This is a genomic window from Rhodococcus sp. IEGM 1354 (assembly GCF_030056855.1).
In the GTDB taxonomy this organism is placed as follows: Bacteria; Actinomycetota; Actinomycetes; order Mycobacteriales; family Mycobacteriaceae; genus Rhodococcoides.
Genome location: NZ_JASHKT010000005.1, coordinates 57,078 through 172,420, shown reverse-complemented (window position 1 = coordinate 172,420; position 115,343 = coordinate 57,078). Strand labels below are relative to the sequence as shown.

113 protein-coding genes (2 of these 113 cut by a window edge) are annotated in these 115,343 nt (G+C 64.8%); 78 read left to right on the top strand and 35 right to left on the bottom strand.

The genetic code is table 11. The features are described from left to right. The 5 genes from tsf to QM588_RS12910 form a co-directional block, all read left to right on the top strand. Positions 1–313, top strand: partial view of a translation elongation factor Ts gene (gene tsf, locus QM588_RS12930; protein ID WP_222093164.1) — the 3' end only. Its footprint begins 512 nt before the window's first position; the window shows 313 of its 825 coding nt (coding positions 513–825); its start codon lies beyond the left edge, outside the window; it ends in the stop codon at positions 311–313. A gap of 164 nt (positions 314–477) precedes the next feature. After that, complete coding sequence (pyrH, locus tag QM588_RS12925) at positions 478–1,206, top strand: UMP kinase (protein WP_269593623.1); 729 nt, start codon at positions 478–480, stop codon at positions 1,204–1,206. A 55-nt stretch (positions 1,207–1,261) separates the two neighbouring features. Further along, positions 1,262–1,819 (top strand): ribosome recycling factor, encoded by a 558-nt coding sequence (gene frr / locus QM588_RS12920; protein WP_057477619.1) that lies wholly within the window; start codon positions 1,262–1,264, stop codon positions 1,817–1,819. Between the two features lie 36 nt (positions 1,820–1,855). Then, positions 1,856–2,770: a phosphatidate cytidylyltransferase gene (locus QM588_RS12915; protein ID WP_283313827.1), complete on the top strand. Its 915-nt coding sequence runs from the start codon at positions 1,856–1,858 to the stop codon at positions 2,768–2,770. Between the two features lie 17 nt (positions 2,771–2,787). Beyond that, a complete protein-coding gene (locus QM588_RS12910; protein WP_283313826.1) occupies positions 2,788–3,507 on the top strand; it encodes a class I SAM-dependent methyltransferase in 720 nt (239 codons plus the stop codon). 21 nt (positions 3,508–3,528) lie between these two features. Here the strand turns inward: QM588_RS12910 and QM588_RS12905 are convergent, their stop codons facing one another. Then, positions 3,529–4,371, bottom strand: a complete 843-nt coding sequence (locus QM588_RS12905) for an HpcH/HpaI aldolase/citrate lyase family protein (RefSeq protein ID WP_442972923.1) — start codon at positions 4,369–4,371, stop codon at positions 3,529–3,531. Positions 4,372–4,461: 90 nt separating this feature from the next. Continuing rightward, entirely contained in the window at positions 4,462–4,902 is a 441-nt protein-coding gene (locus QM588_RS12900; protein ID WP_283313822.1) for a LapA family protein, read from the bottom strand. A 166-nt stretch (positions 4,903–5,068) separates the two neighbouring features. On the opposite strand from QM588_RS12900, the gene rlmN reads away from it, so the two are divergent. Beyond that, positions 5,069–6,220 carry a 23S rRNA (adenine(2503)-C(2))-methyltransferase RlmN gene (gene rlmN, locus QM588_RS12895; protein WP_045841851.1) on the top strand — a complete coding sequence of 384 codons (1,152 nt, stop codon included), beginning with the start codon at positions 5,069–5,071 and terminating at the stop codon, positions 6,218–6,220. A 4-nt stretch (positions 6,221–6,224) separates the two neighbouring features. Here the strand turns inward: rlmN and QM588_RS12890 are convergent, their stop codons facing one another. Next, positions 6,225–6,494: a DUF2631 domain-containing protein gene (locus QM588_RS12890; RefSeq protein WP_283313817.1), complete on the bottom strand. Its 270-nt coding sequence runs from the start codon at positions 6,492–6,494 to the stop codon at positions 6,225–6,227. Positions 6,495–6,711: 217 nt separating this feature from the next. Here QM588_RS12890 and puuE point away from each other — a divergent pair, with 217 nt between their 5' ends. Beyond that, positions 6,712–7,611, top strand: a complete 900-nt coding sequence (puuE, locus tag QM588_RS12885) for an allantoinase PuuE (protein WP_283314140.1) — start codon at positions 6,712–6,714, stop codon at positions 7,609–7,611. A 1-nt stretch (position 7,612) separates the two neighbouring features. On the opposite strand, the gene QM588_RS12880 is transcribed toward puuE, so the two are convergent. After that, positions 7,613–8,134, bottom strand: a complete 522-nt coding sequence (locus QM588_RS12880) for a DUF1990 family protein (protein ID WP_283313815.1) — start codon at positions 8,132–8,134, stop codon at positions 7,613–7,615. 122 nt (positions 8,135–8,256) lie between these two features. Between QM588_RS12880 and dxr the strand changes: the two genes are divergently transcribed. From dxr to QM588_RS12855, 5 genes are all read left to right on the top strand, one after another. Then, positions 8,257–9,396, top strand: coding sequence for a 1-deoxy-D-xylulose-5-phosphate reductoisomerase (gene dxr / locus QM588_RS12875; RefSeq protein WP_283314138.1), 1,140 nt, complete (start codon positions 8,257–8,259; stop codon positions 9,394–9,396). A gap of 3 nt (positions 9,397–9,399) precedes the next feature. Then, positions 9,400–10,611 (top strand): M50 family metallopeptidase, encoded by a 1,212-nt coding sequence (locus tag QM588_RS12870; protein WP_283313812.1) that lies wholly within the window; start codon positions 9,400–9,402, stop codon positions 10,609–10,611. Between the two features lie 61 nt (positions 10,612–10,672). After that, entirely contained in the window at positions 10,673–11,812 is a 1,140-nt protein-coding gene (ispG, locus tag QM588_RS12865; RefSeq protein WP_442972922.1) for a flavodoxin-dependent (E)-4-hydroxy-3-methylbut-2-enyl-diphosphate synthase, read from the top strand. A 116-nt stretch (positions 11,813–11,928) separates the two neighbouring features. Then, entirely contained in the window at positions 11,929–12,765 is an 837-nt protein-coding gene (locus tag QM588_RS12860; RefSeq protein ID WP_283313809.1) for a GNAT family N-acetyltransferase, read from the top strand. A gap of 104 nt (positions 12,766–12,869) precedes the next feature. Then, the gene (locus QM588_RS12855) at positions 12,870–14,660 is read left to right on the top strand and encodes a penicillin-binding transpeptidase domain-containing protein (RefSeq protein WP_442972921.1); all 1,791 of its coding nucleotides are present in this window, start codon (positions 12,870–12,872) and stop codon (positions 14,658–14,660) included. Positions 14,661–14,682: 22 nt separating this feature from the next. On the opposite strand, the gene QM588_RS12850 is transcribed toward QM588_RS12855, so the two are convergent. Then, positions 14,683–15,552 (bottom strand): helix-turn-helix transcriptional regulator, encoded by an 870-nt coding sequence (locus QM588_RS12850; protein ID WP_256991865.1) that lies wholly within the window; start codon positions 15,550–15,552, stop codon positions 14,683–14,685. Positions 15,553–15,691: 139 nt separating this feature from the next. Between QM588_RS12850 and map the strand changes: the two genes are divergently transcribed. Beyond that, positions 15,692–16,567 (top strand): type I methionyl aminopeptidase, encoded by an 876-nt coding sequence (gene map, locus QM588_RS12845; RefSeq protein WP_094622429.1) that lies wholly within the window; start codon positions 15,692–15,694, stop codon positions 16,565–16,567. A 37-nt stretch (positions 16,568–16,604) separates the two neighbouring features. Continuing rightward, on the top strand, positions 16,605–18,134 hold the full coding sequence (locus QM588_RS12840; protein WP_283313804.1) for a cobyric acid synthase: 1,530 nt from the start codon (positions 16,605–16,607) through the stop codon (positions 18,132–18,134). On the opposite strand, the gene QM588_RS12835 is transcribed toward QM588_RS12840, so the two are convergent. The 3 genes from QM588_RS12835 to QM588_RS12825 are packed head-to-tail and all read right to left on the bottom strand — an operon-like array spanning position 18,118 to position 20,119. Next, the gene (locus tag QM588_RS12835; protein ID WP_283313802.1) at positions 18,118–18,813 is read right to left on the bottom strand and encodes an ABC transporter permease; all 696 of its coding nucleotides are present in this window, start codon (positions 18,811–18,813) and stop codon (positions 18,118–18,120) included. The genes QM588_RS12840 and QM588_RS12835 overlap by 17 nt on opposite strands. Further along, positions 18,810–19,760: an ABC transporter ATP-binding protein gene (locus QM588_RS12830; RefSeq protein WP_283313800.1), complete on the bottom strand. Its 951-nt coding sequence runs from the start codon at positions 19,758–19,760 to the stop codon at positions 18,810–18,812. The genes QM588_RS12835 and QM588_RS12830 overlap by 4 nt, the downstream gene beginning before the upstream one ends. Continuing rightward, positions 19,757–20,119: a GntR family transcriptional regulator gene (locus tag QM588_RS12825; protein ID WP_027496722.1), complete on the bottom strand. Its 363-nt coding sequence runs from the start codon at positions 20,117–20,119 to the stop codon at positions 19,757–19,759. Before QM588_RS12825 ends, QM588_RS12830 begins: the two co-directional genes overlap by 4 nt. Positions 20,120–20,225: 106 nt before the next feature. Here QM588_RS12825 and QM588_RS12820 point away from each other — a divergent pair, with 106 nt between their 5' ends. After that, entirely contained in the window at positions 20,226–20,792 is a 567-nt protein-coding gene (locus QM588_RS12820; RefSeq protein WP_094622518.1) for an alpha/beta fold hydrolase, read from the top strand. 7 nt (positions 20,793–20,799) lie between these two features. Here QM588_RS12820 and mtr read toward each other — a convergent pair whose 3' ends face one another. Together mtr and QM588_RS12810 are read right to left on the bottom strand one after the other, a co-directional pair. Further along, the gene (mtr, locus tag QM588_RS12815; RefSeq protein ID WP_283313794.1) at positions 20,800–22,185 is read right to left on the bottom strand and encodes a mycothione reductase; all 1,386 of its coding nucleotides are present in this window, start codon (positions 22,183–22,185) and stop codon (positions 20,800–20,802) included. Further along, the gene (locus QM588_RS12810; RefSeq protein ID WP_283313792.1) at positions 22,182–23,222 is read right to left on the bottom strand and encodes an alpha/beta hydrolase; all 1,041 of its coding nucleotides are present in this window, start codon (positions 23,220–23,222) and stop codon (positions 22,182–22,184) included. Before QM588_RS12810 ends, mtr begins: the two co-directional genes overlap by 4 nt. A gap of 191 nt (positions 23,223–23,413) precedes the next feature. Between QM588_RS12810 and mqo the strand changes: the two genes are divergently transcribed. From mqo to QM588_RS12760, 10 genes are all read left to right on the top strand, one after another. Beyond that, complete coding sequence (mqo, locus tag QM588_RS12805) at positions 23,414–24,934, top strand: malate dehydrogenase (quinone) (protein WP_283313790.1); 1,521 nt, start codon at positions 23,414–23,416, stop codon at positions 24,932–24,934. Positions 24,935–24,945: 11 nt separating this feature from the next. Beyond that, on the top strand, positions 24,946–25,422 hold the full coding sequence (locus QM588_RS12800) for a GNAT family N-acetyltransferase (protein WP_243593342.1): 477 nt from the start codon (positions 24,946–24,948) through the stop codon (positions 25,420–25,422). A gap of 265 nt (positions 25,423–25,687) precedes the next feature. Then, positions 25,688–27,625, top strand: a complete 1,938-nt coding sequence (locus QM588_RS12795) for a magnesium chelatase subunit D family protein (RefSeq protein WP_442972910.1) — start codon at positions 25,688–25,690, stop codon at positions 27,623–27,625. A gap of 9 nt (positions 27,626–27,634) precedes the next feature. Next, positions 27,635–28,255: a cob(I)yrinic acid a,c-diamide adenosyltransferase gene (gene cobO / locus QM588_RS12790; RefSeq protein ID WP_283313784.1), complete on the top strand. Its 621-nt coding sequence runs from the start codon at positions 27,635–27,637 to the stop codon at positions 28,253–28,255. Then, complete coding sequence (locus QM588_RS12785; RefSeq protein WP_283313781.1) at positions 28,249–29,643, top strand: cobyrinate a,c-diamide synthase; 1,395 nt, start codon at positions 28,249–28,251, stop codon at positions 29,641–29,643. The genes cobO and QM588_RS12785 overlap by 7 nt, the downstream gene beginning before the upstream one ends. Beyond that, positions 29,634–30,023 (top strand): cobalamin biosynthesis protein, encoded by a 390-nt coding sequence (locus tag QM588_RS12780; RefSeq protein WP_283313780.1) that lies wholly within the window; start codon positions 29,634–29,636, stop codon positions 30,021–30,023. The genes QM588_RS12785 and QM588_RS12780 overlap by 10 nt, the downstream gene beginning before the upstream one ends. Positions 30,024–30,060: 37 nt before the next feature. Next, a complete protein-coding gene (locus tag QM588_RS12775) occupies positions 30,061–31,728 on the top strand; it encodes a DUF7800 domain-containing protein (RefSeq protein ID WP_283313779.1) in 1,668 nt (555 codons plus the stop codon). 70 nt (positions 31,729–31,798) lie between these two features. Beyond that, complete coding sequence (locus tag QM588_RS12770; protein WP_032366426.1) at positions 31,799–33,481, top strand: ATP-binding cassette domain-containing protein; 1,683 nt, start codon at positions 31,799–31,801, stop codon at positions 33,479–33,481. A gap of 11 nt (positions 33,482–33,492) precedes the next feature. Next, complete coding sequence (gene cobA, locus QM588_RS12765; protein WP_442972909.1) at positions 33,493–34,728, top strand: uroporphyrinogen-III C-methyltransferase; 1,236 nt, start codon at positions 33,493–33,495, stop codon at positions 34,726–34,728. Between the two features lie 7 nt (positions 34,729–34,735). Further along, positions 34,736–36,223: an MFS transporter gene (locus QM588_RS12760; RefSeq protein ID WP_032366427.1), complete on the top strand. Its 1,488-nt coding sequence runs from the start codon at positions 34,736–34,738 to the stop codon at positions 36,221–36,223. Between the two features lie 13 nt (positions 36,224–36,236). On the opposite strand, the gene mgtE is transcribed toward QM588_RS12760, so the two are convergent. The 4 genes from mgtE to yaaA all read right to left on the bottom strand — a co-directional run bounded on the left by mgtE (position 36,237) and on the right by yaaA (position 40,543). Next, positions 36,237–37,583 carry a magnesium transporter gene (gene mgtE / locus QM588_RS12755; RefSeq protein WP_052061550.1) on the bottom strand — a complete coding sequence of 449 codons (1,347 nt, stop codon included), beginning with the start codon at positions 37,581–37,583 and terminating at the stop codon, positions 36,237–36,239. Between the two features lie 44 nt (positions 37,584–37,627). Continuing rightward, positions 37,628–38,527 carry a nuclear transport factor 2 family protein gene (locus QM588_RS12750; protein WP_283313776.1) on the bottom strand — a complete coding sequence of 300 codons (900 nt, stop codon included), beginning with the start codon at positions 38,525–38,527 and terminating at the stop codon, positions 37,628–37,630. A gap of 64 nt (positions 38,528–38,591) precedes the next feature. Then, on the bottom strand, positions 38,592–39,803 hold the full coding sequence (locus tag QM588_RS12745) for a DUF2786 domain-containing protein (protein WP_283313775.1): 1,212 nt from the start codon (positions 39,801–39,803) through the stop codon (positions 38,592–38,594). Further along, a complete protein-coding gene (gene yaaA, locus QM588_RS12740) occupies positions 39,800–40,543 on the bottom strand; it encodes a peroxide stress protein YaaA (protein WP_283313774.1) in 744 nt (247 codons plus the stop codon). The genes QM588_RS12745 and yaaA overlap by 4 nt, the downstream gene beginning before the upstream one ends. A 70-nt stretch (positions 40,544–40,613) precedes the next feature. Here yaaA and QM588_RS12735 point away from each other — a divergent pair, with 70 nt between their 5' ends. Continuing rightward, complete coding sequence (locus tag QM588_RS12735; RefSeq protein ID WP_283313772.1) at positions 40,614–42,365, top strand: proline--tRNA ligase; 1,752 nt, start codon at positions 40,614–40,616, stop codon at positions 42,363–42,365. A 92-nt stretch (positions 42,366–42,457) separates the two neighbouring features. Then, on the top strand, positions 42,458–44,185 hold the full coding sequence (locus QM588_RS12730; protein WP_283313771.1) for an acyl-CoA dehydrogenase family protein: 1,728 nt from the start codon (positions 42,458–42,460) through the stop codon (positions 44,183–44,185). A 3-nt stretch (positions 44,186–44,188) separates the two neighbouring features. Here QM588_RS12730 and QM588_RS12725 read toward each other — a convergent pair whose 3' ends face one another. Next, positions 44,189–44,803: a TetR/AcrR family transcriptional regulator gene (locus tag QM588_RS12725; protein WP_283313769.1), complete on the bottom strand. Its 615-nt coding sequence runs from the start codon at positions 44,801–44,803 to the stop codon at positions 44,189–44,191. A gap of 83 nt (positions 44,804–44,886) precedes the next feature. Here QM588_RS12725 and QM588_RS12720 point away from each other — a divergent pair, with 83 nt between their 5' ends. Then, entirely contained in the window at positions 44,887–46,344 is a 1,458-nt protein-coding gene (locus QM588_RS12720) for an MFS transporter (protein WP_283313767.1), read from the top strand. On the opposite strand, the gene QM588_RS12715 is transcribed toward QM588_RS12720, so the two are convergent. Both QM588_RS12715 and QM588_RS12710 read right to left on the bottom strand, forming a co-directional pair. Continuing rightward, positions 46,307–46,747, bottom strand: a complete 441-nt coding sequence (locus QM588_RS12715) for a ferritin-like domain-containing protein (protein WP_027496742.1) — start codon at positions 46,745–46,747, stop codon at positions 46,307–46,309. The two genes, QM588_RS12720 and QM588_RS12715, sit on opposite strands and share 38 nt — an antisense overlap. Continuing rightward, positions 46,744–47,253 (bottom strand): hypothetical protein, encoded by a 510-nt coding sequence (locus QM588_RS12710; protein WP_283313765.1) that lies wholly within the window; start codon positions 47,251–47,253, stop codon positions 46,744–46,746. The genes QM588_RS12715 and QM588_RS12710 overlap by 4 nt, the downstream gene beginning before the upstream one ends. 185 nt (positions 47,254–47,438) lie before the next feature. Here QM588_RS12710 and rimP point away from each other — a divergent pair, with 185 nt between their 5' ends. The 8 genes from rimP (at position 47,439) to QM588_RS12670 (ending at position 55,855) form a co-directional block, all read left to right on the top strand. Further along, a complete protein-coding gene (gene rimP / locus QM588_RS12705) occupies positions 47,439–48,014 on the top strand; it encodes a ribosome maturation factor RimP (RefSeq protein ID WP_283313763.1) in 576 nt (191 codons plus the stop codon). Then, positions 48,011–49,018 (top strand): transcription termination factor NusA, encoded by a 1,008-nt coding sequence (gene nusA, locus QM588_RS12700; RefSeq protein WP_283313760.1) that lies wholly within the window; start codon positions 48,011–48,013, stop codon positions 49,016–49,018. Before rimP ends, nusA begins: the two co-directional genes overlap by 4 nt. A gap of 96 nt (positions 49,019–49,114) precedes the next feature. Further along, positions 49,115–49,447, top strand: coding sequence for a YlxR family protein (locus QM588_RS12695; RefSeq protein ID WP_283313758.1), 333 nt, complete (start codon positions 49,115–49,117; stop codon positions 49,445–49,447). Positions 49,448–49,544: 97 nt separating this feature from the next. After that, entirely contained in the window at positions 49,545–52,493 is a 2,949-nt protein-coding gene (infB, locus tag QM588_RS12690; protein WP_283313755.1) for a translation initiation factor IF-2, read from the top strand. 157 nt (positions 52,494–52,650) lie between these two features. Next, positions 52,651–52,941 carry a DUF503 domain-containing protein gene (locus QM588_RS12685; protein ID WP_283313753.1) on the top strand — a complete coding sequence of 97 codons (291 nt, stop codon included), beginning with the start codon at positions 52,651–52,653 and terminating at the stop codon, positions 52,939–52,941. A 100-nt stretch (positions 52,942–53,041) separates the two neighbouring features. Then, on the top strand, positions 53,042–53,530 hold the full coding sequence (gene rbfA / locus QM588_RS12680; protein WP_283314136.1) for a 30S ribosome-binding factor RbfA: 489 nt from the start codon (positions 53,042–53,044) through the stop codon (positions 53,528–53,530). Position 53,531: 1 nt separating this feature from the next. Next, positions 53,532–54,530 (top strand): DHH family phosphoesterase, encoded by a 999-nt coding sequence (locus QM588_RS12675; RefSeq protein WP_283313750.1) that lies wholly within the window; start codon positions 53,532–53,534, stop codon positions 54,528–54,530. Continuing rightward, complete coding sequence (locus QM588_RS12670; protein ID WP_283313749.1) at positions 54,527–55,855, top strand: MATE family efflux transporter; 1,329 nt, start codon at positions 54,527–54,529, stop codon at positions 55,853–55,855. The genes QM588_RS12675 and QM588_RS12670 overlap by 4 nt, the downstream gene beginning before the upstream one ends. 15 nt (positions 55,856–55,870) lie before the next feature. Here the strand turns inward: QM588_RS12670 and QM588_RS12665 are convergent, their stop codons facing one another. Genes QM588_RS12665 through QM588_RS12650 form a run of 4 tightly spaced genes read right to left on the bottom strand, consistent with a single transcriptional unit; the run spans position 55,871 to position 58,964 of the window. After that, positions 55,871–56,965: a sulfate/molybdate ABC transporter ATP-binding protein gene (locus QM588_RS12665; protein ID WP_283313746.1), complete on the bottom strand. Its 1,095-nt coding sequence runs from the start codon at positions 56,963–56,965 to the stop codon at positions 55,871–55,873. Then, positions 56,962–57,771, bottom strand: coding sequence for an ABC transporter permease (locus QM588_RS12660; protein WP_283313744.1), 810 nt, complete (start codon positions 57,769–57,771; stop codon positions 56,962–56,964). Before QM588_RS12660 ends, QM588_RS12665 begins: the two co-directional genes overlap by 4 nt. Then, positions 57,768–58,553 (bottom strand): molybdate ABC transporter substrate-binding protein, encoded by a 786-nt coding sequence (gene modA, locus QM588_RS12655; protein WP_283313741.1) that lies wholly within the window; start codon positions 58,551–58,553, stop codon positions 57,768–57,770. The genes QM588_RS12660 and modA overlap by 4 nt, the downstream gene beginning before the upstream one ends. A 12-nt stretch (positions 58,554–58,565) precedes the next feature. Beyond that, positions 58,566–58,964, bottom strand: coding sequence for a TOBE domain-containing protein (locus QM588_RS12650; protein ID WP_032370818.1), 399 nt, complete (start codon positions 58,962–58,964; stop codon positions 58,566–58,568). Between the two features lie 232 nt (positions 58,965–59,196). Between QM588_RS12650 and QM588_RS12645 the strand changes: the two genes are divergently transcribed. The 3 genes from QM588_RS12645 to truB are packed head-to-tail and all read left to right on the top strand — an operon-like array spanning position 59,197 to position 61,750. Beyond that, positions 59,197–60,120 (top strand): metallophosphoesterase family protein, encoded by a 924-nt coding sequence (locus tag QM588_RS12645; RefSeq protein WP_283313737.1) that lies wholly within the window; start codon positions 59,197–59,199, stop codon positions 60,118–60,120. Next, entirely contained in the window at positions 60,117–60,782 is a 666-nt protein-coding gene (npt, locus tag QM588_RS12640; RefSeq protein ID WP_027496757.1) for a 4'-phosphopantetheinyl transferase Npt, read from the top strand. The genes QM588_RS12645 and npt overlap by 4 nt, the downstream gene beginning before the upstream one ends. Positions 60,783–60,817: 35 nt before the next feature. Then, positions 60,818–61,750 (top strand): tRNA pseudouridine(55) synthase TruB, encoded by a 933-nt coding sequence (truB, locus tag QM588_RS12635; protein WP_027496758.1) that lies wholly within the window; start codon positions 60,818–60,820, stop codon positions 61,748–61,750. A gap of 43 nt (positions 61,751–61,793) precedes the next feature. Here truB and QM588_RS12630 read toward each other — a convergent pair whose 3' ends face one another. From QM588_RS12630 to QM588_RS12615, 4 genes are read right to left on the bottom strand one after another with little or no spacing between them, the layout of a single operon-like run. Then, on the bottom strand, positions 61,794–62,546 hold the full coding sequence (locus QM588_RS12630) for a metal-dependent transcriptional regulator (RefSeq protein WP_370878688.1): 753 nt from the start codon (positions 62,544–62,546) through the stop codon (positions 61,794–61,796). Between the two features lies 1 nt (position 62,547). Beyond that, entirely contained in the window at positions 62,548–63,375 is an 828-nt protein-coding gene (locus tag QM588_RS12625; protein WP_052061565.1) for a metal ABC transporter permease, read from the bottom strand. Between the two features lie 48 nt (positions 63,376–63,423). Continuing rightward, entirely contained in the window at positions 63,424–64,221 is a 798-nt protein-coding gene (locus QM588_RS12620) for a metal ABC transporter ATP-binding protein (RefSeq protein WP_052061552.1), read from the bottom strand. Further along, positions 64,218–65,180, bottom strand: a complete 963-nt coding sequence (locus QM588_RS12615) for a metal ABC transporter substrate-binding protein (protein ID WP_442972908.1) — start codon at positions 65,178–65,180, stop codon at positions 64,218–64,220. The genes QM588_RS12620 and QM588_RS12615 overlap by 4 nt, the downstream gene beginning before the upstream one ends. A 103-nt stretch (positions 65,181–65,283) precedes the next feature. On the opposite strand from QM588_RS12615, the gene QM588_RS12610 reads away from it, so the two are divergent. The 4 genes from QM588_RS12610 (at position 65,284) to QM588_RS12595 (ending at position 70,666) form a co-directional block, all read left to right on the top strand. Next, on the top strand, positions 65,284–66,252 hold the full coding sequence (locus QM588_RS12610) for a bifunctional riboflavin kinase/FAD synthetase (protein WP_027496763.1): 969 nt from the start codon (positions 65,284–65,286) through the stop codon (positions 66,250–66,252). Between the two features lie 135 nt (positions 66,253–66,387). Next, on the top strand, positions 66,388–66,657 hold the full coding sequence (gene rpsO / locus QM588_RS12605) for a 30S ribosomal protein S15 (protein WP_027496764.1): 270 nt from the start codon (positions 66,388–66,390) through the stop codon (positions 66,655–66,657). Positions 66,658–67,050: 393 nt separating this feature from the next. Continuing rightward, positions 67,051–69,312, top strand: a complete 2,262-nt coding sequence (locus tag QM588_RS12600) for a polyribonucleotide nucleotidyltransferase (RefSeq protein WP_027496765.1) — start codon at positions 67,051–67,053, stop codon at positions 69,310–69,312. A gap of 94 nt (positions 69,313–69,406) precedes the next feature. Beyond that, positions 69,407–70,666, top strand: coding sequence for a M16 family metallopeptidase (locus QM588_RS12595; RefSeq protein ID WP_283314133.1), 1,260 nt, complete (start codon positions 69,407–69,409; stop codon positions 70,664–70,666). On the opposite strand, the gene QM588_RS12590 is transcribed toward QM588_RS12595, so the two are convergent. Further along, positions 70,647–71,219 carry a TetR/AcrR family transcriptional regulator gene (locus QM588_RS12590; RefSeq protein WP_283313729.1) on the bottom strand — a complete coding sequence of 191 codons (573 nt, stop codon included), beginning with the start codon at positions 71,217–71,219 and terminating at the stop codon, positions 70,647–70,649. The two genes, QM588_RS12595 and QM588_RS12590, sit on opposite strands and share 20 nt — an antisense overlap. A 53-nt stretch (positions 71,220–71,272) precedes the next feature. Between QM588_RS12590 and QM588_RS12585 the strand changes: the two genes are divergently transcribed. Next, the gene (locus QM588_RS12585; RefSeq protein ID WP_283314131.1) at positions 71,273–71,947 is read left to right on the top strand and encodes a lysophospholipid acyltransferase family protein; all 675 of its coding nucleotides are present in this window, start codon (positions 71,273–71,275) and stop codon (positions 71,945–71,947) included. Beyond that, entirely contained in the window at positions 71,944–72,741 is a 798-nt protein-coding gene (locus tag QM588_RS12580) for an SDR family oxidoreductase (protein WP_283313726.1), read from the top strand. The genes QM588_RS12585 and QM588_RS12580 overlap by 4 nt, the downstream gene beginning before the upstream one ends. Positions 72,742–72,760: 19 nt before the next feature. Here QM588_RS12580 and QM588_RS12575 read toward each other — a convergent pair whose 3' ends face one another. Together QM588_RS12575 and QM588_RS12570 are read right to left on the bottom strand one after the other, a co-directional pair. Next, a complete protein-coding gene (locus tag QM588_RS12575; protein ID WP_032400627.1) occupies positions 72,761–73,504 on the bottom strand; it encodes a polyprenol monophosphomannose synthase in 744 nt (247 codons plus the stop codon). An 86-nt stretch (positions 73,505–73,590) separates the two neighbouring features. Then, a complete protein-coding gene (locus tag QM588_RS12570) occupies positions 73,591–74,358 on the bottom strand; it encodes a 2-phosphosulfolactate phosphatase (RefSeq protein ID WP_283313722.1) in 768 nt (255 codons plus the stop codon). 70 nt (positions 74,359–74,428) lie between these two features. On the opposite strand from QM588_RS12570, the gene QM588_RS12565 reads away from it, so the two are divergent. Both QM588_RS12565 and QM588_RS12560 read left to right on the top strand, forming a co-directional pair. Further along, complete coding sequence (locus tag QM588_RS12565; protein WP_283313719.1) at positions 74,429–74,863, top strand: hypothetical protein; 435 nt, start codon at positions 74,429–74,431, stop codon at positions 74,861–74,863. Between the two features lie 125 nt (positions 74,864–74,988). Next, positions 74,989–76,446, top strand: a complete 1,458-nt coding sequence (locus tag QM588_RS12560) for an APC family permease (RefSeq protein ID WP_283313717.1) — start codon at positions 74,989–74,991, stop codon at positions 76,444–76,446. Between the two features lie 2 nt (positions 76,447–76,448). Here QM588_RS12560 and QM588_RS12555 read toward each other — a convergent pair whose 3' ends face one another. Continuing rightward, entirely contained in the window at positions 76,449–76,724 is a 276-nt protein-coding gene (locus QM588_RS12555) for a hypothetical protein (protein ID WP_027496773.1), read from the bottom strand. A gap of 100 nt (positions 76,725–76,824) precedes the next feature. On the opposite strand from QM588_RS12555, the gene QM588_RS12550 reads away from it, so the two are divergent. Next, a complete protein-coding gene (locus tag QM588_RS12550) occupies positions 76,825–77,460 on the top strand; it encodes an AMIN-like domain-containing (lipo)protein (RefSeq protein ID WP_283313714.1) in 636 nt (211 codons plus the stop codon). Positions 77,461–77,549: 89 nt separating this feature from the next. Continuing rightward, positions 77,550–77,978: a hypothetical protein gene (locus QM588_RS12545; protein WP_283313712.1), complete on the top strand. Its 429-nt coding sequence runs from the start codon at positions 77,550–77,552 to the stop codon at positions 77,976–77,978. Between the two features lie 24 nt (positions 77,979–78,002). Here QM588_RS12545 and QM588_RS12540 read toward each other — a convergent pair whose 3' ends face one another. Next, positions 78,003–78,725 carry an aquaporin gene (locus QM588_RS12540; RefSeq protein WP_283313710.1) on the bottom strand — a complete coding sequence of 241 codons (723 nt, stop codon included), beginning with the start codon at positions 78,723–78,725 and terminating at the stop codon, positions 78,003–78,005. A gap of 292 nt (positions 78,726–79,017) precedes the next feature. Between QM588_RS12540 and QM588_RS12535 the strand changes: the two genes are divergently transcribed. The 14 genes from QM588_RS12535 (at position 79,018) to nuoN (ending at position 94,587) form a co-directional block, all read left to right on the top strand. Then, the gene (locus QM588_RS12535; RefSeq protein ID WP_027496775.1) at positions 79,018–79,377 is read left to right on the top strand and encodes an NADH-quinone oxidoreductase subunit A; all 360 of its coding nucleotides are present in this window, start codon (positions 79,018–79,020) and stop codon (positions 79,375–79,377) included. A gap of 71 nt (positions 79,378–79,448) precedes the next feature. After that, positions 79,449–80,003, top strand: a complete 555-nt coding sequence (locus tag QM588_RS12530) for a NuoB/complex I 20 kDa subunit family protein (RefSeq protein WP_027496776.1) — start codon at positions 79,449–79,451, stop codon at positions 80,001–80,003. Continuing rightward, positions 80,000–80,704 (top strand): NADH-quinone oxidoreductase subunit C, encoded by a 705-nt coding sequence (locus QM588_RS12525; protein ID WP_442972907.1) that lies wholly within the window; start codon positions 80,000–80,002, stop codon positions 80,702–80,704. The genes QM588_RS12530 and QM588_RS12525 overlap by 4 nt, the downstream gene beginning before the upstream one ends. Then, positions 80,704–82,002 carry an NADH dehydrogenase (quinone) subunit D gene (gene nuoD / locus QM588_RS12520; protein ID WP_283313707.1) on the top strand — a complete coding sequence of 433 codons (1,299 nt, stop codon included), beginning with the start codon at positions 80,704–80,706 and terminating at the stop codon, positions 82,000–82,002. The genes QM588_RS12525 and nuoD overlap by 1 nt, the downstream gene beginning before the upstream one ends. Beyond that, positions 81,999–82,895: an NADH-quinone oxidoreductase subunit NuoE gene (nuoE, locus tag QM588_RS12515; RefSeq protein WP_283313706.1), complete on the top strand. Its 897-nt coding sequence runs from the start codon at positions 81,999–82,001 to the stop codon at positions 82,893–82,895. The genes nuoD and nuoE overlap by 4 nt, the downstream gene beginning before the upstream one ends. 1 nt (position 82,896) lies before the next feature. Next, a complete protein-coding gene (nuoF, locus tag QM588_RS12510) occupies positions 82,897–84,198 on the top strand; it encodes an NADH-quinone oxidoreductase subunit NuoF (protein WP_283313704.1) in 1,302 nt (433 codons plus the stop codon). A 104-nt stretch (positions 84,199–84,302) separates the two neighbouring features. Beyond that, a complete protein-coding gene (locus QM588_RS12505) occupies positions 84,303–86,702 on the top strand; it encodes an NADH-quinone oxidoreductase subunit G (protein ID WP_442972920.1) in 2,400 nt (799 codons plus the stop codon). 26 nt (positions 86,703–86,728) lie between these two features. Further along, positions 86,729–88,009, top strand: coding sequence for an NADH-quinone oxidoreductase subunit NuoH (gene nuoH, locus QM588_RS12500; protein WP_283314129.1), 1,281 nt, complete (start codon positions 86,729–86,731; stop codon positions 88,007–88,009). Beyond that, a complete protein-coding gene (nuoI, locus tag QM588_RS12495; protein WP_283313699.1) occupies positions 88,002–88,547 on the top strand; it encodes an NADH-quinone oxidoreductase subunit NuoI in 546 nt (181 codons plus the stop codon). Before nuoH ends, nuoI begins: the two co-directional genes overlap by 8 nt. Beyond that, complete coding sequence (locus QM588_RS12490; RefSeq protein ID WP_283313697.1) at positions 88,544–89,311, top strand: NADH-quinone oxidoreductase subunit J; 768 nt, start codon at positions 88,544–88,546, stop codon at positions 89,309–89,311. Before nuoI ends, QM588_RS12490 begins: the two co-directional genes overlap by 4 nt. Then, the gene (nuoK, locus tag QM588_RS12485; protein WP_008717020.1) at positions 89,308–89,607 is read left to right on the top strand and encodes an NADH-quinone oxidoreductase subunit NuoK; all 300 of its coding nucleotides are present in this window, start codon (positions 89,308–89,310) and stop codon (positions 89,605–89,607) included. The genes QM588_RS12490 and nuoK overlap by 4 nt, the downstream gene beginning before the upstream one ends. Before the next feature lie 14 nt (positions 89,608–89,621). Continuing rightward, positions 89,622–91,493 carry an NADH-quinone oxidoreductase subunit L gene (gene nuoL / locus QM588_RS12480; protein WP_283313695.1) on the top strand — a complete coding sequence of 624 codons (1,872 nt, stop codon included), beginning with the start codon at positions 89,622–89,624 and terminating at the stop codon, positions 91,491–91,493. Then, a complete protein-coding gene (locus tag QM588_RS12475) occupies positions 91,490–93,028 on the top strand; it encodes an NADH-quinone oxidoreductase subunit M (protein ID WP_283313693.1) in 1,539 nt (512 codons plus the stop codon). Before nuoL ends, QM588_RS12475 begins: the two co-directional genes overlap by 4 nt. Next, positions 93,025–94,587 (top strand): NADH-quinone oxidoreductase subunit NuoN, encoded by a 1,563-nt coding sequence (gene nuoN, locus QM588_RS12470; protein ID WP_283313690.1) that lies wholly within the window; start codon positions 93,025–93,027, stop codon positions 94,585–94,587. The genes QM588_RS12475 and nuoN overlap by 4 nt, the downstream gene beginning before the upstream one ends. A gap of 11 nt (positions 94,588–94,598) precedes the next feature. Here nuoN and QM588_RS12465 read toward each other — a convergent pair whose 3' ends face one another. Further along, positions 94,599–95,078, bottom strand: coding sequence for a DUF4188 domain-containing protein (locus QM588_RS12465; RefSeq protein ID WP_283313689.1), 480 nt, complete (start codon positions 95,076–95,078; stop codon positions 94,599–94,601). Positions 95,079–95,155: 77 nt separating this feature from the next. On the opposite strand from QM588_RS12465, the gene QM588_RS12460 reads away from it, so the two are divergent. Continuing rightward, complete coding sequence (locus tag QM588_RS12460) at positions 95,156–95,749, top strand: TetR/AcrR family transcriptional regulator (RefSeq protein ID WP_283313687.1); 594 nt, start codon at positions 95,156–95,158, stop codon at positions 95,747–95,749. Here QM588_RS12460 and QM588_RS12455 read toward each other — a convergent pair. After that, positions 95,743–96,705: a YdcF family protein gene (locus tag QM588_RS12455; protein ID WP_283313686.1), complete on the bottom strand. Its 963-nt coding sequence runs from the start codon at positions 96,703–96,705 to the stop codon at positions 95,743–95,745. The genes QM588_RS12460 and QM588_RS12455 overlap by 7 nt on opposite strands. An 88-nt stretch (positions 96,706–96,793) precedes the next feature. Further along, complete coding sequence (locus QM588_RS12450; protein WP_032398387.1) at positions 96,794–97,048, bottom strand: hypothetical protein; 255 nt, start codon at positions 97,046–97,048, stop codon at positions 96,794–96,796. A gap of 107 nt (positions 97,049–97,155) precedes the next feature. On the opposite strand from QM588_RS12450, the gene QM588_RS12445 reads away from it, so the two are divergent. The 7 genes from QM588_RS12445 to QM588_RS12415 all read left to right on the top strand — a co-directional run bounded on the left by QM588_RS12445 (position 97,156) and on the right by QM588_RS12415 (position 108,175). Then, a complete protein-coding gene (locus QM588_RS12445) occupies positions 97,156–97,671 on the top strand; it encodes a DinB family protein (protein ID WP_283313684.1) in 516 nt (171 codons plus the stop codon). Further along, positions 97,652–99,247, top strand: coding sequence for an aldehyde dehydrogenase family protein (locus tag QM588_RS12440; RefSeq protein WP_442972906.1), 1,596 nt, complete (start codon positions 97,652–97,654; stop codon positions 99,245–99,247). Before QM588_RS12445 ends, QM588_RS12440 begins: the two co-directional genes overlap by 20 nt. Before the next feature lie 24 nt (positions 99,248–99,271). Further along, positions 99,272–100,783, top strand: coding sequence for an APC family permease (locus QM588_RS12435; RefSeq protein WP_283313682.1), 1,512 nt, complete (start codon positions 99,272–99,274; stop codon positions 100,781–100,783). Between the two features lie 12 nt (positions 100,784–100,795). Then, entirely contained in the window at positions 100,796–102,343 is a 1,548-nt protein-coding gene (locus tag QM588_RS12430) for a GMC family oxidoreductase (protein ID WP_283313679.1), read from the top strand. Next, the gene (locus QM588_RS12425) at positions 102,333–104,282 is read left to right on the top strand and encodes a putative nucleotidyltransferase substrate binding domain-containing protein (RefSeq protein WP_283313676.1); all 1,950 of its coding nucleotides are present in this window, start codon (positions 102,333–102,335) and stop codon (positions 104,280–104,282) included. Before QM588_RS12430 ends, QM588_RS12425 begins: the two co-directional genes overlap by 11 nt. Positions 104,283–104,306: 24 nt before the next feature. Then, positions 104,307–106,985 carry an MGH1-like glycoside hydrolase domain-containing protein gene (locus QM588_RS12420; RefSeq protein ID WP_230591972.1) on the top strand — a complete coding sequence of 893 codons (2,679 nt, stop codon included), beginning with the start codon at positions 104,307–104,309 and terminating at the stop codon, positions 106,983–106,985. Between the two features lie 83 nt (positions 106,986–107,068). Next, a complete protein-coding gene (locus tag QM588_RS12415) occupies positions 107,069–108,175 on the top strand; it encodes an alcohol dehydrogenase catalytic domain-containing protein (RefSeq protein ID WP_283313674.1) in 1,107 nt (368 codons plus the stop codon). A gap of 3 nt (positions 108,176–108,178) precedes the next feature. Here the strand turns inward: QM588_RS12415 and QM588_RS12410 are convergent, their stop codons facing one another. Further along, positions 108,179–108,967, bottom strand: a complete 789-nt coding sequence (locus QM588_RS12410; RefSeq protein WP_283313671.1) for an ABC transporter ATP-binding protein — start codon at positions 108,965–108,967, stop codon at positions 108,179–108,181. 93 nt (positions 108,968–109,060) lie between these two features. Between QM588_RS12410 and dapB the strand changes: the two genes are divergently transcribed. Genes dapB through QM588_RS12395 form a run of 3 tightly spaced genes read left to right on the top strand, consistent with a single transcriptional unit; the run spans position 109,061 to position 110,747 of the window. Beyond that, positions 109,061–109,819 carry a 4-hydroxy-tetrahydrodipicolinate reductase gene (gene dapB, locus QM588_RS12405; RefSeq protein WP_283313669.1) on the top strand — a complete coding sequence of 253 codons (759 nt, stop codon included), beginning with the start codon at positions 109,061–109,063 and terminating at the stop codon, positions 109,817–109,819. Between the two features lie 50 nt (positions 109,820–109,869). Next, entirely contained in the window at positions 109,870–110,289 is a 420-nt protein-coding gene (locus QM588_RS12400; RefSeq protein WP_283314128.1) for a hypothetical protein, read from the top strand. Between the two features lie 5 nt (positions 110,290–110,294). Then, positions 110,295–110,747, top strand: coding sequence for a flavodoxin family protein (locus QM588_RS12395; protein ID WP_283313668.1), 453 nt, complete (start codon positions 110,295–110,297; stop codon positions 110,745–110,747). A gap of 56 nt (positions 110,748–110,803) precedes the next feature. Here the strand turns inward: QM588_RS12395 and QM588_RS12390 are convergent, their stop codons facing one another. Then, complete coding sequence (locus QM588_RS12390; protein WP_283313667.1) at positions 110,804–111,256, bottom strand: hypothetical protein; 453 nt, start codon at positions 111,254–111,256, stop codon at positions 110,804–110,806. Positions 111,257–111,393: 137 nt separating this feature from the next. Here QM588_RS12390 and QM588_RS12385 point away from each other — a divergent pair, with 137 nt between their 5' ends. The 4 genes in view from QM588_RS12385 to zwf are tightly spaced (at most 48 nt apart) and all read left to right on the top strand, a layout consistent with a single transcriptional unit that may run on beyond the window. Further along, entirely contained in the window at positions 111,394–112,764 is a 1,371-nt protein-coding gene (locus QM588_RS12385; protein ID WP_283313665.1) for an OFA family MFS transporter, read from the top strand. Next, positions 112,761–112,877, top strand: coding sequence for an MFS transporter small subunit (locus tag QM588_RS25805; RefSeq protein WP_420030340.1), 117 nt, complete (start codon positions 112,761–112,763; stop codon positions 112,875–112,877). The genes QM588_RS12385 and QM588_RS25805 overlap by 4 nt, the downstream gene beginning before the upstream one ends. A gap of 35 nt (positions 112,878–112,912) precedes the next feature. Next, positions 112,913–114,121: a winged helix-turn-helix domain-containing protein gene (locus QM588_RS12380; protein WP_283313663.1), complete on the top strand. Its 1,209-nt coding sequence runs from the start codon at positions 112,913–112,915 to the stop codon at positions 114,119–114,121. 48 nt (positions 114,122–114,169) lie between these two features. Then, on the top strand, positions 114,170–115,343 hold the 5' portion of the coding sequence (gene zwf / locus QM588_RS12375; protein ID WP_283313662.1) for a glucose-6-phosphate dehydrogenase. Its footprint extends 281 nt past the window's final position; 1,174 of the gene's 1,455 nt are visible here — the first part of the coding sequence; the start codon lies at positions 114,170–114,172; its stop codon lies beyond the right edge, outside the window.

Below are 115,343 nucleotides of genomic sequence, written 5' to 3'. Positions count from 1 at the left end.
CGCAGGCGACGCTGCACGCGCTGCCGCCATGCAGATCGCCGCGCTCAAGGCCAAGTACGTGAGTCGGGACGAGGTCCCCGAGGACCTGGTCGCGGCCGAGCGTCGGATTGCCGAGGAGACCGCTCGCGAAGAAGGCAAGCCGGAGCAGGCTCTGCCGAAGATCGTCGAAGGTCGCGTCAACGGATTCTTCAAGGACGTCGTTCTCACCGAGCAGAAGTCGGTTCAGGACGGCAACAAGACCGTCAAGGCCATCCTCGACGAGGCCGGCGTGACCATCACCCGTTTCTCTCGATTCGAGGTCGGAGCCAGCTAGTCTGCGCTCGATCCGATCGAGGCGATGCCGTTCATTCGATTTCATCGAGTGGACGGCATCGTTCGTGCGCGAGGCAGGTCGGAGCCGTGTCCACTCATCGGGTGCCGATAGGGCAGGATGATCGGTGAGTAAACCGTAGTGTTCGACGAGTACCGAGGAGAGCTATGACCGATCCGGCCCCTGACCGTCCCGGGTTCCGACGCGTGATGCTCAAACTGGGTGGGGAGATGTTCGGTGGTGGCCAGGTGGGGCTCGATCCGGATGTCGTGAACAACGTTGCCGAGCAGATCGCCGAGGTGGTGGCCACCGGAGTTCAGGTCGCCGTGGTGATCGGCGGCGGAAACTTCTTCCGCGGTGCCGAATTGCAGCAGCGGGGGATGGACCGATCTCGCTCGGACTACATGGGCATGCTCGGCACTGTCATGAATTGTCTTGCGCTGCAAGACTTTCTGGAAAAGCAGGGTGTTGCCACCAGAGTTCAGACCGCAATCACGATGGGGCAGGTTGCCGAGCCGTACCTGCCGCTGCGTGCGCGACGGCACCTCGAGAAAGGTCGTGTCGTCATCTTCGGAGCAGGTATGGGCATGCCGTACTTCTCCACGGATACGACTGCGGCGCAGCGGGCGCTCGAGATCGGTGCCGAGGTGCTGCTGATGGCCAAAGCTGTCGACGGTGTCTACTCGGCCGATCCACGGCTCGATCCCGACGCCACGATGTTCGACACGATCACGCACCGCGAGGCCATCGAGCAGGGACTCAAAGTTGCCGACGCGACTGCCTTCAGTCTCTGCATGGACAATCAGATGCCGATGTTGGTGTTCAATTTGCTGATCCAAGGAAACATTGCTCGCGCCGTATCGGGCGAGAACATCGGCACGCTGGTCACGTCGTGAATGTCGCCGACACGACCGCGAACGAACCGAGAACGAAGACGATGGAGGACAGATCGTGATTGACGAAGCTCTCTTCGACGCCGAAGAGAAGATGGAAAAGGCCGTATCGGTTGCCCGTGACGATCTGTCCTCGATCCGCACCGGGCGGGCCAACCCTGGAATGTTCTCGCGCATCGTCATCGAGTACTACGGCGCCCCGACGCCGATCACCCAGCTGGCCAGTATCAGCGTGCCGGAGGCGCGATTGGTGGTGATCAAGCCCTACGAGTCGAATCAGCTCGGGCCGATCGAAACCGCCATCCGCAATTCCGATCTCGGTGTCAATCCCACCAACGACGGCAACCTGATTCGTATCGGCGTGCCACAGCTGACCGAGGAACGACGCCGTGAGTTCGTCAAGCAGGCCAAGGGCAAGGGCGAGGACGCCAAGGTGTCCATTCGCAACGTGCGCCGCAAGACGATGGAAGAGCTCAAGCGCATCCAGAAGGACGGCGAGGCGGGCGAGGACGACGTCGTACGGGCCGAGAACGAGCTCGACAAGACCACCGCGAAGTACACCGCGTCCGTCGACGATCTGGTCAAGCGCAAAGAGGGTGAATTGATGGAGGTCTGACCTCCTTCTGCATTTGCGCAACACGGTGGAACGACGATGAATCTCGAGGAGTTGACGACAGTGGTGGGACCGGATCGGCAGGAGGGCAGCGGCACGCCCGCTGGCCCGTCCGGGGTCGCCGCCACGAAGTCCGCCGGCAAGGCGGGGCGAAATCTGCCTGCCGCGATCGGCGTCGGCGGCAGTTTGGGTATCGGGTTGATTCTCGTGCTCGTATTCGTGCCGCTGGTATGGATCGGTGTCGTGGCCGTGGCGTTGGCCGTCGCGACGTACGAGGTGTCCAAGCGGCTCCGCGAGGGCGGTGTTCTCGTTCCGCGCATCCCGCTGATTCTCGGTGGTCAGGCCATGATCTGGCTGGGCTGGCCGTTCGGTGCTGTCGGAGTGCTCAGCGCCGCGGTGGGCACCGTCGTGGTCTGCATGGTGTGGCTGCTGCTCAGACAAGGCTTCGGTACTGCTCCCAAGAACTACCTCGAAGAACTCTCCGTCACCGTTCTGGTTGCGTGTTGGCTACCGCTGTTGGCCTCGTTCGCCGTTCTGATGGTCCTGCAGGACAACGGTGCCGGCCGCATCCTGGTTTTCGTCATCGGCGTCGTGTGCTCGGATGTCGGTGGTTACATCGCCGGTGTGCTGTTCGGGAAACATCCGATGGCACCGGCCATCAGCCCGAAGAAGTCCTGGGAAGGGCTGGTTGGATCGCTCATCTTCTGCGTCATCGGTTGCCTGCTGACGGTGACCCTGATCCTCGAGGCCAACTCGATGATCGGTGTGCTGCTGGGAGTCGTGCTGGTCGTGACGGGAACCCTGGGCGACCTCATCGAATCGCAGGTCAAGCGTGACCTACGGATCAAGGACATGGGCTCGTTGTTGCCCGGTCACGGCGGCATCATGGACAGACTGGACTCTTTGCTGCCCTCTGCGTTCGTTGCCTGGCTCGTCTTCACCGTGTTGCTCTGATACGACTCCGCCGGACGATGAGCGGTGATCGCGGCGGGGTGATTCCCAGTCCCAACATCTGGCACTGGCCGCATCTGTACGAGGCGGAGAACAGGGCCCAGGACGTCGACGGCGCTGTGTTCGCGACCATTCGTTCGATCGTCGATTGGACGGCCGAGAATGTCGTGGATGTGGGCTGCGGCAGCGGATTCCATCTTCCAATGTTCGCTGCGGACGCGCGGCGCGTCATCGGTGTGGAACCGCACCACCCGTTGGTGGCCGCAGCCCGTACGCGCGTCGAGTCACTCGCGAACGTCGAGGTGCGTGCGGGTAGAGCGGACGCGCTGCCCGTCGACACGGGTTCGGTCGATCTTGTCCACGCGCGAACCGCGTATTTCTTCGGGCCCGGCTGCGGCCCGGGTATCGGCGAGGCGATGCGAGTTCTGCGGCCCGGAGGGGCGTTGGTGGTGGTGGACCTCGACGCGACGTCGTCTCCGTATGGGGACTGGATGCGTGCGGATCTCCCACACTACGATCCGGTGGCCGTCGAGGCGTTCTTCGACGCCCAGGGATTCGACATGCGACGCGTCGATACCAGATGGGCGTTCCCCGACCGCCGGGCTTTGCGCGACGTGCTGGGAATCGAGTTCTCACCGCGTGTAGCGCGCGCGGCGGCACGGCAGGTCGACGGCCTCACCCTGAATGTGCGCTATCGCATCCACGTTCGATACAAGCCGACCGGCGTCGAGTCGATCTGAGCCTGCCTCGGCACCGAGCGATCAGGACGCGGCGGAGATTCCGAAGATTCGAGCCAGTTCGTTGATCTTGAGGGCCTTTGCCAGACGAGGCAGATCGCTGCCGTCCTTGACGTGAGCACCGTCGGCACCGAGAGCGTCGATGACATCGTGAGCCCAGGAGACGTCGGTCGGGGAGGGAGCCAGTTCGCGATTGACGATGGCCACCTGATCGGTGTGCATGCAGAGTTTGCCGGCCATACCCATCGACAGCGTCAGGGCTGCATCGCGCCCGAGGATGCTGTCGTTCGCGGTCAGTGTCGGACCGTCGATGGGTCCGGGGAGTCGCGCGACCCGTGAGGAGACGACCAGGCGGGAGCGTGGGTAAGCCATGGCCAGTGGGTCGTCGCTCATGCCCGTGTCGCGTCGGAAGTCGCCACTGCCGAAGGCGAGTCGGAATGTCGAGTCGGCGCGCGCGATTTCGGTGGCGGCCTCGAGGCCTGCTGCCGATTCGACCAACGCGAGGATCGGGGTGCCGTCGGCGAGGCGGGCAGCTGTCGCCTCGACCTGACCGCCGCTCTCGGTCTTCGCGAGCATGACCCCCACCAGGCCGGGCAGCCCGGACAAGGCGGCGAGATCGTCGGCCCAGTACGGGGTCGTCGCGTCGTTGACGCGCACCCAGGCCGAGTTGCCCTCGCTGAGCCAGCGCACGACGGTCTCGCGAGCAGCAGGCTTCTTCGCCGGAGCGACTGCGTCCTCGATGTCGAGGATGACTGCGTCGACACCGGACGCGACGGCAGCGTCGAAGGTCTCGGGCTTGGTGGCCGGAACCAACAGCCACGATCGTGCGCGGTCGGGTGCAACGCCGGATGCCACCGGTGTCTCCATGAAAGTAGTCACGTCATGCTCCTCGAGTGAAGTCGGGCACCGCCAACCTTATCGATTCAGTGCAGCGGTGCCAGCTTCTGTACATAGTGTTCACGAACCGTGACGCTGGTTCTTCTTCGCTGCGCGCCGGACCTGGAGGATTCGAGCACCGCCGGCCATTGCCATGACCAGCGCACCCGCGATCGCGGCCAGCAGCATGCTGATTCCGAGGGGTAGGTCCAGCTGCCAGGCGAAGATCTGGACGGTGACCGAGTCGAGGTTCTGCACGATGAACACCAGGAGAACGACAAGGACGACGGCCCCGACCACCAGACCGGTCCAGAGGGCGGCGGTGCGGGTGTGCGCCACATCGGTGGGGGTGTGCTGCTGTTCCGGAACGAACTCGGGGTCGGGCGCGGAATGGCCGTCCGAATCCGGGGTGGTGATCGGGGTGAGGTCGCCGGCCGCACTCGTCGACCGGTCGAATCCGGGCTTGGCCGAGGCCGATGTGTCTAACGATGCCTCGTTGTTGTCGTCTGCTCTGGTGGCCATGTCGATGATCCTTTCGCACGCGTGGTCCGAATGCACGCGCAATCGGACCCGGCGTCGATACCCGTCAGGGCACTGTCGAAAACCGTCGCGAATAGGACTGTGAGCAGAACGGGTGGACAATGGTGAGTATGGAGTTGAGCCAGCAGGAACGACGCGGGGGTCGAGCATGAGTGATTCCGCAGCCGCAACGGACAGCACGACCGAGCAGAAGAGACCGAATCTTCCGCTGGTCTTCACAGCTCCGCGTCGGGGTATGCCGTCGCGTCACCTCGCCGACCTCGACAAAGAGGGCCTGCGCGAGGCGGTGAAGGCGCTCGGTCTACCGGCATTCCGGGCCGATCAGCTGGCGCGGCACTACTACGCGCGGCTCGAAGCCGACACCACCAAGATGACCGATCTTCCGGCCGAGGCTCGGGAGAAGGTCGGTGCCGATCTCTTTCCCACCTTGCTGACTCCGATCAAGCACTTGGCGTGTGACGACGGTGACACTCGAAAGACGCTGTGGAAAGCCAACGACGGGACTCTGCTCGAAAGTGTTCTGATGCGGTATCCGGATCGCGCGACGCTGTGCATCTCGAGTCAGGCCGGTTGCGGAATGGCATGTCCGTTCTGCGCCACCGGCCAGGCCGGCCTGACGCGGAACCTGTCGACGGCCGAGATCGTCGATCAGGTCCGTTCCGCGGCCGCGGACATGCGCGACGGCGTCGTTCCCGGCGGTGAGGGTCGTCTGTCGAACGTCGTGTTCATGGGGATGGGCGAGCCGCTGGCCAACTACAAGCGCGTCGTCGCGGCAGTGCGAAAGATCGTCTCACCCGCCCCCGACGGGCTGGGGCTGTCACAGCGTTCGGTCACCGTGTCGACGGTCGGCCTTGCTCCGGCCATTCGAAAGCTGGCCGACGAGGGTCTGTCGGTGACCTTGGCCGTGTCGCTGCACACGCCGGACGACGAGCTTCGCGACACGCTGGTCCCGGTCAACAATCGTTGGTCGGTGGCGGAGGTTCTCTCCGCAGCCCGGTACTACGCCGACCAGACCGGTCGACGCGTCTCGATCGAGTACGCGATGATCCGCGACGTCAACGATCAGCCGTGGCGAGCGGACATGTTGGGCAAGAAGCTGCACAAGGCGCTGGGGTCGCGGGTACACGTGAACTTGATTCCGCTGAACCCGACTCCGGGCAGCGAGTGGGATGCCAGCCCGAAGCCGGTGGAGCGGGAGTTCGTTCGACGGGTCATCGCGCAGGGCGTGTCGTGCACCGTGCGCGATACCCGTGGTCAGGAGATCGCGGCGGCGTGCGGTCAGCTCGCCGCCGAGAACTGAGCCGCTAGCGGGGCTTGCGGCGGACGATGACGTCGCGCACGACGAGTCCGACCAGTGCAACCGCGAATCCGACCAACCACAGGTCCTCGACCTTGCCGTGGTGATTTCCGATGATCATGAAGAGCAGGAACGCGGCAACGACGATGGCTGCGACGCGCATCGCCTTGTTCGACTCGCCGCTCCATCCCCATGCGGCGGAAGGCACCTCGGGCACCTCGCTGCGGGTGTCGACGACCGGGTCGTACGAAGCGGATTCCAGTTCGGTATTTGCCACCGGTCGATCCTCTCGGGTGATGCGTTCACGTGGGTCCCGGCACGAACGGTGCGAGACGCGATGTCGAAACAATATTGGCATACGACCGCCCGTCGTAGTGATCAGGGTTGCATCGCTCACCCAGCGCGTGTGCGGGCTCGAATGAGAGACTGCGGCGGTGACGTCCGAGCGCCTTCCCCATCGTCCGAGTCGGTCCCCGCTGAGCTATCCCCGCGACATGGTCGGTTACGGCCGCACGCCGCCGCTCGCGCAGTGGCCGGGTGAGGCGAACATCGCCGTACAGTTCGTCCTCAATTACGAGGAGGGTGCCGAGAACAACGTGCTCGACGGCGACACGAAGTCCGAGACGTTCCTGTCGGAAATGATCGGCGCGCAGGCGTTTCCGAATCGACACATGAGCATGGAATCGCTGTACGAGTACGGATCCAGAGCCGGCGTGTGGCGCGTGCTGCGCGCGTTCGAGATGCGCGGGCTACCGCTGACCGTGTTCGCCGTCGCCAAGGCCATGGAGCGGAACCCGGAAGTGGTTGCGGCACTGTTGGAGTTGGACCACGAGATCGCATGTCACGGCCTGCGGTGGTTGTCGTATCAGCAGATCGACGAGAACGTCGAACGCGAGCACATGGCGGAGGCCGTGGCCATCCTGCGCGAGCTGACGGGGTCTGCGCCACTGGGGTGGTACACCGGGCGCGATTCCCCCAACACCCGATCGCTCGTGGTGGAGCACGGCGGCTTCGTGTACGACTCCGACTCCTATGCAGACGATCTGCCGTATTGGGAGAAGGTGCCCCGCGACGGCGGTGTCGTCGATCACCTGGTGGTGCCGTACACCCTGGACACCAACGACATGCGTTTCGCATCGCCGGGAGGATTCTCGACGGGCGACGAGTTCTACGCGCATCTACGTGACGCCTTCGACGTTCTCTATGCGGAGGGCGCGAGTGGGAGTCCCAAGATGCTCTCGATCGGACTTCACTGCCGGCTGGTCGGCAGGCCGGCCCGCACGGCCGCACTGGAACGTTTCCTCGATCACGTGCAGTCGCACGACAAGGTCTGGGTCGCGAAGAGAATCGACATCGCCGAACATTGGCGATCCGTGCACCCGCCCGAGGCCTGAGTCAGTCGGCCTCTCGGCACGCCGATGCCAGCGCGCTCAGATAGCGGTCGGTGAATGCTGCCTGGACGCGCCTGCCCACCGGGCCGCCGAGCTTGGTGTACCAGCGACCGGGGCGCGAGAACGCCGATATACGGGCGGTGACGGCACCGTCGGCGGGGGAGTAGTCGACGTGGAAGAGTTCCTCGCCGGACTCGGGATGCCCGTCGAGTGTGCCGTAGGCGAAACCCTGACGGTTCGCCTCGTCGATGACGTAGACCACACGACACGGAATGCGCACCGGCCCGAGTGTGAGAACGACCACCGAGTCGGGCACGGCGGTATCTGTCTCGGAACGGACCTTCAGTCCTGCCCCTCGGTGCATGTCCCATCGCATCAACGCATCGGCCGCCGCCACGAAGTCGTCCAGCCCCGATCCCACGACCCTCGACATCGTGACGTGGTGGTATCCGGTGGGCAGCGGGCCGGCGGTGGCCCCCACATCGCCGTAATTGAACGATGCCGAGCGGTACTTCGAGAAGTCCATGCGCCCCAGCGTGCCAGCCTGCGTCGGCACATAGGGGTTTCTCAGCCTCGGTAGGCAACAATGGACCGGTGCCAGACCATCGTGAGCGAACGACCAACTCGGACCGCCCCGAGCCGATACGTGTGCTGTTGCTGGGAAGTACCGGGTCGATCGGAACCCAAGCGCTCGACGTCATCGCCGCCAACCCGGACCGCTTCGTCGTCGTCGGGCTGGCCGCGGGCGGTGGAAACCTCGAACTGCTCCGTCGCCAGATCGCGGAGACCGGTGTCCGACGGGTAGCCGTCGCGCAGCCCGAGGCCGCCGCCGAGCTCGATTTCCCCGGAGTGCTGAGTGGTCCACGAGCAGTGACCGAGCTGGTCGAGTCGACCCCGGCGGACGTCGTGCTCAATGCCCTCGTGGGCTCTCGCGGCCTCGAACCGACCCTGGCTGCGCTGAACAGCGGCGCCCGCTTGGCCTTGGCCAACAAGGAATCGCTGGTCGCCGGAGGCGAGCTGGTTCTCGCAGCCGCAGCGCCCGGTCAGATCGTGCCGGTCGACTCGGAGCACTCCGCGCTCGCCCAGTGCCTGCGCAGTGGTACGCGCGGCGAGGTCGGTCGACTGGTTCTCACTGCGTCGGGAGGCCCGTTTCGAGGGTGGAGCGAGACCGAACTGAAGTCGGTCACGCCGGAGCAGGCCGCCGCACATCCCACCTGGTCGATGGGGCCGATGAACACGCTGAACTCGGCGACGCTGGTCAACAAGGGTCTGGAACTGATCGAGGCGCACCTGCTGTTCGGTGTGCCCTACGAGAAGATCGACGTCACCGTGCACCGGCAGTCCATCGTGCACTCGATGGTGACGTTCGTCGACGGTTCGACCATCGCTCAGGCCAGTCCACCGGACATGAAGTTGCCGATCGGGCTCGCCCTCGGCTGGCCGGATCGAGTGCCCGACGTCGCCCGTGCACTCGACTTCACGACCGCATTCTCGTGGGACTTCGAGCCACTCGACGACAGAGTTTTTCCGGCGGTGCAGCTGGCGCGTGAGGCCGGGATCATGGGCGGGTGCATGACTGCGGTGTACAACGCGTCCAACGAGATTGCCGCGGAAGCGTTCCTGAACGACAGGATCGAATTTCCGCAGATCGTGGAGACGGTGCGCGCGGTGCTGGGCGACGGCGGGCAGGACTGGTCGACGGCTCCGAGGGACGTCGACGACGTACTCGCAGCGGACTCCTGGGCGCGGGCCCACGCCCGTGAACTACTGAAACCGAAAGGCCTCTGACACATGGTGTTCGCTCTGGGTGTCGTGCTGTTCGCCGTGGGAATCGGTGTCTCGATCGCGCTGCACGAGGCTGGACACATGTGGACCGCGAAAGCGCTCGGCATGAAGGTTCGCCGCTACTACATCGGGTTCGGCCCGAAGATCTTCTCCTTCCGTCGCGGGGAGACCGAGTACGGACTCAAAGCCATTCCGGCAGGCGGGTTCTGCGACATCGCCGGTATGACCGCCATCGACGAGCTCGCGCCCGACGAGGTCGAGCGCGCGATGTACCGCCAGAAGACATGGAAGCGCATCGTCGTCATGGTCGGCGGCATCGCGATGAACTTCGTGCTCGGAATCGTGCTGATCTACACCCTGGTGCTCGGGTGGGGAACGCCCGACAGAGACACCCCTACGACGACTGTTCAAGGGGTCGTGTGTGTCGCGCCGACGCAGACCGAGGGTGGCGATCTGGCCGGATGTGCTGGTAGTGGGCCCGCCGCCGCCGCAGGTTTGCAACGAGGTGATGTGATCACCGCGGTGAACGGTTCGCCTGCGGAAGTCTGGTCCGACGTAGTTCTCGCTGTCCAGGCCGCAACCGGTCCCGTGGATTTGACCGTGGATCGAGACGGCATCACGCAGACGATCACGGTTCCCGTGGAGCAAGTTCAGCGTTTCGTGGTCGATCCCGAAACCGGCACGAAGACATCGACCACGGTCGGGGCAATCGGCGTCACCGGTGGCCCTCCGCCGAACATTCGGTACAACCCGATCGAAGCGGTGCCCGAGACCTTTGTTTTCACCGGGGACATCTTCGTGCAGACCGGGAAAGCGTTGGTGCAGTTGCCGAGCAAGGTGGAGGCGCTGTGGGATTCGATCTTCGGTGGTGAACGAGGGCTGGACACGCCGATGAGTGTCGTCGGAGCCAGTGTCATCGGTGGCCAGGCGATCGAGAACGACAACTGGGCCACGTTCATCGGCTTGCTGGCGTCGCTCAACTTCTTCCTCGGTGTGTTCAACATCGTGCCGCTGTTGCCGCTCGATGGTGGCCATATCGCGGTGACGATCTACGAGCGCATCCGCAACATTTTCCGCAATCGTCGCGGCCTGCCCGACGGCGCGCCGGTGGACTACATGAAACTGATGCCTGTCACCTATGTGGTCATCATCGTTTTCATCGGGTTCTCTCTCTTGACGCTCACGGCGGACATCGTCAACCCGATTCAATTGTTCTAAGTAGACTCGACAGTCGTAGCTAGGAAAGAAGGCCACTGTGTCCGTGTCAGTCGGATTGGGAATGCCCGCACCGCCGGTGCCCGTACTCGCGCCACGTCGAAAGACCAGGCAGCTCCAGGTCGGGTCGGTGGGTGTCGGAAGCGAGAGCCCCATCTCGGTGCAATCGATGTGCACCACCAAGACCCACGACATCAACGCCACCCTGCAGCAGATTGCGGAGCTGACTGCGTCGGGTTGCGACATCGTTCGTGTTGCGTGCCCCACACAGGACGACGCCGACGCGTTGTCGATCATCGCCAAGAAGAGCCAGATTCCGGTGATCGCCGACATCCACTTCCAACCGAAGTACATCTTCGCGGCCATCGACGCCGGGTGTGCAGCGGTGCGCGTCAACCCGGGCAACATCAAGGAGTTCGACGGCCGCGTCAAGGAGGTCGCCAAGGCGGCCGGTGACGCGAACATCCCCATCCGTATCGGTGTCAACGCCGGCTCTCTCGACCCGCGTCTGATGAAGAAGTACGGCAAGGCGACACCCGAGGCGCTCGTGGAATCCGCGCTGTGGGAAGCGGGCCTGTTCGAGGAGCACGGTTTCGGCAACATCAAGATCTCGGTCAAGCACAACGACCCCGTCATCATGGTCGCTGCGTACGAGCAGTTGGCGGCGCAGTGCGATTACCCACTGCACCTCGGTGTCACCGAAGCGGGACCGGCTTTTCAGGGGACCATCAAGTCCGCTGTGGCCTTCGGGGCGTTGCTGTCCAAGGGCATCGGCGACACCATCCGGGTTTCCCTGTCGGCACCGCCGGCGGAGGAGATCAAGGTGGGAAACCAGATCTTGCAGTCGTTCAATCTGCGCCCGCGCAAACTCGAAATCGTCTCCTGCCCGTCGTGTGGGCGCGCACAGGTCGACGTCTACACCCTCGCCGACGAGGTGACTGCGGGACTCGAAGGCATGGAGATCCCTCTGCGCGTCGCGGTCATGGGCTGCGTCGTGAACGGGCCGGGCGAGGCCCGCGACGCCGACCTCGGTGTGGCGTCGGGCAACGGCAAGGGCCAGATCTTCGTCAAGGGCAAGGTCATCAAGACGGTCCCCGAAGCGCAGATCGTGGAAACGTTGATCGAGGAAGCGATGCGCATTGCCGAGGAGTTCGAGAAGGACGAGGTCGCCAGTGGTGGCGCGCCGGTGGTCACCGTCAGCTGAGCAGGTCCACCTGTTCGGCGTCCGGTTTGCCGCTCTGCCACCGAGGGAACACATTGTCTGGAATGATTCGCTTCAGAATCGGTGCGTACGCGGTAGGTGGGTCAGGAGGTCGGTAGGTGCTCAAGCTCCTCGGTGCGAAGCCTCTCGGTAATCGGGACGTCGCGCACGTGCTCCGGGTGCTCGACGCCGACCCCGTTGCAACCTGCATGGTTGCGGCGCGTGTGCAGGAATCGGGCCTCGATCCGAGGTCGTTCCACGGCGAGATGTGGAGCAGAGGCGGACCGGACGAGTCGCTGTGCTTCTACGGTGCGAATCTGGTTCCGTTGCTCGGTTCCAGTGACGATCTTCGTTCCTTCGCGGATCGCGCGTGCCGTGGACCGCGCCTGTGCTCGTCGTTGGTCGGCAGAGCGGAGTTGACGCTTCCGTTGTGGGAGATGCTCGAGACGGATTGGGGTCCGGCGCGAGAGGTACGCGGTGAGCAACCGTTGTTGGCCACGTCGGTACCCTCGTCCATCTCACCTGATCCTCTTGTTCGACTCGTTCGACCCGACGAGCTGGACGTGTATCTGACCGCGGCCGTTGCCATGTTCATCGAAGAGGTCGGAGTCGACCCGCGACTGAACGACGGCGGTAGGGGATACCGGCGCCGGATCGCGAGTCTCATTGCAGCGCAACGTGCCTGGGCTAGATTCGAGGACGGCCGCGTGGTGTTCAAGGCAGAAATCGGCTCGCAATCCGGAGCTGTCGGACAGATCCAGGGAGTATGGGTGCACCCGGACCGACGTGGGCACGGCCTGGGTGCAGCCGGAACGGCGACCGTGGTGAACTCGGTCGTCCGCCAGGGTCGTACTGCGAGCTTGTACGTCAACAGCTTCAACTACGTCGCGCGCCGGGCCTACGCGAAGATCGGTCTGACGCAAGTGGCTACGTTCACCACGGTGCTGCTGGACTGAGCGCGGTCGCTCGATCGGCCTGTCCCGAAACGCGATTCGTTGACGTGGTCGACGCACCAGCCGTATTACGATGGGGCGCAATGAGATCACCTGTTGCGACCTGGATGCACAGACGGCTGGGTGCGGTGACCGTGATCGGTGCCGTCGTCGGTGCCTGCCTCACCGGGTGTACGCCCAAGCCCGACGGTCCCGAGCCCGCAGCTCAGGCATTCCTCGCGGCGTTCGAGGCCAACGACATCCCTGCGGCCGCTGCCGACACCGACAAGCCGGACGCCGCAGCCGCTGCGCTGAGCGAGGCGTGGACCAACCTGCAGGCAGAGGCCCTCGAGGCCGAGACCACGTCGGTTCGCGTCGACGGCGACACCGCCACGGTCGGCTACACGTACCGATGGCAGCTCCCCAAGGATCGGGTGTGGACGTACGACGGCCAGCTGAACATGGGCCGAAGTGCGGGGGAGTGGGTGGTGCGATGGACCGCCTCGGACATCCACCCGAAGCTCGGCGACACGCAGACCATGGCTTTGCGCTCGACGGCTGCACCACGCGCTCGCGTCAACGAGCGCTCCGGCACCGACGTCCTGGTACCCGGGGTCGTGCATCGCATCAAGTTCGACGCGTCGAACGCCAACAACGTCGTGGCCTCGGCGACGGCGTTGTCGATACTGCTGACACCCTTCGACGCGTCGATCACGGCCCAGTCGATCGTCGAGTCGGCGACTTCGGTCGACGGCGACTACCCGGTGGCGCTGCTGCGAGACAGCGACTTCGAACCCATCTCGGCGGCGCTGACCGAGATCCCAGGAGTCACGGCGTCCGACGAATCGGATCTCGTGTCCACCGACCCCACCTTCGCGCCGGACCTGGTGGGCCAGGTCAAGAAGGCCGTTATCGACGACGTCGACGGCAAGGCGGGCTGGAGCGTGGTGACCAGCAACCGCAACGGCGTCGACATCGACGTCCTCACCGACACTCCGCCCGAGCCTGCACCGTCCTTCTCGATCAGTCTCGATCGAAATATCCAGGTCGCGGCGCAACGAGCGGTCGATGCCAGGGCCGAGCAGGCCATGACGGTGGTCATCCAGCCGTCCACCGGGGCCATCCTCGCGGTGGCACAGAATCCGGCCGCCGATCGGGACGGACCGGTCGCGTCGGCCGGTCTCTACCCACCAGGTTCGACGTTCAAGATCATCACCGCCGGGGCGGCGATTTCCAGCGGACTCGCGACCCCGGGGAGCACCGTTCCGTGCCCCGGGCGTATCGAGATCGGCGAACGAAGCGTCCCCAACTACAACGAGTTCGCCCTCGGTGACGTGACCATGAGCACCGCGTTCACCCGATCGTGCAACACCTCCTTCGCGAAGCTGGCGAGCGAGATGTCGCCCGACGCGTTGACCGTGGCCGCGTCCCAGTTCGGCGTCGGTCCGGACTACGACGTCGTGGGATTGCCGACTGACTCGGGTTCGGTCCCACCCGCCGACGAACTCGTCCAGCGCACCGAGGACGGATTCGGCCAGGGCAAGGTGGTCGTCTCGACCTTCGGGATGGCACTGGCCGCCGCCACGGTTGCCCACGGCTCCACACCGGTTCCCAATCTTCTGGTCGGACGGGAAACCGCCATCACCGGCGATCATCCACCGATAGAACCTGCCATGGTCGACGGGTTACGCGGCATGATGCGCTCGGTGGTCACCAGCGGAACTGCAGAACGGATTGCCGACCAGGGCGAGGTGTACGGCAAGACCGGGGAAGCCGAGGTCGAGGGCGGATCTCACTCGTGGTTCGTCGGGTACCGAGGCGACATCGCCTTCGCGACCCTGGTGGTACGCGGCGGCAGCTCGGACAATGCAGTCGCCGTCACCCGGGAGATGTTCGAGCAGCTTCCGCCGGGGTACTGAGCGCTACGCCGAAGGGACGGGTTCAGCCCGGCAGCAGCCCGAGTCGACGACATGCGAGTACCGCTTCGTATCGAGTATGCGAGTCGGTCTTCCGCATGACGCTGCGGAGATAGGACTTGACCGTCTCGGCGCCGATCGACAGCCGTGCTGCGACTTCGACGTTGGTGCAACCGAGCGCGACCTGCGAGATGACGTCGATCTCGCGTGGCGTCAGTGCCTGCGAGTTGCCTGTGTCGCTGTCCTGGTGCGCCGTCCGACCGAGCGTTGCTGCCAGTCGGGAGGTCACCGCGTCCAGTCTGTGCTTGACCGCCGCGTCTCCGATCGACCGAGCGAGCTCGGCCAGCTCCTCGTGCACACTGCGCAACTCTGCCGTGCGCGAGAGGTGCCCGTCCGAATTCGCCCGCGCACTGTCCATGAGGCGCACTCGGCGATCGACCTCGTCGCGGATGGCGATCTCTTGACCGAGGCGCCGGGCTGCGGCGGTCATGATGTCGCCCACTCGATCGCCGAGGGGACCGCGTTCTCGCACCGCCGCGTACATCACCATGCGCGCTGCTCCGGCGACGACAACCGGCACCGCCAGGATCGACTTGAGGCCCTCGCCGAGGACCGGCCGGTCGAAGTGATGGGTGATGGACATCGACGCGCCGTAATCACTTACGGCCGCGGGCCGACGTTGCTCCATGACCCGGCCACCGAGACCGGACCGGGGCGGGATAGCGAGCCCGTCCAGACCACGCGTGCGGGTGCCGTGAAATTCGCTGAGGTGCAGCGTCTCCGAGGACACTTCCCCGCCGAACACGACGGGCACGGCGGACATCGCGACGACCTGGCGTAGTTCGGCGCGAAGGGCGTCGCCGTCCCGGGGGCGCAACAGGCTGGAATGGACCACGACGCTTCCTTCCTCGGTTCGGGTACGTCGACGGCAATCGTGACCCAGATCATATCCGGTCCCGCGGGCGCAGATTCGGTGGCCTCGACCAGCAGCGCTGGTTCTTCTGGACAAGATTGCGGCGACTAGTCTGGACGGCATGTCTGTCACCGCCGAGAGCAAGCCCCGTCAGCCACTCGTGCCAGGCGTCGTCTCGCCCGTCCTCTCCGTGCCGAAGTCGATCGAGCGACCCGAATACGCGTGGAAGTCGACCGTGAACGAAGGCAGCGAGCCGTGGGTGCAGACCCCCGAGGTCATCGAGAAGATGCGCGTGGCGTCGAAGATCGCGGCTCGCGCTCTGCAGGAAGCGGGCCGGGCCGTGGCACCGGGGGTGACCACCGATGAGCTCGACCGTATTGCACACGAGTACATGGTCGACCACGGCGCGTACCCGTCCACGTTGGGCTACAAGGGTTTTCCGAAATCGTGCTGCACCTCGCTGAACGAGGTCATCTGCCACGGCATCCCCGATTCGACGGTGATCGAGGACGGTGACATCGTCAACATCGACGTCACCGCATACATCGACGGTGTGCACGGCGACACCAACGCGACGTTCCTGGCGGGTGACGTGTCCGAGGAGGCGCGCCTGCTCGTCGAGCGGACACACGAAGCGACGATGCGTGCCATCAAAGCGGTCAAGCCGGGGCGCGCCCTGAACGTGATCGGGCGAGTGATCGAGTCCTATGCGCACCGGTTCGGCTACGGCGTGGTGGAGGACTTCACCGGCCACGGCATCGGCACGACGTTCCACAACGGCCTCGTCGTGCTGCATTACGACCAGCCGTCGGTGGAGACCATCATCGAGCCGGGCATGACGTTCACCATCGAACCGATGATCAACCTGGGCACGATCAACGCCGAGATGTGGGACGACGGCTGGACGGTGGTCACGCACGACAAGAAGTGGACCGCGCAGTTCGAGCACACGCTCGTGGTGACCGAGACGGGCAGCGAGATCTTGACACTGCCGTGAGCGGAGCCTGCGGAGTGAACAAGAATCCGATACTGCCGTGAAAGGCGCTCTGCTGGTTGCCGGGACGACGTCGGATGCAGGCAAGAGTGTGTTGGTCGCCGGCCTGTGCCGGATGTTGGCAAGACGGGGCGTGCGGGTGGCTCCGTTCAAGGCGCAGAACATGTCCAACAATTCGGTGGTCACGCTCGACGGCGGTGAGATCGGCCGAGCGCAGGCGATGCAGGCATCGGCCTGCGGTCTCGAGCCGAGTGTCCGCTTCAATCCGGTATTGCTCAAACCTGGAAGCGACCGGACCTCGCAGTTGGTGGTGCGCGGGCGGGCGGTAGCGCAGGTGAGTGCGAGCAACTACATCGAGCATCGGCAGTCGTTGCGCGCCGTGGTGGCAGACGAATTGGCCTCTCTGCGTGAGGAATTCGATGTGGTGATCTGCGAGGGGGCTGGCTCGCCCGCCGAGATCAATCTGCGCGCCACGGACTTGGCCAACATGGGGTTGGCGACGGCGGCGTCTCTTCCGGTGATCGTGGTGGGGGATATCGATCGAGGGGGAGTGCTGGCTCACTTGTTCGGCACCGTGGCGGTGCTGTCTCCGGAGGATCAGGCGCTCGTCGCCGGGTTCGTGATCAACAAGTTCCGCGGTGATCCTGCTCTGCTGGCACCCGGTCTCGATCAGTTGCGCGCGTTGACGGGACGCCCGACGTACGGTGTCGTTCCGTTCGCCGACGGATTGTGGATGGACGCCGAGGATTCACTCGGAACCGTTCCCGATGCTCCGGTGGGGAGGCCGCGTGCACCGCACGGCTCGCAGTGGTTGCGCGTCGCGGCCGTGCGTTTGCCGAGAATCTCCAACACCACCGACGTCGAGGCGTTGGCCTGCGAGCCTGGGGTGTCGGTTCACTGGGTCACCGAGCCGTCCCGGCTCGAGGATGTGGATCTGGTGGTCGTTCCGGGCAGTAAGTCCACCGTGTCGGATCTGGAGTGGTTGCGGCGCACCGGACTTGCCGATGCGATCGCGGCACGCGGGGCTGCGGGACTTCCGGTTCTGGGGATCTGCGGTGGCTATCAGATGTTGGGCCGAACGATCCACGACACCGTCGAATCCGGAGCCGGCGCAGTCAGTGGTCTCGGTCTGCTGGATCTGTCGGTCGAGTTCGCGGCCGACAAAGTGCTTGCGCAGGTGGCGGGGCTGTCGCTGCAGTTCGGCCCGAATTCCGTGTCGGGCTACGAGATTCACCACGGCCGGGTCGCACGGAACGGCGACGACGCCTTGTTGGCCTCCGCGTCGGGTAGTTCCGAAGGCAGCCTACGCGGCAGCGTTCTGGGTACCCACTGGCATGGACTGCTCGAGTCCGATGATTTTCGTCGATCCTTTCTCGCCTGGGTGGCGGAGAAGGCTGGGCGCGCAGGATTCGAAGTTGCGTCCGACACGTCGGTCGCGGCCCTACGAGAACAGCAGTTGGATCTGCTGGCCGATCTGGTGGACAGCAACATCGACGTCGACGCCGTTCTCGATCTGATAGAGAACGGCGTCGACGTCTCGACCAAGAAGATCGTCACGCAGATGCTTTGAGCAAGCCCATCCAACTGACGGTCGAGAAGATCCCGGTCATCACGAGCGGAACGACCACCAGCAGAAGCACGCGTGGCGTGTCGGTGAAGAACGTCCCGACGTCGGGCCACCAGTTCTGCCACGTGATCACGATCGCGCCGCCTCCGAAAACGACGAGGCCGGCGAGTCCGAGCGTGAACAGACCGTTCGTGCGGAAGCGTCGATAGACGACTCCGACGAACGCCCCGACGGATCCGATCAGTAGTAGTCCGATCACCAGAGTCAGCCACTGCAGGAGCGGGTTGTCGGTGGCGTAGCGGGCCAGACCGAACATGCGGATCTTCAGGCCGAAGCCGCCGGTCGCGGCTTCGACTACCGACAACAGGTAGACGATCGTGCCGAGGGCGACCGATTGTGCCACCCCCACCAATGCTGTCGCAGTGAGAAATTCGCGACGCGTGATGCTCAGGCTCAGCGCGTACGGAAAGCACTGGGTGATAGCCGTGACGTAGAAGGCAATAGCGAAGCCATAGACCGAGAACACGCCGCCGCTGAAGCTGAAATCCGAATCGCTTTCCGGAACGACCGAGAAGATGCCGTAGGTGATCACGAAGACTGCGACGAGGATTCCCAGGGGCCACGCGAATGTGGTTGCCCAAGAGGTGTTGTGAACCCGAGCTACGTTCAATATGCGCTTCATGACAAGGCCTCCTCGGCGGTGGTCGACTCGTGGGTAGAGCCGGAATGGGCAGTGGTTCGATCGATGATCAACTGCTGCAACGGAATCGGGTCGATACTGAGACCGGACGCCACGCCGAGGGATTGCTGGTGATCGTTCAGTCGTCCGTCGATCGTCGCTCGGGCTGTCGAGCCGAGAGCAGTTCTGTGCAGAACTCGATGCTCTGCAGCGAACCGGTCGACAGCCTCGGTCGGGCCGGTGATCTCGAATGCTCTCTCCCGCAGATCGTCCGACTCGGCGTCGAGCAGAATTCTTCCCTTGTCGATGAGAATCACGTGCTCGATCAGATTGCTGACCTCGTCGATGAGGTGCGTCGACAGAACGACCGTTCGGGGGCTCTCCGCGTAGTCGGCCAGCAGTCGGTCGTAGAACATGTGTCGTGATACTGCGTCCAGCCCCAGATAGGGCTCGTCGAAGAACGTCAGTGGCGCTCGGGACGCGAGACCGATGACGATTCCGAGTGCCGACGTCATTCCGCGAGAGAGCTTCTTGATCTTGCGACCCAACGGGAGGTCGAAATCGCGCAGCAATTCGGCGGCGAAGTCGTTGTCCCAGTGCGGAAGAATGTGGGACGCCTGCGCGATGGCGTTCTTGACTTTCAGATCGTCGGGATACTTCTGGCTTTCCTTGACGAAGCACACGTGACTCAGAGCGCGTGGGTTTTCCCACGGGCGCTCGCCGAACACCGAGATCTCACCATCACTTTCGCGCATCTGGGCGGTCATCATCTGCATGACGGTGGTCTTGCCTGCTCCGTTGCGGCCGAGGAAGCCGTAGATCTTGTTGCGTTCGATCTCGAAACTCACGTCGTCGACTGCAGTGAACGAGCCGAACTTCTTGGTCAGGTGTGTGGCCGACGCAACGATGCGACGGGGTTCGTCGGTCGTACGGACATCGTGAATGCTCATCGCGCTGCCTCCCAGTTGTCGAGCATGGTCTTGAGTTCGTCGACGGTCATTCCGAGCTTGCGTGCCTCGGTGACGAGCGGGTCGATGTACTGACGGGCGAACAGATCGCGTCGACGGAACCGAAGTGCGTCCCGTGCGCCTGTGGTGACGAACATCCCGATTCCTCGTTTCTTGTAGACGACGCCGTCGGCGACGAGCTTGGCCAGGCCTTTGCCCGCTGTGGCCGGATTGATGCGGTGGAACGCGGCGAGCTCGTTGGTGGAGGGAACCTGTTCCTCCTCGGCGAGCGAGCCGTCGATGATCGAGTTCTCGACGAGCTCGGCGATCTGCAGGAAGATCGGCCTGCCCTCGTCCATCAGAGCCACCACCGTTGCGGTGAGGTCCGATGCCTCACTGGTTCATTACTCATGTAACTAACCATAGAACCGATGCGTGGTTCTGGCAACAGGCAGTACCGTCGTCCCCATGGAGTTCACGCATGTGAGTGCTGCGGGCGGGTCTGTTTCGATACGAGTAGCAGGACCGGACAGTCGGCACGCCGTGCTCCTGTTGCCCGGGATCGGCGATTCGGTCGATGTCTACGACTCGGTCAGCGAGCGGTTGCACAACTCGGATCTCAAAACCGTTGCGGTGGAAGACATCGATGGAGTGGGGGACGACGCTGTTCTCGCCCTACTGGACGAGCTGAAGCTGTCGTGGGTCCACCTCGTCGGGAGCGGGGCCGGTGCAGAAACGGCCTGGAGGCTCGCGGCCAAGACCTTCGGGAGGTTTGCCAGCCTCATCGCCGTGGATCGTTGCCATCCGGCAATCGCCGACGATCGGGGAGTCGTGCGCGACGCCGAATGCCCGGCAGTCGAGTTGCCGACGACGCTTGTCATCGGCAACTCCGCGATGCGTCCGGCCGCCGACAACAGCGGCCGCTTCGTCTACTCGGACTTCCGGGTCGTAGCGCTCGACGGTGTCGAACATGTCGCGGCCGACGCCCCGGCTGCGCTGGCCACGGAGATAGTGCTCCGCACCAGCCCCTGGTGACCGAAAACTACAGTTCGAGGCCCAGGAGCGCGTTCTCGACCACCTCGGGCAGTCCCGGATGAATCCAATACTGACCGCGGGCCATGTCCTGGGCGGATAACCCGAAGCTCATCGCCTGGATGAGCGGCTGGATGAGCGTGGGGGCCTGAGCTCCGATGATGTGGGCCCCGAGTATCTTGCCGGTGCCCTTCTCGGCGATGATCTTGCACAGCCCCTCGCTGTCCTCCATCGCCCAGCCGAAGGCGACGTCGCCGTAGTTCTGGACCTTCACCGAGATGTCGAGCCCTGCGTCTCGGGCCTGTTCCTCGGTCATCCCCACCTCCGCGATCTGCGGGTCGGTGAACACGGCTGCGGGAACGAATCGGTGATCGTAGGTACGCAACGCCGACGTGTCGCCCTGCCAGGCGTCCTGCAACAGGTTGTACTGGACCACGCGCGCTTCCTGATTCGCCACATGCTTGAGCTGATACGGCGAGGAGACGTCGCCCAGTGCGAACACGCCCTCGGCGGTGGTGCGGCCGAACTCGTCGACCGTGATGCGGCCCTCGTCGTCCAGCTCGATCCCAGCAGCACCGACATTCAGTCGGTCGCCGTTGGGCTGCCGGCCGACGGCCACGAGGAACGCGTCTCCGAGGACCTTGGTGCCGTCCGCAAGTTCGACGCCGTGCAGTCCGCCCTCGGAAATCCCGCGCGTGTCACCGGAATCGAGGTGAACTTCCCACTTGGCCCGGGCGAGCTCGGTGAATCGTTTCGCGATATCGGCATCCAACGCGCGCAGCAGTGAATCCTTACGGGCGACGATCGATACCTTCGATCCGAGTGCGGAGAACACGTGCGCGAATTCGGCTGCGATGTAACCGGATCCGAGGATCACGAGGTGTTCGGGCAGTGCCGGTAGGCGCATGACGTCGTTGTTGGTGTGGTAGGTGACACCGGAATCCTCGATCGATTGCGGCACGGTGGGACGTGAGCCGGCCGCGATGACGATCTGGTCCGCCGTGATGGTCTTACCGGTTCCGGTGTCGATGGTGCGCGGGGCGACGAAGCGTGCGTGACCCTCGAACAGCGTGACGTTGGGGCTGCCCTCGGCGCGGTATCGCTTACCGCCCTCGGAGATGGGGTCGATACGTCCGAAGACCCGCTCGACGATGTCCGGCCAGCGGACCGTGTCGACGTGCGCATCGATGCCGTACTTGGAGGAATCTCGCACCGTACGAGCCACCTCGGCCGCGTACACGTACATCTTGGTGGGGATGCAGCCGACGTTGAGGCACGTACCGCCGAACGTCGCATTCTCCTCGATCAGGGCGACCTTCTTGTCGTCGAACCTCTGATCGACGATCGAGTTTCCCGAGCCCGAGCCGATGATGACGACGTCGAAATGTTCTGTCATGAAATGTGTCCGATCTCGGTGTGGTCCTTGCCCGACGCGTGGTCGGTCTTCTCTCCCCGGTGCAACCACTCGAGCCATTCGTCCATTTCCTCGAAGGCCCGTGAGCGAGGGCCCTCGGTGGACAGGAAGACGTCGTGGCGTGCGCCCTCGATGGGGACGATCGAGGTTCGATCACCCAGGCAGCCGGCCCAACGGGCGATTTGCCGGACATCGAGAACGGCATCGGCCGCGTCGACGGCCGAGCTGTAGCGGCGGGAGAAATGCGTCACCTTCGAGCGAAGGATCAACGACGGTATCCCGATGTCGAGGCCGCGGTGCAGCTCGGCATGCCCGTGCCGGACCGCACGGATCCAGCCGAAGGTGATGGGGAAGCCGGCGAGGGGTTTCCAGTCCAGGTCGTAATCCCACTCGCCCTGCTCCGATGCCGCGAGGGAAAGGCCGTAGGTATCCAAGCCGCCCCCGGGGACCGGCGTCTTTGCCCGAAATCTGCCGATCACGTCGATCGCCGCGGTACCGACGCTACGTATCGCAGGCGGGCCCTGCAGGTCGAACCAGGGGCTGTTGAGGACGACGCCTGCCAGGCCCAACCCGGACGAGCCGCCCTCCTGACGGTTGAGACGGTTGAGCCACAGCGGCAACACGAGGCCACCGGTGGAGTGCGCCATCAGCAGCACCGGCGCGTCCGCGCGCTCGGCGCGGACCAGGCTCAGCGCCTCGTTCAGCTCGGCGTCGTACATCGCCAGATCGGTCACGAAGTGTGCGGTCTGGCCCTCGCGGCGCGATCGTCCGCACTTGCGCAGGTCGAGCGCGTAGAACGCGTATCCCTTGGCGGCGAAATGCTCGGCGATGTGTCGCTGGAAGAAGTAGTCGGTGAAGCCGTGGACGTAGATCACCGCGCGGTCGAAGCTGGCGACACCCGGCGGTTGATACCGCACCAGAGTGGCCTCGACCTGGCCCTCGCCGTCCGGATCGTCACCGAGTGGGATTGTCGTCTGTTCGTAGCCGTCGCCGAGGACATCGGGAACCCAGGTAGTCACAGATCACAACTGTAGTGGGCGCCGCCGACAGCGTCCGAGGAGCACAATCGAGAGCAGGTTGACGTGGTGTCCGATGGGGTAGGCCCAGCTAGTAACCTGACCGCATCGGGTGAGTAACCCTCTACAGAAGAGTTCTCGGACCGATACCGCCACCGGCCGAGACCTTTACAGACAAGGAAGTCGATTCTCCAGTGTCCACAGATGAGCAGGGTAAGCGGATCAAGACCGACGTCGTTCTGGTCGGTGCCGGAATCATGAGCGCCACCCTCGGTGCGCTGCTCCGTCAGCTCGAGCCGAACTGGTCGATCGACGTCTACGAACGTCTCGACGCCGCAGCGGCCGAGAGCAGCGACGCGTGGAACAACGCAGGCACCGGGCATTCGGCGCTCTGCGAACTCAACTACACGCCGCAGAACAAGGACGGCAGCGTCGATATCGCCAAGGCGCTCAACGTCAACGAGCAGTTCCAGGTCTCGCGGCAGTTCTGGGCCCACGGCATCGAGACCGGCGTCCTCTCCGACGCCAAGAACTTCATCAACCCGATCCCGCACGTGAGCTTCGTGCACGGCGAGGACAACGTGAAGTACCTGCGGGCGCGCTACGAGGCGCTTGTCGGCAACCCACTGTTCGCCGGCATGGAGTACATCGATTCCAAGGACGAGTTCACCGCGCGACTGCCGCTGATGGCTCGTGGCCGTGACTTCTCCGATCCGGTTGCGCTGAACTGGAGTCAGGAAGGCACCGACGTCGACTTCGGTGCACTCACCAAGCAGCTGCTGAACTACCTGTCCGCTGCGGGTGGCACCGTGCACTTCGGGCACGATGTGCGCAACATCACCAAGCAGTCCGACGGCACGTGGGACGTCAAGGTGGCGAACCAGCGCACCGGTGCGAAGAAGACCGTCAACGCCAAGTTCGTGTTCGTCGGGGCGGGCGGTGGCGCACTGCACCTGCTGCAGAAGTCGGGCATCGCAGAGATCAAGGGCTTCGGCGGGTTCCCCGTCAGCGGCGAATGGCTGCGGTGCACCAACCCCGAGCTGATCGAGCAGCACTCGGCCAAGGTGTACGGAAAGGCCTCGGTGGGAGCTCCGCCGATGTCGGTTCCGCACCTCGACACACGCGTCATCAACGGCCAACAGGGGCTGTTGTTCGGACCGTACGCGGGATGGTCACCGAAGTTCCTCAAGCAGGGCAAGATCACCGATCTGCCCGGCTCGGTCAAGCCGGGCAACCTGATGTCGATGCTCGGCGTCGGGGTCACCGAGCTCGGCCTCGTGAAGTACTTGGTGAGCGAATTGGCGCAGTCGCAGGCCGACCGAGTCGAGACTCTGCGGGAGTTCGCGCCCACCGTCGTCGCCAAGGACTGGGAACTGGTCACGGCCGGTCAGCGTGTGCAGGTGATCCGCAAGAAGGGACGCGGCGGCGTTCTCGAGTTCGGCACCGCTGTGGTCAACGCTGCCGACGGCAGCATCGCGGGCCTGCTCGGTGCCTCTCCCGGCGCATCGACAGCCGTACCGGCCATGCTGGACGTGCTGCAGCGGTGCTTCGGAGACAAGTACGACGCGTGGCAGCCCAAGCTCAAGGAAATGGTCCCGTCCCTGGGGGTCAAACTGGCTCAGAACAGCTCGCTCTTCGACGAGGTCTGGTCCTGGACCTCGAAGACGCTGGAGCTGGAAAGTTCGCGTGAGCTCGCACAGCCCACGGGTGTGTGATAGCAAAAGGTATGAATACGCAAGCAGCAGCTCTCAAACGATCGTGGGCACTAGACCTGTCCAACAGCACGTTGTACGACCTGTTGAAGCTGCGTGTCGAGGTGTTCGTGGTCGAGCAGGCCTGCGCCTATCCGGAGTTGGACGGACGCGACCTGCTGACCGAGACGCGGCACTTCTGGCTCGAACGAGACGGTGAAGTGGTGTGCACTCTGCGTCTGCTCGAAGAGCACGACGACGGCGAGAAGGCGTTCCGTATCGGCCGCCTGTGCACCCAGCGTTCGGCCAGGGGGCAGGGACACACCACGCGAATTCTGCGGGCCGCACTGGCCGAGGTCGGTTCGGCACCGTGCCGGATCAACGCGCAGAGCTACCTCGTCGACATGTACGCCAAGCACGGCTTCCTGCCCGACGGCGAGGAAGTGCTCGAGGACGGTATCCCGCACACACCGATGCGTCGCGGCGGAGGCACCGCCTGGAGCGAAACCTGATCTCCTGCAGTACTCGGTAATTGGTGAGGTCGTTCCGCAGGCTCCACTCCCGGAACGAATGCCACACACGGCCCTACCGTGTGTGGCATTCGTTCGTTCGGCGGTAGTGTTCCGTTCGAAGTCGTGTGCGGAGAAGTCCTGTGAGAACCAGGCGCGGTCCCGCCACTGTGTTCAGGAGTGTTCTCCTGTCAGCCAGATCGCCGCCCGGCTTCGTGTCGTCCACCGAACGCTCGGCGCGGAACTCCGAGCACGAAGGGAATTGGTTGTGCAGCGAGAGAGCAGTGTCCCCGAACCGGGATATCCGTTCAGTGCGATCGTCGGTCAGGATCAGCTGCGGTTGTCGTTGATTCTGTGCGCGGTGCACCCCGGTATCGGCGGTGTGCTGGTGCGCGGCGAGAAGGGGACCGCGAAATCGACGGTGGTTCGCGCGCTCGCAACTCTGCTGCCTGCCGTCGAGGACGAGGACGGTGCCCGCCCGGCCAAGCTGGTCGAGCTTCCGGTGGGAGCCACCGAGGACCGCGTGGTGGGGTCCATAGACCTCGAGAAGGTACTGCGCGACGGGGAACGAGCATTCCAACCCGGCCTGCTCGCAGCGGCACACCGCGGCGTTCTCTACGTCGACGAAGTGAACTTGTTGCACGACCACCTCGTCGACGTTCTGCTCGACGCGGCGGCGATGGGTCGCGTACACGTCGAGCGAGACGGCGTATCGCATTCTCACCCAGCACAATTCGTCCTCGTGGGCACGATGAATCCCGAGGAGGGCGAGCTTCGGCCACAGTTGCTCGACCGATTCGGTCTGGCGGTGGAGGTCACTGCGTCGCGTGATGTGGACGTGCGCATGAATGTCGTGCGCAGGCGCATGAACTACGAGCGTGATCCCCACGCGTTCGCGGCCGCGTACGTCGACGAGGACGCCGCCGTCGCCGCGCAGATCGTGGCTGCACGCACGATCCTCGACGATGTGGTGTTGAGCGACAAGGAACTTCGACGCATCGCCGCGCTGTGCGCATCGTTCGACGTCGACGGTATGCGGGCCGACCTCGTGGTCGCGCGTACGGCCTCCGCCCACGCCGCGTGGCGAGGCGCGAGCGAGGTCACCGAGGAGGACGTGCGCGTCGCGGCCGAACTGGCGCTACCGCACAGGCGTCGACGCGACCCCTTCGACGAGCCCGGTATCGACGACAAGCAGCTCGACGACGCCATGCGCGATGCGGCCGAACAGGCCGAGCAGCAACCCGATCCCGAGCCGGAGCCGGATCCCGACGGTGACGGAGGAGCACCGAAGCCCGACGCGGCGGATAATTCCGACGCGTCGTCGAGCACGGAATCCGACACGCCGCAGGAACCGGCCGACAGCCAGGAGAAGGCCCCGACCAGTGCCGGCAGCGACCGACCGGCGGGAACACCGGGCGCGCAGTTCAAGGCGCGGCTCATCGAACTCCCGGGGGTCGGTGAAGGTGCTCCGGGTAGGCGCTCGCGGTCGAGGTCCTCGTACGGACGGTCGGTTCGTCCCACCGTCGAACCGGGCCGGGGTCTGCATCTGATCGGTACGTTGTTCGCGGCAGCCGAGCATCAGGTGGAGCGCGGGCGCACGTCCGGGCGGCTGCGGCTCGCGCCCGAGGACCTGCGCGGAGCCGTCAAGGAGGGACGCGAGGGCAACCTCATCGTCTTCGTCGTCGACGCGTCGGGATCGATGGCTGCGCGAGACCGACTGTCGGCGGTGACGGGTGCGGTGCTCTCGCTGCTGCGTGACGCCTACCAACGGCGCGACAAGGTGGCGGTCGTGACCGTGCGAGGCACCGAGGCCGAGACCGTGCTGCCTCCGACGTCCTCGGTCGATGTCGCCGTGACGCGGTTGCGAAAGATGAAGACCGGGGGCAAGTCTCCGTTGGCACAGGGATTCCTGACAGCGCGGGAGTTGGTGCTGCGCGAGAAGGTTCGAGACCCGCTGCGGCGCGCGTTGGTGGTGGCACTGACGGATGGGCGAGCTACGGGCGGCACCGATCCCGTCGGCCGGGCGCGGATTGCCGCCGGCCGCATCGCGTCGGACAAGATCGCGTCGGTCGTCGTCGACTGCGAGTCGGGCATGGTGCGCCTGGGATTGGCCGCGGACTTCGCCGGCTGTCTCGGAGGCGGATACGTGGCGCTCGCGGACCTGTCTGCCGAACAGGTCACCGCCGTCGTTCGCGCAGCGGCGTAGGGGGCAGCCATGCCTCAGGGTGTACCTGCTCCGGGAACCGTTCCGGAGGACGGCCTCACGACACGTCAACGCCGCAACCTACCGGTGCTGGCCGTGCACACCGGTCCCGGCAAAGGAAAATCGACCGCTGCGTTCGGAATGGCATTGCGGGCCTGGAACCAGGGTTTCGACGTCGGCGTGTTCCAGTTCGTCAAGAGCGCGAAGTGGAAGGTGGGCGAGGAAGCCGCATTTCGTGCTCTGGGCGACGCGCACGAGAGCACCGGAATCGGCGGTGCTGTCGAATGGCACAAGATGGGCGAGGGGTGGTCGTGGACCCGCAAGAAGGGCAGCGACGTCGACCACGCCGACGCCGCCGCCGAGGGGTGGCGTGAGATCGCACGGCGCATCGAGCAGCAGTCGCATCGCTTCTACGTGTTGGACGAATTCACCTATCCACTCAAGTGGGGCTGGGTCGATGTGGCCGAGGTCGTCGACGTCCTCGTTCGTCGACCCGGCAACCAGCACGTCGTCATCACCGGCCGTGACGCTCCGCCGGAGTTGATCGCGGCCGCCGACCTCGTCACCGAGATGACGAAGGTCAAGCACCCGATGGACGCGGGTCGAAAAGGGCAGCGGGGCGTCGAATGGTGAATCGGTCGTGTCCGGCAGTGGTGATCGCGGCACCCGCGTCGGGCAGCGGAAAGACGACGGTCGCCACCGGACTGATGGGTGCACTGCGCAGTGCCGGCCGTCGGGTCGCTCCGTTCAAGGTCGGCCCGGATTACATCGATCCCGGCTATCACTCGCTCGCCGCGGGCTTGCCCGGTCGAAATCTCGACGCCGTCATGGTCGGTGCCGACCGCATCGGACCACTGTTCCTGCACGGCAGCAGCGGCTGCGACATCGCGGTGGTCGAAGGCGTCATGGGCCTGTTCGACGGCAAGATCGACATGACCGGTCCGGGCGAGGCGTCCGCCGAGGGGTCGACCGCGCGAGTAGCAGCGATGCTCGGCGCGCCGGTGGTGCTCGTGGTCGACGCACGCGGGCACAGTCAATCCCTCGCTGCCGTTCTGCACGGATTCTCCACCTACGACTCGAGTGTTCGGATCGGCGGTGTGATTCTCAACCGCGTCGGCAGTGATCGGCACGAACAGGTACTCCGTCAGGCCTGCGAACGAGTGGGTGTTCCGGTTCTGGGCTCCCTGCCGAGGATGAGCGAATTGGTCGTTCCGTCACGGCATCTGGGGCTGATCACCGCGGTGGAGCACGGCGGTGCCGCTACCGATGCGGTCGACGCGATGAGTGCGTTGGTCGCACAGTTCGTCGACATCGAGGCGGTCGAGGCGCTGGCGCGATCGTCGGTGACAGCCCCGGCCTGGAACCCCGCACTCGAGGTTCGACCGTCCGGTGGCGCGCCGGTGATCGCGGTCGCAGGCGGCCCGGCGTTCACCTTCGGCTACACCGAGCACGTCGAACTGCTCCGGGCCGCCGGCGCAGATGTTGCGGTCTTCGATCCGCTGCGCGACGGATTACCCTCGGACACAGCAGGAGTGGTGCTCCCCGGCGGCTTCCCGGAAGAGCATGCCGCCGCCCTCGCGGCAAACGAATTGCTCCTCGCCGATATCAGGACAGCTGCAGCCCGCGGATTGCCCGTACATGCCGAATGCGCTGGGTTGCTCTATCTCGCACGGAGATTGGACGGCCACGCCATGGCCGGGGTAGTCGACGTCGACGCGGAATTCGGCAACACGCTCACCCTCGGGTATCGCGATGCCGTCGCCCTCGAATCGTCGACGCTGTTCGACGCGGGTAGCCGCGTCACCGGCCACGAATTCCACCGAACGAAACTGGTGGATGTGCGGGAGAGCGCACCGGCGGCCTGGGGTTGGCACAAACAAGGGATCGACGGTAGAACTGCTGCACGCGAGGGTTTCGTGCAGGGTGGTGTCCACGCTTCTTACCTGCACACGCACGCCGCGGGGAACCCCGAGTCCATCACTCGATTCGTTTCTGCCGCGCACGATTACGCGTGCGTGTGAAGCATGGCGTCGTCATCGGAATCGGTGCCCGAGCCGGCGTCGGACCCGACGAGGTACTGCAGGCGATCGCCGATGTGATGCACGAGAACTGGTCGGTGGTGAGCATCGCATCGATCGACCGAAAAGCAGAACTCGTGGCGGCGATCGCGTCGAGAATGGGTGTTCGAGGAGCGACGTTCTCGGCGGCGGACCTGTCTGCAGTCGTGACCGAATTCGGGTCGGACCGTGTGCGAGACGCAGTCGGTACCGCCAGCGTCGCGGAGGCGTCGGCTCTGTTGGCCGGCTCGGCGCGGCAGCTGCTGGTTCCGAGGTCAGTCGGGGCCACGGTGGTCGTCGCGGTGGCCGCGACGAACGAAGAACCGGCGGATCTGACGCACTGACTGGCGAAAGCGGGCCGACGAGGGCACTGTGGGTCGAATGAGTTCCGACAGTCTGGTTCTACTCGGCCCGATCGTTCGTTATGTCGGCACCGAGACCGCGACCCTGTGGTTCGAGATGGCGCACCCCTGCACAGTCACCGTCGTCACCGATGTCGGCGTCCGAGCATCGGAACGAACGTGGGGAGTGCACGGTCACCACTTCGCGCTCGTTCCACTCGAAGGCCTGCCCGCCAACGCGCCGGTGAGCTACGAGGTGTTCGTCGACGAGCACAGGGTGTGGCCGGAGGACGGCCAGCGGGCCAGCATTCACACCGTGGACGCAGAGGGGCCGGTCACACTCGCGTTCGGGTCGTGTCGGCGCGGCGACGACTACAGCGAGGAGTCCCTGAAGACGATCGGTGCCGATGCACTCGCCGGGCTCGGATCCGTCCTCATCGAACAGGATCCGGGTCAGTGGCCCCAGGCCCTGTTGCTTCTGGGTGACCAGGTGTACGCCGACGACCCGTCGCCCGAGATAGTCGAGCGACTGCAGGCGCGACGGAAGTCGGGAGAGGGACCGTCCAGTGCCGTCGGCACCGACGCGGAGAACGAGATCTGCGACTTCGAGGAGTACTCCTGGCTGTATCGGGAATCGTGGGGACTCGAGCCGGTGCGGACACTGTTGGCGAGCATCCCGTCGTGCATGATTCTCGACGACCACGATCTGCGCGACGACTGGAATTCGTCGGCCTCCTGGCGTCGTGACATCGAGACCCGGCCGTGGTGGAACGATCGCGTGATCGGGGCCTACTCGTCGTACTGGGTGTATCAACATCTGGGCAATCTCTCGCCGAAAGAACTGGCGGGGGACGAGATGTACGCCGCCGTGCGCTCCGCCGAGTCCGATGCAGATCGCGAGAAACTGCTGGCCGACTTCGCGTTGCGCGTCGATCGGGCTCCCGAGACCGGCCGGTGGAGCTTCTATCGGGATTTCGGCGACACCCGTCTGATCATGATCGACTCGCGGTGCTCACGAAATCTCGATCCCGACAACCGCGAGATGGTCGACGAGAAGGAATGGGCGTGGGTCCGCGAGCGCGCCCTGGAGACGACGCCCCGACACCTGCTGTTCGGATCGTCGCTGCCGTACCTGATGCTGCCGGCTCTGCATCACCTCGAACAGTGGAACGAGGCCGTGGCACAGGGGAGTTGGGGGCCGAGGTCGGCCAAGCTGGCCGAAAAAATGCGGATCGGACTGGACCTCGAGCATTGGGCCGCATTCACCAACTCGTTCAACGACATGGCCGCCCTGACGCGTGAGCTCTCGCGCGGTGACGACAAGCCTGCGTCGATCATGTGGCTCTCGGGAGACGTGCACTGCTCGTACGTCGCGAACGCCGACTTCGGTGTTGGTGGGCGGGACGTGCCTGCGACGTATCAGCTGACCATGTCTCCGTTCCGCAACCCTCTGGATCTGCCCATTCGCGTGGTCAACAAACTGGCCGTCAAACGGCCTGCGGCGAGGATTCTGTCGAAACTGGCGCGGTCCGCCCATGTGGGCCCGTCGGGTGTCGAGTGGCAGGCCGAGGCAGGCCCGTGGTTCGACAACGGTGTCATGCTGCTGACCCTGCACGGCGACTCGGCGCGACTGCAGGTCCACCATGCCCACGTCGACGATGCCGGGAAGCAGGTCCTGACACGAACGTCCAGCCTGGCGCTCGCCTAGAACAGGCTCCTCGCCGGCTCGGGTGAAAACGATTGGCCATCGAGGGGCTTATGGGGTTGGCTGGTTCGTTGTGGCCCATCTCGAACTCAACGACATCGTGTACTTCCTGCCCGACGGACGGCAGCTGCTCAACGGCGTCGGCTTCCGGGTGGGCGACGGCGCCAAGACCGCACTGATCGGACCCAACGGAACCGGTAAGACGACGTTGACGCGCATCGTGGCGGGCGACGAGGCTCCCGACGAGGGCGCGGTGTCGAGCTCCGGTTCGCTCGGGGTGATGCGGCAGTTCGTCGGGCAACTGCGAGACGACTCGACCGTGCGGGACCTGTTGCTGTCGGTCGCGTCCCCGGCCGTGCGGTCCGCAGCTGCTGCGCTCGACGCCGCCGAGAACACGATGATCGAGGTCGACGACGAGAAGACCCAGATGAAGTACGCGCAGGCCCTGTCCGATTGGGGCGACGTGGGCGGCTACGACCTGGAACCGTTCTGGGACAAGGTGACCACGGCTGCGCTCGGTATGCCGTTCGATCGCGCGAAGTGGCGCGCCGCCTCGACGCTCAGTGGCGGTGAGCAGAAGCGGCTCGTGCTCGAGTCGTTGTTCGCCGGCACCGATGATCTGCTGCTGCTGGACGAGCCGGACAACTACCTCGACGTGCCCGGCAAACGGTGGCTGGAAGCAACGATTCGCGACTCCGACAAGTCCGTCCTGTTCATCAGCCACGACCGGGAACTCATCGCCAACGCTGCCAATCGGATCGTGACCCTCGAGCCGGGGGTGAGCGGGGCCACCGCGTGGGTGCACGGCGGTGGGTTCGCGACGTATCACGCAGCGCGGGAAGACCGGAACGCGCGGCTCGACGAACTGCGCAGGCGGTGGGACGAGGAATTGGTCAAACTGCGCGCGCTGGTGTTGCGTCTGCGTGAGAAGGCGAAGTTCAACGACGGCGTCGCCGCCCGCTACCACGCATCGCAGACGCGACTGGCCAAGTTCGAAGAGGCCGGACCGCCCGAGGCCGTGCCGCTCAAGCAGCACGTCACCGTCCGGTTGCGCGGTGGTCGAACGGCCAAGCGTGCGCTCGTGTGCACGGCCCTGGAACTGACCGGCCTGATGAAACCGTTCGACACCGAGATCTGGTACGGCGATCGCGTGGCGGTATTGGGTTCCAACGGCTCGGGCAAATCGCACTTCCTGCGTCTGCTCGCCAACGGCGGCACCGATCCCGAGAAGGAGCACGAACCGGTTCAGGAACTCGCACTCGCGCCCGTTCCGCATACCGGGACAGCGGTACTCGGGGCCCGGGTACGGCCCGGTCTGTTCGCGCAGACGCACACGCGTCCGGACCTTGCCGGCAACACGCTGCTCGAGATTCTTCACATGGGCAACGAGCACCGGGACGGCATGGGCCGTGAGGCTGCCGGGCGAGCGTTGGACCGATACGGTCTGGCCCGCGCGGCCGAACAGTCCTACGACAATCTGTCGGGCGGGCAGCAGGCGCGTGTGCAGATTCTCCTGCTCGAGCTCTCCGGTGCCACTCTGCTGCTGCTCGACGAGCCGACCGACAACCTCGACCTGATGTCGGCCGATGCGCTCGAAGACGCCATCGCGGCATTCGAGGGCACCGTGATCGCGGTGACACACGACCGGTGGTTCGCCCGCAGTTTCGATCGATTCCTGGTGTTCGGTGCCACCGGGCAGGTTTACGAAGCAGCCGAGCCCGTATGGGACGAGAAGCGAGTCCAGCGCGCGCGGTAGCGTTTCCTCTCGTGAACGCGACTGACTCTCCCTATCTGGTCGGCCTGAATCTCGAAGGGCGGCGCGTCGTCGTGGTCGGTGGCGGCACCGTCGCGCAGCGTCGACTACCGCTGTTGATCTCGTCCGGAGCAGTGGTCCACGTGATCACCCGCGAGGCCACTCCGGCCGTGGAGGCAATGGCGACGGCAGGGCAGGTGACGCTCGAACTGCGCGATTACCGCCACGGCGATCTGGCCGACGCCTGGTACGCCATCGCCTGCACCGACGAGGCCGAGACCAATATCGCCATCGTCGCCGAGGCGACCGCGTCCAAGATTTTCTGTGTCCGTGCCGACATCGCCAAGGACGGCACAGCCGTCACTCCGGCGTCGGCCGAATGGGACGGCCTCACGCTGGGAGTGCTGGCAGGCGGCGAGCATCGCAGATCGGCCGCCGTGCGCAATGCCGTCGTCGAGGCGCTGCAGTCCGGCGTCGTGGCCGACTCGGCGCACGCGCCGCTGACCGGTGTCGCGCTCGTCGGCGGCGGACCGGGCGACCCCGATCTGATCACCGTCCGGGGCCGCAGACTGCTGGCGTACGCGGACGTCGTGGTGGCCGATCGGCTGGCTCCACCCGAGTTGCTCGCCGAACTCGGACCACACGTCGAAGTCATCGACGCCTCGAAGATCCCGTACGGCCGGGCGATGGCGCAGGAAGCCATCAACCAGGCGCTGATCGACGGTGCCAAGGCCGGCAAGTTCGTGGTTCGGCTCAAGGGCGGTGACCCGTACGTCTTCGGTCGCGGTTACGAGGAACTCGAAGCGCTGGCCGCCGAGGGCATTCCGGTCACCGTGGTACCGGGCATCACCAGCGCGATCTCGGTTCCGTCCTCGGCCGGAATCCCGGTGACGCATCGCGCCGTCACCCACGAATTCGTCGTCGTGAGCGGTCACGTGGCCCCCGATCATCCCGATTCTCTGGTCGACTGGGACGCGTTGGCCAAGCTCAAGGGCACAATCGTGTTGCTGATGGCCGTCGAGCGCATCGGGCTGTTCGCCGATGTACTCGTGGCGGGCGGCCGCCCGTCGGACACCCCCGTCATCGTCGTTCAGGAGGGCACCATGCGCACCCAACGTGAAGTTCGGGCCACGTTGAGCACCGTTGCCGACGCGGTCCGCGAGGCCGAGATCAGGCCGCCGGCGATCGTCGTCATTGGCACCGTGGCCGGGTTCTCTGTAAACGCCGGTAACGTGAACGCTCGTGCCTGAGTCATCGATGTCCAACACCTCCGCCACCGAGATCAAGTACCCGGTGACGACCCGAGCATTCGGGATGGCGATCATCGTCCTGAGCGGGCTGCAACTGATGGTGGTTCTCGACGGCACCGTCGCCAACCTGGCCCTGGCTCCGCTGCAGGCCGATCTGGGTCTGTCCGACGCCGGGCGCAACTGGGTGTTGACCTCCTACGCATTGGCATTCGGTGGGCTGATGTTGCTCGGCGGCAGGCTCGGCGACGCCTTCGGGCGAAAGAAGATGTTCCTCGCCGGCGTCGTCCTGTTCACGATCGCCTCGTTGCTGTGCGGACTGGCAGTCAACGAAGCCACACTCGTTGCGGCGAGGGCACTGCAGGGGGTCGGTGCCGCGGTGGCGTCGCCCACGGCATTCGCGCTGGTGGCCACGACGTTCGCGCCGGGCCCGGTGCGTAATCAGGCCATCGCCATCTACGCCGCCATGACCGGTGTCGGGTCCATTGCCGGGCTCATCATCGGCGGCGCTCTGACCGAGGTGTCGTGGCGCTGGATCTTCCTGATCAACGTACCGATCGGCATCGTCATCGTCGTGCTCGCGGTCGTGTCGCTGCAGGAGACCGTCGGGGCGAAGCTCGCCCTGGACGTGCCGGGTGCGATCCTGGCGACCCTGGGCTGCACGGGTGTGGTCCTCGCGCTGAGCGAGGGCACCGAACTGGGCTGGTCGAGCCCGATCGTCATCGTGTCGTTGATCGCCGGACTGCTGTTCCTCGGATTGTTCCTGTTGGTCGAGCGACGGGCAGAGAACCCGCTGCTGCCGTTCTCGTTGTTCGTCAGTCGCGATCGAGTGGCGACCTTCGTCGCGATCTTCTTCGCCGGCGGGGTCATGTTCTGTCTCGCGGCGTATGTGGCGTTGTTCGTGCAGGACATCCTGGGCTACAGCCCGCTGCATGCCGGCCTGGCGTTCGTGCCGTTCGCCTTCGGTCTCGGTGCCGCGGCGTTCCTCGCGTCGCAACTGGTGACCCGGATCGCTCCGCGCTGGCTGATTCTGTGTGGTGCGGTCATCATGGTTGGCTGGCTGCTGGTGTCCGTGACGACGATGGACGCGGATTCGGCGTACTTCCCAGGGTTGTTCTTCCCGGTGATCGGCATCGGTTTCGGCGTCGGTCTGACGGTCGTGCCGCTGCCACTGTGCGCCATCGCGGGCGTGAGCCCCACCGAAATCGGTCCGCTGACGGCAATCTCGCTGGTCGCTCAGACCCTCGGCGGTCCTCTGGCACTCGCCGTCATCGGGGCACTGGTCACGTCGCGAACACTGTCACTCGGCGGCATATCCGGGCCGGCGACTCTTATGAACGACAGTCAGCTCGACGCACTGAGCTCCGGGTACATGTTCGCGCTGTTCTGTTGCGCAGTCTGCGCCGTGATCGCCGGCATCGCCGCACTGTTCATTCGATTCACCCCGCAGCAGGTCGCCCAGGCGCAGGCCGCGCAGGAAGACGCTCAAAAGGGCTGACGAGCGGGGCCGATCAGACTCCCAGTACGGCCTTGGCGATGAGGAAGTAGACGATCAGGCCGGTCGCATCGCAGAAGGTCGAGATGAAGGGCGTCGAGAACACCGCGGGGTCGACGCCGATCTTCTTGGCGATCAGCGGCATCGCACCGCCGACCGTCGCCGCGAGCGTGCAGATAGACAGCAGCGTCGTGCCGATGACCAGGCCCAGGTGCCAGTCGTAGACGAGTCCGGCGATGACGAACCCCAACGTCCCGAGCATCGCTCCCATCGTCGCGCCGACCCGGACCTCGCGAAACAACACAGCGGCGATGTCGCGCGGGCGCACGTCACCCAGGGCGAGCGCGCGGGTCACCGTGGTCGCGGCCTGCGAACCGGTGTTTCCGCCCGTGCCGGTGAGCAGGGGAATGAACAGCGCGAGGGTCACCACCGCGGCCAGTGCATGCTCGAAGATCTCGAGAACCTGCACGGTGAGGATGGCCGACAGCGCCAACACGAGCAGCCAAACCACGCGCGAACGAACGATGGACAGGACCGGCGTCGACAGGTACGGCCGACGCAGCGGTTCTGCACCGCCCGCCCTGGCGGCGTCCTCGTCCTCGGCCTCCTCGAGAATGCGAGACGACTGCTCGAGGGTGAGGATGCCGATCAGGCGCTGTTCGGAATCGACCACCACCACCGCCGGACTGCGATGCTCGAAGCACAGACGTGCCGCGACCTCCGCCGACGAGTCCGCCCGCACCACCGGATGCGACGAATGGAGCTCTCCCACCGGCGTGGTCGATTCCGCCGTCGCGAGATCGGCGAGCGTCACCACACCGAGCAACGTGCGACGGTCGTCGGTGATGGGCAGCAGGTACACCGATTCTGCGTCGGGACCGGTCCGTCGCACCGCGTCGAGAGCCTCGGCTGCCGTCGTGTCGCTGCGTAGGCGCACGTACTCCGGACTCATTCGACGGCCTACCGAACCGCGGTCGTAGCCCAGCATCGGTGCGGTGAGCGCCCGTTGGGCGGGCGACAGGCCGAGCATCATGCGATGCGCGATGTTGGAGGGCAGCTCGTCGAGCAGTTCCACTCGGTCGTCGGGGTCGAGGTTCTCGAACAGGGCGATGACGTCGTCGCTACGCAAACTTTCGAACAGCTCGCTGCGAATGGTCGCGTCGAAGCGCTCGAACACGACCACGGCGTCGTCCTTTGGCAACAGCCGAAACAGAACCGCCCGTTGCGCCGAGTCGACCCGTTCGAGCATTCTGACCGCGTTCGTCGTGGACAGACCCGCCATCAGGGTCGACAACGCGGCCACGTCGCGCTCGGCCAGTAGTTCCGATGTCCTGGTCACGATGTCGTCGAGAGTCTCGGGCACCGGTACATTTTGCCTTGCCGGCGGTCGTCGACCGACAGAGGTCGCTACTCCGGAACGACGTCCCAGTGCTCGACGATGGCGCCGTCGAACCGGAAGATGTCTCCCGCGACGAAGGGGTCGGATTCTGCTGCGCCCGGCGCTTTCGCGAACGTCCACACCAGATCGCCGTCGGCCAGCGAGACGACCGATTCCGAGGCAGGGAACTGCGCGCCGCCGGCGAAGAACTGTTGCAGTGCCGCGGTGCCGTTGCCCGCAATCGGATTGTGTTGCAGGTAGGACGGGTCGAAGTCGGTCCCGAGCACGGACGCGTCGTGTTCGCGGAAGAGCGCGTCGTAGGTAGCCGTCACCGACATGCGTCGGTGCTCTTCCTCGTCCTCGGTCGGCTCGGTGGGCGCGGTCGGGTAGCGGTAGAGGTCACTGAACATGGTGTTGCCGCTCATCGACGTGGCCGGCACGGATTGCGTCATGGCCCAGTGCTCGGTGATCTTGCCGCCGTCGAAGGCGAAGAGGTCGATGTTCGCTTCACCGGTGGTCTCGGATGCCGGATCAGCGGTGGCCTGCCAGTGCACTGCCACCCATCTGCCATCGGCCGCGACATGCTTGACGACGGCTCGTGCACCGGGAATCCGTGTCCGGGTGGCCTCGAATCGGGCGACGATCGCGTCGGGCCCCACCTCTGGTCCAGGTCGATCGACGGCGTTCTCCGCCACGACCGACGCGGCGGCGGCGGGTTCTTCGGCCGTGAATGCAGATTCGAAGAGCGTCAGCGCTGCTTCTTCGTTGCGTGATTCGGTGACGCTGTCGGAGCGGTCGTCGGGCGACTGCGCGGCTACGGCGACGTCCTTCGGCTCCGGGGTGGACGGCGACGTACCGCACGCCGTGATGGCGGCCAGCGCGACCAGAACGGGCACGGTGAGTCGAGCAGCTGCGTGTGTTCGGTTCATGTCTGCTCAACTGACTTGAAGCTACAACAGTTCCCGAATCGGCCGACGAACCTCGTGCGATGTATTAGCGGGACAGATCGGCTCGGTCGGCCGCGGCTCGTCCGGAGTCCCATCCTTCGGCATCGAGGCGCGGGCCGCGCATCGGCTTGGCGGTGGGAAAGAGGCGGTCGAACTCCGCTTCCACGGCAACGGTCTGTGCCGCGAGAATCGGCAGCAGGTCGCCCGATTCCTCTCTCGCCTCGTCGAGGGCATGCGCGTCGGCATCGATGAGACGATCTCCTATGCGGATGGCGTAGGCGTAGAGGAACGCCTTGCCGAATGCCGCCGAGCCGGCCTTCTTTCGCTTCTTTGCTTCCGGGGAGTGACCGAGAGCTCGGGTTGCCTGCACCAGCAGCGAGGTGAAGACGAGCTCGGCCTGTTCCACGTCCACCGGCGCGCCCACCAGGGTCGCGACGGCGTACTCCGCGTCCCAGATCGTCTTGACCCGGTTGGCGGTACCGGCGACGTGCAAGAGCTGGGCTTTGGCGGGTGCGTGCGGACCGTCGATGTGCACCCGTCGACCGCGAACGTCGAGATGACCCTCGGCCAACAGCAGCGTGTCGATCGAGTATCGCGTCATCAACTCCTGCGCCTTGGCGGTCAGCGTTTCGGCTTCCTCCGCGAAATCGGTGGCATCGGCCTTGGCCAGCAGACCGCGAATCTTGGCCAGCATCTTGCTGTTCGGTGAATCCGCGCCGGTGGTCGTCGGCACCGACGAGCGTGTGCGGGGCCACTGCGAAGGCTTGGCACCCAATTGCGGCCAACGGGGGAGGGTTTGCCACTGGCCGAGCAGAGTGAGTACATCGAGCCACTGATCACTGGCGGCGATGTAGTCGGACTTGCCGGATGCCATGAGGTACGCCGTGAGAAAGTCTGGAGTGGCGTCGACGCGGGCTGCCACCGTCGGGAACTGTTCGCAGATCGCCGACATCTGATCGACCCAATCGCGCGGGGCGCGGGAATCCGCTTCGACGAGATCGGCATGGTGCAGCAGGGCCGCAGCCGCGAGATTCGTCACTGCCACTGTGTGCTGACGCCGGACCACATGCATCAGATCCAGTGGCTGCCAACCGTTCTCGTACAGGGTGCCGATCATGTTGGTCAGTGCCAGCGTGCCGAGTTCGTTCGCCTGCATCGAGACCAGTCGGTCGGCGATGTCGTCGGCGATGCGTTGACTCTTGTTCTTGCCGACCGATGCGTCGGCTCCTTGTCGCAGTAGTTCCGGAACGGCGCTCATTCGGTGAGCACGATCAGTTCGGTGTCCGACGCCACTTCGACTCGAAGACCCGCCTTCGACGCTACGCGCGCAACAGCTTTCACATCTTTGGGCTCGGCCGTGGTCAGGGTCAGCGCGCGGGCGAGCAACCCCTTGTGATGTTTGTTGAAGTGGCTCACCACCGATCGGCTGCCGTCGGGCTTCTCGGTGAGCACCGTTGCCGTGATCGCACCGGGGATGGGCCCGAGCTGTTGATAGGTGCCGGACCGGAGGTCGACGACGATGCCCTCGTCCTCGGCGAGGATCGCGTCGGACAGTTCCGGCTTCCAATGTGATCGCAGTGTGCCGAAGTCGGGAATCGTCGATCCGCCCGAGAGCCGGTAGGCCGGAATCGGGTCGGACGCGCGGACGGCCCCGAACAGTGCCGACCCGATCCACAACCTGGCATCGGCACGGGCACGTCCGGCACGGGTGAAGGTAGACGCCCCCAGAGCGTCGTAGAGCACTCCGGTGTACCGGCGCAGGGCCGGAGTGGTGGGCGAGGTGAACAAACGAGCGTTGCGTTCGATCTCGTCCACCTGGGTCGGACCGAGACCGAGAGCGGTGATGGACGCGTCCAGGTCATCGGAGAGCCGAACCAGGGCGTCGGCAAGCGTTCGTCGGAGCGGAAGCAGGGACGGCAACGACAACCGGTCCAGATCGAGAGGTGCCCCGGAACCGCCGTCGGACTTCGTCTCGGAGGGAGGCAGCAGAATCAGCACGGGGGTCAAGGCTACTCACTTCGCGGCCGCCTACCCGCAGGCGCTGCACCACCGACTAGTCTGACAACCCGTGATCACCCGTCTTTCGCAGCTGTTCCTTCGTACCCTTCGCGACGACCCGGCCGACGCCGAGGTCGACAGCCACAAGCTGTTGGTTCGCGCCGGCTACGTTCGTCGTATCGCGCCGGGCGTCTATTCGTGGCTGCCGCTGGGTCTCCGGGTGCTGCGACAGGTCGAACGCGTCGTCCGCGAGGAAATGAACGCCATCGGGGCGCAGGAAATTTCGCTGCCCGCCCTGCTGCCGCGTGAGCCGTACGAGACGACGAAACGGTGGACCGAATACGGGGACGCACTGTTCCGGTTGCAGGACCGCAAGGGCAACGACATGCTGCTCGGTCCGACCCACGAAGAGTTGTTCGCGCTGACGGTCAAGGCCGAATACAACTCCTACAAGGACCTGCCGGTCACGCTGTACCAAATTCAGACCAAGTATCGCGACGAGGAGCGTCCTCGCGCCGGCATTCTGCGCGGACGCGAGTTCGTCATGAAGGATTCCTACTCCTTCGACATGGACGAGGACGGACTGAAGAGGTCCTACGCCGCACACCGCGACGCCTACCAGCGCATCTTCGCCAGGCTCGGGGTCAGCTACGTCATCGTCGCCGCGACGTCCGGCGCGATGGGCGGAAGTGCGTCCGAGGAATTCCTGGCCGAGAGCGACATCGGCGAGGACACCTACGTTCGGTGCATCGAATCGGGATACGCGGCCAACGTCGAGGCCGTCACGACCCCGGCACCCGACCCCATCGCCATCGAGGGGCAGCCTGCCGCGGTCGACTACGAGACGGGCAACACTCCCACCATCGCGACGCTGGTCGAGTGGGCGAACGGCGCAGATCTGGGCCGTACCGTCACCGGTGCCGACACGCTCAAGAACATCCTGCTCAAGGTGCGGTCCGCCGGTGGCGAGTGGGAGCTGCTGGCCATCGGCCTGCCCGGTGACCGTGAGGTGGACGAGAAGCGCCTCGAAGCATCGCTCGAGCCTGCCGAATTCGCCTTGCTGACCGACGCGGACTTTGCTGCTCATCCGTTTCTGATCAAGGGCTACATCGGGCCACGTGCGCTGCAGGCCAACGGAGTTCGCTACCTCGTCGACCCCCGGGTGGTGAACGGAACATCGTGGATCACCGGTGCCGATGTGCAGGGCAAGCACGTGGTGAACCTCGTGGCCGGTCGCGACTTCGTTCCCGACGGCACCATCGAGGCCGCCGAGGTGCGTGACGGCGACATGTCACCCGACGGACAGGGGCCGCTGGTCAGTGCTCGCGGAATCGAGATCGGGCACATCTTCCAGTTGGGCTACAAGTACACCGATGCATTCTCGGTCGACGTACTCGGCGAGACCGGCAAGCCCGTTCGACTCGTACAGGGTTCCTACGGCGTCGGTGTCTCCCGTCTGGTCGCCGTCATCGCCGAGCAGATGCACGACGACAAGGGCCTTCGGTGGCCGTCGGAGGTAGCACCTGCCGACGTACATCTGGTGATCGCGAACAAGGACGAGGCCGCGCGAGCCGGTGCGGAATCCATTGCGACGCAACTCGACTCGCAGGGCATCGAGGTGCTCTTCGACGACCGCAAGGCCTCGCCCGGTGTGAAGTTCAAAGACTCCGAACTGATCGGTGTTCCGCTCGTCGTCGTTCTCGGCCGCGGTTGGGCCGATGGCAAGGTCGAAATCCGGGACCGATTCTCGGGTGAGAGCCGTGAACTCGACATCGATTCCGCGGTCGACGAGATCGTCGCCGCGGTGCGCACCACCGCGTAACAGTCCGACCCCGATCTCTCCACGCTCGATCTCCCCACGCGCCGGTCTACTCGCTGGTAGCTTCGGTTCACACGACTAGGAGAGGTCACACCGTGGCTCAGTTTGCGCTGTTCGATCCGACAACTTTCGATCCCGCCGAGCTGGACGAGGAATCCCGTCGTCAGCTCCGCGCACTGATCGATTGGTTCGAGGATCGCGGTAAGGCCAGGCTGCTCGCCGACGATCTCGAGGGAATCTGGCCCGCCGACTTCCTCGAGTTCGTTGCAGCCCAGAAACTGTTCGCCACGTTCTCGACGCCGGGCGAGTATGCGAACGGGTTGCCCAACGCACGTTGGGACGCTGCCCGCAACGCTGCTCTGAGCGAAATTCTCGGGTTCTACGGCCTGGCCTACTGGTACACCTGGCAGGTCACCGTGCTCGGCCTCGGCCCGATCTGGATGAGCGACAACGACGACGCCAAGCGCAGGGCCGCGCGAGAACTCGACCGCGGCGGCGTCATGGCATTCGGATTGTCCGAGCGGGCACACGGTGCCGACGTCTACTCCACCGACATGCTGTTGACGCCCTCCGTCGACGGAGCCGACACCGTCGAATTCACGGCATCGGGGGAGAAGTACTACATCGGTAACGGCAACGTGGCGGGCATGGTGTCGGTGTTCGGTAGGCGCACCGACATCGACGGGCCGGAGTCGTACGTCTTCTTCGTCGCCGACAGCTCGCATCCCGCGTATCGGTTGCGTGAGAGCGTCGTTCACGGCCAGATGTACGTCAGTACGTTCTCGCTCGAGAAGTATCCCGTTCGCCGCGAGGACATTCTGCATACCGGACCCGACGCGTTCTCGGCTGCACTGAACACCGTCAACGTCGGAAAGTTCAACCTCTGCACCGGCTCGATCGGCATTTGCGAGCACGCGTTCTACGAGGCGATCACACACGCCAACAATCGGATTCTGTACGGCAATCGTGTCACCCAATTCCCCCATGTGCGCAGTGCATTCGTCGATGCCTACTCGCGGCTGACCGCCATGAAGCTGTTCAGCGCGCGTGCGCTGGACTACTTCCGCGCTGCGGGTCCCGGCGACCGCCGCTACCTGTTGTTCAACCCCATGACCAAGGCCAAGGTGACATCCGAGGGCGAGACGGTGGTTCGCTTGCTACACGACGTCATCGCCGCCAAGGGGTACGAGAAGGACACCTACTTCCGTGAAGCCGCGCAACTGATCGGAACACTGCCGAAACTCGAGGGAACGGTGCATGTCAACGTCGCCCTGATGCTCAAGTTCATGCCGGCATACATGTTCTCGCCCACCGATCAGGCGGAGGTGACCAGGTTCACCGACGCCGTCGACGACGGGTTCTTCTTCGCCCAGGGCCCCGCTCGCGGCGCGAGTTCGGTTCGGTTCCACGATTGGAACCCGGTGTATCGCAAGCATTCCGGTGTTCCCAACGTGGGTCGTTTCTACGAGCAGGCACAGGCGTTCGCGTCGTTCCTCGCCGAGTGCGCCCCCGACGAGTCGCAGCAACAGGACCTCGACTTCCTGCTCGTGGTGGGACATCTGTTCTCCCTCGTCGTCTACGGCCACCTGATCCTCGAACAGGCCGACGAGATCTCCACCGACATGCTGGACCAGATCTTCGACTTCCAGATCAGGGACTTCTCCGGCTACGCCGTCGCGCTGTACGGAAAGCCGTCGTCGACCGATGCGCAGCAGAAATGGGCGCTGGACGCCGTACGCAAGCCGGTGGTGGACGCAACAAGATTCGAGACGGTCTGGAACGACGTCGTCACGTACGACGGTCGGTACGAGATGCGTCCCTAGGCTTCACAGCTGTCCGGAATCGGCTGGGACGAGCTTGGTTCCGAACGCGCACATCGTCATCTCGTGCAGCCCATCGCTGTCCTCCGGATGCTCCGGTGCTTGCATCGACAACAAGACGTTGAGCAGCATTCCGTGCGCGATGAACTGCCGAGCCTGATCTTCCGAACACCCGGTTCCGCTGCGGATCTGGTTGTAGATCGCGCCCATTCCTTCTCGTGCCTGGCGGCCGATCTCGGGTACCGACCCTGCACCGAACCCGTGCATCATGACCATCAAAAGGTCGCGGTCGGCCACCAGTTCGGCGTAGGCACTGCCCAGGTCGGCCCAGGTCTCGTCGTCCGACGGGTCCAGAGGCCCCGAAGTCAGCACAGCGTCGAATGCCGTCATGATGCCGTCGATGGAGCGTTGGAAGACCAGCCGAAACAATTCGACTTTGGTTCCGAACATGCGGACCACGTACGGCTGCGAGACGCCCGCTTCCTTGGCCACCGCATCGGTGCTCGTCCCGGCAAAGCCCCCGCGTGCGAACGCTCGTGTCGCGGCATCGAGGACGAGTTCTCGACGGTCGGCCGCGTCCATTCGGGTTGCTCGGGGCTTGGGCGTAGGAGTGTCGGACATGTTGACAGGTTATCAGTTGATAACTTACGGTCGCATCATAAGTAATCATTCGATGCTTACAAACTCGAGACGGGACGTTCGCCATGACCACTACAGCCTCTCCGCCTGCAGTGCACCCCGCTGCTCGGTCGATTCCCGTGTGGCTGGGAATCGTCGCCGCATCCCTGCCCATGTTCATGGCGACCCTCGACAATCTCGTGATGACCAGCGCGCTGCCGGTGGTCCAGCAGGATCTGAATGCGTCGGTCGGACAGCTGCAGTGGTTCCTCAACGCCTACACGCTGAGCTTCGCGACGTTCATGCTCACCGCAGCGACCTTGGGCGACCGATGGGGCAGACGCGCGGTGTTCCTCGGCGGGATAGCGATATTCACCGCGGCCTCCGTGGCCAGCGCGCTCGCCACGAGTCCGGCAATGCTCATCGCGGCGCGGGCGATACAGGGCCTCGGTGCCGCCGCGATCATGCCGTTGTCGCTGGCTCTGCTCGCAGCTGTCGTCCCGGTTGCCAAGCGCGCCATGGCAATCGGAATCTGGGGCGGTGTCTCGGGCCTCGGTGTGGCGCTCGGGCCTGTCGTCGGTGGTGCGGTCGTCGACGGTATTTCCTGGCAGGCGATCTTCTGGATCAACGTCCCGGTGGCGCTCGTCGCGGTACCGCTGGCGTACATCGCCCTGACCGAGTCGACGGGACGCAGGCAACCTCTCGATCTGCTGGGTGTGATCCTCGCGGGCGGCGGGGTGTTCTTGCTGGTGTGGGCGGTGGTCCACGGCAACGACGACGGATGGGCATCGACCACCGTGCTCGCGAGCTTCGTCGGCTCTGCGGTGCTTCTCCTCGCGTTCGTCTCCCGAGCACGGCGAACCCCGTTCTCGGTCCTGCCGCTGACGCTCTTCCGGTCACGCAGTTTCACGCTGGCGAACATCATCGGAATCACGTTCTCGCTCGGCATGTTCGGTGCCGTGTTCCTGCTTGCTCAGTACCTGCAGATAGTGATGAACTACAGCCCGTTCGAGGCGGGCCTTCGCACATTGCCCTGGACCGCCGCACCTATGGTGGTCGCACCCATTGCGGGTCTACTGGCCGAGCGAGTCGGCTTGCGCGGCTTGCTGGTGTGCGGACTCGCTTTGCAGTCGCTGTCGCTGGTGTGGATGGCACTGATCCTCGGACCCGACACCGCCTACCTGTCGATGGTTCCCGCGCTGCTGATGGCCGGAGTCGGCATGGGTCTGACTTTCGCGCCCTCGGCGACCGCAGTGTTGCGAGACATGGACGACGACGATCACGCCACGGCGAGCAGTGCGAACTCCACTGTGCGGGAAGTGGGAATTGCGCTCGGAATCGCCGTCCTGACGGCGGTGTTCATCGGAAACGGAGGATCGCTGACCCCCACCGGATACACCGACGCGCTGGCACCCGCCCTGCTCGTAGGCGCAGGGGCAGTGGCGATCGGATTGGTTGCGGCACTGTTCATGCCGGGTCGTTCCGCCGGTCGGGCGGACGACGTGGTCACGGCTGACCGGGGAAGGCCGTCGACGACGGTGTGACGCCGAGGATCTGCTGCCATGTTGCCAGTCTGATCGCGGCCTCGGTCAGTGCCTGGACGCCCATCTCGCGCGTGCCGCCGGATCGACTGCGCTCGACGGCCGAACGCCACGCCACACTCGTGTCGATCTCTGCCTGAACAGCGAGCTGCACAGCCGAGATCGCATCGGTCACCGGAAACGGCGACGCGTATGCCGGATCGGGCAGGGGCGCTGTGACGCTGGCCGCTCGGAGTGCGTCGATGGTCGAGTCTCGACGCGCTCGGTGTGCTGCGGTGCACGCGGCCACCATGTCTGCTCGGGTCGGGTTGGAGAACGCCGCGACGATGCCGTACGCGAAGACGGCTGCGTACTCGGCGACGAGTGCATCGACGAGCCCCTGTTGTTCGGGACCGAGATCGCTCATGCGAGTACCACCTGAGCGAACACCGTGCACGAGGCACTGATCGACCCGAGAAGGCCCGCGCGATAACCGCTTTCGTCGCGGGCTGCGGTCGCCGCACTGCGTGCCGAGGCGGTCAGCGCATCGCGCACCGTGACGAGATCGGGTGGCGGCGCGGACTGGGCCGCGCTGGTGGTCGTCGTGGCAGTTGCCGACGAGGTGTCGGTGGTCGCCCCGGTGGCCCGGGCGATCTCGGTCTCGAGTGCATCCGCATGTTCGGTCCGCTGGGCCGCGACCACGCCGAGAGCTCCTGCGTAATCGGGGGCGACCGCTGCCGCCGAAGACGCAGCCGCGGCGTCGGAGCGAGCGGAGCGCAACTGTGCCGTCAGGGAATCGAGTGCGGGTCCGGAAATTTCTTCCGCGCCGCAGGCCGTGACGGTCGACGCCGTGGCCGCAGTGAGTACGGCGGCACCGGCGAGCCGGAACAGCCCACGTCTGTTCAACGAGAGAGGGGCGGTCGGCGTGGGCACCCCGATATCGTGCCAGACCCTCGACCGTGTCGGGCCTTCGAGGCGACACGCGCCATGCCCATGTGTCGCCTCGGCCGTGCGTGGTCGCGAGCACCGCCTGCGGAGCGGTAGTCTGTTGGTTCACCAAACGCGGTCCGGCGCACCTGTGCCGCACTGCCGACAACTACACACGAGGAGTTCGCGACATGCCTGTTCCGTCCCAGGAAAGGGTTGTCGAACTGCTCGGCGACCTGGTTCGAGATCGGGGCTATGACCTCGAGGACGTGAACGTGGTCGCCGCCGGCAAGCACAGTGCCGTGCGCATCATGGTCGACCGTGAAGATGGCGTCGACCTCGACGCGTTACCGGAATTGAGCCGAGTGATCTCCGATGTGTTCGACGGCGTGACAGATTTCGGCGAAGCGCCGTACACCCTCGAGGTCACCACTCCCGGAATCGACCGTCCGTTGACACAGCCACGGCATTGGCGTCGCGCGCGTGGTCGCAAGGTGCGGATCGAACTGGCCGAGGGCAAGATCGACGGCCGCGTCGGACTTCTCGACGGTGACTCGGTTGCCCTCGTGATCAAGGACAAGGGAGTTCTCTCGACGCGATCGGTCGCGCTGGCCGATGTTGTGAAAGCTGTTGTGCAGGTAGAATTTTCGCGGCCGACCGCAGAAGAGATGGATCTGGCGGGCGGCGTGGTGGGCGGTAGGCCGTCACCCGCGAACACCGACGAAATCGTGAATGTGGAAGCACCGGAAGAAGGGTCGGACAAGTGAATATCGATATTGCAGCTCTGCGCGCCATCGAGGCGGACAAGGGCGTTCCGATCGAGATGGTGATCTCGACGATCCAGACCGCGCTGTTGACCGCTTACCGGCACACCGAGGGGCACCAGTCCAACGCGCGAATCGACGTCGATCGCAAGACCGGTTCCGTCCGGGTGATGGCCAAGGAGTTCGACGCCGATGGCAATCTGATCTCCGAGTGGGACGACACTCCGGAAGGCTTCGGCCGGATCGCTGCCACCACCGCTCGTCAGGTGATTCTGCAGCGTTTGCGCGATGCGGAGCACGAGCGCTCCTTCGGGGAGTACTCGACCCACGAGGGTGAAATCGTCAACGGCGTCATTCAGCGCGATACGCGCGCCAACGCCAAGGGCACCGTCATCGTCCGGATCGGCAGCGAGGCGAACGGGGCCGACGGCCTGCTTCCGCCGGCCGAGCAGGTTCCGGGGGAGACGTACGAGCACGGTGAGCGCATCAAGTGCTACGTCGTCGGAGTCGCGCGGGGTAACCGCGGCCCGCAGATCACGCTCTCGCGCACACACCCCAATCTGGTGCGCAAGTTGTTCGCGCTCGAGGTGCCCGAGATCGCCGACGGTTCGGTCGACATCGTGGCGGTAGCGCGCGAATCGGGGCACCGCTCGAAGATCGCGGTCGCGTCGACGGTCTCGGGCCTGAACGCCAAGGGTGCATGTATCGGGCCGATGGGGCAGCGCGTGCGGAATGTCATGAGCGAACTGGCCGGCGAGAAGATCGACATCATCGACTTCGACGAGGATCCGGCAACGTTCGTCGGGAATGCACTGTCGCCGTCGAAGGTTGTGTCTGTGACCGTGGTGGACGCGGCCGCTCGTGCAGCGCGCGTGGTGGTCCCGGAGTACCAGTTGTCGCTGGCGATCGGCAAGGAAGGGCAGAACGCTCGACTTGCCGCTCGATTGACCGGTTGGCGTATCGACATCCGCAGTGATGCGGCGGCACCCGAGACGACCAGCGCCTAGGGCCGGAATGCGGAGATCGAGGCAATACAGCGGTAGAGTGGTCGATGGTTCGGTAACGACCTCTCCGCTCGGAGACGTGAACGCGAGAATCCGGTTGTGACAAGCCGGCCGATTCGTACATGTGTCGGGTGCAGGGAGCGAGTGCCGGCCGCCGATCTGTTGAGGATCGTGGTTCGAGAAGCTGGTTCGTACGAATTCGCTCTCGTCCCCGACATCCGGCATTCGATGTCCGGTCGTGGTGCTTGGTTGCACTACAACCGAGAATGCCTGCACAATGCGGAACGTCGCCGAGTCTTCGGTCGCGCGTTTCGGATATCGGGAAATGTGGAATCGTCCGCAGTATCGGACGTGCTCGACGAGCACGAACGTCTGTACGGCGAGAACACGACAAGAGCAACACCCGTCGACAAGAACAGGCAACAGCACTGATGAGCACACCGTGAAGCACCAACGATGAACGTCCATCGGAGATAACCCGAGGTCGTGCGGGCACCAAGCCTCGCTCGGCCTCTCAGTGAGGAGAGCAGTGGCAGGCAAGGCCCGCGTGCACGAGTTGGCAAAAGAACTCGGTGTCACCAGTAAGGAACTACTCGCACGGCTCAAGGAGCAAGGCGAGTTCGTCAAGTCCGCATCATCCACAGTCGAAGCCCCCGTGGCTCGTCGACTTCGTGAATCCTTCCCGTCCGCGAACGCGGACGCGTCGGCGTCCGGTCCAGCAGCACCCAACGGTCGCGCAGCGGCCGATCGTGCGTCGGATAATGCCGCAAAACCCGGCACAGCGAAGCCGGGTGGACCTCGTCCCGGCCCCAAGCCGGCCAACCGCCCGGCCGAGCCCGAGACCCCCGCTGCAGAGGCACCCGCAGCACAGGCGCCCGCAGCGCAAGCCCCCGCAGCCCAGGCCCCCGCAGAGGTAGCTCCCGCTGCCCCGTCGGCACCGGCCGCTGCGCCCACACCGGCACCGGCTGCGCCCACCCCTCGTCCGGCAGCACCCGCTGCTCCGGTCGAACAGGCACCGGCCGCGTCGGCCGACGCAGCCGCGTCGGCTCCGGCCGCCCCCAAGCCCGCTGGACCCGGCCCCAAGCCCGGCCCGAAGGCCCCGCGCGTCGGGAACAACCCATACTCCTCGGCTCCTGTGGAACGACCGGCTCCGCGGCCCGCTCCCGGTGCCGGTGCTCCGCGCCCCGGCGGCGGACGACCGGCTCCCGGACAGGGTGGAGCCCGCCCGGCCGCACCGGCAGGCGGCGCTCGTCCGGCTCCCGGACAGGGCGGCCCTCGTCCCGCGCCGGGTCAGGCCGGCCCTCGGCCCAGCCCGGGCTCCATGCCTCCTCGCCCCAATCCGGGTGCGATGCCGACTCGTTCGGCACGTCCCGGCCCCGCAGCAGGTCGTCCCGGTCGCCCCGGCGGCGCACCGGGTGGACGTCCGGGCGGCGGCGGTGGCGGCGGATACCGCGGCGGTGGCGCTCCCGGCGCTCCCGGTGGTGCACCGGCAGGCGGCGCTCCCGCAGGTGGCTTCCGTGGCCGTCCCGGCGGCGGCGGTCGTCCCGGTCAGCGTGGCGCAGCAGCAGGTGCGTTCGGTCGTCCCGGCGGAGCAGTCCGCCGTGGTCGCAAGTCGAAGCGGGCGAAACGCGCCGAGTACGAGAGCATGCAGGCTCCCGCAGTCGGCGGCGTCAGGCTGCCCCGCGGCAACGGCGAGACCATCCGTCTCGCTCGTGGAGCATCGCTGTCGGACTTCGCAGACAAGATCGACGCCAACCCCGCTGCACTGGTGCAGGCACTGTTCAACCTCGGTGAGATGGTCACCGCGACGCAGTCGGTCAACGACGAGACGCTGGAGCTTCTCGGCGGCGAGATGAACTACGTCGTGCAGGTCGTCAGTCCCGAGGACGAGGATCGCGAACTGCTCGATTCGTTCGACCTCACCTACGGCGAAGATGCCGGCGGCGAGGAAGATCTCGAGCAGCGTCCCCCGGTGGTCACCGTCATGGGCCACGTCGATCACGGTAAGACTCGACTGCTCGACTCGATTCGTAACACCACGGTGCGCGAAGGCGAGGCCGGCGGCATCACGCAGCACATCGGTGCGTACCAGGTGTTGACCGAGCTCGAAGGCAACGAGCGTCTGGTGACCTTCATCGACACCCCCGGTCACGAGGCCTTCACGGCCATGCGTGCTCGTGGTGCCAAGGCCACCGACCTTGCGATCCTCGTGGTCGCGGCCGACGACGGTGTCATGCCGCAGACGGTCGAAGCCATCAACCATGCCCAGGCGGCCGACGTGCCGATCGTGGTTGCGGTCAACAAGATCGACAAGGAAGGCGCGAACCCGGACAAGATCCGGCAGCAGCTGACCGAATACGGTCTGGTCGCCGAGGAATACGGCGGCGAGACGATGTTCGTCGACATCTCCGCCAAGCAGGGCACCAACATCGATGCTCTCCTCGAAGCGGTGTTGCTGACGGCCGATGCGTCACTCGATCTGCGTGCCAACCCGGACATGGATGCCCAGGGTGTCGCCATCGAGGCACACCTCGACCGCGGTCGCGGTCCGGTGGCCACCGTGCTCATCGCCCGCGGAACGCTGCGCGTCGGTGACTCGATCGTCGCCGGCGATGCCTACGGCCGCGTGCGTCGCATGGTCGACGAGCACGGCGAGGACGTCACCGAAGCGATGCCGTCCCGGCCCGTTCAGGTCATCGGCTTCACGTCGGTGCCCGGTGCAGGCGACAACCTCCTGGTCGTCGACGAGGACCGGATCGCCCGTCAGATCGCCGATCGCCGTAATGCCCGTAAGCGCAATGCTCTGGCGGCCAAGAGTCGCAAGCGCATCAGCCTCGACGATCTCGATGCAGCTCTGAAGGAGACTTCGCAGCTCAACCTGATCCTCAAGGGTGACAACTCGGGAACCGTCGAGGCGCTCGAAGAGGCCTTGCTCGGTATCCAGATCGACGACGAAGTCGAGTTGCGTGTCATCGACCGCGGTGTCGGTGGCGTCACGGAAACCAACGTCAACCTGGCGTCGGCATCCAACGCGATCATCATCGGCTTCAACGTGCGGGCCGAGGGCAAGGCAACCGAACTCGCCAACCGCGAGGGCGTCGACATTCGGTACTACTCGGTGATCTACCAGGCCATCGACGAGATCGAGAAGGCCCTCAAGGGCATGCTCAAGCCGATCTACGAAGAGGTCGCACTGGGCCAGGCCGAGATCCGCGCGCTGTTCCGTTCCTCGAAGGTCGGAAACATCGCCGGTTGCCTCGTCACCTCCGGTACGATCCGTCGCAACGCCAAGGCGCGTCTGCTCCGTGACAATGCGGTCGTGGCCGAGACCGTGACGATCTCCTCGCTTCGCCGCGAGAAGGACGACGCAGTCGAGGTTCGTGAGGGATACGAGTGTGGTTTGACGGTGACGTACTCCGACATCAAGGTGGGCGATGTCATCGAGGCGTACGAGCTCCGTGAAAAGCCGCGCGACTAGAACAGGTCCGGAGCTGAACAGCTCCGTTCCCGGTCGCGTCGGCTCGGTGGTGAAGCCAGGGGAGTGACACTGCACTCCGGGGACGAGCCGGTGGTGGTACGACATATGTACCGCCACCGGCTTTGTCGTCGGAGCTGATCGAAGGGGCGACGTCAGCGTGTATCTGGGTGCTTTGGAGTTGGACGTGTTGTTGGGGGACGTGCGTTCGCTCGCCGAGAAACGGTCGATGGTGGAACCGGTTCTCGGCGATCTGCAGAGTCTGGGAGTATCTGCCGCCGAAACCGGTGAGCGAGAACGTATTCGGCGTTCGATGTTGGGCGTGGCGGCGGCGGGCACGAACGTCGACCTGTTGCACGACAAGCTCGACGAGTGCGAGCGGCACGTCGCCGAGCGTCAGGATCTGGAACTGTTGGCAGTACGCCGAAGAATTTTCGGCCCCGAGGATTAGATCGGGGAGTTCGTCGAACGTGTTCGGCGAATGTTGGAGCGTAATCGCCGAGACGTCGCACTGCAGTGACGTCCGGCCATGAAAGAGGAGTGTGATTGTCGTGGTGGATCAGGCCAGGGCTCGTAAGTTGTCCAAGCGAATCGCCGCTATCGTTGCGACGGCGATCGACCACGAGATCAAAGATCCACGGTTGGCGTTCGTGACCATCACCGACACGAAGGTGACGGCCGACCTGCACGACGCCACGGTGTACTACACGGTGATGGGCGAGGATCTCGACACCCCGCCCGATCTGCAGGGAGCTGCGGCGGGTCTGGAGAAGGCCAAGGGTGTTCTCCGCTCGAAGGTCGGAGCCGGTACCGGTGTGCGGTTCACTCCGACGCTGACGTTCGTGACGGATACCGTCCCCGACACCGCCCGGCACATGGAAGAGCTGCTCGAACGCGCTCGCGCAGCCGACGAGGAGCTGGCTCGCGCGCGGGCGAACGCGAAGCCTGCCGGAGACCCGGACCCGTACAAGGCTCCCCGCGAGGAGTCACCCGCGGATCGCGGCGAAGCAGAGGCCGTCGAGCCAGCCGAAGCCGACTGAGATGTCCGATGGTTCTGGTTCGGAGTTCGAGCTGGACGAGGATCTGGCGCGTGCGATCGAGATGCTCGAGCGCGCTTCCTCGGTGACCGTGCTCTGCCATGTCCAGCCGGATGCCGACACGATCGGCAGCGGATTGGCAATCGGTTCGGTACTCGAACGTCGCGGCGCGCAGGTGCAGGTGGCGTTCGCCGCGCCCGCGTTTCTGCCGCAATCGATGGAAGAGCTACCGAACCGGCATCTGCTGGTGGAGCCGGAGAAGGTGGCCGAATCGGTCGATCTGGTGGTCACAGTGGACGCCGGAAGCCGAGGTCGACTCGGTTCGCTCGGCGAGCGACTCGACTCCGCATCGGAGTCCCTGGTCATCGACCATCACCGAAGTAACACGCGGTTCGGAACGCTGAACGTCGTGCACGCGTCCGCCGAGTCCACCACGGCCGTGATCGTCCGCCTGCTGGATCGGTGGGGTGTCGACATCGATGCGGACCTGGCGCATCTGCTGTTCGCAGGTCTGGTCACCGATACCGGGTCGTTCCGGTGGGTGCGGCCGGGTTCGCATCTGCTCGCCGAGAGATTGCTCGCGACCGGCATCGACGGTGCACGTATCGCCCGTCGCCTCCTCGATACGCACCCCTTCGACTGGTTGCCGATGCTCGGGGCGGTACTGGGTTCGGCCGAGCTGCTGCCCGACGCGGCGGGCGGACGGGGGCTCGTGTACGCCGCCATCCGGAGCGAGGATTCGGCCGGTCTTAGGTCGGAGGAGATCGAGAGTGTCATCGACATCGTGCGGACCACTTCCGAGGCGGAGGTGGCAGCGGTGTTGAAGCAGCAGGATTTCGGGTCGGTCTGGGTGGTGTCGCTCAGATCCAAGACGCAGGTGGACGTATCTGCAGTGGCGACCGGGCTCGGCGGCGGTGGGCATCACAACGCCGCGGGCTACACCGCGACCGGTGAGCTTCCCGACGTGATCGATGCGCTCCGTGAGGCCTTGTCGGCGTCGTGAGTTCCACCCCTGTCACGGCTCGCAGAATTCTCGGGCTGTCGCTTCCGTCGCTCGGAGTTCTGGCCGCCGAACCCCTCTACCTGCTGTTCGACGCGGCGGTCGTCGGCCGGCTCGGCGCGTTGGCTCTGGCCGGCCTGGCGATCGGGGGGCTCGTCCTCGCTCAGGTCAGCACGCAGCTGACCTTCCTGTCCTACGGAACCACTGCGCGTGCGGCGCGCATGCACGGTGCCGGTCGTGAGCGCGACGCCGTCGGGGAAGGGGTGCAGGCGATGTGGCTGGCGGTGGCGATCGGTCTTGCGATCGTCCTCGTGGTCCAGTTGTTCGCCGCCCCCGTCGTGTCGCTACTGGCCGGTGGCGGCGACATTGCCGCGGAGGCACTGCTGTGGCTGCGCGTAGCGCTGGTGGGGGTGCCGTTCATTCTGATATCGCTGGCCGGAAACGGCTGGATGCGCGGCGTACAGAACACGACGACACCATTGCGGTTCGTCGTGCTCGGTTTCGGCGTGTCGGCGGTGTTGTGTCCACTTCTCGTCCACGGCCTGCTCGGATTTCCCCGGCTCGAATTGGTGGGCTCGGCCGTTGCGAACGTCATCGGCCAAGGTGTCGCAGGCGCTCTGTTCGTCGGTGCCCTCGGGCGGTCGGGTGCGCCGTTGCGCCCGCGCTGGTCGGTCATGCGGGCGCAGCTGGTGCTCGGCCGCGATCTGATCGTGCGCAGTCTCGCGTTCCAGGCGTGCTTCCTGTCTGCCGCAGCGGTCGCGTCGAGATTCGGTGCCGCGTCGGTGGCGGCAAATCAGGTGGTGCTGCATCTGTGGAACCTGGTGTCGTTGATGCTGGACTCGTTGGCGATCGCTGCGCAGACACTCGTGGGAGCGGCCCTGGGTGCGGGCAGGACCGAGGATGCGCGTGCGCTCGCTCGCCGATTGACGGCGTGGTCGACGGTCTTCGCGGTGATCCTGGCCGCGGCGTTCGCCGTCGGACAGCCGGTGGTCCCGGGATTGTTCACTACCGACGTCTCGGTCATCGATCAGATGCAGGCGATCTGGTGGATCTTCGTGGCGATCATTCCGGTCGCCGGTGTGGTGTTCGCGTTGGACGGGGTGCTGTTGGGCAGCGGCGATGCGGCGTTCCTGCGTAACGCCACGATGGCGTGTGCGGTCGTCGGGTTCCTGCCGTTCATCTGGTCGGCCCTGGTGTTCGACTGGGGTGTCGTGGGCATCTGGCTGGGTCTGGGTGTCTTCGTCTGCCTGCGCATGGTCGCGGTCGCCGGTCGAGTGTTGTCGGGTAAATGGCTCGTGACCGGTAGCGATCGGCAACTGCGAGACTGATCGCGTTCGCGGGCATCATCGCTGCGACGCCAGGGCCGGATGCAGCACCACCTCGCGGCTCTTGACGACGAAGAACACTCGTCGGCCCGGTTCGAGGCCGAGGTCCGATACCGCGGCGGCGGTGATGTCCGCTGCGATGCCCGGTGTGCCGTCGGGGTGCGGACGAGCGCGGACGCGGATGCCCGAGCCCTGCACTTCCATCTCCTCGATGACTACTTCGAAGACGTTGCGCGGGCTCGCGTGTGGTGCGGTGAGGTGTACCGAGACGGCTGCGGGGGAGAAGACAGCGACCACCGGCGTTCCGGAACCGTGTTGCCCCGAGCCGTGCACGACCGTCTCCCACGCTGTGCGCATCGCGGTGGTGTCGCCGACGGTGAATGCGTGGCCCGAGATCAGATTGACCCCGGCCATGCGAGCACCGAACTCGCTTCGCGGGGCGGTGAGAACGTCGGCGACCGACCCGCGTTCGACGACGCGTCCACCGTCGACGACGGCGACGGTGTCCGCGAGTGCGACGACGTCGAGCAGATCGTGGGTGACGATCAGTGCCGTACGACCGTTCTCTCGGAGCACGGTGCGCAGCAGTCTCCGGATGGCTGGAGCCGTGTCGACGTCGAGCGCGGCGAGCGGCTCGTCGAGCAGGAGGAGTCGGGGATCGGCGGCGAGTGCGCGGGCGATGGCAACCCGCTGAGCTTGGCCCCCGGACAGCTGTGCCGGGCGGCGCTCGGCCAGGTGAGAGGCTCCGACTGCGTCGAGCCATCGATCGGCCACTGCCCTGGCCGTCCTCCGGTCGGCGCCGGAACTACGTGGTGCGAATGCGACGTTCGTCCGTGCGGTCATGTGAGGAAACAGCAGTGTCTCCTGTGCCAGAGTCGCGATGCCGCGGGCGGCCACCGGAACGGCCGTCCTTGCGGCCGTGTCGGTCAGGACGTCCTCGCCCAGGCGGACGATGCCGTCGTCGGGTGGCACCAGGCCCGCGACGAGCTGCAGCAGTGTGGATTTACCTGCGCCGTTCGGTCCCAGGATCGCCGTTGTTTCACCCTCGGCGACATCCAGCTCGAGATCGACGCCGCGGGCCGCGACCGTGGCGCGCAGGTGTAGCGAACTCATGGTGTTCCCGTCGTTCGAGTACCGCGAGCGGCCAGAACCACCACTGCCGCGACGACGACGAGGACGAGCGACAGGGCTATCGCTGCGTCGGGGTCGGACTCGCGTTGCAGATAGATTTCGAGGGGCAGGGTTCTGGTCACTCCCTCGAGAGAACCGGCGAACGTCAGCGTCGCGCCGAACTCGCCCAGTGCGCGCGCGAACGCGAGAACGATTCCGGACGTCAGCCCGGGCAGGATCAAGGGGAGGGTGACGCGGCGCAGGACCGTCGTGGGGGCTGCGCCCAAGGTTGCGGCCACCACGTCGTATCGGTCCCCGGCAGTGCGCAGCGCGCCCTCGACGCTGACCACCAGGAAGGGCAACGACACGAAGGCCTGGGCGAGCACCACGGCCGTCGAGGTGAACGCGATCCGGATTCCGAAGGCATCGAGATGTTCGCCCAGTAACCCTTGGCGACCGAACGTGTAGAGCAAGGCGATGCCGCCGACCACCGGGGGGAGCACCAGTGGGAGGACGACGAGGGAACGCAGTGTCGACAGACCGCGAAACGAACTGCGGGCGAGGACCGTCGCCATCGGCACACCCAGGAGCACGCACAGCACCGTGCTCGCCGAGGCCGTCTTCAGACTCAACAGCAGTGCGGCTACTGCGGACTCGGACGTGATGAGCCCGAAGAAGTTCGTCCAGTCGATCCGGGTGAACATCGCGGCCAACGGCGCGACGACGAGAAGCGCTCCGGCAGCGGCAGGGACGAATACCCACCCGGGCACACCGACGGTCGGGCCTGTGCCCGCGGCGCGCCCGGTCACGGTGCCGCGAAACCGGCCTGCGTCAGCACTTCACGGCCGACCGGTCCGGCGACGAAGTCGGTGAAGGCGCGGGCCGTGTCCACGTTGTCGGATCCGCTCAACGGTGCGATCGGATAGATGTTGACCGCCCCGCTCGATTCCGGGAAAGGCACGGCGGTGACGGCGTCTGCGGCCCCCGTTGCATCGGTGACGTACACCAGTCCGGCGTCGGCCTGACCGGAGGTGACCTTGCCCAGAACGTCGGTGACGGACGACTCCTCGCTGACGGCCGGGATGTCGGTTCCGGTGGTGTTCTCGACGGCTGCCGTGGCCGCGCCGCACGGCACCTGCGGCGCGCAGATCACCGTCAGCACATCGGGATTCGACAGATCGGCGAACGACCGGACGGCCTTCGGGTTATCCGGGGCAGTGACGATGGTGAGGGTGTTGGAGGCGAAATCGACGGGGTCGCCGGCGACCAGGCCGGCATCGACGATCGTGCTCATGTTCTTGGTGTCGGCAGAGGCGAACACGTCGGCAGGTGCACCGTTGACCAGTTGTGCGGCCAGATCGGAGGAGCCCGCAAAACTGAAATCGACAGTGGTGCCGGGATGTTCCTGCTCGAAGCGGGTGCCGAGGGCGGTGAACGTCGAGCGCAGAGATGCCGCCGCGAACACGGTCAGCGTGCTCGAACCCCCGTCCTGCGGAGCTTCCTCGTCAGCGGGGTCGGCCGCGCACCCTGCAAGCATCAGGGCGACCGCGACCAGAGCACCGTGAACCGCTCGAATGTTCTTCACTGGCATCGTCCTTCGGTCCTAGGGAGTTTCGACAATGACGGTCGTGGCCTTGACGACCGCGACGGTGATGGAGCCCGGTTCGAGCCCCAATTCCTGGACCGATCGGGTACTCATCAGGGACACGATGGTGAACGGCCCACACTGCATGCGGACCTCGCTCATGACCGCGTCGGAGACCACCTCGGTGACCAGCCCCACGAGTCGGTTCCGGGCCGAGCTACCGCCCGATGCCACCTCGGGCGGGGGAGCGGCGTGCTCGCGGGCGTACTGCGCGAGAGCGCGCGCGTCGACGACCTTGCGACCCGTCTCGTCGTCGTGGGAGGGCAGGGTCCCGCTGTCCATCCACCGGCGGACGGTGTCGTCGCTGACTCCGAGCAGTGCGGCGGCGTCGCGTACCCGTATCGGCGGTGCCGTCATCGCACGATGCCGTTTCCTGCAGCTATCCGCAAAAGCGTCATGGATGGCACCATATACCCGAATCTACGGTTGTTGCTGCGTGGATCCTTCTTTCGGAGCCGTCCGACGAACCGCAGCGGTTCACCCCGCGTGCACCGCTGCGGAATCTCCGGGGAGTATTGGAGGTTGGTACGTTCTCGGGCGGTTGTGGCGATTCGACGTCGGCGGCCGAGTGCATCGGAAGGGATCATCAGTGGCAGCCAAGTTATGGGCAGTGAGCGACATTCATGTCGGACATCGAGGCAATCGACCTGTCACCGAGGACATCCATCCCGAGTCACCCGAGGATTGGCTGATCGTCGCCGGAGACGTCTCGGAGAAGACCGACGACATCAAATGGGCGCTCGAGCTGCTGCGCAGTCGCTTCGCGAAAGTGATCTGGGTTCCGGGCAATCACGAGTTGTGGACGACGGTGAAGGACCCCGTTCAGATCCACGGAGCGGCTCGGTACGAGTACCTGGTCAATCTGTGCCGCGAGATCGACGTCGTCACACCCGAGGACCCCTACCTGCTCTGGGAAGGCGAAGGTGGACCCGCGACGATAGTGCCGATGTTCCTGCTCTACGACTACACGTTCCTCCCGCAGGGAGCGCGGGACAAGGAGCACGGGCTGGCGATCGCGCGCGAGAAGAACGTCGTCGCCACCGACGAGTTCCTGCTGTCCTCTCAGCCGTATGCGACGCGCGATGCCTGGTGTCATGCCCGCATCGACGCCACCCGCGAGCGCCTCGACGCGCTGGACACCACGGTTCCCACCGTGCTCGTCAACCACTTTCCGATGGTGCGTCAGCCGACCGAGGTGTTGTTCTACCCGGAGTTCGCCCTGTGGTGCGGGTCGACGCTGACGGCGGACTGGCACACCAGGTACAACGCGATCTGCTCGGTGTACGGTCACCTGCACATCCCGCGGACCACCTACTACGACGGCGTCCGCTTCGAGGAGGTCTCGGTGGGTTACCCGCGCGAATGGCAGCGCCGTGGACTGCCGAACAACGTTCTGCGCCAAATTCTTCCGGTTCCCGAGTATCCGCCGGGCACGTTGAACAAGTGGGGCGGGCACTTCACCGTGACGCCCGAGATGGAGGCAGAGGTCGAGAAGATGAGGGCAGGCCAGTGATCGAATCGATTCTCCCCAATGGTGTTGTCTCGGCCGAATTGTTCACCGATCCACCGGGTTTGATGCCGCACCCACTCGAAGCGCCGTTGGTCGCCAAGGCGGTGGACAAGCGCAAGCGTGAGTTCACCTCGGCTCGACACTGCGCGCGTGTGGCGATGCAGAAGCTCGGTGTGGAGCCCGCGCCGATCATGCGCGGCACCTCCGGCGCACCGCAGTGGCCGAAGGGGGTGGTGGGGTCGTTGACGCATTGCGACGGCTACCGCGGTGCCGTTCTGGGCTACGCCATGCAGGTTCGCTCGGTGGGAATCGACGCCGAGCCACACGGACCTCTTCCCGACGGTGTGCTCGACGCGGTCAGCCTCGAAGCCGAGCGCGAGTGGCTCTCGACCGCAGGCCGAGAAGACGTCCACTGGGATCGAGTGTTGTTCTGCGCCAAAGAAGCGACGTACAAGGCCTGGGAGCCGCTGACCGGTCGCTGGCTGGGGTTCGAGGACGCGCACATCACGTTCGAGCGCACCGGCACCGGTGACGACATCTCGGGAACGTTTCGATCCGAACTGCTGGTCCCCGGCGACACCGTGTCCGGACCTCCGCTGACGGCTTTCGACGGTCGATGGATGGTGTCCGACGGTTTGGTGATGACGGCGATCTCGGTGATGTGACGACCGGCTCGTCGCGCCTGGCACAATGCACTCTCGTGAGTGCTCGCGGAAAGATCTCGTCCGGTCTCGTCGGTGCCGGTGTGTTGGTGGTCGACAAGGGGCCGGGCGTCACCAGCCACGATGTCGTCGCGTCGTGCCGAAAGTTGTTGCAGACCAGAAAGGTCGGTCATGCGGGGACGTTGGACCCCATGGCGACCGGGGTGCTGGTTCTGGGCGTCGAGCGGGCGACCAAGATGCTCGGATTGCTGACGCTGACGACCAAGTCGTACACCGCCACCGTGCGACTGGGGCGCAGTACGACGACCGATGACGCCGAGGGTGAGGTGCTCGCCGACGTCCCGGCCACGAATGTCTCGGATTCGGATATCGCGGCCGGGGTTGCCGCACTCACCGGTGACATCGAGCAGGTTCCGGCCAGTGTCAGTGCCATCAAGGTCGACGGTCAGCGGGCACACAAGCTCTCGCGCGCCGGTGAGGAGTTCACCCTCGCCGCTCGTAAGGTCACTGTCACTCGCTTCGACGTGACGGCTCGCCGCGATGTCGTCGATTCCGATGGCCGGTTCGTCGACCTCGATGTCGAGGTGGACTGCACGTCGGGGACGTACGTGCGCGCGCTCGCACGGGATCTCGGCGCAGCACTGGGCGTCGGCGGTCACTTGACGGTTCTGCGCCGCACCCGGGTCGGGCCGTTCACGCTGGACCACGCCGTGACGCTCGAGGAATTGGCCGAGAATCCCGCTGTCGGCCTCGATATAGACGAGGCCGCGCGCACCGCATTTCCGCATCGACAGATCGATGCAGCCGAAGCGGAGTCGCTCAGCCAAGGACGCTGGCTCGATCCCGTCGGAATCGAGGGGGTCTACGCGGCTGTCGATCCCACCGGACACACCATCGCGTTGCTGCAGGAAAAGGGCAAGCGGGCGAGCTCGGTGATGGTGGTGCGGCCGGCAACGCTGCGCGGGTACTGATTTCCCGTTCGAGTCGGCCCCGCGACCGAGGGGACTGCACCGCTCAGGTGGCCGGAACCATCCAGATCGCTTCGGCGGCGCGGTGACCGAGATCGATGGACTCCGTGCTGCCGCGTCGGGCGAGTTCGATCGCCACCGTGCCGGCGTAGTCGCGTCGTTCGACCACGGTGATCGGTAGATCGAGCTCGATGCCGACCGAATCGAAGTACCGGAGCATCGCGGGATCGGAATCGGAGATGCGAGCCACCCGTCCGGACTGCCCGTCGAGGTACTCGCTCAGTCTGGTTGCGGACGGCGTGTCGATCGATCCGTTGGCCGAGGGAATCGGGTCCCCGTGTGGATCTCGTTCGGGGTGGCCGAGTTTGGCGTCTATTCGGTCCATCATCAGATCGGATACCGCATGTTCGAGGATTTCTGCCTCGTCGTGGACCTCGTCCCAGCCGTACCCGAGTTCGCGAACGAGGTACGTCTCGATGAGACGGTGTCGACGGACCATGCCGATGGCCGCGAGTCGGCCCTTCTCGGTGAGTGAGATGGCACCGTACCGGGCGTGGTCCACCATGCCCTGATCGGCGAGTTTGCGAATCGCCTCGGATACCGTGGATGCGGACACGCCGATTCGTTCGGAGAGCATCTTGGTGCTGACGGAGTCTTCACTCCATTCGCTGGCCGTCCAGATGACCTTGAGATAGTCCTGCGCAACTGCGGACAGCTGGACGCCCTCGTCGGCCGGAGCTGGATCGTCTTTTCGTTGCGCCACGTCGCCGAGCTTAGGCAATCCAATGGAAAAAGACATCTCACCCGGCCGGAGCCACCGTGACCTGTCCTCGGCGGCGCAGAGCGCGCGTGACGATGCCCTGCGCCGGGCTGAACAGGTACGCCAGCACGAACACCAGGCCTTGGGCCAGCACCACGCTGCCACCCGAGGAGACGTCGAGATAGAAACTGGCGTAGATACCGACCAGGGCGCAGCCCACCGAGATGGCGGGGGCAATCACCAGCATGCGGCCGAAGCTGTGGGTGAGTAGGTATGCGGTTGCGCCGGGTGTGATCAGCATGGCGACGACCAGGATGACGCCGACGGCCTGAAGCGCCACGACGGTCGTCAGCGCGAGCAGCGTCAACATCGCGGCCGAGATCACGCTCGGATTGATGCCGACCGCGCGAGCCTGCGTGCGGTCGAACGCGAACAGAGTGAAATCGCGACGCTTGATCAGCATCACAGCCAACGCCAGCCCGCCGAGCACGAACACCTGGATCATGTCCGACTGCGACACCCCGAGCAGGTTTCCGAACAAGATGTGGTTGAGGTCGATCTGGCTCGGAAACTTGGAGATCAGGACGACGCCGAGGGCGAACAACGTGGTGAACACGACGCCGATCGCGGCGTCCTCCTTGACGATGGTGGTGTTGCGAACCACCCCGATGGCACCGACCGCGATGAGTGCGAACAGCAGGGCACCGATGGCGAACGGCGCACCCAGCAGATAGGACAGGGCGACGCCGGGCAGTACCGCGTGCGATACGGCGTCCCCCATCAGTGACCAGCCGATGAGTACGAGCCAGCAGCTCAACACCGCGCAGACGATCGAGGCGGTGACGGTCACCAACAGCGCACGCTGCATGAAGGTGTATTCGAGAGGGTTGACGACGAAGTCGATCAGGTACACGGTTCAGCTCACTTCCGAAGTTGGAGAGCTCGCGCCCAGTTCGTCGATCCTCGACGGGTCCATGCCGAAGGCCAGTGCCAGGTTCTCCGGGCGCAACACCTCGGCGGGACTGCCGTGCATCAGGACCCGCTGTTGCAGCAGGATCGCCTCGTCGCACAGTTCCGGAAGGGCGTGCAGATCGTGGGTGGACACGAGGACGGACGCACCCTGAGCGGCCAGTTCTCGGAGGAGTCGCGTGATCGTCGCCTCGGTCTTCTTGTCCACTCCTGCGAACGGCTCGTCGAGGAGCAGCAAGGAGGCTTCCTGAGCGATGGCGCGGGCCACGAATGCCCGTTTGCGTTGTCCGCCGGAGAGTTGCCCGATCTGTCGATCGGCGAGCTCGGTGAGATCGACTCGTCGGAGCGCCGTGTCCACCGCAGCTCTGTCTGCCGCACGAGGTGTTCGGAGAAAGTTCTGTTTGCCGTAACGACCCATCATCACCACGTCTCGAACGCTGATGGGGAATGTCCAGTCGACCGATTCGGCCTGGGGCACGTAGCTGACCGTCCCGGCTTTGCGGGCCCGGGCGGGGTCGCCGCCGAAGACCGTGATCGAACCGGCATCGGTCTTGACGACTCCCATGATCGCCTTGAACAGCGTCGACTTACCCGATCCGTTCATTCCGACCAGGCCGCAGACGCGTCCGGGTGCGAGGGTCAGGCTCGCGCCGACCAGTGCCACGACGTCTCGGTACCGCACGTCGACGGCGTCGACGGTCAGCGCGGCGCCGTCCCGGTTCGGACCCGAGATGTGCCGGGTCATCGCGTGCCCACCAACGCGTCGGCGATCAGCCGCGCGTCGTAGCGCAGCAGATCGAGGTATGTGGGCACGGGTCCGTCGGCGGCGCTGAGGGAGTCGACGTACAGCTTTCCGCCGAAGCGTGCACCGGTGTCCTCGGCGACCTGGAGCTGAGCCTTGTCCGAGACGGTCGACTCGCAGAAGACTGCAGGCACGTCGTTGTCACGAACGAAATCGATGGTGCGGACCACTTGTTTGGGTGTCCCTTCCTGTTCGGCATTGACCGGCCACAGATACGCCTCCTGCAGGTCGAAGTCGCGGGCCAGATAGCCGAACGCGCCCTCACACGTCACCAGTGCACGTTGCTGCGCCGGAAGTTGTGCCAGATCGGATTCCAGTTCGTCGCCGACCGACCGCAGCTCGGTGATGTACGCGGCGGCGTTGGCGCGGTAGTCCTCGGCATGAGCACCGTCGAGCGCCACGAACGCGTCGGCGATATTGGTGATGTAGGTCTCCGCCACGACCGGCGACATCCACGCATGTGGATTGGCCTTGCCCGCATACGCGTCGTCGCGGATGTAGACGGGTTCCACGTGTGCGCTGACGACCGCGTGCGGCGCCGGCACCCGCTCGACGAACTTCTCGAACCACGACTCGAGGCCGAGCCCGTTGTCCAGGATCAGATCGGCACCTTCGGCCGTGCGTAGGTCGCCCGGTGTGGGCTCGTACCCGTGAATCTCGGCCCCGGCCTTGGTGATCGACTCCACCCGGAGATGGTCGCCTGCAACGTTCGCGGCCATGTCGGCCAGCACCGTGAACGTCGTCAGCACCAACGGTCTGCCGTCGTCGATCGACGTCGTCTCGTCGTCGTCGACGGTCCGAGCACATCCGGTCGACGTGGCGACCAGCAGTCCCGCCACGGCCCAGCTCGCAACGATTCGACCCGCGCGAGATCCGCGGGATCGAAGAAATAAGTTAGGCACACCGAAATATTTACCGTGGGGACACCCTTTTGTCCATACCTGCCCCACGCGACACGCCTGGCCGAGGATGACCGAGCGGCCGCCGGGCCGTAGGCTTCGCGGTGTGCAGAGATGGCGAGGTCTCGACGATGTACCTGCCGACTGGGGCCGATGTGTGCTCACGATCGGTGTGTTCGACGGCGTTCACCGCGGACATGCGCAGTTGATCGGTAGAGCAGTGGCCGCAGCTCGGGAACGCGGCGTACCCAGTGTGCTCATGACGTTCGATCCCCACCCGATGGAAGTGGTCCGTCCGGGTAGTCACCCCGCGCAGTTGACGACGTTGACCCGGCGTGCCGAACTGGCCGAGGAACTGGGCATCGACGTGTTCTGTGTCATGCCGTTCACGCCCGAACTGATGAAACTCACCCCCGAGCGATACGTGCACGAGATCCTGATCGAACGCCTGCACGTTGCAGAAGTGGTCGTCGGCGAGAACTTCACTTACGGGAAGAAGGCGCTCGGGACGGTGCCGATGCTGCGCAAGATCGGCGAACGGTCCGGATTCGCAGTCGACGGAGTCAACCTGCTCGCCGAGCATGCCGTGACGTTCTCCTCCACCTACATCAGGTCGTGCGTGGACGCCGGGGACGTCGCGGCAGCAGCTGCAGCGCTCGGCCGCCCGCATCGCGTCGAGGGTGTCGTCGTGCACGGCGACGGGCGCGGCCGTCAAATGGGCTATCCCACAGCCAATGTCGCTCCGCCGATGTACTCGGCCATACCGGCGGACGGGGTCTACGCGGCCTGGTTCACCGTGCTCGGTCCGGGTCCGATCATGGGGACGGTCACTCCGGGGGAGCGGCATCCGGCGGCGGTGTCGGTGGGCACGAATCCCACGTTCTCGGGACGCACCAGGACCGTCGAGGCGTTCGTGCTCGACGGCGAAGGAGACCTCTACGGGCAGCACGTGGCAGTCGACTTCGTCGAGCGACTGCGCGGAATGGAGAAGTTCGATTCCATGGAAGCTCTCGTGGAGGAGATGGGCCGGGACGCCGACCGGGCCCGCTCGATCCTGGCCGCCAGCGCAGCCTGATAGGCTGACTCCTCGGTGTTCGCTGCGGTCCGTGGCGGCTGCACCGGCTTCGATACCGCCGGACGATCATTCATCGTCCACGGCGCGGCCCGTTGCTTCCTTTCACGCGGACGTCATTGATCAGGAGTAGTACCAGTGGCATTGACCACCGAACAGAAGAAGGCCGTTCTCGGCGAGTACGGCTTGCACCCCACCGACACGGGTTCGCCCGAGGCGCAGGTTGCAATGCTCACCAAGCGCATCGTCGACTTGACCGAGCACCTCAAGATGCACAAGCACGATCACCACTCCCGTCGCGGCCTGTTGCTGCTGGTCGGACGTCGTCGTCGTTTGCTCAAGTACATCGCGAAGGTAGACGTCACTCGCTACCGTTCGCTCATCGAGCGTCTGGGTCTGCGTCGATAATTTCGATCGACGCGAGGATGTTGCCGATGCATGGTTCGACGCGCCGGTGTACACCCGACTCGCAGCAATAGTGCAGTAGCCAACGAGGCAGTGCTTAGACTGTTCCTCGTTGGCTTTCTGTGTTTGTACCGCAACATCAGGATAGTCAGCACGACCAGCGGATACACGGTATCCGCACACCGCCGTGTATGCCTGTCACGCCGTGGTGTCGGTCTTCGGTAGTGGCTTTTCGGATACGAGATCCGGAGGGCTTCGATCGATGGCCGCCTCCGCGCAGCCGCGTCCCGAGACGAACTCTCGGAGATGGACGGCACAGGTATGCCGCCACAGCCAGGAGGGCTGGTGGTGTGTCCACGCGGGCACGGCAAAGACGAGAGGACGAGAACAGAACACATGTCGGACACCACAACATTGGACGCCGAAGAAGGCGTCTACGAAGCAACAGCGATCATCGACAACGGCTCTTTCGGTAAGCGGAGCATCCGCTTCGAGACGGGTCGCCTCGCACAGCAGGCCGCAGGCGCAGTCGCCGCGTACCTCGACGAGGACACCATGCTGCTGTCGGCAACGACGGCAGGCAAGCACCCCCGCGAGGGATTCGATTTCTTCCCGCTGACAGTCGACGTCGAAGAGCGCATGTACGCCGCGGGCCGTATCCCCGGATCGTTCTTCCGCCGCGAGGGCCGTCCGTCCACCGACGCCATCCTCACCTGCCGCCTGATCGACCGGCCGCTGCGTCCGACGTTCGTCGACGGACTGCGCAACGAGATCCAGGTCGTCATCACGGTCATGAGCCTCAATCCCGCCGATCTGTACGACGTCGTCGCGATCAACGCTGCGTCGGCATCGACCCAGATCGCCGGCCTGCCGTTCTCCGGTCCGATCGGCGGCGTCCGCGTCGCGCTGATCGACAAGCAGTGGGTTGCGTTCCCGACCAACGAGCAGCTCGAGAAGGCCGTGTTCAACATGGTCGTCGCCGGCCGCATCGTCTCCGGCTCCGGTGCCGACGCAGACGTCGCGATCATGATGGTCGAAGCCGAGGCCACCGAGAACGTCATCGAGCTCATCGAGGGTGGCGCTACCGCACCCAACGAGGCGGTTGTCGCCGAGGGCCTCGAAGCCTCGAAGCCCTTCATCGCGGCCCTGTGCACCGCGCAGCAGGAGCTCGCGTCCAAGGCCGCCAAGCCGACCGGCGACTACCCGGTCTTCCCGGCGTACCAGAGCGACGTCTTCGAAGCCGTCGAGAATGCCGCGAAGATCCCGCTGAACGAGGCACTGACCATTGCCGGCAAGGCCGAGCGCGAGAACAAGCTCGACGAGGTCAAGGCTCAGGTCCTCACGTCGGTCGGAGACAGCTTCGCCGGCCGCGAGAAGGAGATCGGTGCTGCGTTCCGTGCACTGACGAAGAAGTCGGTTCGCCAGCGCATCCTCACCGATCACTTCCGTATCGACGGCCGCGGCATCACCGACATCCGGTCGCTGTCCGCCGAGGTCGCGATCATCCCGCGTACCCACGGGTCGGCCCTGTTCGAGCGCGGCGAGACCCAGATCCTGGGCGTCACCACCCTCGACATGGTCAAGATGGCGCAGCAGGTCGATTCGCTCGGGCCCGAGACGTCCAAGCGCTACATGCACCATTACAACTTCCCGCCGTACTCCACCGGTGAGACGGGCCGCGTCGGTTCGCCGAAGCGTCGCGAGATCGGGCACGGCGCACTCGCCGAGCGCGCTCTGCTGCCGGTTCTGCCCAGCCAGGCAGAGTTCCCGTACGCCATCCGCCAGGTCTCCGAGGCATTGAGCTCCAACGGCTCGACCTCGATGGGCTCGGTCTGCGCATCGACTCTGTCGCTGCTCAATGCCGGTGTGCCGCTGCGTGCCCCGGTTGCCGGTATCGCGATGGGCCTCGTGTCCGACGAGGTCGACGGCGAGACTCGCTACGTCGCCCTCACCGACATCCTCGGTGCCGAGGACGCGTTCGGCGACATGGACTTCAAGGTCGCCGGAACCAAGGACTTCGTCACGGCGCTCCAGCTCGACACCAAGCTCGACGGAATCCCCTCGAAGGTGCTCGCGGGCGCGCTGTCGCAGGCGAAGGACGCTCGCACGACAATCCTCGAGGTCATGGCCGAGGCCATCGACACCCCGGACGAGATGAGCCCGTACGCACCTCGCGTCACCGCGATCAAGGTGCCGGTCGACAAGATCGGCGAGGTCATCGGGCCCAAGGGCAAGATGATCAACTCCATCACCGAGCAGACCGGTGCCAACATCTCGATCGAAGATGACGGCACTGTCTACGTCGGTGCAGCGGACGGCCCGTCCGCACAGGCCGCGATCGACATGATCAACGCCATCGCCAACCCGCAGCTGCCGAAGGTCGGCGAGCGATTCCTCGGAACCGTCGTCAAGACAACGGCTTTCGGTGCATTCGTCTCGCTGCTCCCGGGCCGCGACGGACTGGTGCACATCTCGAAGCTCGGTAACGGCAAGCGCATCAACAAGGTCGAGGACGTCGTGAGCGTCGGATCGAAGTTGCGCGTCGAGATCGCCGATATCGACAACCGCGGCAAGATCAGCCTCGTTCCCGTCGAAGACGACAACGCGGCTGCTCCCGCCGACGCTCCCGAGGCACCCGCCGAGGTCAGCGCTGAGTAAGAAGCAAGCGAGTCGAACGGTACGTCCCCTCGGGACGTACCGTTCGGCCGTTCCAGAGACCACCGCCACCGACACGGGCGTTCGACGCACGACTCTGCCCGGCGGCCTTCGGGTCGTCACCGAGTTCGTTCCTGGGGTCCGCTCGGCCTCGGTCGGTGTGTGGGTCGGCGTCGGCTCACGCGACGAGCAACCCAGCGTTGCCGGTGCGGCGCACTTCCTCGAACATCTGCTGTTCAAGTCGACGCCGACGCGTAGTGCGCTCGAGATCGCCCAGGTGATGGACGGTGTCGGGGGAGAGCTGAACGCATTCACTTCCAAGGAGAGCACGTGCTTCTACGCGCACGTCCTCGACGAAGATGTGGCACTCGCCATCGATCTGGTCAGCGATGTGGTGCTTCGCGGTCGGTGTAGATCGGCAGATGTGGACGTCGAACGACAGGTGGTTCTCGAAGAGATCTCCATGCGCGACGACGATCCCGAGGATCTACTCGGAGATGCCTTCCTGGAAGCGATGTTCGGCGATCATCCGATCGGACGCCCGATCATCGGATCGGTCGAATCCATCGAATCTATGACCCGTTCGCAACTGCACTCTTTTCACGTGCGCCGGTACACCCCGCAGCGCATGGTGGTGGCGGTTGCCGGCAACGTCGATCACAAGCAGATCGTGTCGTTGGTACGTCGTGCCTTCGCGGGCCATCTGGAAAAGGGCCTGCGGCCGGCCGAAAGGCGAAGCGGCACAGCGCGATTGCGCAATGCGCCCACGTTGAGCCTGACCACCCGTGACAGCGAACAGGCGCATCTGTGCCTGGGCGTACGGGCGTTCGGTCGCCACGAAGGACATCGCTGGGCGTTGTCGGTACTCAATTCTGCTGTCGGCGGTGGGCTCAGTTCGCGTCTGTTCCAGGAGATCAGGGAAGAGCGCGGACTGGCGTACTCGGTGTACTCGTCGGTGGATACGTTTGCCGACAGCGGTGCGTTCTCGGTGTACGCGGGATGTCAGCCGGAGAACCTCGGCGAAGTGACCACGGTGATTCGCGAGGTCTTGGCCAAGGTTGCGGCCGAGGGCATCACCGATGCGGAGTGTGCTCGCGCCAAGGGCTCGTTGCGCGGCGGACTGGTTCTGGGCCTGGAAGATTCGGGTTCCCGGATGAACCGTATCGGTCGCAGCGAACTGAACTACGGCAATCACCGCGACATCACCGACACGCTCTCGCGTATCGACAGTGTCGGCAACGACGAGGTGCGTGAGGTCGCGGCCGTGTTGCTCGATCGTCCGTTCGGTGCCGCGGTGGTCGGCCCGTACAAGAACGCTCGTCAGTTGCCGGCATCGGTCAAGTCTCTGGTCTGTTAGCGGCTGCGATCACGTCGCGCACTGCGCAGCGGACCAGTTCCGACACTGCTGAGGTGTCGGTGATCGGCTCGAATGCGCGGGTGGAGTGTAGCGCGGCTATTCCGTGCACGGAGGTCCACAGTCTCAGTGCTGTGAACTGTGGATTCTCCGGCACGACGGCACCGACCGCGGCGATCAAGTCCTCGAACAGGGGTCGCGATTGTCCGCGCAGATTCTCACCGGAGCCCTCGAGAATGTCGTGTCGAAAGATGAGCGCGAACATCGCGGGGCGCTGCGCCGCGAACTGCACGTACGCGTGCGCCATCGCATCCAGTGCATCTCGGGGCGAATCCGACTGCTGTGCAGCAGAATTCAGTGCGTTCTCGAGATCGACCAGACCGACTCGGGCCACGGCCGCGGCCAGTGCGCTCAGCGTCGGAAAGTACCGCCTGGGAGCGCCGTGCGAAACACCGGCCTCGCGAGTGACCGCTCTGATGGTCAACCCTTCCGGCCCTTCGCTGTCGAGTAGGCGTACACCCGCGTCGATCAGCCGCGTCCGTAGGTTGTCTGTCACGTAGACATTGTCTACTCTCGGCCGTGACGTTGTCCAGCCGAGAGGATCGATCGATGTGGTACCTGCTGTTCAAATATGTGCTGATCGGCCCGATTCTTCGAGTTCTCGGCCGTCCGTCGGTGGTCGGCGCAGGCAATATCCCGAAGACGGGACCGGTGATCATCGCCGGCAACCACCTCACCGTCGTCGACTCGTTCTTTCTCGTCCTCCTGGTTCGTCGCCGAGTCACGTTCATCGCCAAGAGTGAGTACTTCACCGGCCGGGGAATCAAGGGCGCGGCGCTTCGCTGGTTCTACAGCGCGACAGGTCAGGTTCCCGTCGACCGCCGCGGGGCAGACGCGTCGGCTCCGGCGCTCGATGCCGCGAAAAGCATTCTGCGACAGCGGAAGGTGTGGGCGGTATATCCGGAAGGGACGCGATCTCCCGACAGCCGGTTGTACAAGGGGAAGACCGGGTTGGCGAGAGTGGCGATCGAGACGGGAGCGCCCGTCGTGCCGGTGGTGATGCACGGGACGCTCGGAATCAACCCGGTGGGCTCGAGGATGTGGCGCCCGGGCAAGGTGCGCATGGTCGTCGGCGAACCATTGGACTTCACGAGATACGCTGGGGGACAGAACAGTAAAGCCATTCTGCGGGCGATCACCGATGAGGTGATGACAGCGCTGGCGAACCTGTCGGGGCAAGAATACGTCGACGTGTACGCCGCGACAGTCAAGGACGCGGCATGACCTCGGACGCGCAGGCGGGTAGAAGAACAGTCCTCGTCACCGGCGTCGGTCGGAGGGAAGGAATCGGCTTCGCCATCACCCGCAGGTTGCTGCAGGACGAGCGCGCCCGCGTCTTCGCGCAATCATGCGATGCCTACGACGTGAGCGAACCGTGGGGAGCGGGGACGCCGGGAGCAGTGCAGGTTCTCGCCGAGTTATCCACTGCGCCCAGCAGACTCGGGCATCTGGACATCGATCTCTCCCATGTCGAAGCGCCTGCCGCCCTGTTCGATGCTGTCGAATCCAGGTTCGGTGCCGTCGACTCGTTGGTGATCAACCATGCGCGATCACAGCTGGGCGAACTGGGTTCTCTGACCGCAGAGAACCTCGACCTGACGTGGGCGGTGAACGTGCGCGCGTCGTTGCTTCTGGTGCAGGAATTCGCGCAACGGTACGTCGATCATCCTGACGGCGGACGCGTCGTGCTGTTCACCTCTGGCCAGGACCAGGGGCCCATGCCGACAGAGATTCCCTACGCAGTGAGCAAGGGTGCCATCGCCTCGATCACACCGACCGTTGCCGATTCCCTGATCGAACGTGGCATCACCGTCAACACGATCAATCCGGGTCCGACCGATACCGGTTGGGCAAGTGCGGATCTGAACGAGTTCGTCTCGCGCCACATGCCGCGCGGGCGGTGGAACTCACCGGACGAGGCCGCAGCGGTCGTGGCGATGTTGCTCTCGCCCGATTCGGGCTCGATCACCGGTCAGGTCATCGGCGCCGAAGGTGGATTCCGACGCTTCGCGCCGTGATCACGGCGCGGTGCCTCGGTCAGAGCTTCTTCTTGTTCCGCAACAACTTCCAGGGCACCAAGGCAGATTCGAGCTGGACCGACAGGCTCATCTTGGATTCGCCCTCGCTACGCTCCTCGAACGTGATCGGTACCTCGGCGAGAGTGAGGCCGTGCTTGACGGTCCGGTAGTTCATCTCGACCTGGAATGCGTACCCGTTGCTCTCCACCGACGCAACGTCGATCGTGCGGAGCGTCCGCGCATGCCATGCCTTAAAGCCGGCGGTCGCGTCTTTGACTCCGAGACGAAGAATCGTGTTCACGTAGAAGTTGGCCCACGCCGACAGCGCTTTGCGGTGCCACGGCCAGTCCGCGGCGACCGAACCGCCGGGGACGTAGCGCGAGCCGAGCACGACCGCGGCGTCGGTGTTGCGCAGCTTGTCGATCATCGCCGGAATCACCTCGGTGGGGTGCGACAGATCGGCGTCCATCTGGATCACGATGTCGGCTCCCTCGTCCAGGGCCCGTGTCATGCCGGCCACGTATGCGCGGCCCAGACCGTTCTTCTCGGTGCGGTGCAGAACGGAGACCTCGAGGGGGCCGTCGATGGCGAGTTTGTCGGCGATGTCACCGGTTCCGTCGGGGGAATTGTCGTCGACCACCAGGACGCCGAGCCCCTCGACCTTCAGTCCGGCCAGCAGCTCGACCAGCTTGGGGAGGTTCTCGCGTTCGTTGTACGTCGGTACAACGACGGTGGTCTTCGGGGCGACTCGTTCCGTACTCACCACCGTATGATCCGTGATTCCGTGTTCCGATCAAAATTTCGGACACGATCGGCCGCGTCGGTGCGGGCGTCGGGGACCGGGTGGGGCTATCGGCCTCGGTGGTCGACGAAGGTGTCGCCGCGCAGTATCGGCACGCAGGAGCTCGAGCCGACCTCGGCGGCGATGTCGACGTCCTCGGGGTGGCCCATCGCGATGAGCTCCCGGCCCGAACTGCATCGCTGCAGCTCGTCGGCTATATCCGCCCGAGCCGAGTGCCATGCGGCTGCGGCGACCACCGCCTCGGGGGACGGATCGAAGAGGCCGGACTCGAAGAGCGGTGCCAGCACGGCTCCGGCTCCCCACAGGTCCTCCACTGCGGGCCTCAGTGAAGAATCCGGCCACCTCTCACCGGCGGCTATGACGGCAATCACGCTGTGGGGGTGCTCGTCGACGACCCACTGCGCGATCGCGGCTGCGTTGCGGAGCGATGCGCCCACGCACCTGTCGACCCGGGCGGCGAGTGCGTGGGCGATGGTGGAACCGTTCGGCGACGGCAACACGAGTCGACTCGGCCGCGGTGCCGCCGCGCGCACGGTGGCAGGACACAAGCTGACGTCGCCCGGCGTCGTAACCGAACGGCCGACTGCGAGAACAGCGTCGTGTTGCTGGGCCAGGTGGGCGGCACGGTCGTCGCGCCATCGGCTGGGTACGACCTCGATTCCGGCGTCCATTGCCACCGTCAGAGTGGTCGTGAACGACAGGACGTCCACGACGACGGCGATGTCGGCACCGGCGACCACAGCGTCGATCGCGGACAGGCCCCACTCGAAGCGCAGCGCGCAGTCGTTCTGAGTGTGGGCGGAGTCGACCGGCATAGCGGAACGGTAACCGACATTGCGTCCGGTGCTACGTTCGGCGCTGACAGCGGAACCCGGGGAGGCGCGGATGCAGTTGGAGATCGACACGAAAGTGATCGTGCTCGCGTCGGGTGTGTTGCTGATGTGGGCGTTGGCGCTCGGAGTGCTCAAGTACCACCAGATGACCAGGTCGAGTGACGGGACCGCACACCGATACGTCGACATCGCGCATCGCGCAGCGTTGATGTACTCCTTCGCTGCGCTCGTCCTTGCTGCTCTCGCGCACTACAGCGCATGGCCGACGGCGGTCGACCTGACCGCAGCGGTGGTGGTGTTGGTGTTCTTCGTCGCCGCGATCGCCGGCTACACCGTGCACGGAATCCGACGGGACACCGAGAATCAGTTCGTCCATCCCGTTCCGGGGACGCACCTGTTCATGATCGCTCTGATCGTCGGCGAGATCGGCGGGACCGCGGTACTGCTGGCCGGATTTTTTGCTGAACAATTCTTGGGACGGTCGTAGTGTCGCTCGGTCCCGAGGACGGTTGCGACGCAATGATTTCCGATTTGTCCGGATAACCGACAATCGCGAAAACAAACACCACTTTTCCCCCGGCGCGGGATGAGTGGATGGCTTAGCGTCGGGAAATGGGAATGTTTCGCACGAAGTCCGTCGACGAGATCGAGAGCGACGTCGACGACCAGGGGTCCGGCAGTCTGCGCAAGCAGCTCGGGTTGCGCGACTTGGTCGGTTTCGGAGTCGGCATCGTCATCGGAACCGGCATATTCACGCTCACCGGTGTACAGGCCAAAGAAAATGCCGGCCCGGCGGTCGTGATCTCCTTCGTCATCGCCGGCGTCGTGAGTTTGCTTGCCGCACTGTGTTATGCGGAGCTTGCATCGGCCGTGCCGACGGCGGGCAGTGCGTACACGTACGCGTACGCCACCCTGGGGGAGCTGTTCGCGTGGATCATCGGATGGGATTTGATCCTCGAATTCGCTTTGGGTGCTGCCGTTGTCGCTCGAAGCTGGTCCGGCTACCTCGCGGATCTCTTTTCTCTGTCACCCAGCTTGTTCACCGAGGAAGCGCCGGTGAACGTGGGGGCTGTTGCCATCGTCGCGGTGCTGGGCGTCATTGCCGCTGTGGGAGTCAAGGAGTCGGCGCGAGTGACCAACGTGCTGGTCCTGATCAAGGTCGCCATCTCGGTGTTCATCGCGATCGCCGGCCTGTTCTTCGTCCAGAAGTCGAACCTGGTTCCGTTCGTACCCGAGTCCGTGCCCGCCGAGGCCGGTGGCTCGACGCTCGATCAGCCCCTGATGCAGGCCGTGGCCGGAATCGCACCCTCGGCGTTCGGATTTGCCGGCGTCGTCACCGCTGCAGCGGTCGTGTTCTTCGCCTACACAGGATTCGAGGCCGTTGCCAATCTCAGTGAGGAGGCCGAGCGGCCCGCCCATGATCTGCCTCGTGCACTGATCGGCACGCTCGTGGCATGCACGTTGCTGTACATGATGGTCGCGTTCGTCGTCACCGGCATGGTGAAATACACCGACCTCGACGACAGCGCACCCATTGCCAAGGCGTTCGATTCTGTGGGTGCAGGCTGGGCGGGCGTTCTGGTCTCGATAGCGGCCGTGGCGGGTCTGACGTCGGTCATTCTGGTCGAGTTGGTGACCATCAGCCGAATCGGCTTCGCGATGGGCCGGGACGGTTTGCTGCCCAAGTCCGTTGCGAAGGTGTCTCCCCGTTTCGGGACTCCGACCCGGTTGACCGTCGGCGTCGTGGTGTTCGTGGCGCTACTGGGGGCTCTGATACCGCTGAAGGAGCTGGCCGAGATGGTCAGTATCGGTGCCCTGTTCGCGTTTCTGCTGGTTTCGGCGGCAGTGCCGATCCTGCGTCGGACCAAGCCGGATCTCGCGCGGCCCTTTCGAGTTCCGCTGTCTCCCGTCGTGCCGATTCTGTCCGGGCTCTCGTGCGTCTACCTGATGGCCAACCTGGTGGTGGGGACGTGGATACGGTTTCTGGTCTGGCTGGCCCTCGGTCTGCTGATCTACTTCGCCTACGGGCGCCGCAATGCGAGGTTGGCGACCGAGGTCGTCGACCGATAGACCTACCGTCGGTCGAGGTAGAGCTCCGCCGTCTCCGTTGCCACGGCCGCAACCGCCGAGGCGAGGCCGGGCTCGAGATCCAGAGCCGTAGCGAGTGGCTCGCCGCGAAGGTTCGACGATCGAAGCAACTCCCAGGCCCGCTCGACCAGTCGCACCGAGGTCGGGTGGTCCAATTCCGGTCGATTGGACCGCAGCGCGGTGGCCGCCCAGTCCGCGTCGAACGTCCCGTTGGGAGGTCCGAACACGCGTTCACCGGACGAATAGCTCGTGGGCTCCATGCTCGACGACGCTAGCAGGATTTGCGGCAGGTGGGACCGTGACCGAACCGCGGCCGATCGACACTATCGAACCGGTCGGTTTTATCTGTACGGTGAGTCGATGAGCGAGGGGTATCGCAGGCCTGTTGCGGCCGGGTCGGTCGTGGCACCACTGCTCGCTGCTGTGCTGCTCGTCGGTTGCTCCGCCGGTGGGGCAAATCGTCCGGTGACCGATGCGTCACCGTCACCGAACTTCGAGACGGCCATCGGCTCGCTTGTGGTCGGCGACCCGTTCACCGCACCGACTGCCCCCACCGAAACGGTGCCGTCGGTCGTGCCGGGACTGTCGCTGGAGGGAATGCGTCACCCGTCGGGCTCACCCGTGGCGGTGACGGACGTGGTGTTGGGAACCTCCTCCGTCGAGTATCGACTGGCCGGCAACGGGCCGGTGTCGTACACGGTGCGCTACGTCGACGAAGCCGTGCGATACGGAACGAGTGAGCCGGTCGCGCTCCCCGGGCGAGCCGTACTCCAGGTCGACATCGCCGGTACCTCGACCGAACCGGACGCCACCGTCGTTCCGTACGCCGGGCCGGATCGGATCCGCAACGAGCCGGACTCCGCCGTGGTGGCGGTCGACTTCCTGACCGATCCCGATGGGATCTCGCAGTCCTTCGTCGCCGTAGCGTCCGACCGTCCGAACTTCGCGGTGTACAGCACGGATGAACCTGCCGCCGTCATCGTCACCATCTCCTGATCTGCCGCCGCTCGACGTCGACGACGCGAAAGTACCTCGGCGACGTGCGTTCAGGCACGGTCCACGGGGAGCCGCGCTACCATCGCGGTGTGTCCGACGCCACAGCGGGAGCCAGTTCGGCAGGTCAGGTGCGTGTGCTCGTGTACAGCAGTAACGCTGAGACCAGAGCCCAGGTGAAGTCCGCCGTGGGGACTCGACCGGATCCGACGCTCGGCGAGATCGATTACGTGGACGTCGCCACTGCGGCCGTCGTCATCGAGCACCTGGATGCGGGCGGTGTCGACCTGGCGATCCTCGACGGTGAGTCCTCGCCCGTCGGAGGCCTCGGCCTGGCGAAGCAGCTCAAGGACGAGATCGACCCGTGCCCGACGGTGCTGGTTCTCATCGGGCGCCCGGACGACAGGTGGTTGGCAGACTGGTCACGCGCCGAGGCTGCCGTTCCCCACCCCGTGGACCCGATCCGGCTGGGACGTGCAGTAGTGGCTCTGCTGGGGCAGCACTCGGCGACCGTGGCATAGGTGGCATGGAGAGTGTAGCCGTAGTCAGGCCGATGCGGCCGTGGCCGTGGCAGCGGGCACCTTCAGCACGAAGCGATGGATGAGTCCGGCGAGTACCGCTCCGAGAACGGGAAACACCACGAACACCCACAGCTGAGACAGGGCGGGTCCGCCCGCAATCAGGGCAGGACCGAAGGATCGAGCCGGGTTCACCGACGTCGAATCGATTCCGATGCCGAGCAGGTGAAGGACCGTGAGGGTCAGGCCGATCGGAATTCCCGCTGCCAGCGCGGGATGAGCCGAGCGCGCCGTGGTTGCCAGTACGACCAGGACGAGGGTTGCCGTGGCAATGATCTCGAACACCGCAACCGATGCCAGGTCGTATGCGCCCGGTGACGAATCCGCGAAACCGTTGGTACCCAGTCCGTCCGAGGACAACGAATACCCCGGGCGGCCGGAGGCGAGCGCCAGTACGATCACGGCGCCGATCAACGCACCGATGGCCTGCGCGACGATGTAGAACGCCGCCGTGATCGGGGTGATCGCGCGGGCGATCAGTGCCCCTACCGTCACTGCCGGGTTGATGTGGCAGCCGGAGATCGGGCCGATCGCGTAGACGAGGGCGAGCAGAGTGAGCCCGAACGCCAGTGCGATGCCGGGCGTCCCCACGGTATCGCCCGCGACGACAGCGGTGCCGACACCGAAAACGACCAACAGGGCAGTGCCGAGTCCCTCGGCACCGAGCGCCGAGATGGAAATCGACTTCATCGTCTCTCCTTCGTGATGGCGGCGGCCCGGGACGGGCCGCGGGAAATGTTCGGGGATTGGTCGTCGTCCACGTCGTGGACCGCATGCGATAGCCGAGTGATGTGGATCACACATACGGCCCGGGGTTCGAGGGTGGGTGCCCCATGCGCGTCAACGGTTTACGAAACTGGACTGCTCGAAATCCCGCGAGATCTGCACCGAAGCCATACTGTGTGGTTCAGGTCACATTGGTACGGCCGTCGCATTTACTTTCGCGTCGGCGCGGTCGTCGATCGAGGGAGCGGATGCCCGAATGAACGCCTACGTTCCGATTCTCGTCCTGGGTGCCGTCGCAGTCGCGTTCGCGGTCTTCTCGGTGATGGTCGGCACGATGGTGGGACCCGCCCGATACAACCGAGCAAAGTTCGACGCGTACGAATGTGGGATCGAACCCACGATGCATGCGCCTACGGGACAACGATTTCCGGTGAAGTTCTATCTCACCGCGATGCTGTTCATCATCTTCGACATCGAGATCGTCTTCCTGTATCCCTGGGCCGTCCACCTCGACGTTCTCGGTGCGTTCGGGCTCGTCGCGATGGCGTTGTTCGTCGTGAACGTGTCGGTGGCCTACGTGTACGAGTGGCGGCGAGGCGGGCTCGGTTGGGACTGACCACACGATCTCGGATACGACGACGGCACGATGCACTGTTCTCATTCTGCGGAAGCGAAAGAGCGTGATCGATGGGACTCGAAGAGAAGCTACCCAGCGGATTCCTGCTGACCACCGTCGAAGGGTTGGCCGGGTACGCACGTAAGGGCTCGCTGTGGCCCGCCACCTTCGGGCTCGCATGTTGTGCCATCGAAATGATGGCCACCACGTCCGGCCGTTTCGATCTGGCGCGATTCGGAATGGAAGCGTTTCGTGCGTCCCCCCGGCAGGCCGATCTGATGATCGTGGCCGGTCGCGTCAGCCAGAAGATGGCTCCGGTGTTGAGGCAGGTCTACGACCAGATGGCAGAACCGAAATGGGTTCTCGCCATGGGTGTCTGTGCGTCCTCGGGCGGAATGTTCAACAACTATGCGGTGGTTCAGGGAGTGGACCACATCGTGCCCGTCGACATTTATCTGCCCGGATGCCCGCCTAGGCCCGAGATGTTGCTCAACGCAATCTTGGAGCTGCACAAAAAGATTCAGCAGATGCCGCTGGGTGTGAATCGAGAACAGGTGCGAGCGGCGGCCGAGGCGGCCGCGCTCTCGTCGACACCGACGATCGATCTGAAGGGTCTGCTCCGATGACGGCGCAGCCGCCGGGTGGAATGTCTCAGCCGCCCGGTGAAATGTCTCAGCGGCCACGCGGGATGTTCGGTGTTCGCGGTAGTGGCGACACGTCGGGCTACGGCCGATTGGTGCCGCCGACGGCAGCCGAGGACACCGCGACGCGGCCCTACGGCGGCTATTTCGATGCCCTCGTCGATCGGTTGGCGACCGTCCTTCTTGCTGTGAACCCCGTCGCTACGTTCGACGCCGCCGTCGAGCGGGTGGTGATCCACCGCGGAGAATTGACGCTGCATCTGGTGCGAGAGTACGTGCCCGCCGTCGCCCAGGCGCTACGGGACGACGACGAACTGCGATTCGAATTGTGTACCGGCGCATCGGGTGTGCACTATCCGGACCTGGTCGGCCGGGAGTTGCACGTGGTTTACCATCTGGTCTCCATCACGCACGGCCGTCGCCTGCGACTCGAAGTTGCCGTCCCCGACGACGATCCGCACAGCCCGTCGCTGTGCGGGGTGTATCCCACCAACGATTGGCACGAGCGTGAGGTCTACGACTTCTTCGGCATCGTGTTCGACGGTCACCCTGCGTTGACGCGTATCGAGATGCCCGACGACTGGGTCGGTCACCCGCAACGCAAGGACTATCCGCTGGGCGGAATCCCCATCGAGTACAAGGGCGCTCGGGTCGCGCCCCCGAACGAGCGCAGGTCGTACAACTGATGAGTGCAACAGACGAAACCATCTACGCGGTATCGGGCCAGGACTGGGACGACGTCGTCGAACTGGCGCGTGGGTCCAGCACCGAACGAATCGTGGTGAACATGGGTCCGCAACACCCGTCCACCCACGGGGTACTGCGGTTGATTCTCGAAATCGAGGGCGAGACCGTCACCGAGGCTCGATGCGGGATCGGATACCTTCACACCGGAATCGAGAAAAACCTCGAGTATCGAAACTGGACCCAGGGCGTCACGTTCGTCACCCGCATGGACTACCTGTCGCCGTTCTTCAACGAAACGGCGTACTGCCTCGGCGTGGAGAAGCTGCTCGACATCACCGACGACATTCCCGAGCGCGCAACGGTGATCCGGGTGATGCTGATGGAGTTGAACCGAATCTCCTCCCACTTGGTTGCATTGGCAACGGGCGGAATGGAATTGGGTGCGGTCACCGCGATGCTGTTCGGCTTCCGGGAGCGAGAATTGATCCTCGACGTCTTCGAGGCCATCACCGGGCTCCGGATGAATCACGCCTACATCCGTCCTGGAGGGCTGTCTCAGGATCTCCCCGACGACGCGATCGCGAAGGTGCGCGAGCTTCTCCGGGTGCTGCCCGGTCGCCTTCGAGACCTCGAACTCATGCTCAACGACAATCCGATCTGGAAGGCCAGAACCGAGAACGTCGGCTACCTGGACCTCACCGGATGCATGGCCCTCGGCGTCACCGGCCCGGTGCTTCGGTCGACCGGACTGCCCTACGACCTGCGTCGTTCCGATCCCTACTGCGGATACGAGAGCTACGAGTTCGACGTGGTGACCGACACCGGAAGCGACTGTTACGGGCGCTATCTGATTCGAGTGGAGGAGATGAAGGAATCACTCAAGATCGTCGAACAGACCCTCGATCGCCTGCGTCCGGGTCCCGTTGTCATCGACGACAAGAAGATCGCCTGGCCGGCCGAGCTGGTCTCGGGACCCGACGGCCTCGGGAACTCGCAGGATCACGTGCGCACCATCATGGACACCTCGATGGAATCTCTGATCCACCACTTCAAACTGGTGACCGAGGGGATGCGAGTACCGGCGGGGCAGGTGCTGTCGTCGGTGGAGTCACCGCGAGGTGAGCTGGGCGTCCACATCGTCAGCGACGGCGGAACACGGCCGTACCGAGTGCATTTCAGAGATCCGTCCTTCACCAACCTGCAAGCGGTGGCGGCAATGTGCGAGGGCGGAATGATCTCCGACGTCATCGCCGCGGTCGCCAGTATCGACCCGGTGATGGGTGGGGTGGATCGATGACCGCGCAGCCACAATCGGAGCCGGTCCTGATTCAACTCGGGGCGCGCCCGGAGGAAGCGGTACAACTCGTCGGCCCGGACACTCGGGCGTCGTATCCGCCCGACGTCCTCACCCGCCTCCACTCCGATGCGGACGTTGTCGTCGCCCGCTATCCGCAGGCGCGCTCGGCCCTGCTGCCGCTGCTTCATCTCGTGCAAGCCGAGGACGGCTGCCTCACGCCCGCTGGAATCGAATTCTGCTCCGAGGTGCTCGAACTCACCGGGGCGGAGGTGACTGCAGTCGCGACCTTCTACTCCATGTATCGACGCGAACCCACGGGGACGTACCGCGTGGGCGTGTGCACCAACACGCTGTGCGCCGTCATGGGCGGCGACGCCATCATGGACACCCTGCGCGAGCACCTCGACATCGACCACGGCGAGACCACCGCCGACGGCACCATCACTCTCGAGCACATCGAATGCAACGCCGCATGCGACTACGCGCCGGTGATGATGGTCAACTGGGAGTTCTTCGACAACAGCACCCCGTCGTCTGCGCGGGATCTGGTCGATTCACTTCGATCCGGTGCGCAGGTGACCCCGACCCGCGGCGCTCCGCTGTGCACATTCCGCGAGACCGAGCGAATTCTGGCCGGGTTCGCCGACGACCGACCCGGGGCACTCGAATCGTCCGGCAGCGCAGGCGAAGCCAGTCTCGCCGGTCTGCGATATGCCCACGAGCACTCCATGTCGGCTCCCCAGGCCGTCGCCGGCTCACCGGACGGTCATCCCGATCTCGGTGCCGAAGCGGTGGCGGAGACGGTGCGAGAGAAACCGGCTCCGGCACCCTCGGCGACTGTTCCGCCGCAGCCGAACACCACCGAAACCGATCCACCGACGAAGGGGAAGTGACATGGCCCTGACGCCGGTGCTGAGCGAGTTCTGGGACGAGAAGGACTCCTGGACACTCGACACCTACCGCAGTCACGACGGATATCGAGGGCTCGACAAGGCCCTCGCGATGGACCCCGACGACCTCATCGCCTTCGTCAAGGAATCCGGATTGCGCGGCCGTGGCGGCGCGGGATTCCCGACCGGAACGAAGTGGAGCTTCATCCCGCAGAACGACGGCAAAGCGCACTACCTGGTGGTCAATGCCGACGAGTCCGAGCCGGGTACCTGCAAGGACATGCCACTGCTGATGGCGAGCCCGCACACGCTGATCGAAGGAATCGTGATCGCCGCGTATGCGATTCGGGCATCGCACGCCTTCGTGTACGTCCGTGGCGAGGTGGTGCCGGTGCTCCGCAGGCTGCAGGCTGCGGTCGCCGAGGCCTATGCGGCGGGCTATCTCGGAAAGGGCGTTCTCGGATCGACATTCGACCTCGAGTTGGTGATCCACGCCGGAGCCGGCGCGTACATCTGCGGGGAGGAAACAGCCCTCCTCGACTCGTTGGAGGGCAGGCGCGGACAACCTCGGCTGCGGCCACCGTTCCCCGCGGTCGCGGGCCTCTACGCGCGCCCCACGGTGGTCAACAATGTGGAATCGATCGCCAGCGTCCCGGTGATCCTGCGCAAGGGAATCGAATGGTTCCGGTCGATGGGAAGCGAGAAGTCACCCGGCTTCACGCTGTACTCCATCTCGGGTCATGTCTGCCGCCCCGGGCAGTACGAGGCACCGTTGGGAATCACCCTGCGTGAATTACTCGGCTACGCAGGTGGTGTCAGGCCGGGGCACGAGCTGAAGTTCTGGACGCCGGGAGGCTCGTCCACTCCGATGTTCACCGGCGAGCATCTCGATGTGCCGCTCGACTACGAAGGCGTCGGTGCCGCCGGATCGATGCTGGGCACCAAAGCCTTGCAGATCTTCGACGACACGACGTGTGTGGTGCGAGCGGTGTCGCGGTGGACCGAGTTCTACGCACACGAATCCTGCGGCAAATGCACACCGTGCCGGGAGGGGACCTACTGGCTGGTGCAGATACTTCGGCGCCTCGACGGTGGAACCGGCACCGAGGGCGACCTGAGCACTCTGCTCGATATCGCGGACGGCATCGCCGGAAAGTCTTTCTGCGCGTTGGGAGACGGTGCCGCCAGTCCCATCGTGTCCTCACTGAAGTACTTCCGCGACGAATACATCCGACACATCACCGAGCAGGGATGCCCCTTCGACCCGCACCGATCGACCCTGATGGCAGAGGAGCTGACGTCATGACCGCTGCAGCACATGGTCGTTCCGCAGGCTCCACTCCTGCACCCCCGGGTCGTTCCACAGGCTCCACTCCTGCACAGCTCGAGCAGTCGGGCGCCCCAGTGGAGATGGTGGCACTGACCATCGACGACCACGAGATCAGCGTTCCCAAAGGCACTTTGGTGATTCGTGCGGCGGAGTTGATGGGCGTACAGATTCCGCGATTCTGCGATCATCCGCTGCTCGATCCGGTGGGTGCCTGCCGCCAATGTCTGGTCGATGTCGAGGGGCAACGCAAGCCGTTGGCGTCCTGTACGACGACCGTGGCCGAGGGCATGGTGGTGCGCACTCAGGTGACGTCGGAGGTCGCGGGCAAAGCGCAACGTGGCGTCATGGAATTGTTGCTGATCAATCATCCTCTCGATTGCCCGGTGTGCGACAAGGGCGGTGAGTGTCCTCTGCAGAATCAGGCGATGGCCGCCGGTCGCACCGAGTCGAGGTTCACCGAGACCAAACGTACGTATCCCAAGCCGATTCCGTTGTCGGCCGAGGTTCTGCTCGATCGCGAACGCTGTGTGCTGTGCGCTCGATGTACCCGCTTCGCGGCGCAGGTAGCCGGTGATCCATCGATCGACTTGCTCGAACGCGGTGCCGTGCAACAGGTGGGTATCTTCGGCACCGAGCCGTTCGACTCCTACTTTTCGGGAAACACCGTCCAGATCTGTCCAGTGGGTGCACTGACGAACACCGAGTATCGGTTCCGGGCGCGCCCGTACGATCTGACGTCCTCACCGAGCGTGTGCGAACACTGCGCAGGAGGCTGTTCTCAACGCACGGATCATCGTCGCGGCAAGGTTCTCCGCCGGTTGGCGGGTGACGATCCCCAGGTCAACGAAGAGTGGAACTGCGACAAGGGTAGGTGGGCATTCAAGTACGCCGGCGAGCCGGACCGCATCGGCGCACCTATGGTCAGAGACGAATCGGGGGCTCTGATCGAGACGTCGTGGTCGGCTGCGTTGGCGGCGGCGGCAACGGGATTGGCTGCGTCGATCGGGAATGCTGCGGTACTCGTGGGCGGAAGATCGACTGTCGAAGATTCCTACGCATACGCCAAGTTCGCGCGAGCAGTGCTGCACACCAACGACATCGACTTCCGCAACCGTGCTCACAGCACCGAGGAGGCGGAGTTCCTGGCCGGTCGTATCGCTGCGACGGGGCTGGGAGTGACCTACTCGGACCTCGAAAACGCCCCTGTGGTGTTGATGGTGGGCTTCGAGCCGGAAGAGGAGTCACCGCTGGTGTTCCTGAGGTTGCGCAAGGCGCGCCGGACCCGCGGCGTGGTCGTGGCGTCGATCGCACCCTGGGCCAGCCGCGGTCTGCGCAAGCTCGACGGGGTGCTGCTGCAGGCAATTCCCGGCGAGGAACCACAGTGGCTCGACGCATTGCACGTCGGCGACCGTGGTACCGAATCGGTCGCCCAGCTCCTCCGGAGCCCGGGGGCGATCGTGATCGTGGGCGAGCGGCTCGGTTCCGTTCCCGGCGCCTTGTCCGCAGCGTCGAAGTTGGCCGACGACACCGGAGCGAACCTCGCATGGATTCCGCGGCGGGCAGGAGAGCGTGGTGCCCTCGACGCAGGCACGTTGCCGAACCTGCTGCCGGGCGGGCGGCCCGTCTCCGACATCTCCGCGCGAGCCGAGGTCGCTGCCGAGTGGGGAGTGGCGGGACTGCCTGCGGACGCGGGCCGAGATACCGCGGCGATACTGGCGGATGCCGGGCCTGATCGCGCCCTGATCACCGCAGGCATCGATCCGAACGACCTGCCCGATCCGCAGGGTGCGCTCGACGCGGTGGACCGATCGGGTTTCGTGGTCAGCCTGGAACTACGCCACAGCGCCGTCACCGAGCGGGCCGACGTGGTGTTTCCGGTGGCACCGGTGGTCGACAAGTCCGGAACCTTCGTCGACTGGGAGGGCAGGCCGCGAACATTCGAGACGGCACTCGGTGCCGGCGCAGTGCTACCCGATCAACGCGTTCTCGACGCCATTGCCGCGCAGATGGGAGTCGAACTGTCGCTACCCGACGCGGCTGCGGCGCGCGGCGAGTTGGCACGGCTGGGAGCCTGGAGCGGCTCGCGGATTCCCGTGGCCCGAGTGGCACCTCGGCGAGACACGCCGTCGCTCTCCACCGGCCAGGCCATACTGGCCACCTGGCGAATGCTCATCGATTCGGGACGGATGCAGGACGGCGAGCACAATCTCGCACAGACGGGCAGGGCACCCGTGATCAGGCTGTCCGAGACGACGGCGTCGAGCATCGAAGCGTCGCCCGGCGACCTGGTCAGGGTCGAGACGGGCCGGGGTTCGATCACGTTGCCGCTGAAAGTCACCGATCTACCCGACAACGTGGTGTGGGTCCCGATGAACTCGCCCGGCTCTTCGGTGTACCGCTCACTCGGCGCCGAGTCGGGTGCGGTGGTGAGGATTCGCAGGGAACAGCCTGCGGAACGACCCGAAAGTGATGCATCGTGATTGTCGCAGCGCCTACCGATCTGTCGATGTTCGGCATCGACCCGTGGTGGCTGGTAATCGGCAAGGCCCTGGCAGTTTTCGTGTTTCTGGTGCTCACACCGCTCGTGGCCATCTATGCCGAACGAAAGATCATGGCGTGGATGCAGATGCGCGTCGGGCCCAATCGGGTGGGCCCGTGGGGACTGCTGCAGTCGTTGATGGACGGGATCAAGCTCGCTCTGAAAGAGGGCATCACTCCGACCGGCGTCGACAAGCCGATTTACATTCTGGCTCCGATCGTTTCGGTGGTCCCTGCCTTCATGGCCTTCGCGGTGATTCCGTTCGGGCCCGAGGTGTCGGTGTTCGGTACCACGACTCCGCTGCAGATGACCGACCTGCCGGTGGGTGTTCTGTACATCCTTGCGGTCACGTCGGTGGGTGTCTACGGAATCGTTTTGGCGGGCTGGGCGTCGAATTCGACGTATCCGTTGCTGGGCGCACTGCGCTCGACGGCGCAGGTCATTTCCTACGAGGTCGCGATGGGCCTGTCCTTCGCTGCGGTATTTCTGTACGCGGGGACCATGTCGACGTCCGGAATCGTTGCGGCGCAACAGGACACCTGGTACGTGCTCTTGCTCTTGCCGTCGTTTCTGGTGTACGTGACGGCGATGGTCGGTGAAACCAACCGCGCTCCCTTCGACCTGCCCGAGGCCGAAGGGGAATTGGTGGGCGGGTTCCACACCGAATACTCCTCCTTGCGTTTCGCGATGTTCATGCTTGCCGAGTACATCAACATGGTCACGGTGTCGGCGCTCGCGACCACGTTGTTCCTGGGTGGCTGGCGGGCTCCGATTCCGTTGAGCCTGTGGAGCGGTGCCAATTCCGGATGGTGGCCGGTGCTGTGGTTCGTCGCCAAGGTGTGGGTGTTCCTGTTCGTCTTCATCTGGTTGCGGTCGACTCTGCCGCGGTTGCGTTACGACCAGTTCATGAACTTCGGCTGGAAGATCCTCATTCCCGTCGCTCTGATCTGGGTGATGGTGATCGCGACGGTGCGTGTACTGGGGGCCGGCCGGTACGACGTACCTCTGGTCACGTTCGTCGTGTCGACGATGTTCGCAGTCGCCGTTCTGGGTTCGCTGCTGCTCTCGCTGCGCCGCCGCGCGCGCACACGAAACCTACCGCCTGCTGCACCCGTCGCACCGTTCGACGCTGCAGCGGGTGGGTTCCCAGTACCTCCCATTCCGAAGCAGGGCACGAACATCGCGAGCCGGCACGCCGGCGCACGGTCCACCGTGGCCGCGTCCCAGAAGGAGAACGCCGATGCCTGAATTCCTGGGTCCTATAGCAGGTTTCGGCGTCACCTTCGCCACCATGTTCAAGAAGCCCGAAACCGAGCTGTATCCGGAGGAGAAGAAGCCGACCGAGGTGCGCTATCACGGCCGACATCAGCTCAATCGGTACGCCGACGGGCTCGAGAAGTGCATCGGTTGCGAACTCTGCGCGTGGGCCTGCCCGGCCGACGCGATCTATGTCGAAGGTGCCGACAACTCCGAGACCGAACGGTTTTCCCCGGGGGAGCGATACGGCGGGGTCTACCAGATCAACTATCTTCGGTGCATAGGCTGCGGATTGTGTGTGGAGGCCTGTCCCACACGGGCTCTGACGATGACCAACGAATACGAACTCGCCGGTGACAACAGAGCCGACCTGATCTACGAGAAGGATTCTCTGCTGGCACCGCTGGAGCCGAACATGGGGCCGCCGCCACACTCGATGGCACCGGGGTGTTCGGCCGAGGACTACTACCGTGGCACCGTCACCGGTGCCGAGAGCGAGACCGACACCGCTCCAGGTCCGGTTCGATGACTGCCATGGTTCAGCTCGCCCTCGAGGCAACCTCCACCGGTGAGGCCGTGCAATTCTGGACGCTCGGTGTCGTTGCGGTCATCGGTGCATTGGGTGTGGTGATGAGCACGAAGGCCGTCTACTCGGCGCTGTTCCTCGCGGCCACCATGGTTGTCCTCGCGACCTTCTACATGGCCCAAGGGGCCCTGTTTCTCGGTGTCGTGCAGATCGTCGTCTATACCGGCGCGGTCATGATGCTGTTTCTGTTCGTCCTGATGCTCGTCGGGGTCGACACCTCGGAGTCGTTGACCGAGACATTGCGCGGGCACCGTATCGCGGCCGTCGTCATCGGAATCGGCTTCGGACTGTTGATCATCGGGGTACTGCTGCGCGACTCTGCCCGGGCCGGTCGACTCGATTTCGTCGGGCTCGACGCGGCCAACTCGACCGGAAACGTCGAAGGCCTGGCCGAGCTGATCTTCGTCGACTACGTCTGGGCGTTCGAGCTGACCGGCGCGCTGTTGATCACGGCCACCATCGGGGCAATGATCCTGGCGCACCGGGAGGCCCTGGGGCCGGTGAAGGGTCAGCGTGAGATGTCGCAGGACCGGTTCCGTAACGGCTCGAGGGTGACGCCGCTGCCGAGCGCCGGTGTGTTCGCTCGTCACAACGGCGTCGATCGCCGCGCTCTGCTGCCGGACGGAAGCGAGTCGGAGTCGTCCGTCAACGCACTGTTCGCGGATCGCCGGAGCCAGTACAAGGTGGACGGGGGTGACGAGCGATGAATCCCGAGAACTATCTCTACCTGTCGGTTCTGCTGTTCACGATCGGCGCGGCGGGAGTCATCGTCAGGCGCAACGCCATCATTGTCTTCATGTGCATCGAATTGATGCTCAACGCAGTCAATCTCGCGTTCGTCACGTTCTCTCGCATGCACGGCAATCTCGACGGCCAGTTGTTCGCGTTCTTCACCATGGTGGTCGCTGCTGCCGAGGTGGTGGTGGGCCTGGCGATCATCATGGCCATCTTCCGTTCTCGTCGCTCGATCTCGATGGACGAGAACTCTCTGATGAAGAACTGACGGGGGCAGAAACGATGTCGATGCTGTGGCTTCTCCCGGCCCTTCCGGCGTGCGGTGCCGCCGTCCTGCTGCTCGGTGGCCGGCGCTGCAACCCGTGGGGGCACTTGGCTGCGACGGCAGCAGCGGTGTCGTCGTTCGTGGTTGCAGCGCTGGTGTTCGCCTCGATGCTCGGGCGTGACGAGTCGAACCGAGCGATCACCGAGACTCTGTTCCGCTGGGTTCCCGTCGACGAATTGCAGGTCGAGTTCGGACTCCGCGCCGACCAGTTGTCGATCTGCTTCGTCCTGTTGATCACCGGAGTCGGGTCGCTCATTCACGTGTACTCGATCGGATACATGAGCCACGACGCGGAGCGTCGGCGCTTCTTCGCGTACCTCAACCTGTTTCTCGCCGCCATGCTGCTGCTGGTGCTGTCCGACAATTTCCTCGGCCTCTATCTGGGGTGGGAGGGTGTCGGTCTGGCGTCGTACCTGCTCATCGGATTCTGGCAACACAAGCCATCGGCAGCGACGGCTGCCCGAAAAGCGTTCGTGGTCAACCGCGTCGGCGATATCGGCCTGGCGATCGCCCTGATGATCATGTTCGTGAACTTCGGATCGGTGCAGTACGACGTGGTGTTCGCCGGAATCGGGGATGCCGGTGAATCGGTGGCCACCGCGATGGCGCTGATGTTGCTGCTGGCCGCCTGCGGAAAGTCGGCGCAGGTGCCGCTGCAATCGTGGCTCGGCGACGCGATGGAGGGCCCGACTCCGGTCTCAGCACTGATTCATGCGGCGACGATGGTCACCGCCGGGGTGTATCTCATCGTCCGATCCGGACCGGTGTTCGAGGCCTCGCCGGTGGCGCGGGCGGCGACCGTCACGGTCGGCGCGGTGACGTTGCTGTTCGGCGCCGTGATCGGTTGTGCGAAAGACGACATCAAGAAGGCGCTCGCCGCCTCGACGATGAGTCAGATCGGGTACATGGTGCTCGCGGCCGGACTCGGCCCGTCCGGCTATGCCTTCGCCATCGTGCTGCTGCTGTCGCACGGATTCTTCAAGGCAGGGCTGTTCCTGGGGGCCGGCTCGGTGATGCACGCGATGAACGACGAGACCGACATGCGACGGTTCGGCGGGCTCCGTGCCGCCATGCCGATCACGTTCGTCACGTTCGGTCTCGGCTACCTCGCCATCATCGGAGTTCCGCCGTTCTCCGGTTTCTTCGCCAAGGATCCGATCATCGAGATCGCGTTCGCGGCCGGGGGAGCGGCAGGTGTGGTGCTGGGCTGCGTCACGTTGCTCGGTGCGGGCTTGACGGCCTTCTACATGACTCGGGTGATGCTGATGACGTTCTTCGGCCCGAAACGCTGGTCGGCGCAGGCACATCCGCACGAAGCGTCGGCGACCATGACGGCTCCGATGATTCTGTTGGCCGTCGGCTCGGTGGCATCGGGCGCCTTCCTCGCTGTGGGTGGCCGCCTCGAGACGTGGCTGGAACCTGTGGTGGGATCGGCGCACGAGGAACACGCGATACCTGCCTGGGTCGTCACGGTCGCAGTTCTGGCAGTGGTACCCGTGGGTGCAGGCGTCGCGTACCGGAAGTACATCGCTCGCGAGGTTCCCCCGACTCCACCCGAGGACGTGTCGGTGATGACCAGAGCCGCACGCGCAGATCTCTACGGCGACGCCTTCAATGAGGCAGCATTCATGCGGCCCGGTCAAAAGCTCACGAATACAATGGTATTCGCCGACAGGGCGGGTATCGACGCGGTCGTGGACGGGGTGGGGAGATCGATCGGTGGAGTGTCGACTCGATCTCGTCGACTGCAGACCGGTTTCGTACGGTCCTATGCGTTGGCGATGTTCGCCGGGGCCGTTCTCGTCGTGCTGATGGTGGTGGTCCTGTGACGTTCCCCTGGCTGACCGTCCTGTGGGTCCTGCCGGTACTCGGCGCGATTGTCGTCGCCCTGGTCCCGGCCGATCGACCGACGATCGCACGCAGCGTCGCCGTGGGCTTCGCCACCGGCACACTCGCGGTGTCGGTGGTACTCGCCGTGGCATTCGACTCCGGTGGCGATCGCTACCAGTTTCTCGAAGATCATTCGTGGATAGCGGCATTCGGTGCGCGCTACACGCTCGGCCTCGACGGAATAGGCCTCGTGCTGGTGTTGCTCACCACCGTTCTGACCCCACTGCTCCTGGTCGCGGGTTGGCACGACGGCAGTCGCGTCGCGAACTACGGATCACGCCGGATCTCGCACACCTACATGGCACTGATTCTGGTGGTCGAGTCCATGGTGATCGTCTCGTTCCTCGCCTTGGACGTACTACTGTTCTACATCTTCTTCGAGGCGATGCTGATCCCGATGTACTTCCTCATCGGTGGCTTCGGTGGCGTCCATCGAACCCGCACCGCGGTGAAGTTCCTGTTGTACAACTTGTTCGGCGGTCTGGTGATGTTGGCCGCAGTCATCGGGTTGTACGTGGTGACCGCCAGGCCCGATGGCCCGTTCGACGGCGGGACGTTCGATCTACGCGAGATCGCAGATGCTGCGTCATCGGGGGGACTCGGTGTGGATCCGATGGTTCTGAACGCGCTGTTCCTCGGCTTCATGTTCGCGTTCGCGATCAAGGCACCGTTGTGGCCGTTCCACACGTGGCTACCCGACGCTGCAGTGCAGTCCACCCCGGCGACTGCTGTGCTGATGATGTCGGTGGTGGACAAGGTCGGCACCTTCGCCATGCTGCGCTTCTGTCTCGAGCTCTTCCCCGAGTCGTCGCAGACGTTCGCCCCGTGGATCATCACGCTCGCGGTGATCGGCATCGTGTACGGCGCGATACTGGCGATCGGGCAGACCGACATGATGAGACTCATTGCCTACACCTCGATTTCGCACTTCGGGTTCATCATTCTCGGCATCTTCGCGATGACCGGTCAGAGTCAGGCCGGTGCGACGCTCTACATGGTCAACCATGGAATCTCCACCGCCGCATTGTTCTTGATCGCCGGTTTTCTCGTGTCCCGTCGTGGTTCACGGGCGATCGCCGACTACGGCGGCGTCCAGAAGGTAGCGCCGGTACTCGCCGGAACGTTTCTGATCTCTGGTCTGGCCACGCTCTCCCTACCCGGTCTGGCCCCGTTCATCAGTGAATTCCTGGTGCTGATCGGCACATTCGGGCGATACGGCGTCGCCGCGATCGTGGCAACCGGTGCGCTCGTGTTGTCGGCGATCTACATTCTCTGGCTCTACCAACGGGTGATGACGGGGCCTGTCCCAGAGGGCAGCGAGAAGATCTCCGATCTCGTTCCCCGTGAGGCGATGGTGGTGGTCCCGTTGCTCGCGTTGCTGATCGTGTTCGGGGTGTATCCGAAACCGGCACTCGATGTCATCACTCCGGCAGTGCAATCCACGATCGTCGACAGTGCAGGAGGTCAACGATGACCACTCCCGAGGTGCAGTACGGTCTGCTGTCGCCCATGTTGATCGTCTTCGGTGTCGCGGTTCTCGGTGTTCTCGTCGAGGCGTTCGTACCGCTGCGCGCTCGTCGCGCCACGCATGTGGGACTTGCGCTCGTGGGGTTGGTGGCGGCTCTCGCGGCCGTTCTCGGGCTGGCCGGTACCGAGGCGTATGCGATGAACGGTGCCGTCGCGATCGACGGAACGACGCTGTTTTTGCAGGGAACCATTGTGCTGGTGGCAATTCCGGCTATTGCACTCTTGGCGGAGCGCACCGTCGCCGTCACCGGGGCCGGGGCCGAGCGCCGCATCGATTCGTTCACTCCGCAGGCCTCGACCACGCCGGGCAGCGTGGCGGAGAAGGAGGCCATCGACGCAGGCGTTGCCCAGACCGAGGTCTTTCCATTGGCGATGTTCGCGATCGGCGGCATGCTGTTGTTTCCGGCGTCCACCGATCTGCTGACGATGTTCGTTGCGTTGGAAGTGCTGTCGTTGCCGCTGTATCTGCTGTGCGGCCTGGCCCGGCGACGTCGGCTGCTCTCTCAGGAAGCAGCCCTCAAGTACTTTCTTCTGGGCGCGTTCTCGTCTGCGTTCTTCCTGTTCGGAGTTGCGTTCCTGTACGGCTACGCCGGTACCGTTCGGTTCGACGGCATTGCCGACGCCATCACGGTCGACGGTCAGGGCCGATCGCTAGCGCTGATCGGGACCGCTTTGCTCGCAGTGGGTCTGCTGTTCAAAGTCGGTGCAGTGCCCTTTCATTCGTGGATTCCCGACGTATACCAGGGTGCCCCCACTCCGGTGACGGCGCTGATGGCCACCGTGACCAAGGTGGCGGCCTTCGGTGCGATTCTGCGAATCTTCGGAATGGCGCTGCCCGGTCTCGAGTCGAGTTGGCGGCCGATGTTGTGGGTGGTCGCGATCGCGACGATGGTGCTCGGTTCGGTTGTCGCGGTGACGCAGACCGACGTCAAACGCATGCTGGCCTACTCGTCCGTGGCGCACACCGGGTTCATCCTCACCGGAGTCACCGCACTCGGTGATTCCGGTGATGTGGGTGATTCGGGTGTCTCGGCGACGATGTTCTACCTTCTTGCCTACGCCTTCAGCACGCTCGGTGGATTCGCCGTCATCGGCCTGGCCCGAGACGAACGCGGTGAGGTGGGCGACCTGGAGCGATGGGCGGGTATCGGTCGACGCTCACCGCTCGTTGCCGCCGTGTTCGGCTTGTTCCTGCTCTCGTTCGCAGGGATCCCGCTCACCAGTGGATTCATCGGTAAGTTCGCGGTGTTCAGCGCAGCCTCGGGTGCTGGGGGAGCCGCACTGGTCGTGGTCGGCGTGGTGTGCAGTGCGATTGCAGCGTTCTTCTACGTGCGCGTGATCGTGCTGATGTTCTTCACTGAACCCAGCGAACGGACCGCCACGGTGGTGCGTCCTACCGCGCCGGTGGCCTGCGCTATCGGGGTATCGGTGGTCGTCACCGTGGCGCTGGGAGTCTTTCCTCAGCCTGTTCTCGATGTCGCCGCGCGGGCCGGGAACTTCCTCTAGCACGTACGGGCCTACTTCGCGGACTTCATTCGCTGCTTCCACGTGTGTGAGCCGGTGCCGACGGGGATTCCCCCGATGGCTCCCGCGAGGCCGAATGTCGGCATGTTGACGTAGATCGCTTCACTGTCCTGGGCTGTTGCGGTATAGGTTTCGTGCCAGACGCCGACGTGGCCGGTCGCAGCGACCGATCGGTTGAAGGCGCGCCAGGCGGGTGCATGTGGTGCGTCGGGATCGGAGGCGAATCGCGTCAGGTCTTCCGCGTTGCGCCAGTAGCTGACCAGCATGGTGGTGCGGCCCAACCACGAGTGGTAGCCGAGCAGTCCGGAGGCGGGATCCTGCTCGAGATGGCTGAGCATCCGCGGCATCGCGCGCGCGGCGGGAAGCCAGGAGCGAACGGCGAGGGGATTGTTGATGCGCATTCCGATGAGAAAGACCGTGACGGTGTCTCGGTCGGATTCGACCGTGGTGCGGCCGTCGATAATGGGTTGCATGACATGTTCCCGTCTGTTCAGGGGACGAGCGCTTATTGTTACACTGTTATAAAACACTGTTGTGGTAGGTTCCGCAAGTGGCGAGACCCAGAATTCACGATGCCGAACTGCGCACCCGGCTACTCGAGGCTGCGGCGGAAAGCGTTGCGCAACATGGTGTCGACTCGTTGTCGTTGCGTAAACTCGCTGCAACGCAGGGCACCTCGACCACGGCCATCTACTCGCTGTTCGGCGGTCGAGCGGAGCTGCTGGTGGCCCTGTTCGCCGCGTCGTTCTCGAGTTTCGGTGACGCGCAACGCAGCGTTCCAGTCACCGGTGATCCCGAGGTCGATCTGCGCGAACTCGCCTTTGCGTACCGCCGCTGGGCCATGGCCAACCCACACCTCTACGCGGTGATGTTCGGCGGGGTGCTCGGTTCGGTCGACGTATCCGATCAGGCGCACCTCGCGGCCGCCGCGATGGATCCGCTTCGGGCGGTGGTGGCGAGCGCCGTCGAGGCAGGCACGATGAGCGGCGCATCGGTAGACGTCATCAGCCATTCGTTCTGGGCGATCGTTCACGGTCTGGTGTCGCTCGAGTTGGCGATACCCGCGATGTCCGACGACGAGGACCGTCGGGTGATGTTCGACGCCGGGGCGGCGTCGGTCCTGCGCGGGTGGATGCGTCAGTAGGTGCGCGGTATCCCGATGATCTTGGTGGCGTCGACGGTCATGCCCAACCGTGCCGTCGGAGCGAGCGCAGGAAGCTCCGGAAGATCGTCCGGAGTTGCTGTCGCAGCACCGATGACGTCGGCACCAGCGATCTCGAAGTCGGAGATTGCTCTACGAAGGTGGCTGGGAGTTGTGGCGAGCACCAGATTCACGGCACCGATCCGAGCGGCCAGCGAGGTGGCGCGTTGCGCGTTCTGCACCGTCGAATTCGCGGTGGACTCGGCGTGAATGCGGCCGGCCGCTATCTTGTTGTCTATCAGCCAATTCTGCATTGCCTCGGCTTCGGTGACGCCGCTCTGCGGATTTCCACCGGTGACGATGATGGGTGATTCGGGGGAGCGCTCGGCGACTGTGACAGCGGAATTCAGTCGCTGCACCAATTCCGGTGACATACCGCCGTCGTCGTCCAGGCCCAGGCCGAGTACCACGATTGCGGTGCGGGGTCCGTCGGTGACCGGCGCGAAGTCGATCGTCCGGGTCGCGGCGTCGTCGATGACGGTAATGGCTCGATCGACAACGTCGGCGAGCGCCGGGGACAGGGTGCGCAGGCGGTCCGAGTGTTGCGCACGCGCGTCGGCATCATCGGTTGCGTTGGCGTAGAACGTCTGCAGCGCTGCCACATTGGCATCGTTCGGTGCCGCGGCCGCAACGGCATCCAGGGCGGCGAAACCAGCGTCGTATCGGCCCTTGACCAGAGCATTCTGAGCATCGTTGTACTGCTGTGCGTCGGCCGAACGTGGTGCGTCTGCAACCGTCGTCACCTGGGTCGCCGGGTCGGGCTGGGCCATCGCCATGCTCATGCCCGTGCTGAGGGCGAGTGCAGCCACGCAGGTGACAACGGCAACGCGGATCGTCGGTTGTGCTCGGCCGGATCGCACTGTCGGTAGCCCTTCGATGAGGTGACGGGTTTCCGCCACCCTAGCTCGGTTCGGTACCAGTGTGACTGGTGTGATCCAAGTTTCTCGAGTTACACCGATGTACTTCTGAGCAGGCCGCATTCACCCGTCACAGCGTGACGGGTGCGCGTCCTCGATCGGCCGGTTCGATGGTCACCTCGGCGTCGGGAAGAAAAACGCGCTCGGTCGTCGTGGTTCCGTCGACGCCGTCGGTCACCGTCACCGCGACGTTCTCTGCAACCTGTCCGGCGCTCTCGATAAACCCGGTCGCGACACCCTCCTCGATGAGGAGATGATCACCCACCAACAGAAGAAGCTCGTCCGCCGTCACCGTTCGCCTGCCGCCCACATCTTCGATTGTCATGAATCCCACCGTAGTGTGAATTGTCCGAATGGGTCGTTCCTCGGGCTGCACACTCTGATTCGGGCGGGTCGTTCGGCGGGAGCCACTCGATGCTCGACAATCGCAGTATGAGCTTCACCGCGCCCACGCCCGATCCCGTCGACGGTCCGCTCGTCGGTGACGACAGACCCATTCTCGAGGGAATGCTGCGTTGGCATCGAGCCACGTTGTCGAACATCTGTGCCGGTGCCGATGCCGAACAGCTTGCGCGACGACCTTTCTCGAACTCGACGCTTTCCCTCCTCGGACTCGTTCGTCACCTCGCCAAGGTCGAACGCATCTGGTTTCGAGAGCGACTGGCGTCGATGTCGTTCGACCCGATGTACGACGCTGCGTTGGGTAAGGACGCCGACTTCCTGGGAGCGACGGCATCGAGTGCAGAGTCGGACTTCGCGCGATTCGCTGCCGAGTGCGAGGCCTCGGACGTGGTCGCTGCCCGATACTCGTTCGAGGATCCGGTCGACTGTCGCGGCGGGCCGATGTCACTGAGGATGGTCTACGTGCACATGATCGGTGAATATGCGCGGCACAACGGGCACGCGGACATCATCCGCGAACAGATCGATGGAGTCACCGGCCGCTGAGGCATACCGTAGACACACGACCGACCCCCATCAGGAAGAAGGTGTTTCAGTGACCCACTCCGACGCAGAATTCGATCCCGCTTCGCTGCGCCCGTCGTTGTACATCGACGGGCAATGGCAGGGATCCGGTGACGGAGGTACCCGAGACATCATCGACCCGTCCGACGGCAACGTGGTGGCTGTCGTGGACGAAGCGACACCCGACGACGCTCTGCGCGCGGTGGCAACGGCGCGGTCCGCGTTCGACGATGGGCCGTGGCGCACGGTGACGGTGGGTGAGCGCAGTGATCTGCTCAATCGCATCGCAGACTTGCTCCAACGGGACAAGGCGAAGTTGGCGCACATCGAGACCCTCGATACCGGAAAGACGTTCGGCGAGAGTGAGATCGATATCGACGACGTCACGTCGGTGTTCCGCTTCTATGCCGATCTCGCTGTGGTGCAGGCAGATCGACTGATCGATGTCTACCGGCCCGAGATTCTCAGCCGGGTAGTACACGAGCCGATCGGGGTCTGCGTCATGATCGCGCCCTGGAACTACCCGTTGTTGCAGATCTCGTGGAAGATCGCCCCCGCCTTGGCTGCCGGGTGCACCATGGTGCTCAAACCCAGCGAAGTGACCCCACTGAGCACCATCGCATTCACCAAGCTGGTCGAGGAAGCAGGTGTACCTGCGGGAGTGGTCAATCTGCTGCAGGGTAGCGGCGCGGTCCTCGGCGATGCGCTCACCAGGAACCGTGACGTCGATTTCATTTCCTTCACCGGTGGGCTGGCGACGGGCAGGCACATCCTGGCCGCTGCGGCCGAAAACGTCACCAAGGTCGCCGTCGAGCTCGGCGGCAAGAACCCGCACATCGTGTTCGCCGACGCGGTGGCCGACGAGCAGTCGTTCGCCGATTCGGTCGACAACGTACTGACCGGGGTGTTTCTGCATTCCGGCCAGGTGTGTTCGGCCGGTACCCGACTGATCATCGAGGAATCTGTCGCCGACCGGTTCGTCGCCGCCGTGGCAGAGCGCGCGAAGAGCATCGTGATGGGGCCGGGTATGGACCCGGCCAGCGAGACCGGACCACTGGTGTCGCAGGCGCAGCGCGAAAAGATAGAAGCCTTTGTCGCGGGTGGCATCGAAGAAGGTGCCACGCTGGTCATCGGTGGAACCAAACCGGACAATCCGGAACTGGACGGCGGCAGCTACTTTCTGCCGACGATTTTCGATCACTGCAATCGGTCCATGAATATCGTGCAGGAGGAGACGTTCGGGCCCATACTCACTGTGGAGCGCTTCGACACCGAGGCCGAAGCGCTGCTGTTGGGCAACGATACGAATTACGGTCTCGCCGCGGGAGTTCGGACGTCCGACGCCGCGCGAGGCGAAAGAATGGTGCGTGGGCTTCGCCATGGAACGGTGTGGCTCAACGACTTCGGTGTCTACACGGCGGCCGCGGAATGGGGCGGCTTCAAGCAGTCCGGGAACGGCCGGGAACTCGGTCCGTCCGGTATGTCCGAATATCAAGAAGCGAAGCATATTTGGCACAACACCTCACCTGCAGCGGCGGGGTGGTTCGGTACCCGATAGAGCACGATGGGAAAGGCCACAGGCATGGCATTACTGAACGACAACTCGAGCGGGATGGACGATTTCGGCTACAAGGAATCGCTCGACCGAAGTCTCGGCAAATTTGCCAGCTTCGCCGCAGGCGTCAGCTACATCTCGATTCTCACCGGCACGTTCCAGCTGTTCTACTTCGGTTTCGGCACCGCCGGGCCGGCGTACCTGTGGTCGTGGCCTGCGGTCTTCGTCGGTCAGCTCTGCGTGGCGCTGTGCTTCATGGAGTTGGCCGCGAAGTATCCGGTGGCAGGATCGGTGTACAACTGGGCGAAGCTGTTGGGCCGCAGAATCGTCGGCTGGTCGGCAGGCTGGCTGATGCTCACGGCATCGATCGTGACACTGGCTGCTGTTGCACTCGCGCTGCAGCTCAATTTGCCACGCATCTGGAGCGGATTTCAGATCATCGGTGACGGCTCGGGTGCCACCGACTTCGCGGCCAATGCAGTGCTGCTCGGTGCGATTCTGATAGCCATCACCACCACGATCAACGCGCTGGGCGTTCGACTGATGGCGATGATCAACAGTGCGGGTGTGTTCATCGAACTCATTGCGGCCGTACTCATCGCGATCCTGCTCGCGGCCAACATCACTCGGGGGCCCGAGGTGTTCTTCTCCACCAACGGCTACGGTGCCGGTGAGAGCGGCGGCTACCTCGGTGCCTTCCTGGTCGCGTCGCTGGCGTCGGGTTACGTCATGTACGGGTTCGACACCGCGAGCTCGCTCGGGGAGGAAACCGTCGAACCTCGGCGCACCGCCCCGAAAGCGATCTTTCGCGCCATCCTCGCCTCGTTCGTCATCGGCGGAGCCATCCTGGTGTTCGCCGTCATGGCCGCGCCGGACCTGAACGATCCTTCCCTCGGCAGCCCCGACGGCAGCCTGCAGTCCATCGTCGAATCGGTGATGTGGGGCCCGCTCGGCACCGTCTTCCTCATCTGCATCGTCATTGCGGTGTTCGTCTGCTCACTGGCAGTACACACCGCGGCGATCCGGCTCACGTTCGCCATGGCGCGAGACAACGCCTTGCCCTTCGGTGAGAGCCTGGCCAGGGTGAATCCCAAGACCCAGACCCCGGTGGTGCCCGCGGTGACCATCGGCGTGCTGGCCATCGTCATTCTGGTCGTCAACATCGGTCAGCCCCAGATCTTCACGGTCCTCACCTCGATCGCGATCATCATGATCTATCTCGCCTACCTGATGGTCACCGGACCATTGTTGGTCAAGCGCATCAAAGGCGAGTGGCCGCCGGAGGATCTGAAACCCGGTGGATACTTCACCATGGGTAAGTTCGGCCTACCGGTCAACATTGCGGCAGTGGTGTGGGGCGCCGGGATGGCGATCAACCTCGCCTGGCCTCGGGAGGCCGTGTACGGCACCCCCTGGTACAACACGTTCGGTGCGTTCGTCTACATCGGCGGCATCCTGGGCGTAGGCCTGCTGTGGTACGCAATCAAGGGGCGCAAGCACATCGGCACTCTGAAATCACATGCCTCCACGGGCAACTAGAAGGAGCGTGCAGTGACAGACACCCAGTTCGATTACGTCGTCGCGGGAGGTGGCACGGCGGGGTGTGTCCTGGCCGCGCGGCTGAGCGAGGATCCTTCTGTGAGCGTCTGCCTCGTCGAGGCAGGTCCCACCGACGTCGGCGACAAGGCGATCCTGGAACTCGTCGAGTGGATGCATCTGCTCGACTCCGGCTACGACTGGGACTACCCCGTCGAACCGCAGGAACGTGGCAACAGCTTCATGCGGCACGCACGCGCGAAAGTGCTCGGCGGTTGCTCCTCGCACAACTCCTGCATCGCTTTTCATCCGCCGGCCGAAACCCTCGACGATTGGGCGGCGGCCGGCGCGACGGGCTGGGGCGCGTCGGACATCCTGCCGTTCGTCGCGCGCGTGGAGAACAACGACACCGGCCGTGGACACGACGGCCCCGTTCGAATCCGCGACGTGCCGCCGAACGATCCCTGCGGTGCGGCAGTGCTGGAATCGGCCGCCGGGATAGGTCTTCCCACAGTCGCGTTCAACCGGGGAACGCCGGTACTCAACGGTGCCGGCTGGTTCCAGATCAACGCGGGTGAGGACGGCTCGCGGATGTCGACCTCTCATGCTTACCTGCACCCGATCATCGGATCGCGTCCCAACCTCGAGGTGCGTACCGACTGCTGGATCAGCGAAATCCTGATCGACGAGTCTCTGACCGCGACAGGCGTGCGGTACCAACGCCCCGACCTGACCGGGTACGACACCGTCTCGGCGCGTCGCGAGGTGATCGTCACCGCCGGTGCCATCGACACGCCGAAGTTGTTGATGCTCTCCGGAATCGGACCGGCGGCACAGCTGCAGGAGATGGGAATCACCGTTCGGGTCGATTCACCGGGAGTGGGAGAGAACCTCGACGACCACGTCGAAGGACTGGTGTTCTGGGAGGCGAGCAAGCCGATGGTCACCACGTCCTCGCAGTGGTGGGAAATCGGGGTGTTCGCGCAGACCGACTCGTCGCTGAACTACCCGGACATCATGATGCACTACGGCAGCGTGCCGTTCGACATGAACACGCTTCGGTGGGGTTATCCCACGACCGACAACGGGTTCTGCTTGACTCCGAACGTGACCCAGGGGCGATCGCGCGGAACGGTTCGATTGCGCAGCAGGGACTTTCGTGATCGCGCCAAGGTGGATCCGCGCTATTTCACCGATCCCGACGGCCACGACGACGCGGTGATGCTTGCCGGGCTGAAGCTGGCGCGTGCTATCGCCGCAGACGGTCCACTCGCGGGTTGGATCGAACGCGAACTCGCACCCGGGCCCGAAGCCGTCACCGACGATGATCTGCTCGACTACGTGCACAAGACCCACAACACGGTCTATCACCCGGCGGGCACGGCGCGGATGGGATCGGTGGACGACACCATGGCCGTGCTCGATCCCGAGTTGCGCGTCAAGGGCATCTCGAACCTACGCGTGGTCGACGCGTCGGCGATGCCGAAGCTGCCGTACGTCAATCCCAACATCACGGTCATGACCATGGCGGAAAAGTGCGCCGACCTGATCCGTGGCGGATAGATCGGAGCTTGCCGACTTCCTCGGCGCGCACCCACCGTTCCAAGGCGCGTCACCTGCGGTACTGACCGACATCGCCGGAGCAGCCGTCGAACTCGACTATGCCAGTGGCGCATGGGTTGTGGGCCCGGCGTCGAAGCTCGATGTGGCCGACACCGTGTGGGTGGTGCGTACCGGTCGAGTGGTGATCGTGCACTCCGACGACACCTCGCCCGCCGCCGTACCGATCGACACCATCGGTACGGGCGGGGTCTTCGGTTTCTCGGCGTTGCTTGTCGGCGGGACGGTCGAATTCTGTGCGCGCGCAACCGAGCCGAGCACCGTTCTTCGGTTGCCCGGGGAGCTGATTCGACCGCTGTTCGCAACGCCGACCGGGCTGGCGTTTCTGGCCGACGCCGTCACCTCGGCCAGCACGCATCGCGGTGGGGCGGCCGAGGGTAATGCCGGCCGCGCCGTCGGCGAACTGCTCTCGGCCCCACCGGTGTTCGTCTCTGTCGGCACCTCCGTCCGAGACGCAGTTCGGCACATGACCGAGCAGGGCAGCTCGTACGTCCTGGTTCCGCTGCGAGGTTCGCGCTACGGAATATTCACCGACCGTGACCTCAGGGTGCGGGTGGTCGCCGCGGGAATGGGCGTCGACACCCCGGTCGAGCACGTCATGACGTCGCCCACAGAGACGGTCACCGCGGACCGGTTGGCCGGCACCGTCCTGATGGACATGCTCGAGCTGGGACTGCGGCACATGCCCGTGGTGTCCAGCCGACGCGAGGTTCTCGGCGTCGTCGAGGACTCCGATCTGCATGCCGCGTCCACGCGTCGCAGCTTCGTGGTTCGTCGCGCAGTGACCTCGGCAACGACATCGGCCGAACTCGCCGACGCAGGAAGGCTCGTTCCGGGATTGGTGGCGGACCTGTTCCGGGGTGGGACCGACGCCCTGGCCGTCAGCGCGATTCTGTCCGTCGTGGTCGACAGCCTCGTTCGCCGAGCCGTGGAGATCGAATGGGCGGCGCGGCCCGAAGTACCGCGACACAACTTCGCCTGGATCACCCTGGGCAGCGTCGCCCGTCGGGAGGCGATGCCCTCCTCGGACGTCGACAGCGCTCTGACTTGGTCGGATACCACCGCCGACCCCTACGTGCGTGGACGATCGAACTCGGTGCCGAGAACTCGCGACGAAGCGCTGATGGACCTGGCCGCTCGGGTGCACGCGAGCCTCGACGGCGCCGGGTTGCCGTCCGACACCAACGGTGCGGTTGCGAGCTCACCGAGATTCGCACGCTCGGCCGGACAGTGGGAAAGTGCCGCGGCCCACTGGCTCAGCAACCCCTTCGGCGATCGTGGCAAAGCAGGAACCTCTGGTCGTTCCGCAGGCTCCACTCCGGCTGGGGACTCCGGCCTCATAATGTCCTCGCTGATGATCGACGGCAGGGTGGTGTGGGGCCCGCGGGAGCTGAACACCGTTCCCGAGGCCTATCGCCGACTGCTGGTCGACAACCCCGATGCACTGCGACTGCAACTCAGAGATGCCCTCGCCGGACGGGCCCGGCTGCGGTCGCTGCGAGACGTGCTGGCTCGGCGTGGTGGCACGTTCGACCTCAAGGCCCATGCATTGACTCCCATCGTCAACCTCGCTCGATGGGGTGGACTGTCGGTCGGAATGGCCTCGGCCTCGACACCGGCGCGTCTCGCGGCCGCGTCCGGCAACGGGATGCTGTCCGAACGGGACGTCACCACGTTGACCGAGGTGTTCGCGTTGCTTCAGCGGCTGCGGCTGGCACACCAGATCGATCAGATGACGGCAGGCCATCGGCCCGGCGATGTGCTGATCATGGCCGATCTCTCACCGCTCGAGCGCAGTCTGCTCACCGACGGCATCCGAGAGATCGCCGCGGTGCAACGCCGAGTCGGGTACCTCGCTGCCAATGTCGGCGTGCATCGCTGACCGGGAAGCACCAGACTGTGTGCCGTGACCACCAACCCCGTGAGCGTTCCCACCCCGTCCACCGTCGAACACAACCGGTTGGCGGAATCTCCAGGGGTCAGTGGGCCGTGGCGTCAGTGGGGCCCGTATCTGGCGGGACGGCAATGGGGCACGGTGCGCGAGGACTACTCCGAGGACGGAAACGCGTGGGCGTCGTTTCCGTTCGATCAGGCGCACAAGCGTGCCTACCGCTGGGGTGAGGACGGAATCGGGGGAATCTGCGATCGATTCGGTTTCCTGAATTTCGCGTTCGCCCTGTGGAATCGCAAGGATCCGATTCTGAAGGAACGCCTCTTCGGGTTGGCCAACGAGGAGGGGAATCACGGCGAGGACGTCAAGGAGTACTTCTGGGCGATCGACGGCACTCCGACGCACAGTTGGATGCAGTGGCTCTACCGCTACCCGCATGCGGAGTACCCGTACGCGCACCTGCGCGAGGAGAGTGCCCGACGCGGTCGTGACGACCGCGAATACGAACTGGCCGATACCGGGATTCTGGACGAGAACCGGTTCTTCGACGTTCAGGTCACGTATGCGAAAGCGTCGCCCGACGACATCTGCATCACGATCTCCATCACCAATCACGGACCGGAGGCAGCATCGGTGGATCTGCTGCCGCAACTGTGGCTGCGCAACACCTGGTCGTGGGGGCGTGACGATCGCGGCGGGTCGCTCACCCAGCTGACCCGACCGGAACTTCTGGCCGGCGGTCTCGAGGCGGTTGCCGCCGATCACGGATTCCTCGGTCGGTACTACCTCAGTGCCGAAGGATCGCCGTCAGTGTTGTTCTGCGACAACGAAACCAATGCCGAGTCCTTGTGGGGGCAGGACAACCTCTCGAAGTACCCCAAGGACGGCATCGGCCGACACGTCGTCGACGGCGAACAGGGTGCGGTGAACCCCGAGCAGACCGGGACGAAGGCTGCATTCTGGTATCGGTTCGACGACATCGCCTCGGGTGCAACCGAATCGGTACGACTGCGCTTGTCGCCCCATCGGCCGGACGAGCAGACGTTCGGTGCGGGATTCGACGCGGTCACCGGAGACCGTCGTGCGGAGGCGGACGAGTTCTACGGCGCAGTGATCGGTGCGGACCTCACCGATGCCGATCGGCACGTGGCGCGGCGGGCCTACGCGGGGCTGTTGTGGACCAAGCAGCTCTACCGCTACGACGTCGAGCAGTGGATCGAGGGCGACAAGGTAGGAGCCCCGGCCCCGCACTCGCGTCAGGACCCCAAGGGGCGCAACGCCCATTGGCGTCACCTCGCACTGGCCGATGTGATCTCGATGCCCGACGAGTGGGAATATCCGTGGTTCGCCGCCTGGGACTTGGCCTTTCACGCGATTCCCCTCGCTCACGTGGACCCGGACTTCGCGAAGGAGCAGTTGGTCCTGATGTGCCGGGAATGGGCGATGCACCCCAACGGCCAACTGCCGGCCTACGAATGGGAGTTCGGCGACGTCAACCCTCCGGTGCACGCGTGGGCGGCCTGGCACGTCTATCGGATCGACGGCTATCGGGATCGCGAGTTCCTGGTCCGGGTGTTCACCAAGTTGCTGCTCAATTTCGCGTGGTGGGTCAACCGTAAGGATTCCGAGGGGTCGAATATCTTCGAGGGCGGGTTCCTCGGCATGGACAACATCGGATTGTTCAATCGGTCCGCTCCGCTGCCTCCCGGTTTTCGTCTGGAGCAGTCCGACGCCACGAGTTGGATGGCGTTCTACTGCCAGCAGATGTTCAAGATCGCACTCGAGCTCGCGCGCCACGACAGCGCCTGGGACGACGTCGCGACCAAGTTCTTCTCGCACTTCCTCTCGATCGCGAAGGCGGTCAACTCGTTCGGTTCCCAGCACATCTCGCTGTGGCACGAGGAAGACGGATTCTTCTACGACGTCCTCGTCCAACCAGAGGGCGACGCGGTACCGATGCGAGTGCGATCCATGGTCGGTCTGCTTCCCATTCTCGGGGCCACGGAAATTCCGCCCTGGGTCGAGGCGGAGTGCCCGGACCTCGCGGCGCGGCTGCGGTGGGTTCAGCACCGTCGGCCCGAAATGGTCTCACCGCTGCTGGCGCGTCGGGAGGGCAACGAGGTGCGCCTTCTGCTCACCCTCGTGCAGCCCGAGCGTCTCAAGCGAATTCTCTCTCGCATGTTCGACTCGGAGGAGTTCCTGTCGGAGTTCGGTATTCGGTCCTTGTCGGCTTCGTACCGCGAGCCGGTCACGTTCGATGTCGACGGTCGTAGCCTGTCCATCGAGTACGAGCCGGGGGAGTCACGCACCGGAATGTTCGGGGGCAACTCCAATTGGCGAGGGCCGGTGTGGTTCCCGGTGAATGTGCTGTTGGCGGACAAGCTGCGCGCCTACGGGCGCTACTACGGCGACTCGTTCACCATCGAAATCCCCACCGGCTCGGGAAACCATCGCACTCTCACCGATGCCGCAGACTTGATCGACAACGGCTTGGCAGGACTGTTCCGTCCTGTCGACGGCAAGCGGCCTGCCGACGGTCGGCGGATCGAATCGAGTTCCGATCCACTGTGGAGTGAGCACCCGACCTTCAACGAGTACTTCGACGGGGACACCGGCGAGGGACTCGGAGCAACACACCAAACCGGCTGGACGGCGTTGGTTGCGCACCTGCTCAGGCCCCGTCTGCCGCTGTGAGGGCCTGCGGCCCATGTGAGTGGAACTTCGTAGTGGGCTACGAAGTTCCACGCACATGCGGCGCAGCCGCATAGTCTGACGGGATGAAGATTCGCGGCGCTGTACTCGAAGAAATCGGCCGATCTCGTCCCTTCGCGGACTCGCATCCCATCACCGTCTCCGACCTCGAACTGGGCTCACCGGGCGACGGCGAATTACTCGTCCGGATCGAAGCCGCCGGACTGTGTCACTCGGATCTGTCGGTGGTCGACGGTAATCGCGTTCGTCCGGTCCCGATGCTGCTCGGCCACGAGGCCGCGGGACGCGTCGAGGAAGTGGGCGCGGGCGTCGACGACATCGCCGTGGGGACCCGCGTGGTCATGACGTTCCTGCCGCGCTGCGGTGACTGTGCCGGGTGCGCCACGGACGGCCAGATGCCCTGCGTCGTGGGAAGCGCATCGAACAACGCAGGCACGTTGCTCGGCGGAGACGTCAAATTGCACCGCGACGGTGCCGAGATCAAGCATCACCTCGGAGTCTCCGGTTTCGCCACACACGCAGTGGTCAGCCGAAAGTCGGTGGTGCCGGTCGAGGACGACATCCCAGCCGACATCGCAGCGGTCCTCGGTTGTGCAGTGCTCACCGGCGGCGGCGCTGTTCTCAATGCCGGAACTCCGAAGCCGGGGCAGTCGGTGATGGTGGTCGGCCTCGGCGGAGTGGGGATGGCGGCCGTGTTGACGGCGGTATCGATCGGTGCGGGTGAGGTGATCGGTGTCGACGGCGTCCCCGACAAGCTCGTCGCCGCCACCGATCTGGGCGCAACGCAGGTCTATTCACCTAGTGATCTCGCAGAGCAGGGCATCAAGGCGGACATCGTCATCGAGGCGGCAGGTAACGCCCGCGCATTCGAAACAGCGGTCGCGGCAACGGCTCCCGGCGGAAAGACCATCACCGTCGGCCTGCCTGCTCCCGACGCCCGTTCGTCTATCTCGCCTCTCGGTCTGGTAGCCGAGGCGCGCACGATCATCGGCAGCTACCTCGGCTCGGCCGTCCCGGCGCGGGACATTCCGACGTACGCCCAGATGTGGCGCGAGGGTCGACTGCCCGTCGAGAAGTTGATCTCCTCGCGCATCACGTTGGACGAGATCAACCGCGGCATGGACGAATTGGCCGACGGCAACGCCATCCGTCAGGTCATCGTTTTCGACTGACCGTCAGCGGTGGGCAGCGGTGGCCACCCATCGACCGCGACGGCGAGAGATGTCGATCGGATGGTCGAAGCACGTGCTGATGTTGTCTGTGGTCAGCACCGTGTCGACCGGCCCCTGAGCATGCACCCGACCGTCGCGGATCAGCAACGCGTGGGTGGTCGAGGTGGGGATCTCTTCGAGATGGTGGGTTACCAGGATGCTGGCGAGCCCGGGGTGTTCGGCACGCAGCGAGTCCAACGCCGTCAGGAGTTGCTCGCGGGCAGCGAGATCGAGGCCGGTGGCGGGTTCGTCGAGTAGTAGCAGCGCCGGATCGGGCAGTAGTGCGCGGGCTATCAGTGCCCGTCCTCGCTCGCCCTGCGAGAGGGTGTGCCACGACGCGTCCACGCGGTGGGCGACCCCCAGCGACTCGACGAGCCGGTGGGCGCGCGCAATCTGGTCCTCGGTGGCCGACCATCTCGGGATCAGATCGGGAGTGTTGGTCAGTCCGGTCAGGGCGACCTGGAGCAGTGTCAGCGGGGCCTCGATTTTCAGACGAGGGTCGACGTGTCCGATGTGCGTGCGTAATTCGCGCATGTCCACTCGGCCCAGGCGGTGGCCCAGTACGTGCACCGCGCCCCGCGTGGGATGGACGACGGCTCCCAGCAAGCTGAGCAGGGTGCTCTTGCCGGCACCGTTGGCACCGAGCAACACCCAGTGCTCGCCCTCGTCGACCCGCACGGTCGCATCGCTGAGGAGATAGCGGCCGCCACGGACGAGATCGACGCGGTCGGCGAACAGAACGCTGGACTTCACCGACCGACCGTAGCTGCCGGTGTCGGGGGCCTGGAAGTAGGCTCGGTCTTCGGTAGGACGACAAGACGACGACGAAACGAGTGTGGGAACGACGTGAGTGCAACGGCACCTGTTCGAGTAGGGGTACTGGGTTCACGCGGAAAGGTCGGTCAGGCGATCTGCGCTGCAGTCGACGCAGCCGGCGATCTGGAGCTCGTGGCAACCGTCGACCAGGGCGATCCGTTGGCGAACTTCGTCGACAGCGGTGCGCAGGTGGTCGTGGATTTCACCCATCCCGATGTGGTCATGGACAACCTGCAGTTCTTGGTCGAGCACGGCATCCATGCTGTCGTCGGCACGACCGGTTTCGACGAGCAGCGGCTCGAGCAGGTTCGTGAGTGGTTGGCCGGATCACCGCAGACGGGTGTGTTGATTGCGCCGAACTTCGCCATCGGAGCGGTGTTGTCGATGCGCTTCGCTCAGCAGGCAGCCCGGTTCTTCGATTCCGTCGAAGTGATCGAGCTGCACCACCCGAACAAGGCCGATGCTCCTTCGGGGACCGCGTACCGTACCGCCGCGCTGATTGCCGAAGCGCGGGCGGCAGCAGGCACCCCGAAGAGTCCCGACGCGACGACGAAGGAGCTCGACGGTGCTCGCGGCGCCGATGTGGACGGAGTGCGCGTGCACTCCATCCGGTTGGCGGGACTCGTTGCGCATCAAGAGGTTCTGCTCGGGACACAGGGCGAGACCCTGAGCATCCGGCACGACTCGCTGGACCGGACGTCCTTTGTGCCCGGTGTACTGCTCGGAGTCCGCGAGATCGCTGCCCGGCCGGGGCTGACCGTCGGCCTCGACCCGCTACTGGATCTGTGAGCTGATCGACAGTGAACAAAGCGACCAAAGTCGTCGCCATCATTGCAGTGATGGTGGTGATCCTCGGCTTCTACTTGTTCCTGCTCGGACAGCGCGGAGTGACGCTGATCCAGAACGGCGGGGTGGCCAGTATCGCCTTGGGGATCGGGGTCATCCTGCTGCCGATCGTCGGGTTGTGGATCGTGTGGGCGACGCTCAAAGCAGGATTCGACCATCAGCGGCTGGCGTCGCGCATCCGAGAGGAAGGCCTCGAACTCGACGTCGACGATCTGCCGAGGAGGCCGTCGGGACGCATCGAACGAGACGCAGCCGACGAACTCTTCCAGCAGGTCAAGGCCGAATGGGAAAAAGATCCCGACAACTGGCGAAATTCTTATCGGCTGGCGCGGGCCTACGATTACGCGGGTGATCGCGGGCGAGCTCGCGAGACGATGAAACGTGCTGTGGCACTGGAACGTGCCGAGAGCTGACGGACATGGCGCGCACTTTGCTGATCGTTCACCACACACCGAGCCCGCCGATGCGGGAACTGCTCGAATCGGTCCTCGCCGGAGCCCGTGACCCGGAGATCAGCGGTGTGGACGTGCGCAGTGTGCCTGCGCTCGGCGCGACAGTCCCGGATGTGCTCGCCGCCGATGGCTTTCTCTTCGGTACCCCGGCGAACTTCGGCTACATGAGTGGTGCCCTGAAACACTTCTTCGACACCGTCTACTACCCGAGTCTCGATGCGGTATCCGGAAAGCCCTACGGTGCGTGGGTGTACGGAAACAGTGATACCGCTGGTGCCGGGCGGGCAATCGAAAGTATTGCGGCGGGTTGGGGATTGGACAAGGTTGCCGAGACCGCTCACCTGGTGGACAGCGGCAAGGAGTCGCGGGAGTGCTGCTACGAACTCGGCGGGACGATCGCGGCCGGTCTGTCCGACTGACCGCCGCCCGAGTCGGCGTGAGCATCTCGGCACGCTGCGGTCGCGCGAGTACCGACTCAGTCCGACTCGACAGGGGAGTGGGATCGCAGCACGTCGTCGGCCGGAATCGACAACGGAATTTCCAGCAGTCGTTCCGGCCAACTCGGGTACGCGGGTCTGATCCAGACTCGGTTGTCGTCGAGCTGAGTCATCAACACCCGGCGCCACTGCCAATCGTCCTGCGGTGTCAGCAGATCGGTCTCGGGCTGCAACGGCAGTGGGGCTTTCGTCCAGTGCGGCAAGGACAGTGACGCCAGTCCACGTTCTTCCAGGGCGGCAATCGCGTCCTCCAGCGACACACCCTGCGCAACAGTGATTCCCACCGGATTGACGGCGTCGACCAGGTATCCCTCGTCGTGTTCGTCGTACGGGGCCGATCGACCCGAGCCGTGTGCGACCGTCCATCCGATCACCTCGCCGTCCGAGGCTCGCTTCACCGGCAATCTGCTACGCCACCGTTCGACATCCACTTGCCAGAGGATACCCGGCTCCATGTAGTGAGTTCGGTGAAGAAACTATGTCCGATTGTGAGCAGGCAGGGTGGTGCTCGTGTTTGACTGCAGGGGATAGTCGATATTTGTACCGCTCTCGATACCAAGGGATTTCGATGACCCTCCCCATTCTCGACCGCTCCAGAATTGTTGCGACGCCCGAGTGGAGTCGCTGGTTGATACCCCCGGCGGCCCTCTCGATACACCTGGCGATCGGATCTGCGTACGCATGGAGCGTATTCAAGAACGCCATCTCACAGCCCGACGCCCTGGGACTCAGCGGAACGGTCACCGCCATACCGTTTCAGCTCGCCATCGTCATGCTCGGCCTGTCGGCCGCGATCTTCGGGACCAGAGTGGAGAAGAACGGCCCGCGTTGGGCGATGGCCGTTTCTCTGGTCTTCTTCGTATCCGGACTGCTCGTTTCCGCACTCGGCATGGCACTCGGCCAGTTTTGGCTGGTGATCTTCGGTTACGGCTTCATCGGCGGTATCGGCCTCGGAATCGGATACATCTCGCCCGTGTCGACGCTGATGAAGTGGTTCCCGGACCGGCCGGGAATGGCGACCGGTATCGCCATCATGGGCTTCGGCGGCGGTGCCCTCATCGCGTCACCTCTCACCAGTCAACTGATGGTGAACTTCGGCGGCTTCACCGACGGTTCGATCGCCAAGACGTTCCTCACGCTGGGCGTCGGATACGCGGTGTTCATGGCACTGGGAGTAGTGCTGATCAGAGTTCCGGCCGAGGGGTGGACACCGAAAGGCTGGACGCCTCCCGCGGCGTCGGCGATGATCTCGACGCACAACGTCTCCGCGGCCAACGCCGTCAAGACACCCCAGTTCTGGCTTCTGTGGGTGGTGTTGTGCTTCAACGTCACTGCCGGCATCGGCATCCTCGAACGCGGCTCCGGCATCTACCAGGACTTCTTTCCCGACGCGACATCCCCGGAATCGTTGGCCGCGGCGGCCGCTGGTTTCGTGGCGTTCCTGTCTCTGACCAACATGATCGGTCGCTTCGTCTGGTCCTCGGTCTCGGACGTGGTGGGTCGCAAGAACATCTATCGTCTGTACCTCGGTGTCGGCGCGCTCCTGTACCTGTACATCGCTCTGTTCACCAACACGAACAAGATCCTCTTCATGGTGTCGGCGCTGTTGATCCTGTCGTTCTACGGCGCGGGATTCGCAACTGTTCCGGCCTATCTCAAGGACCTCTTCGGTACGTACCAGGTGGGCGCAATCCACGGACGACTGCTCACCGCATGGTCGGTGGCAGGTGTTCTGGGGCCACTGATCGTCAACGCCATCGCCGATGCCGGAGAGCCGGGAACCACCGGCCGATACCTCCCGGCCTTCTACGTGATGATCGGATTGTTGGTCGTCGGGTTCCTGGCCAACGAAGCCATCAAACCGGTGGCGTCGAAATTCCACGAATCCGATTCGGCCGACGCCGCCGATTCGACGACCTCGACAGGAGCCAAGGCATGACCACCGCGCGAATGCAGGGAACGATGGTGATCGCATGGCTGTGGGTGTCCGTGCCGTTTGCCTACGGACTGTACGAGCTGATCCTCAAGGCGAAGAATCTCTTCAGCACCTGAACCACCGTGTCGGTGGATCGTGACAGGGTGACCCGATGCGAGACATGAGCGCTGCCATGGCGCGCCGCACCGCTTTGGCCGCCCAAGGATTGGCGTCGACCCGATCGCGCACGCGGCCGGCGAGCAAGAGCGCGGTGCACGGAGCCATCGACACCACCGGGTTGTTGCAGATCGACTCCGTGTCGGTGGTGGTGCGCGCGCACTATGCGCCGGTGTTCAGTCGCGTCGGTGCATACGACAGGAAATTCGTCGACGACGCCGCGTGGACCGACACCACCCGACGGCCGAGGCGGTTGGTCGAATACTGGGCGCACGAGGCAGCGTTGCTGCCGGTGGAGGACTGGCCGTTGATGCGGTGGCGCATGGAGTTGTATCGCCACGGTCGATGGGGTGGAGCCGCCCGCATTCTCGACCGTCAACCCACCCTGGTGGACGATGTTGTGGCCGTTATCGGAGAGCACGGGGCGGCCAGTGCGGGGGAGATAGAGAAGCATCTCGACGTCGAGACGCCCGGGCGCAAGGGTCCCTGGTGGGATCGGAGCGACGTCAAGGTGGTCTGCGAGCAACTTTTCGCCGCTGGAGTGGTGAGCGTGCCGGCACGGTCCGGGTTCGTTCGGCAGTACGAGCTCAGCGAAAGGGTGCTTCCCGAAGCCGTTCTCCGCAGGCAGGTCGACGAAGCGGATGCGGTGCGGGCCCTGATCGAAAAGTCCTCTCGTGCACTGGGAATCGGCACCGAGCCGGATCTGCGGGACTACTATCGGCTCTCCCAGAAGCAGTCCAAGGCCGCAATCGCCGACCTCGTGGAAGACGGCGTCCTGGAGCAGGTGTCCGTCCGCGGGTGGAACGCGCCGGCCTATGTGCACCGCGACGCCAGAACACCGAGGACTGCCACCGTCGCAACCCTGTTGTGCCCGTTCGATCCGATGATCTTCTATCGGCCGCGTGTGGAGAGGATTTTCGATTTCCACTATCGCATCGAGATATACACCCCGCAGCACAAGCGAATTCACGGGTACTACGTATTTCCCTTCCTGCTGGACGGCCATCTAGTGGCACGCGTCGATCTCAAGGCCGTGCGGGCGAACTCGGAACTACACGTCATAGCGGCGTACGTCGAAGGCGACCGCGATCCACGCGACATCGCACCCCGGTTGCGTGACGTCCTGCACGAGATGGCGGAGTGGCTCGAACTCGAACGTGTGGTGGTGGGTACCCGAGGTGATCTCGTCGCTGCGCTGCGATGACATGATCCGGCGTGCGCTCGGTACGGATCGGTGCCAGTATTTTCGAGCATGACCACTTCTCCGACAGGCATGGACACCGAACTCCCACCCCAGGTCGTCCTCCTGTTCGGGGCGACCGGAGATCTGGCCAAGCGGAAATTGCTGTCCGGGATGATGCACTTGGCGTTGTCCGAGCTGGCACCGAACATTCGCGTGGTGGGTACCTCGCTCGAGGAGATGTCCACCGACGAATTTCGCACCCTCGCTCGCGAATCGATCAATGCGTACTCCAGTCGTAAAGTCGGCGACGAACAGTGGCGGCAGTTCGCATCGCGGCTGACGTATGTCTCGCAGAAAGCCGGGCCGGCGGCGCTGGGTGCCGCGGTAGCCGAGGCCGAGATCGAACTCGGAGTCAACGCCAAGCGGTTGCACTACCTGTCGGTTCCGCCGAGAGCTGCACTGGCCGTGGTGGATACGCTCGCCTCTGCAGATCTGGTCAAGCGATCGCGCATCATCATGGAGAAGCCGTTCGGAACCGATCTGCAGACCGCAATCGACCTGAACGCTCGCCTGCACGAGACTTTCGACGAAGAACAGATCTATCGAATCGATCACTTCCTCGGCAAGGAACCGGCGCAGAACATCCTGGCGTTCCGTTTCGCCAACGGGCTGTTCGAGCCGATCTGGAACCGCAACTTCATCGATCACGTTCAGATCGACATCCCGGAAGAGCTCGCCCTCGACGGTCGGGCCGGGTTCTACGAGTCCACCGGTGCGTACAAGGACATGGTCGTCACTCACCTGTTCCAGGTGCTCGCGTTCATGGCGATGGAACCGCCGACGGCACTCGAACCGCGTGCGATCGGCGAAGAGAAGAACAAGGTGTTTCGATCGATGGTCCCGCTGGACCCGAAAAATGTTGTGCGCGGACAATATACGGGCTACCGCTCGGAGGAGGGTGTCGCCCCTGACTCCGACACCGACACGTTCGTTGCACTGAAATGCGAAATTGACAACTGGCGCTGGGCCGGTGTGCCGTTCTACCTCCGTAGCGGGAAACGTCTCGCCGAAGGCCAACGCATCATTTCGATAGCGTTCCGAGAGCCACCGAAGAGCATGTTCCCTGCCGGTTCGGGGGTGGGAGCGCAAGGTCCCGACCACCTCACCTTCGACCTGGCGGACGCATCCAAGGTGTCGCTGTCGTTCTACGGCAAGCGGCCCGGGCCCGGGATGCGGCTGGACA

Coding starts and splice junctions, on each gene's coding strand:
- QM588_RS12380 (WP_283313663.1), top strand. CDS start 112,913: ATGCGAGACATGAGCGCTGCCATGGCGCGCCGCACCGCTTTGGCCGCC.
- nuoI (WP_283313699.1), top strand. CDS start 88,002: ATGCCTGAATTCCTGGGTCCTATAGCAGGTTTCGGCGTCACCTTCGCC.
- QM588_RS12490 (WP_283313697.1), top strand. CDS start 88,544: ATGACTGCCATGGTTCAGCTCGCCCTCGAGGCAACCTCCACCGGTGAG.
- QM588_RS12505 (WP_442972920.1), top strand. CDS start 84,303: ATGGTGGCACTGACCATCGACGACCACGAGATCAGCGTTCCCAAAGGC.
- QM588_RS12870 (WP_283313812.1), top strand. CDS start 9,400: ATGGTGTTCGCTCTGGGTGTCGTGCTGTTCGCCGTGGGAATCGGTGTC.
- QM588_RS12570 (WP_283313722.1), bottom strand. CDS start 74,358: ATGCCGGTCGACTCCGCCCACACTCAGAACGACTGCGCGCTGCGCTTC.
- QM588_RS12535 (WP_027496775.1), top strand. CDS start 79,018: ATGAACGCCTACGTTCCGATTCTCGTCCTGGGTGCCGTCGCAGTCGCG.
- rlmN (WP_045841851.1), top strand. CDS start 5,069: ATGAGTGATTCCGCAGCCGCAACGGACAGCACGACCGAGCAGAAGAGA.
- QM588_RS12915 (WP_283313827.1), top strand. CDS start 1,856: ATGAATCTCGAGGAGTTGACGACAGTGGTGGGACCGGATCGGCAGGAG.
- QM588_RS12580 (WP_283313726.1), top strand. CDS start 71,944: ATGACCTCGGACGCGCAGGCGGGTAGAAGAACAGTCCTCGTCACCGGC.
- QM588_RS12450 (WP_032398387.1), bottom strand. CDS start 97,048: ATGACAATCGAAGATGTGGGCGGCAGGCGAACGGTGACGGCGGACGAG.
- cobO (WP_283313784.1), top strand. CDS start 27,635: ATGCCTCAGGGTGTACCTGCTCCGGGAACCGTTCCGGAGGACGGCCTC.
- QM588_RS12800 (WP_243593342.1), top strand. CDS start 24,946: ATGAATACGCAAGCAGCAGCTCTCAAACGATCGTGGGCACTAGACCTG.
- QM588_RS12415 (WP_283313674.1), top strand. CDS start 107,069: ATGAAGATTCGCGGCGCTGTACTCGAAGAAATCGGCCGATCTCGTCCC.
- QM588_RS12540 (WP_283313710.1), bottom strand. CDS start 78,725: ATGAAGTCGATTTCCATCTCGGCGCTCGGTGCCGAGGGACTCGGCACT.
- QM588_RS12445 (WP_283313684.1), top strand. CDS start 97,156: ATGAGCTTCACCGCGCCCACGCCCGATCCCGTCGACGGTCCGCTCGTC.
- QM588_RS12625 (WP_052061565.1), bottom strand. CDS start 63,375: ATGCAGCGTGCGCTGTTGGTGACCGTCACCGCCTCGATCGTCTGCGCG.
- QM588_RS12820 (WP_094622518.1), top strand. CDS start 20,226: ATGGAGTTCACGCATGTGAGTGCTGCGGGCGGGTCTGTTTCGATACGA.
- nuoE (WP_283313706.1), top strand. CDS start 81,999: ATGACCGCGCAGCCACAATCGGAGCCGGTCCTGATTCAACTCGGGGCG.
- QM588_RS12720 (WP_283313767.1), top strand. CDS start 44,887: ATGACCACTACAGCCTCTCCGCCTGCAGTGCACCCCGCTGCTCGGTCG.
- nuoN (WP_283313690.1), top strand. CDS start 93,025: ATGACCACTCCCGAGGTGCAGTACGGTCTGCTGTCGCCCATGTTGATC.
- QM588_RS12745 (WP_283313775.1), bottom strand. CDS start 39,803: ATGAGCGCCGTTCCGGAACTACTGCGACAAGGAGCCGACGCATCGGTC.
- puuE (WP_283314140.1), top strand. CDS start 6,712: ATGGTCGGTTACGGCCGCACGCCGCCGCTCGCGCAGTGGCCGGGTGAG.
- pyrH (WP_269593623.1), top strand. CDS start 478: ATGACCGATCCGGCCCCTGACCGTCCCGGGTTCCGACGCGTGATGCTC.
- QM588_RS12525 (WP_442972907.1), top strand. CDS start 80,000: ATGACGGCGCAGCCGCCGGGTGGAATGTCTCAGCCGCCCGGTGAAATG.
- QM588_RS12435 (WP_283313682.1), top strand. CDS start 99,272: ATGGCATTACTGAACGACAACTCGAGCGGGATGGACGATTTCGGCTAC.
- QM588_RS12560 (WP_283313717.1), top strand. CDS start 74,989: ATGGGAATGTTTCGCACGAAGTCCGTCGACGAGATCGAGAGCGACGTC.
- QM588_RS12600 (WP_027496765.1), top strand. CDS start 67,051: ATGTCGGACACCACAACATTGGACGCCGAAGAAGGCGTCTACGAAGCA.
- QM588_RS12725 (WP_283313769.1), bottom strand. CDS start 44,803: ATGTCCGACACTCCTACGCCCAAGCCCCGAGCAACCCGAATGGACGCG.
- rimP (WP_283313763.1), top strand. CDS start 47,439: ATGCCTGTTCCGTCCCAGGAAAGGGTTGTCGAACTGCTCGGCGACCTG.
- QM588_RS12440 (WP_442972906.1), top strand. CDS start 97,652: ATGGAGTCACCGGCCGCTGAGGCATACCGTAGACACACGACCGACCCC.
- QM588_RS12855 (WP_442972921.1), top strand. CDS start 12,870: ATGCACAGACGGCTGGGTGCGGTGACCGTGATCGGTGCCGTCGTCGGT.
- QM588_RS12910 (WP_283313826.1), top strand. CDS start 2,788: ATGAGCGGTGATCGCGGCGGGGTGATTCCCAGTCCCAACATCTGGCAC.
- nuoH (WP_283314129.1), top strand. CDS start 86,729: ATGTTCGGCATCGACCCGTGGTGGCTGGTAATCGGCAAGGCCCTGGCA.
- QM588_RS25805 (WP_420030340.1), top strand. CDS start 112,761: ATGACCACCGCGCGAATGCAGGGAACGATGGTGATCGCATGGCTGTGG.
- QM588_RS12665 (WP_283313746.1), bottom strand. CDS start 56,965: ATGAGTTCGCTACACCTGCGCGCCACGGTCGCGGCCCGCGGCGTCGAT.
- QM588_RS12905 (WP_442972923.1), bottom strand. CDS start 4,371: ATGGAGACACCGGTGGCATCCGGCGTTGCACCCGACCGCGCACGATCG.
- ispG (WP_442972922.1), top strand. CDS start 10,673: ATGCCCGCACCGCCGGTGCCCGTACTCGCGCCACGTCGAAAGACCAGG.
- nuoF (WP_283313704.1), top strand. CDS start 82,897: ATGGCCCTGACGCCGGTGCTGAGCGAGTTCTGGGACGAGAAGGACTCC.
- QM588_RS12835 (WP_283313802.1), bottom strand. CDS start 18,813: ATGAAGCGCATATTGAACGTAGCTCGGGTTCACAACACCTCTTGGGCA.
- QM588_RS12385 (WP_283313665.1), top strand. CDS start 111,394: ATGACCCTCCCCATTCTCGACCGCTCCAGAATTGTTGCGACGCCCGAG.
- nuoK (WP_008717020.1), top strand. CDS start 89,308: ATGAATCCCGAGAACTATCTCTACCTGTCGGTTCTGCTGTTCACGATC.
- map (WP_094622429.1), top strand. CDS start 15,692: ATGTCTGTCACCGCCGAGAGCAAGCCCCGTCAGCCACTCGTGCCAGGC.
- QM588_RS12565 (WP_283313719.1), top strand. CDS start 74,429: ATGCAGTTGGAGATCGACACGAAAGTGATCGTGCTCGCGTCGGGTGTG.
- QM588_RS12715 (WP_027496742.1), bottom strand. CDS start 46,747: ATGAGCGATCTCGGTCCCGAACAACAGGGGCTCGTCGATGCACTCGTC.
- QM588_RS12830 (WP_283313800.1), bottom strand. CDS start 19,760: ATGAGCATTCACGATGTCCGTACGACCGACGAACCCCGTCGCATCGTT.
- mtr (WP_283313794.1), bottom strand. CDS start 22,185: ATGACAGAACATTTCGACGTCGTCATCATCGGCTCGGGCTCGGGAAAC.
- QM588_RS12900 (WP_283313822.1), bottom strand. CDS start 4,902: ATGGCCACCAGAGCAGACGACAACAACGAGGCATCGTTAGACACATCG.
- QM588_RS12880 (WP_283313815.1), bottom strand. CDS start 8,134: ATGGACTTCTCGAAGTACCGCTCGGCATCGTTCAATTACGGCGATGTG.
- QM588_RS12555 (WP_027496773.1), bottom strand. CDS start 76,724: ATGGAGCCCACGAGCTATTCGTCCGGTGAACGCGTGTTCGGACCTCCC.
- QM588_RS12675 (WP_283313750.1), top strand. CDS start 53,532: ATGTCCGATGGTTCTGGTTCGGAGTTCGAGCTGGACGAGGATCTGGCG.
- QM588_RS12785 (WP_283313781.1), top strand. CDS start 28,249: ATGGTGAATCGGTCGTGTCCGGCAGTGGTGATCGCGGCACCCGCGTCG.
- modA (WP_283313741.1), bottom strand. CDS start 58,553: ATGCCAGTGAAGAACATTCGAGCGGTTCACGGTGCTCTGGTCGCGGTC.
- QM588_RS12465 (WP_283313689.1), bottom strand. CDS start 95,078: ATGCAACCCATTATCGACGGCCGCACCACGGTCGAATCCGACCGAGAC.
- QM588_RS12530 (WP_027496776.1), top strand. CDS start 79,449: ATGGGACTCGAAGAGAAGCTACCCAGCGGATTCCTGCTGACCACCGTC.
- nuoL (WP_283313695.1), top strand. CDS start 89,622: ATGTCGATGCTGTGGCTTCTCCCGGCCCTTCCGGCGTGCGGTGCCGCC.
- QM588_RS12775 (WP_283313779.1), top strand. CDS start 30,061: ATGAGTTCCGACAGTCTGGTTCTACTCGGCCCGATCGTTCGTTATGTC.
- QM588_RS12550 (WP_283313714.1), top strand. CDS start 76,825: ATGAGCGAGGGGTATCGCAGGCCTGTTGCGGCCGGGTCGGTCGTGGCA.
- nuoD (WP_283313707.1), top strand. CDS start 80,704: ATGAGTGCAACAGACGAAACCATCTACGCGGTATCGGGCCAGGACTGG.
- QM588_RS12585 (WP_283314131.1), top strand. CDS start 71,273: ATGTGGTACCTGCTGTTCAAATATGTGCTGATCGGCCCGATTCTTCGA.
- QM588_RS12395 (WP_283313668.1), top strand. CDS start 110,295: ATGGCGCGCACTTTGCTGATCGTTCACCACACACCGAGCCCGCCGATG.
- QM588_RS12650 (WP_032370818.1), bottom strand. CDS start 58,964: ATGACGGCACCGCCGATACGGGTACGCGACGCCGCCGCACTGCTCGGA.
- QM588_RS12400 (WP_283314128.1), top strand. CDS start 109,870: ATGGTGGTGATCCTCGGCTTCTACTTGTTCCTGCTCGGACAGCGCGGA.
- QM588_RS12620 (WP_052061552.1), bottom strand. CDS start 64,221: ATGACCCGGCACATCTCGGGTCCGAACCGGGACGGCGCCGCGCTGACC.
- QM588_RS12630 (WP_370878688.1), bottom strand. CDS start 62,546: ATGTCTTTTTCCATTGGATTGCCTAAGCTCGGCGACGTGGCGCAACGA.
- QM588_RS12750 (WP_283313776.1), bottom strand. CDS start 38,527: ATGAACCGAACACACGCAGCTGCTCGACTCACCGTGCCCGTTCTGGTC.
- QM588_RS12760 (WP_032366427.1), top strand. CDS start 34,736: ATGTCCAACACCTCCGCCACCGAGATCAAGTACCCGGTGACGACCCGA.